General features: G+C 73.2%; 104 protein-coding genes and 2 pseudogenes (1 of these 106 cut by a window edge). 47 read left to right on the top strand and 59 right to left on the bottom strand.

Going from position 1 to position 113,772, the window contains the following annotated elements; all coding sequences use genetic code 11:
• The 3 genes in view from dapF to HF526_RS00765 are tightly spaced (at most 9 nt apart) and all read right to left on the bottom strand, a layout consistent with a single transcriptional unit that may run on beyond the window.
• Positions 1 to 399, bottom strand: the 5' end (the start) of a protein-coding gene (gene dapF, locus HF526_RS00775) for a diaminopimelate epimerase (RefSeq protein WP_211176578.1). 477 nt of this gene lie to the left of the window's left edge; 399 of the gene's 876 nt are visible here — the first part of the coding sequence; its start codon is at positions 397 to 399; its stop codon lies off the left edge, out of view.
• 9 nt (positions 400 to 408) lie between these two features.
• Positions 409 to 1,350: a tRNA (adenosine(37)-N6)-dimethylallyltransferase MiaA gene (gene miaA, locus HF526_RS00770; protein WP_338051199.1), complete on the bottom strand. Its 942-nt coding sequence runs from the start codon at positions 1,348 to 1,350 to the stop codon at positions 409 to 411.
• Positions 1,332 to 2,126 carry a class III extradiol ring-cleavage dioxygenase family protein gene (locus HF526_RS00765; RefSeq protein WP_338051198.1) on the bottom strand — a complete coding sequence of 265 codons (795 nt, stop codon included), beginning with the start codon at positions 2,124 to 2,126 and terminating at the stop codon, positions 1,332 to 1,334. Before HF526_RS00765 ends, miaA begins: the two co-directional genes overlap by 19 nt.
• Positions 2,127 to 2,622: 496 nt before the next feature.
• Between HF526_RS00765 and HF526_RS00760 the strand changes: the two genes are divergently transcribed.
• Positions 2,623 to 3,951, top strand: a complete 1,329-nt coding sequence (locus tag HF526_RS00760) for a DUF349 domain-containing protein (protein WP_420821572.1) — start codon at positions 2,623 to 2,625, stop codon at positions 3,949 to 3,951.
• A gap of 43 nt (positions 3,952 to 3,994) precedes the next feature.
• On the opposite strand, the gene HF526_RS00755 is transcribed toward HF526_RS00760, so the two are convergent.
• On the bottom strand, positions 3,995 to 4,465 hold the full coding sequence (locus HF526_RS00755) for an Rv2732c family membrane protein (RefSeq protein ID WP_169379229.1): 471 nt from the start codon (positions 4,463 to 4,465) through the stop codon (positions 3,995 to 3,997).
• Positions 4,462 to 5,958: a tRNA (N6-isopentenyl adenosine(37)-C2)-methylthiotransferase MiaB gene (gene miaB, locus HF526_RS00750; protein ID WP_338051196.1), complete on the bottom strand. Its 1,497-nt coding sequence runs from the start codon at positions 5,956 to 5,958 to the stop codon at positions 4,462 to 4,464. The genes HF526_RS00755 and miaB overlap by 4 nt, the downstream gene beginning before the upstream one ends.
• Before the next feature lie 53 nt (positions 5,959 to 6,011).
• Between miaB and HF526_RS00745 the strand changes: the two genes are divergently transcribed.
• Positions 6,012 to 6,998, top strand: a complete 987-nt coding sequence (locus tag HF526_RS00745; protein ID WP_169379227.1) for a TAXI family TRAP transporter solute-binding subunit — start codon at positions 6,012 to 6,014, stop codon at positions 6,996 to 6,998.
• On the opposite strand, the gene HF526_RS00740 is transcribed toward HF526_RS00745, so the two are convergent.
• Together HF526_RS00740 and HF526_RS00735 are read right to left on the bottom strand one after the other, a co-directional pair.
• Positions 6,974 to 8,416: an ATP-binding protein gene (locus HF526_RS00740; RefSeq protein ID WP_169379226.1), complete on the bottom strand. Its 1,443-nt coding sequence runs from the start codon at positions 8,414 to 8,416 to the stop codon at positions 6,974 to 6,976. The genes HF526_RS00745 and HF526_RS00740 overlap by 25 nt on opposite strands.
• Before the next feature lie 4 nt (positions 8,417 to 8,420).
• Positions 8,421 to 9,107: a winged helix-turn-helix domain-containing protein gene (locus HF526_RS00735; protein ID WP_169379225.1), complete on the bottom strand. Its 687-nt coding sequence runs from the start codon at positions 9,105 to 9,107 to the stop codon at positions 8,421 to 8,423.
• A 148-nt stretch (positions 9,108 to 9,255) separates the two neighbouring features.
• Here HF526_RS00735 and HF526_RS00730 point away from each other — a divergent pair, with 148 nt between their 5' ends.
• The 4 genes from HF526_RS00730 (at position 9,256) to HF526_RS00715 (ending at position 12,522) form a co-directional block, all read left to right on the top strand.
• The gene (locus HF526_RS00730; RefSeq protein ID WP_169379290.1) at positions 9,256 to 9,984 is read left to right on the top strand and encodes an amino acid ABC transporter ATP-binding protein; all 729 of its coding nucleotides are present in this window, start codon (positions 9,256 to 9,258) and stop codon (positions 9,982 to 9,984) included.
• A gap of 35 nt (positions 9,985 to 10,019) precedes the next feature.
• On the top strand, positions 10,020 to 10,907 hold the full coding sequence (locus tag HF526_RS00725; RefSeq protein ID WP_169379224.1) for a glutamate ABC transporter substrate-binding protein: 888 nt from the start codon (positions 10,020 to 10,022) through the stop codon (positions 10,905 to 10,907).
• A 71-nt stretch (positions 10,908 to 10,978) separates the two neighbouring features.
• A complete protein-coding gene (locus tag HF526_RS00720) occupies positions 10,979 to 11,626 on the top strand; it encodes an ABC transporter permease subunit (RefSeq protein WP_169379223.1) in 648 nt (215 codons plus the stop codon).
• Positions 11,623 to 12,522 carry an amino acid ABC transporter permease gene (locus tag HF526_RS00715; protein ID WP_169379222.1) on the top strand — a complete coding sequence of 300 codons (900 nt, stop codon included), beginning with the start codon at positions 11,623 to 11,625 and terminating at the stop codon, positions 12,520 to 12,522. The genes HF526_RS00720 and HF526_RS00715 overlap by 4 nt, the downstream gene beginning before the upstream one ends.
• 214 nt (positions 12,523 to 12,736) lie before the next feature.
• On the opposite strand, the gene HF526_RS00710 is transcribed toward HF526_RS00715, so the two are convergent.
• Both HF526_RS00710 and HF526_RS36715 read right to left on the bottom strand, forming a co-directional pair.
• Positions 12,737 to 15,772, bottom strand: a complete 3,036-nt coding sequence (locus HF526_RS00710; RefSeq protein ID WP_169379221.1) for a bifunctional [glutamine synthetase] adenylyltransferase/[glutamine synthetase]-adenylyl-L-tyrosine phosphorylase — start codon at positions 15,770 to 15,772, stop codon at positions 12,737 to 12,739.
• Between the two features lie 36 nt (positions 15,773 to 15,808).
• Positions 15,809 to 16,660, bottom strand: a complete 852-nt coding sequence (locus HF526_RS36715) for a GNAT family N-acetyltransferase (protein ID WP_169379220.1) — start codon at positions 16,658 to 16,660, stop codon at positions 15,809 to 15,811.
• A 93-nt stretch (positions 16,661 to 16,753) separates the two neighbouring features.
• On the opposite strand from HF526_RS36715, the gene HF526_RS00700 reads away from it, so the two are divergent.
• Positions 16,754 to 17,350, top strand: a complete 597-nt coding sequence (locus HF526_RS00700; protein WP_169379219.1) for a hypothetical protein — start codon at positions 16,754 to 16,756, stop codon at positions 17,348 to 17,350.
• Between the two features lie 55 nt (positions 17,351 to 17,405).
• On the opposite strand, the gene HF526_RS00695 is transcribed toward HF526_RS00700, so the two are convergent.
• Together HF526_RS00695 and HF526_RS00690 are read right to left on the bottom strand one after the other, a co-directional pair.
• The gene (locus HF526_RS00695; RefSeq protein WP_169379218.1) at positions 17,406 to 18,749 is read right to left on the bottom strand and encodes a glutamine synthetase family protein; all 1,344 of its coding nucleotides are present in this window, start codon (positions 18,747 to 18,749) and stop codon (positions 17,406 to 17,408) included.
• A gap of 77 nt (positions 18,750 to 18,826) precedes the next feature.
• Complete coding sequence (locus HF526_RS00690) at positions 18,827 to 20,377, bottom strand: alpha/beta hydrolase (RefSeq protein WP_338051194.1); 1,551 nt, start codon at positions 20,375 to 20,377, stop codon at positions 18,827 to 18,829.
• Positions 20,378 to 20,508: 131 nt separating this feature from the next.
• On the opposite strand from HF526_RS00690, the gene HF526_RS00685 reads away from it, so the two are divergent.
• Both HF526_RS00685 and panB read left to right on the top strand, forming a co-directional pair.
• Positions 20,509 to 22,233, top strand: coding sequence for an NAD+ synthase (locus HF526_RS00685; RefSeq protein WP_169379217.1), 1,725 nt, complete (start codon positions 20,509 to 20,511; stop codon positions 22,231 to 22,233).
• Positions 22,234 to 22,399: 166 nt separating this feature from the next.
• Positions 22,400 to 23,281: a 3-methyl-2-oxobutanoate hydroxymethyltransferase gene (panB, locus tag HF526_RS00680; RefSeq protein WP_169379216.1), complete on the top strand. Its 882-nt coding sequence runs from the start codon at positions 22,400 to 22,402 to the stop codon at positions 23,279 to 23,281.
• 62 nt (positions 23,282 to 23,343) lie between these two features.
• Here panB and HF526_RS00675 read toward each other — a convergent pair whose 3' ends face one another.
• Positions 23,344 to 24,465 carry a glutamate-cysteine ligase family protein gene (locus HF526_RS00675; RefSeq protein WP_338051193.1) on the bottom strand — a complete coding sequence of 374 codons (1,122 nt, stop codon included), beginning with the start codon at positions 24,463 to 24,465 and terminating at the stop codon, positions 23,344 to 23,346.
• A 138-nt stretch (positions 24,466 to 24,603) separates the two neighbouring features.
• Here HF526_RS00675 and HF526_RS00670 point away from each other — a divergent pair, with 138 nt between their 5' ends.
• The gene (locus tag HF526_RS00670; protein WP_211176577.1) at positions 24,604 to 25,185 is read left to right on the top strand and encodes a nitroreductase family protein; all 582 of its coding nucleotides are present in this window, start codon (positions 24,604 to 24,606) and stop codon (positions 25,183 to 25,185) included.
• On the opposite strand, the gene HF526_RS00665 is transcribed toward HF526_RS00670, so the two are convergent.
• The gene (locus HF526_RS00665) at positions 25,169 to 26,647 is read right to left on the bottom strand and encodes an RNB domain-containing ribonuclease (RefSeq protein ID WP_169379215.1); all 1,479 of its coding nucleotides are present in this window, start codon (positions 26,645 to 26,647) and stop codon (positions 25,169 to 25,171) included. The genes HF526_RS00670 and HF526_RS00665 overlap by 17 nt on opposite strands.
• A 215-nt stretch (positions 26,648 to 26,862) precedes the next feature.
• Here HF526_RS00665 and HF526_RS00660 point away from each other — a divergent pair, with 215 nt between their 5' ends.
• Both HF526_RS00660 and HF526_RS00655 read left to right on the top strand, forming a co-directional pair.
• Entirely contained in the window at positions 26,863 to 27,039 is a 177-nt protein-coding gene (locus HF526_RS00660; RefSeq protein WP_169379214.1) for a hypothetical protein, read from the top strand.
• Positions 27,040 to 27,044: 5 nt separating this feature from the next.
• Positions 27,045 to 27,740, top strand: a complete 696-nt coding sequence (locus HF526_RS00655) for a hypothetical protein (RefSeq protein ID WP_169379213.1) — start codon at positions 27,045 to 27,047, stop codon at positions 27,738 to 27,740.
• Between the two features lie 33 nt (positions 27,741 to 27,773).
• Here HF526_RS00655 and HF526_RS00650 read toward each other — a convergent pair whose 3' ends face one another.
• The 4 genes from HF526_RS00650 to HF526_RS00635 form a co-directional block, all read right to left on the bottom strand.
• Positions 27,774 to 28,493: a maleylpyruvate isomerase family mycothiol-dependent enzyme gene (locus HF526_RS00650; protein WP_169379212.1), complete on the bottom strand. Its 720-nt coding sequence runs from the start codon at positions 28,491 to 28,493 to the stop codon at positions 27,774 to 27,776.
• A complete protein-coding gene (locus HF526_RS00645) occupies positions 28,490 to 29,323 on the bottom strand; it encodes a fumarylacetoacetate hydrolase family protein (RefSeq protein ID WP_169379211.1) in 834 nt (277 codons plus the stop codon). The genes HF526_RS00650 and HF526_RS00645 overlap by 4 nt, the downstream gene beginning before the upstream one ends.
• 132 nt (positions 29,324 to 29,455) lie before the next feature.
• On the bottom strand, positions 29,456 to 30,610 hold the full coding sequence (locus tag HF526_RS00640) for a serine hydrolase domain-containing protein (RefSeq protein WP_169379210.1): 1,155 nt from the start codon (positions 30,608 to 30,610) through the stop codon (positions 29,456 to 29,458).
• A 184-nt stretch (positions 30,611 to 30,794) separates the two neighbouring features.
• Entirely contained in the window at positions 30,795 to 33,164 is a 2,370-nt protein-coding gene (locus HF526_RS00635; protein ID WP_169379209.1) for a xanthine dehydrogenase family protein molybdopterin-binding subunit, read from the bottom strand.
• Positions 33,165 to 33,406: 242 nt separating this feature from the next.
• Between HF526_RS00635 and HF526_RS00630 the strand changes: the two genes are divergently transcribed.
• Complete coding sequence (locus HF526_RS00630) at positions 33,407 to 35,065, top strand: fumarate hydratase (protein ID WP_169379208.1); 1,659 nt, start codon at positions 33,407 to 33,409, stop codon at positions 35,063 to 35,065.
• 72 nt (positions 35,066 to 35,137) lie between these two features.
• Here HF526_RS00630 and HF526_RS00625 read toward each other — a convergent pair whose 3' ends face one another.
• From HF526_RS00625 to HF526_RS00615, 3 genes are all read right to left on the bottom strand, one after another.
• The gene (locus HF526_RS00625; RefSeq protein WP_169379207.1) at positions 35,138 to 37,879 is read right to left on the bottom strand and encodes a bifunctional acetate--CoA ligase family protein/GNAT family N-acetyltransferase; all 2,742 of its coding nucleotides are present in this window, start codon (positions 37,877 to 37,879) and stop codon (positions 35,138 to 35,140) included.
• A 14-nt stretch (positions 37,880 to 37,893) separates the two neighbouring features.
• Positions 37,894 to 39,066: an acetoin utilization protein AcuC gene (locus tag HF526_RS00620; protein WP_169379206.1), complete on the bottom strand. Its 1,173-nt coding sequence runs from the start codon at positions 39,064 to 39,066 to the stop codon at positions 37,894 to 37,896.
• A gap of 70 nt (positions 39,067 to 39,136) precedes the next feature.
• A complete protein-coding gene (locus HF526_RS00615; protein WP_169379205.1) occupies positions 39,137 to 40,000 on the bottom strand; it encodes a sulfurtransferase in 864 nt (287 codons plus the stop codon).
• An 81-nt stretch (positions 40,001 to 40,081) separates the two neighbouring features.
• Here HF526_RS00615 and HF526_RS00610 point away from each other — a divergent pair, with 81 nt between their 5' ends.
• Together HF526_RS00610 and galE are read left to right on the top strand one after the other, a co-directional pair.
• On the top strand, positions 40,082 to 40,813 hold the full coding sequence (locus HF526_RS00610) for an iron-dependent transcriptional repressor DtxR (RefSeq protein WP_169379204.1): 732 nt from the start codon (positions 40,082 to 40,084) through the stop codon (positions 40,811 to 40,813).
• 116 nt (positions 40,814 to 40,929) lie between these two features.
• Positions 40,930 to 41,892, top strand: a complete 963-nt coding sequence (gene galE, locus HF526_RS00605; protein ID WP_169379203.1) for a UDP-glucose 4-epimerase GalE — start codon at positions 40,930 to 40,932, stop codon at positions 41,890 to 41,892.
• Here the strand turns inward: galE and HF526_RS00600 are convergent.
• The 7 genes from HF526_RS00600 to HF526_RS00570 form a co-directional block, all read right to left on the bottom strand.
• Complete coding sequence (locus tag HF526_RS00600) at positions 41,867 to 43,009, bottom strand: DUF4192 domain-containing protein (RefSeq protein ID WP_169379202.1); 1,143 nt, start codon at positions 43,007 to 43,009, stop codon at positions 41,867 to 41,869. The genes galE and HF526_RS00600 overlap by 26 nt on opposite strands.
• 351 nt (positions 43,010 to 43,360) lie before the next feature.
• Complete coding sequence (locus tag HF526_RS00595) at positions 43,361 to 44,218, bottom strand: M23 family metallopeptidase (RefSeq protein ID WP_169379201.1); 858 nt, start codon at positions 44,216 to 44,218, stop codon at positions 43,361 to 43,363.
• Between the two features lie 523 nt (positions 44,219 to 44,741).
• Positions 44,742 to 48,227 (bottom strand): indolepyruvate ferredoxin oxidoreductase family protein, encoded by a 3,486-nt coding sequence (locus tag HF526_RS00590; protein WP_169379200.1) that lies wholly within the window; start codon positions 48,225 to 48,227, stop codon positions 44,742 to 44,744.
• 72 nt (positions 48,228 to 48,299) lie between these two features.
• The gene (locus HF526_RS00585) at positions 48,300 to 49,217 is read right to left on the bottom strand and encodes an IclR family transcriptional regulator (protein WP_169379199.1); all 918 of its coding nucleotides are present in this window, start codon (positions 49,215 to 49,217) and stop codon (positions 48,300 to 48,302) included.
• Positions 49,218 to 49,224: 7 nt separating this feature from the next.
• Positions 49,225 to 50,319, bottom strand: coding sequence for a histidine phosphatase family protein (locus HF526_RS00580; RefSeq protein ID WP_169379198.1), 1,095 nt, complete (start codon positions 50,317 to 50,319; stop codon positions 49,225 to 49,227).
• Positions 50,320 to 50,359: 40 nt separating this feature from the next.
• Positions 50,360 to 51,289, bottom strand: coding sequence for a catechol 2,3-dioxygenase (locus HF526_RS00575; RefSeq protein WP_169379197.1), 930 nt, complete (start codon positions 51,287 to 51,289; stop codon positions 50,360 to 50,362).
• A gap of 16 nt (positions 51,290 to 51,305) precedes the next feature.
• A complete protein-coding gene (locus HF526_RS00570) occupies positions 51,306 to 52,220 on the bottom strand; it encodes a catechol 2,3-dioxygenase (RefSeq protein ID WP_169379196.1) in 915 nt (304 codons plus the stop codon).
• 158 nt (positions 52,221 to 52,378) lie between these two features.
• Here HF526_RS00570 and HF526_RS00565 point away from each other — a divergent pair, with 158 nt between their 5' ends.
• The 6 genes from HF526_RS00565 (at position 52,379) to HF526_RS00540 (ending at position 56,398) form a co-directional block, all read left to right on the top strand.
• Positions 52,379 to 53,146 carry a hypothetical protein gene (locus tag HF526_RS00565; RefSeq protein WP_169379195.1) on the top strand — a complete coding sequence of 256 codons (768 nt, stop codon included), beginning with the start codon at positions 52,379 to 52,381 and terminating at the stop codon, positions 53,144 to 53,146.
• 110 nt (positions 53,147 to 53,256) lie between these two features.
• A complete protein-coding gene (locus HF526_RS00560) occupies positions 53,257 to 54,057 on the top strand; it encodes an IclR family transcriptional regulator (RefSeq protein ID WP_169379194.1) in 801 nt (266 codons plus the stop codon).
• Between the two features lie 183 nt (positions 54,058 to 54,240).
• Positions 54,241 to 55,038, top strand: a complete 798-nt coding sequence (locus HF526_RS00555) for a 2-keto-4-pentenoate hydratase (RefSeq protein ID WP_169379193.1) — start codon at positions 54,241 to 54,243, stop codon at positions 55,036 to 55,038.
• Positions 55,038 to 55,802 carry a 2-keto-4-pentenoate hydratase gene (locus HF526_RS00550; RefSeq protein WP_169379192.1) on the top strand — a complete coding sequence of 255 codons (765 nt, stop codon included), beginning with the start codon at positions 55,038 to 55,040 and terminating at the stop codon, positions 55,800 to 55,802. Before HF526_RS00555 ends, HF526_RS00550 begins: the two co-directional genes overlap by 1 nt.
• Before the next feature lie 15 nt (positions 55,803 to 55,817).
• Positions 55,818 to 56,021 (top strand): 2-hydroxymuconate tautomerase, encoded by a 204-nt coding sequence (locus tag HF526_RS00545; RefSeq protein ID WP_169379191.1) that lies wholly within the window; start codon positions 55,818 to 55,820, stop codon positions 56,019 to 56,021.
• Positions 56,018 to 56,398: a Rieske 2Fe-2S domain-containing protein gene (locus HF526_RS00540; protein WP_169379190.1), complete on the top strand. Its 381-nt coding sequence runs from the start codon at positions 56,018 to 56,020 to the stop codon at positions 56,396 to 56,398. The genes HF526_RS00545 and HF526_RS00540 overlap by 4 nt, the downstream gene beginning before the upstream one ends.
• A gap of 306 nt (positions 56,399 to 56,704) precedes the next feature.
• On the opposite strand, the gene HF526_RS36065 is transcribed toward HF526_RS00540, so the two are convergent.
• From HF526_RS36065 to HF526_RS00510, 5 genes are all read right to left on the bottom strand, one after another.
• Positions 56,705 to 57,217 carry a UGSC family (seleno)protein gene (locus HF526_RS36065; protein WP_275403841.1) on the bottom strand — a complete coding sequence of 171 codons (513 nt, stop codon included), beginning with the start codon at positions 57,215 to 57,217 and terminating at the stop codon, positions 56,705 to 56,707.
• Entirely contained in the window at positions 57,214 to 58,689 is a 1,476-nt protein-coding gene (locus HF526_RS00525) for a thioredoxin family protein (RefSeq protein ID WP_169379188.1), read from the bottom strand. Before HF526_RS00525 ends, HF526_RS36065 begins: the two co-directional genes overlap by 4 nt.
• A gap of 9 nt (positions 58,690 to 58,698) precedes the next feature.
• A complete protein-coding gene (locus tag HF526_RS00520; protein ID WP_211176573.1) occupies positions 58,699 to 59,979 on the bottom strand; it encodes an aminotransferase family protein in 1,281 nt (426 codons plus the stop codon).
• 115 nt (positions 59,980 to 60,094) lie between these two features.
• Positions 60,095 to 60,340 carry a hypothetical protein gene (locus HF526_RS00515; RefSeq protein ID WP_169379187.1) on the bottom strand — a complete coding sequence of 82 codons (246 nt, stop codon included), beginning with the start codon at positions 60,338 to 60,340 and terminating at the stop codon, positions 60,095 to 60,097.
• Complete coding sequence (locus HF526_RS00510) at positions 60,337 to 61,599, bottom strand: Rieske 2Fe-2S domain-containing protein (protein ID WP_169379186.1); 1,263 nt, start codon at positions 61,597 to 61,599, stop codon at positions 60,337 to 60,339. The genes HF526_RS00515 and HF526_RS00510 overlap by 4 nt, the downstream gene beginning before the upstream one ends.
• Positions 61,600 to 61,677: 78 nt before the next feature.
• On the opposite strand from HF526_RS00510, the gene HF526_RS00505 reads away from it, so the two are divergent.
• Positions 61,678 to 62,472, top strand: coding sequence for an IclR family transcriptional regulator (locus HF526_RS00505; protein ID WP_169379185.1), 795 nt, complete (start codon positions 61,678 to 61,680; stop codon positions 62,470 to 62,472).
• Between the two features lie 66 nt (positions 62,473 to 62,538).
• Here the strand turns inward: HF526_RS00505 and HF526_RS00500 are convergent, their stop codons facing one another.
• The 8 genes from HF526_RS00500 to HF526_RS00465 form a co-directional block, all read right to left on the bottom strand.
• Entirely contained in the window at positions 62,539 to 63,555 is a 1,017-nt protein-coding gene (locus HF526_RS00500; protein ID WP_169379184.1) for an aromatic/alkene monooxygenase hydroxylase subunit beta, read from the bottom strand.
• Between the two features lies 1 nt (position 63,556).
• Positions 63,557 to 63,859: an MmoB/DmpM family protein gene (locus HF526_RS00495; protein ID WP_169379183.1), complete on the bottom strand. Its 303-nt coding sequence runs from the start codon at positions 63,857 to 63,859 to the stop codon at positions 63,557 to 63,559.
• Positions 63,860 to 63,875: 16 nt separating this feature from the next.
• Positions 63,876 to 64,238, bottom strand: coding sequence for a Rieske 2Fe-2S domain-containing protein (locus tag HF526_RS00490; protein WP_169379182.1), 363 nt, complete (start codon positions 64,236 to 64,238; stop codon positions 63,876 to 63,878).
• Positions 64,235 to 64,486 (bottom strand): toluene-4-monooxygenase system B family protein, encoded by a 252-nt coding sequence (locus HF526_RS00485; protein ID WP_338051191.1) that lies wholly within the window; start codon positions 64,484 to 64,486, stop codon positions 64,235 to 64,237. Before HF526_RS00485 ends, HF526_RS00490 begins: the two co-directional genes overlap by 4 nt.
• Complete coding sequence (locus HF526_RS00480) at positions 64,483 to 65,997, bottom strand: aromatic/alkene/methane monooxygenase hydroxylase/oxygenase subunit alpha (protein ID WP_169379180.1); 1,515 nt, start codon at positions 65,995 to 65,997, stop codon at positions 64,483 to 64,485. The genes HF526_RS00485 and HF526_RS00480 overlap by 4 nt, the downstream gene beginning before the upstream one ends.
• Positions 65,998 to 66,161: 164 nt before the next feature.
• The gene (locus tag HF526_RS00475) at positions 66,162 to 67,982 is read right to left on the bottom strand and encodes a PEP-utilizing enzyme (protein ID WP_169379179.1); all 1,821 of its coding nucleotides are present in this window, start codon (positions 67,980 to 67,982) and stop codon (positions 66,162 to 66,164) included.
• A 28-nt stretch (positions 67,983 to 68,010) separates the two neighbouring features.
• The gene (locus tag HF526_RS00470) at positions 68,011 to 69,081 is read right to left on the bottom strand and encodes a PEP/pyruvate-binding domain-containing protein (protein WP_211176572.1); all 1,071 of its coding nucleotides are present in this window, start codon (positions 69,079 to 69,081) and stop codon (positions 68,011 to 68,013) included.
• 64 nt (positions 69,082 to 69,145) lie between these two features.
• A complete protein-coding gene (locus tag HF526_RS00465; protein WP_169379283.1) occupies positions 69,146 to 70,084 on the bottom strand; it encodes an NADP-dependent oxidoreductase in 939 nt (312 codons plus the stop codon).
• Between the two features lie 177 nt (positions 70,085 to 70,261).
• On the opposite strand from HF526_RS00465, the gene HF526_RS00460 reads away from it, so the two are divergent.
• The 4 genes from HF526_RS00460 to HF526_RS00445 are packed head-to-tail and all read left to right on the top strand — an operon-like array spanning position 70,262 to position 75,311.
• The gene (locus HF526_RS00460) at positions 70,262 to 71,518 is read left to right on the top strand and encodes an efflux RND transporter periplasmic adaptor subunit (protein WP_169379178.1); all 1,257 of its coding nucleotides are present in this window, start codon (positions 70,262 to 70,264) and stop codon (positions 71,516 to 71,518) included.
• Positions 71,515 to 72,222 (top strand): ATP-binding cassette domain-containing protein, encoded by a 708-nt coding sequence (locus HF526_RS00455; protein ID WP_169379177.1) that lies wholly within the window; start codon positions 71,515 to 71,517, stop codon positions 72,220 to 72,222. The genes HF526_RS00460 and HF526_RS00455 overlap by 4 nt, the downstream gene beginning before the upstream one ends.
• A complete protein-coding gene (locus tag HF526_RS00450; protein ID WP_169379176.1) occupies positions 72,219 to 73,448 on the top strand; it encodes an ABC transporter permease in 1,230 nt (409 codons plus the stop codon). The genes HF526_RS00455 and HF526_RS00450 overlap by 4 nt, the downstream gene beginning before the upstream one ends.
• Before the next feature lie 6 nt (positions 73,449 to 73,454).
• Positions 73,455 to 75,311: a permuted SH3 domain-containing protein gene (locus tag HF526_RS00445; protein WP_169379175.1), complete on the top strand. Its 1,857-nt coding sequence runs from the start codon at positions 73,455 to 73,457 to the stop codon at positions 75,309 to 75,311.
• A 56-nt stretch (positions 75,312 to 75,367) separates the two neighbouring features.
• Here the strand turns inward: HF526_RS00445 and HF526_RS00440 are convergent, their stop codons facing one another.
• The gene (locus tag HF526_RS00440; protein WP_169379174.1) at positions 75,368 to 76,465 is read right to left on the bottom strand and encodes a PEP/pyruvate-binding domain-containing protein; all 1,098 of its coding nucleotides are present in this window, start codon (positions 76,463 to 76,465) and stop codon (positions 75,368 to 75,370) included.
• Positions 76,462 to 78,225, bottom strand: a complete 1,764-nt coding sequence (locus tag HF526_RS00435) for a PEP-utilizing enzyme (RefSeq protein WP_169379173.1) — start codon at positions 78,223 to 78,225, stop codon at positions 76,462 to 76,464. Before HF526_RS00435 ends, HF526_RS00440 begins: the two co-directional genes overlap by 4 nt.
• A 188-nt stretch (positions 78,226 to 78,413) precedes the next feature.
• Here HF526_RS00435 and HF526_RS00430 point away from each other — a divergent pair, with 188 nt between their 5' ends.
• The 6 genes from HF526_RS00430 to HF526_RS00405 all read left to right on the top strand — a co-directional run bounded on the left by HF526_RS00430 (position 78,414) and on the right by HF526_RS00405 (position 83,563).
• Complete coding sequence (locus HF526_RS00430) at positions 78,414 to 79,652, top strand: Rieske 2Fe-2S domain-containing protein (RefSeq protein WP_169379172.1); 1,239 nt, start codon at positions 78,414 to 78,416, stop codon at positions 79,650 to 79,652.
• Positions 79,643 to 79,822: a hypothetical protein gene (locus tag HF526_RS00425; RefSeq protein ID WP_169379171.1), complete on the top strand. Its 180-nt coding sequence runs from the start codon at positions 79,643 to 79,645 to the stop codon at positions 79,820 to 79,822. Before HF526_RS00430 ends, HF526_RS00425 begins: the two co-directional genes overlap by 10 nt.
• 10 nt (positions 79,823 to 79,832) lie before the next feature.
• The gene (locus HF526_RS00420) at positions 79,833 to 80,489 is read left to right on the top strand and encodes an HAD family hydrolase (RefSeq protein WP_169379170.1); all 657 of its coding nucleotides are present in this window, start codon (positions 79,833 to 79,835) and stop codon (positions 80,487 to 80,489) included.
• Complete coding sequence (locus HF526_RS00415) at positions 80,486 to 81,244, top strand: SDR family NAD(P)-dependent oxidoreductase (RefSeq protein ID WP_169379169.1); 759 nt, start codon at positions 80,486 to 80,488, stop codon at positions 81,242 to 81,244. Before HF526_RS00420 ends, HF526_RS00415 begins: the two co-directional genes overlap by 4 nt.
• A gap of 16 nt (positions 81,245 to 81,260) precedes the next feature.
• A complete protein-coding gene (locus HF526_RS00410) occupies positions 81,261 to 82,226 on the top strand; it encodes an AraC family transcriptional regulator (protein ID WP_169379168.1) in 966 nt (321 codons plus the stop codon).
• A gap of 101 nt (positions 82,227 to 82,327) precedes the next feature.
• Positions 82,328 to 83,563 carry a cytochrome P450 gene (locus tag HF526_RS00405; protein WP_169379167.1) on the top strand — a complete coding sequence of 412 codons (1,236 nt, stop codon included), beginning with the start codon at positions 82,328 to 82,330 and terminating at the stop codon, positions 83,561 to 83,563.
• An 85-nt stretch (positions 83,564 to 83,648) separates the two neighbouring features.
• On the opposite strand, the gene HF526_RS00400 is transcribed toward HF526_RS00405, so the two are convergent.
• The 7 genes from HF526_RS00400 to HF526_RS00370 all read right to left on the bottom strand — a co-directional run bounded on the left by HF526_RS00400 (position 83,649) and on the right by HF526_RS00370 (position 89,073).
• On the bottom strand, positions 83,649 to 84,062 hold the full coding sequence (locus HF526_RS00400; RefSeq protein ID WP_169379166.1) for a tautomerase family protein: 414 nt from the start codon (positions 84,060 to 84,062) through the stop codon (positions 83,649 to 83,651).
• Positions 84,063 to 84,126: 64 nt separating this feature from the next.
• Complete coding sequence (locus HF526_RS00395) at positions 84,127 to 84,498, bottom strand: YkvA family protein (protein ID WP_169379165.1); 372 nt, start codon at positions 84,496 to 84,498, stop codon at positions 84,127 to 84,129.
• Positions 84,499 to 84,538: 40 nt separating this feature from the next.
• Positions 84,539 to 84,706, bottom strand: a complete 168-nt coding sequence (locus HF526_RS00390) for a hypothetical protein (protein ID WP_169379164.1) — start codon at positions 84,704 to 84,706, stop codon at positions 84,539 to 84,541.
• 198 nt (positions 84,707 to 84,904) lie between these two features.
• Positions 84,905 to 86,341: an aldehyde dehydrogenase family protein gene (locus HF526_RS00385; RefSeq protein ID WP_169379163.1), complete on the bottom strand. Its 1,437-nt coding sequence runs from the start codon at positions 86,339 to 86,341 to the stop codon at positions 84,905 to 84,907.
• A complete protein-coding gene (gene dmpG, locus HF526_RS00380) occupies positions 86,338 to 87,381 on the bottom strand; it encodes a 4-hydroxy-2-oxovalerate aldolase (protein ID WP_169379162.1) in 1,044 nt (347 codons plus the stop codon). The genes HF526_RS00385 and dmpG overlap by 4 nt, the downstream gene beginning before the upstream one ends.
• Positions 87,378 to 88,274: an acetaldehyde dehydrogenase (acetylating) gene (locus tag HF526_RS00375; protein ID WP_169379161.1), complete on the bottom strand. Its 897-nt coding sequence runs from the start codon at positions 88,272 to 88,274 to the stop codon at positions 87,378 to 87,380. The genes dmpG and HF526_RS00375 overlap by 4 nt, the downstream gene beginning before the upstream one ends.
• A gap of 67 nt (positions 88,275 to 88,341) precedes the next feature.
• Complete coding sequence (locus tag HF526_RS00370) at positions 88,342 to 89,073, bottom strand: fumarylacetoacetate hydrolase family protein (RefSeq protein WP_169379160.1); 732 nt, start codon at positions 89,071 to 89,073, stop codon at positions 88,342 to 88,344.
• Between the two features lie 70 nt (positions 89,074 to 89,143).
• Between HF526_RS00370 and HF526_RS00365 the strand changes: the two genes are divergently transcribed.
• The 3 genes from HF526_RS00365 (at position 89,144) to HF526_RS00355 (ending at position 92,387) form a co-directional block, all read left to right on the top strand.
• Complete coding sequence (locus tag HF526_RS00365) at positions 89,144 to 89,905, top strand: IclR family transcriptional regulator domain-containing protein (RefSeq protein ID WP_169379159.1); 762 nt, start codon at positions 89,144 to 89,146, stop codon at positions 89,903 to 89,905.
• Positions 89,906 to 89,939: 34 nt separating this feature from the next.
• Positions 89,940 to 91,529, top strand: a complete 1,590-nt coding sequence (locus tag HF526_RS00360) for a thiamine pyrophosphate-dependent enzyme (RefSeq protein WP_169379158.1) — start codon at positions 89,940 to 89,942, stop codon at positions 91,527 to 91,529.
• 171 nt (positions 91,530 to 91,700) lie between these two features.
• Positions 91,701 to 92,387, top strand: a complete 687-nt coding sequence (locus HF526_RS00355) for a PadR family transcriptional regulator (protein ID WP_169379157.1) — start codon at positions 91,701 to 91,703, stop codon at positions 92,385 to 92,387.
• A gap of 132 nt (positions 92,388 to 92,519) precedes the next feature.
• Here HF526_RS00355 and HF526_RS00350 read toward each other — a convergent pair whose 3' ends face one another.
• The 3 genes from HF526_RS00350 to HF526_RS00340 all read right to left on the bottom strand — a co-directional run bounded on the left by HF526_RS00350 (position 92,520) and on the right by HF526_RS00340 (position 95,380).
• A complete protein-coding gene (locus tag HF526_RS00350) occupies positions 92,520 to 92,915 on the bottom strand; it encodes an SCO5389 family protein (protein ID WP_169379156.1) in 396 nt (131 codons plus the stop codon).
• Positions 92,916 to 92,947: 32 nt separating this feature from the next.
• A complete protein-coding gene (locus HF526_RS00345) occupies positions 92,948 to 93,898 on the bottom strand; it encodes a nucleotide-binding protein (RefSeq protein WP_169379155.1) in 951 nt (316 codons plus the stop codon).
• Positions 93,899 to 94,033: 135 nt separating this feature from the next.
• Positions 94,034 to 95,380 (bottom strand): MFS transporter, encoded by a 1,347-nt coding sequence (locus HF526_RS00340; protein WP_169379154.1) that lies wholly within the window; start codon positions 95,378 to 95,380, stop codon positions 94,034 to 94,036.
• Positions 95,381 to 95,499: 119 nt separating this feature from the next.
• Here HF526_RS00340 and HF526_RS00335 point away from each other — a divergent pair, with 119 nt between their 5' ends.
• Complete coding sequence (locus HF526_RS00335; RefSeq protein WP_169379153.1) at positions 95,500 to 96,435, top strand: PAC2 family protein; 936 nt, start codon at positions 95,500 to 95,502, stop codon at positions 96,433 to 96,435.
• A gap of 120 nt (positions 96,436 to 96,555) precedes the next feature.
• Here the strand turns inward: HF526_RS00335 and HF526_RS00330 are convergent, their stop codons facing one another.
• Positions 96,556 to 98,877, bottom strand: a complete 2,322-nt coding sequence (locus HF526_RS00330) for a transketolase-like TK C-terminal-containing protein (protein ID WP_169379152.1) — start codon at positions 98,875 to 98,877, stop codon at positions 96,556 to 96,558.
• 146 nt (positions 98,878 to 99,023) lie between these two features.
• Between HF526_RS00330 and HF526_RS00325 the strand changes: the two genes are divergently transcribed.
• The 5 genes from HF526_RS00325 to HF526_RS00305 all read left to right on the top strand — a co-directional run bounded on the left by HF526_RS00325 (position 99,024) and on the right by HF526_RS00305 (position 102,875).
• Positions 99,024 to 99,524: an Lrp/AsnC ligand binding domain-containing protein gene (locus HF526_RS00325; RefSeq protein ID WP_169379151.1), complete on the top strand. Its 501-nt coding sequence runs from the start codon at positions 99,024 to 99,026 to the stop codon at positions 99,522 to 99,524.
• Positions 99,525 to 99,639: 115 nt separating this feature from the next.
• A complete protein-coding gene (locus tag HF526_RS00320; protein ID WP_169379150.1) occupies positions 99,640 to 100,200 on the top strand; it encodes a type 1 glutamine amidotransferase domain-containing protein in 561 nt (186 codons plus the stop codon).
• Between the two features lie 4 nt (positions 100,201 to 100,204).
• Positions 100,205 to 100,603 (top strand): PPOX class F420-dependent oxidoreductase, encoded by a 399-nt coding sequence (locus HF526_RS00315; protein ID WP_169379149.1) that lies wholly within the window; start codon positions 100,205 to 100,207, stop codon positions 100,601 to 100,603.
• A 5-nt stretch (positions 100,604 to 100,608) separates the two neighbouring features.
• Complete coding sequence (locus HF526_RS00310) at positions 100,609 to 101,496, top strand: NmrA family NAD(P)-binding protein (RefSeq protein ID WP_211176568.1); 888 nt, start codon at positions 100,609 to 100,611, stop codon at positions 101,494 to 101,496.
• A 41-nt stretch (positions 101,497 to 101,537) separates the two neighbouring features.
• On the top strand, positions 101,538 to 102,875 hold the full coding sequence (locus HF526_RS00305) for a serine hydrolase (RefSeq protein WP_169379147.1): 1,338 nt from the start codon (positions 101,538 to 101,540) through the stop codon (positions 102,873 to 102,875).
• Here HF526_RS00305 and HF526_RS00300 read toward each other — a convergent pair.
• Complete coding sequence (locus HF526_RS00300; protein ID WP_211176567.1) at positions 102,818 to 103,783, bottom strand: alpha/beta fold hydrolase; 966 nt, start codon at positions 103,781 to 103,783, stop codon at positions 102,818 to 102,820. The genes HF526_RS00305 and HF526_RS00300 overlap by 58 nt on opposite strands.
• Before the next feature lie 198 nt (positions 103,784 to 103,981).
• Here HF526_RS00300 and HF526_RS34905 point away from each other — a divergent pair, with 198 nt between their 5' ends.
• The 3 genes and pseudogenes from HF526_RS34905 to HF526_RS00290 all read left to right on the top strand — a co-directional run bounded on the left by HF526_RS34905 (position 103,982) and on the right by HF526_RS00290 (position 104,998).
• On the top strand, positions 103,982 to 104,218 hold the full coding sequence (locus tag HF526_RS34905; RefSeq protein WP_239028128.1) for a hypothetical protein: 237 nt from the start codon (positions 103,982 to 103,984) through the stop codon (positions 104,216 to 104,218).
• Positions 104,215 to 104,514: pseudogene (locus HF526_RS37255) on the top strand (wax ester/triacylglycerol synthase domain-containing protein); the annotation flags it as partial. The gene HF526_RS34905 and the pseudogene HF526_RS37255, both read left to right, overlap by 4 nt.
• 16 nt (positions 104,515 to 104,530) lie before the next feature.
• Entirely contained in the window at positions 104,531 to 104,998 is a 468-nt protein-coding gene (locus tag HF526_RS00290) for a wax ester/triacylglycerol synthase domain-containing protein (protein WP_239028127.1), read from the top strand.
• Here the strand turns inward: HF526_RS00290 and HF526_RS00285 are convergent, their stop codons facing one another.
• Together HF526_RS00285 and HF526_RS00280 are read right to left on the bottom strand one after the other, a co-directional pair.
• On the bottom strand, positions 104,999 to 107,155 hold the full coding sequence (locus HF526_RS00285; RefSeq protein WP_211176566.1) for a molybdopterin-containing oxidoreductase family protein: 2,157 nt from the start codon (positions 107,153 to 107,155) through the stop codon (positions 104,999 to 105,001).
• Between the two features lie 38 nt (positions 107,156 to 107,193).
• Positions 107,194 to 108,159: a zinc-binding dehydrogenase gene (locus HF526_RS00280; protein WP_169379146.1), complete on the bottom strand. Its 966-nt coding sequence runs from the start codon at positions 108,157 to 108,159 to the stop codon at positions 107,194 to 107,196.
• Between the two features lie 86 nt (positions 108,160 to 108,245).
• Between HF526_RS00280 and HF526_RS34900 the strand changes: the two are divergent.
• Positions 108,246 to 109,196, top strand: a pseudogene (locus HF526_RS34900) (LLM class flavin-dependent oxidoreductase); the annotation flags it as partial.
• Between the two features lie 11 nt (positions 109,197 to 109,207).
• Here the strand turns inward: HF526_RS34900 and HF526_RS00275 are convergent.
• The 3 genes from HF526_RS00275 to HF526_RS00265 form a co-directional block, all read right to left on the bottom strand.
• Complete coding sequence (locus HF526_RS00275; protein ID WP_338051188.1) at positions 109,208 to 110,500, bottom strand: MFS transporter; 1,293 nt, start codon at positions 110,498 to 110,500, stop codon at positions 109,208 to 109,210.
• On the bottom strand, positions 110,497 to 111,147 hold the full coding sequence (locus HF526_RS00270) for an FCD domain-containing protein (protein WP_169379145.1): 651 nt from the start codon (positions 111,145 to 111,147) through the stop codon (positions 110,497 to 110,499). Before HF526_RS00270 ends, HF526_RS00275 begins: the two co-directional genes overlap by 4 nt.
• An 84-nt stretch (positions 111,148 to 111,231) precedes the next feature.
• Positions 111,232 to 111,537, bottom strand: a complete 306-nt coding sequence (locus tag HF526_RS00265) for a hypothetical protein (protein WP_169379144.1) — start codon at positions 111,535 to 111,537, stop codon at positions 111,232 to 111,234.
• Between the two features lie 211 nt (positions 111,538 to 111,748).
• Between HF526_RS00265 and HF526_RS00260 the strand changes: the two genes are divergently transcribed.
• Positions 111,749 to 113,377 (top strand): hypothetical protein, encoded by a 1,629-nt coding sequence (locus tag HF526_RS00260; protein WP_169379143.1) that lies wholly within the window; start codon positions 111,749 to 111,751, stop codon positions 113,375 to 113,377.
• 148 nt (positions 113,378 to 113,525) lie between these two features.
• Positions 113,526 to 113,699 carry a hypothetical protein gene (locus HF526_RS00255; protein ID WP_169379142.1) on the top strand — a complete coding sequence of 58 codons (174 nt, stop codon included), beginning with the start codon at positions 113,526 to 113,528 and terminating at the stop codon, positions 113,697 to 113,699.
• Positions 113,700 to 113,772 lie beyond the last annotated feature (73 nt).

Raw genomic sequence — 113,772 nt, 5'->3', positions numbered from 1 at the left:
GTCGGTGGCGTCGCCACCCTCGAACCACACCGTGCGGATCCCGCCGCGGGTGCCCAGCCGCAGCTCGGTGTCCGGGCCGTCGGGCAGCCAGCCGGCGTACGCGAGGTAGCGGGCGAAGACCCGGACCCCGTTGCCGCACATCTCGGCGATGCTGCCGTCGGCGTTGCGGTAGTCCATGAACCACTCGACGCCGGGCTCCGCCGCGGGCACGGTGTCGTCACCGCCCAGCGCGGCCCACCGGACCACCCGCAGCACGCCGTCGGCCCCCAGGCCGCGCCGTCGGTCGCACAGCGCGGCGACCCGGGTGGCGGACAGGTCCAGCACTCCGTCGGGGTCGGGCAGCACAACGAAGTCGTTCTCGGTCCCGTGCCCCTTGGCGAACCGCACCGTGCTTCCCATGCCCCGAGACTACGGGCGGGTGGGCACGACCTCGCGCAACACGTCCAGCGCGCGGTCGACGAGACCCGGTCGGGCGGCATCGAGCCACCGGATCCGGCGGTCCCGGCGGAACCAGGACCGCTGCCTGCGGACGAACCGCCGGGTCGCCCGGACGGTCTCCTCGGCGGCCCCGCCGAAGTCCCCGTCGCCGTCGAGCTGGGCGAGAACCTGCTGATAGCCCAGTGCCCGCGACGCGGTCCGGCCCTCCCGCAGACCGCGGCCGGCGAGCGTCCGGGTCTCCTCGACCAGGCCCGCGGCGAACATCCGCTGCACCCGGACCGCGACCCGGTCGTCGAGCTCGGCGACCGGCCGGTCCACCCCGATCATCACCGCGTCGTAGCGCGGCGCGCCGTGCGTGGGAAGCCGGGCCGGGAACGGGCGGCCGGTCAGCGCGATGACCTCCAGCGCGCGCACGATCCGCCGCCCGTTGCCCGGCAGCACGATCTCGGCGGCGGCCGGGTCGACCGCGGCCAGCCGCTGGTGCATCGCCGCCGGCCCGAGCTCGGCGAGCTCGGTCTCCAGCTCGGCGCGCAGCACGGGGTCGGTACCGGGGAACTCCAGCTCGTCGAGCACCGCCTGCACGTACAGCCCCGACCCGCCGACCAGCACCGGGGTCGTCCCGGCCGCCCGGAGGTCCTCGACGATCCGCCGGGCCGCCCGCTGATAGGCCGCGACCGACGCGGACTCGGTGACGTCCAGGACGTCGAGCAGGTGGTGCGGGATGCCCGCGCGCTCGGCGACGCCGAGCTTGGCGGTGCCGATGTCCATGTCGCGGTAGAGCTGCATCGCGTCGGCGTTGACGACCTCGCCGCCGAGCTCGGCGGCCAGGGCCAGGCCCAGGTCGGACTTGCCGGTCGCGGTGGGGCCGACGACGGCGACCAGCGGCGGCGCGGTCACGGGAGCGGGGTCCACACGGCGACGTGGTAGGCCACCCCGAAGGGCGCCGACGAGTGCAGCAGCTCGCCGCGCCACCGCGCGCCGCCGGTGCCGGTGCCGGTGCCGGTCACGGCACCCGCCAGCACCTGCCACGGCGCGCGGCCCACCGCCCACAGCTGCTCGGCGAGCACCGGGTCGAGGGCGGCGAGGGCGGTCGCGTCGGCGGCGGCGAGCGCGGCGGCGACCTCCTCGTCGAACCGGCCGGCGCGCACGTCGAGGTGCCCGGGGGCCTTCTCGGTGTGCGTCGCCGCGCCGTCGCCGACGATGAGCAGCCCGACCGGGCCGTCGGTCGCGGCGCACTCGGCGGCCAGCGTCGCGCCCAGCTCGGCGCAGTCGGAGGGCGCGGCGTCCGGCGCCACCAGCTCGCCGCGGATGCGCAGCGCGGCTCCGGTGCCGGCGGCCGCCCAGCCGGCGATGAGCAGCGGCAGCGGGAACTCGGGGTCGGGAACAGCCGTCACCGCACCGGGGGTGGTGTCCAGGGCGACCCGGACGTCGACGCCGAACCCGGCGAACGTCCCGGCGGACTCGGGCCCGACCGTCCGACGCCCGCCCGGGTCCGCACCGACCGCGATCCAGCGCGGTGCTGCGGCGGCCAGCCGGACCACGGCGGACCGGCAGGCGTCGCGCAGGCCGGTCGTCTCCGCCGCGGCACCCGTCGCCAGCTCGGGGACCAGCAACGGCGGCTGGGGCAGCACGACGACCGCGGAGAGCACGATGTCGAAGGGTAGCGACGGGAGACGCGGGACGGTCACCGGTCCGGATGATGCGAGAACGCCCGGGCGGGCGCCCGGTACCGGCCACACCTGCGCGACTCGCCGATCAGGATCGCCCACTGGCTGCGCCACCTGGACCCGGGCGGTTCCCGTCCGGTCCCCGAGCTGTTTGAATCCGTCAAGCCCTCGGTCATGGATGATCGGCAGGGGCATGTGCACGGCTCCGCCGGACGGCGGAGCGCCCACCGCGCCACGGTGGGCCGGACGAGGGAGGACCACGGTGTCGGAGGAGCAGAGGACGAGCGGGACGACGGACGGGCGAGGACCCGCATCGGACGTCGTCTGCCGACCGGAGATCCCGGGCCAGGGCGGACACCCGCACACCGGTGACGACCCGCAGGGTGCAGAGGCGGACACGGCATCGTCGGAGGCACCGTCGGCCGCAGCGGACGCTCCCACACCCGCCGGGTCCCCCACCCCGCCGGCGCCGGCCCCGCACCAGCCGGTGCCCGGCCCGCCGACGGCCCACCCGCCGGTGCCGGGCCCGCCCGCCGGCGCCGCGCCGCGCCCGGCGCCCGCCGCTCCGGTCACTCCGGCCGCGACGCCCACCGCCCCCGCTCCGGCTGCGCCGTCCCCGGTCGCCGCGGCGAGCACCGATCCCGCCCGATGGGGCCGGGTCGACGCCGAGGGCACCATCTATCTGATCACCGCCGAGGGCGAGCGGATCGTCGGTTCCTGGCAGGCCGGGGCGCCGGAGGAGGGCCTCGCGCACTTCGCCCGCCGCTTCGACGACCTGCTCACCGAGGTCGAGCTGCTGACCGCCCGGCTCGCTGTCGGCGGCGGTGATCCGAAGCATGCGCTGAGCAGCGCGAAGACGCTGCGCGACGGGCTCCCCGAGGCCGCCGTGATCGGCGACGTGGCCGGCCTGCGCGCCCGGCTCGACGGGCTGGTCGCCCAGGCCGAGCAGTCGGTCGGCGCGGCCCGCTCGGCACGCGATGCCCAGCGCGCCGCCGCGGTGGCCCGCAAGGAGGAACTCGCCGCCGAGGCCGAGCAGATGGCCGCCGAGGCCACCCAGTGGAAGCAGGCCGGCGACCGGTTGAAGGCCATCCTCGAGGAGTGGCGGACGATCCGCGGGATCGACCGCAAGACCGACGAGGCGCTGTGGAAGCGGTTCTCCAAAGCCCGCGAGGCGTTCAACCGGCGCCGCGGCTCCCACTTCGCGGATCTCGACCGGCAACGGGCCGCTGCGAAGGCCCGCAAGGAGGAGCTCGCCGCCGAGGCCGAGGCCCTCGCCGACTCCACCGACTGGGGGCCCACTGCGGCGCGCTACCGCGACCTGATGACGGAATGGAAGGCCGCCGGGCGGGCCCAGAAGGACGCCGACGACGCCCTGTGGCAGCGGTTCCGTGCCGCGCAGGACGCGTTCTTCGCCCGCCGCACGGAGACCTTCAACGAGCGCGACGCCGAGTTCGTGGCCAACGCCGAGTCCAAGAAGGCGCTGCTGGCCGAGGCCGAGAAGATCGACCTGAGCGACCCGGACAGCGCCCGCGCCGCGCTGCGCACCATCCAGGAGCGCTGGGAGGAGATCGGCAAGGTCCCGCGCGAGGACATCCGCCCGCTCGAGGCCCGGCTCCGCGCGGTCGAGGACAAGGTCCGCGAGGCCGCCGACCGGCAGTGGCGGCGCACCGACCCCGAGGCCGAGGCCCGGGTGGCCCAGTTCCGCGACCGGGTGGCCCAGTTCGAGGCGCAGGCCGAGAAGGCGCGCGCGGCCGGCGACACCCGCCGCGCCGAGGAGGCCCAGCGCCAGGCCGACCAGTGGCGGGAGTGGCTGAGGACCGCCGAGCAGGCGGTTCAGGGGCGGTAACCGGCCGGCGCGCCCGACCCCGCTCCGGGGTCGGGCGCTGCGCTCAGCGCCGCAGCGCGATCCGCACCCAGGACACCGACAGCAGGAGCACCGCCAGCACGGTCAGGATCAGCCCCGGGGCGGCACCGGACCCACCTTGGGGCACCCCGATCTGCCGGGACCAGATCGCCCACACGCCGTTGACCACCGAGATGCCGCAGCCGACGGCGCACACCCAGGCCAGCCCCCAGCGCCGGGTGGCGAGTGCGAGGGCCGAGCCGAACACGCCGATGCCCAGCGCGGTGAAGGTGAACAGCCGCGGCAGCACCCCGAAGCTCGCCTCGCCCGCGAGGATCTCCCAGCCGCGCGTGGATCCGCTCCAGGGCAGGAGCAGCGCGCCGATGACGACCAGCATCGCGATCGAGACGATCACCGCCGTCGGGCCGGGGTCGATCCGTCGCTCGACGCGGCGCGTCACGCCGCGGAGCTCCGCATCCAGTTGGGTCAGCTCCTCGGGAACCGGGGACTCGCTCATCGTGTACCTCCCGTGGCGACCGGGGTGGCGGCCGCCGAACATCCCGCGTCGGCTGTGACCGGCGCGGGTGCCCCGAAGCCCGGCAGGCCGAGGCCGGTGGGCGCACCGTCCGGACGGGTCCCCGCCTCGTACGCGTCGCCGGCCCGGGTACGCCGGTGCGCGATCAGCCCGCCGTCGGCGACGAGGTGATGCGGTGCGCCGTAGCCGACCGTCACGACCACCAGGTCGCCGGGCCGGACGGCGGCGTCCCCCGGGGCGAAGTGCACCAGTCTGCCGTCCCGGGCGCGCCCGCTCATCCGCCGGGTGGCGGTGTCCTTGCGTCCCTCACCGGTCGAGACCAGCACCTCGACCTCGCGGCCGACGAGCGCCCGGTTCTGCTCCCAGGAGATCTGTTCCTGCAGCTCGATGAGCCGGTCGTAGCGCTCCTGCACGACGGCCTTGGGCACCTGGTCGGGCAGCGCCGCGGCGGGCGTGCCGGGCCGGGGCGAGTACTGGAAGGTGAATGCCTGCGCGAAGCGGGCCTCGCGGACCACGTCGAGGGTGGCCCGGAAGTCCTCCTCGGTCTCTCCGGGGAACCCGACGATGATGTCGGTGCTGATCGCGGCGTCCGGGATGGACGCGCGAACCTCCTCGAGGATCGCCAGGAAGCGGGCCGACCGGTAGGACCGGCGCATCGCCCTCAGCACGGCGTCGGAGCCGGACTGCAGCGGCATGTGCAGCTGCGGGCAGACCACCGGCGTCTCGGCCATCGCGGCGATGACGTCGGAGGTGAAGTCGCGCGGGTGCGGCGAGGTGAACCGGAGCCGCTCGAGGCCCTCGACCTCACCGCAGGCCCGCAGCAGCTTCGCGAACGCCCCGCGGTCGCCGAACTCGGCGCCGTAGGAGTTGACGTTCTGGCCGAGCAGGGTCACCTCGAGCACCCCGTCGGCGGCCAGCGCGCAGACCTCGGCGAGGACGTCGCCCGGCCTGCGGTCCTTCTCCTTGCCGCGCAGCGACGGGACGATGCAGAACGTGCAGGTGTTGTTGCAGCCCACCGAGATCGACACCCAGCCGGCGTAGGCGGACTCGCGTCGCGCCGGCAGCGTGGAGGGGAACACCTCGAGCGACTCGAGGATCTCCACCTCGGCGGCCTGGTTGTGCCGGGCCCGCTCCAGCAGCGTGGGCAGGGCGTGCACGTTGTGGGTACCGAACACCACGTCGACCCAGGGGGCCTTCTTGATGATCGTCTCGCGGTCCTTCTGCGCGAGACAGCCGCCGACGGCGATCTGCATCCCGGGGCGCGCTGCCTTCGCCGGGCGCAGCCGGCCGAGGTTGCCGTAGAGCTTGTTGTCGGCGTTCTCCCGCACCGCACAGGTGTTGAAGACGATCACGTCGGCGGCGTCGTCGTCGGCCGCCTTCCGGTATCCGGCGGACTCCAGCAACCCGGCCATCCGCTCGGAATCGTGCACGTTCATCTGGCACCCATAGGTGCGGATGGCGTAGCTGCGGGTCACGACCCGAGGGTAGGCCACTCGACCGCGCGCAGGGCGCGCGGGAGGATGCGCGCATGGGGGCGCCGGACCGAGCGACGCTGAACAGGCGCCAGGCGTTGCGGGCGTTGGGGGTGGCGGGGCTGGCCGCCGGGCTGACGGGGCCGTTGGCCGGGTGCTCATCGCCCTTCACGGACCTGCGTCTCACCATCGCGACCGGCGGCACCCAGGGCGTTTACTACGCCCTCGGCGGCGCCCTCGCCGACGCCTGGCAGCAACACCTCGGTCTCGCCGCCCGCCCGGCGGTGCTGGCGACGGCCGGTTCGGTGCAGAACCTGACGCTGCTCTCATCGGGACAGGCCGACGTGGTGTTCAGCCAGGTCGACACCGGCGCCGACCTGCTCGAAGCGACCCCGCAGGGCGACCCGCGCTCGCCGCGGGCGCTGGCCCGGATCTACGACGACGTGGTGCACGTGGTCGTCCGCGGCAGTTCACGCTTCCAGCGACTGGCCGACCTGCGCGGCGCGCGGGTGTCGGTGGGCGCGCCCAACTCGGGGGTCACCGTCATCGCGCAGCGGCTGCTCACGGTGGCCGGGCTCGTCACCGGCCGCGATCTGCAGCCGGCCCAGCTCGGCATCAACGAGTCGGTGGCCGCGATGCAGGCGGGCACGATCGACGCGTTCTTCTGGTCCGGGGGGCTGCCGACGGCCGGGGTCAGCGAGCTCGCCGCGACGATGCCGATCCGGCTGCTCGATCTCTCCGACGTGCTCAAGCCGATGCGCGCGGAGTTCCCGGTGTACTCCTCGGGCACCGTGCCGGCGGCGAGCTACGGCATCCCGAACCCGATCAGCACGCTGCTCGTGCGGAACTTCCTGCTGGTCCGCGCAGCGATGTCCGACGACCTCGCCGATGCGCTGGTCGCCGCCCTGTTCGCCGAGCAGCCGCGGCTGGCCGCGGCCAGCGCGGCAGCCCTGACCATCGACTCGCGGGCGGCCATCGGCACCCAGCCGATACCCCTGCACCCCGGGGCGGAGCGCTTCTACCGGTCGACGAAGGCCCTGTGAGATCTGGGTGAGCGGTCAGGACCCCCGTCGGGCTCCGGCAGGGCCGGCCTGGGCAGCCGGGCGATCACCCGCAGCCCGCCGCCGGTCGGCAGCTCCAGCCGCAGCTCCCCACCGGCCAGCTCGGCGGTGCGCGCCGCGATGGCCAACCCGAGCCCGGAGCCCTCGACGTTGCTCTGGTCCGGCGCGCGCCAGAACCGGTCGGTGGCCCGCTCCAGCTCCTCAGGTGCCATCCCCGGCCCGGTGTCGCGCACCGACAGCTCGACCCATTCCGCCGTGGCCAGTGCGGCGACCGTGATCGAGCCTCCCGACGGGGTGAACTTGATCGCGTTGTCCAGCACCGCGTCCAGCAGGGTCTCGATCCCGCCGGCCGGGGCCCGTGCCTGCAGCCTGCGGGAGCCACCGCGGAGCAGCCGCAGCCCGGTGTGCTCGGCCAGCGGGCGCCAGGCATCCAGCCGGTCGTCCATCGCGGTGTCGACGTCGACGATCTCGGTCGCCGTCACCCGCTCCGCCCGGGCCAGCGCGAGCAGCCCGTCGAGGACGTCGGAGAGCCGCTCGGCCTCCTCCAGGGCGGCCACGTGGTGCTCGGCCGCGGCGCCGTCCACGTGCCCGTCCAGGTTGGACAGGCGCAGGCGCAGCGCGGTGAGCGGGTTGCGCAGCTGATGGCTGGCGTCGGCGACGAAGGCGCGCTGCGCGGAGAGCGCCTGGGTGACGGTGTCGGCCATCCGGTCGAACGACGCCGACAGCCGGCGCAGCTCGGGTGGCCCGCTGCCGTCCGACACCGGCTCGGCCACGCCCCCGGCCAGCACCGCACCGGCCACTCGCCCGGTCCCCTCGTCGAGCCGGCGTACCGGCCGCAGGATCCACCGGACCACCGGCAGCGCGAGCACGACCCCGAGCGCGAGGGCGAGCAGCGCCGCCCCCGCGACCGTGGTCCACACCCGCAGTTCCTCGGCCCGCAGCGCATCGGTCGGCGACACCGTCACCGCCGCGCCGCGCACCTCCCCGTCGACCAGAACCGGCTCGGCGAGCACCACGGGCCGGGGGTCCCAGGGCATCACCAGCGGGTAGGGCTCGGAGCGGCGGTTGGCCAGCGCGAGCCGGACCCGCTCCTGACCGTCGGCGTCGAGCACCGGCGGCGTCGGGCGCGACGCCGCGATCAACTCACCGTGGCGGCCGAGCACGGTGACCGCGACGCCGTAGACCTCGTCGTAGCGGGCCAGCTCACCGGCCAGTCCGGTCGGGCTGGCCTCGGTGATCGGCCGCTGGGCGATGGAGGCGAAGAAGATCGTGTCGGTGAGCCGGTCGGTGAACAGCTCCTGCTGCGCGCTTCGGGCATCGGCGACCGCGAGCGGCACGCCCAGCCCTGCCGCGAGCAAGCCGACCAGGAACAGCACGATGACCAGCAGCCGGGCGCGCACCGCTCTACCCGACCCCGCCCGGCGCCCCGAGCCGGTAACCCACGCCGCGCACGGTCTGCACCAGCTCCGGGCGACCGAGCTTGGTGCGCAGGGTGGCCACGTGCACGTCGAGGGTCCGGTTGGCGCCGGGCCAGCTGCGACCCCAGACCTCGGGCACGATCCGGCTGCGGGTGCAGACCGCACCGTTCGCGCCGGCCAGCAGCGCGAGCACCTGGAACTCCTTGCGGGTCAGGGTGACCTCGCGACCCGCCACGGTGACCGTGTGCCGGTCCACGTCGACGGTGAGGTCGTCGATGTGGACCACTTCGGCCGGGGAGCCGGGGCCACCGGCACCCAGCGGGCCGCGGCGCCGGTACACCGCGTGCACGCGGGCCACCAGCTCGCCGATGTCGTAGGGCTTGACCAGATAGTCGTCCGCTCCGGAGTGCAGGCCGAGGATGCGGTCGTCGACCTCGCCGCGCGCCGACACGACGATGATCGGCACCTCGCTGACCGCGCGGATCGCGCGGCACACGTCCACGCCGTCGACGTCGGGCAGCCCGAGATCCAGCAGCACGACGTCGGCGCCGGCGAGATGGTCGACCACGCCGCGGCCGCAGGCCAGCCGGGTGGTGGTCATGCCATACCGGTGCAGCGCAGGGCGCAACGCCGCCGCGATCCGGTCGTCGTCCTCGACCAGGAGGATGTGCACCGTCCACCTTCCTACAGATCACGAGCGTTATCGCAAAGAAACCCTATGGCTTGCTCAAGATGCTGGACTGTTGTGTCCGATTCGCCCTAGCGTCCCGCCATGCCCGGAGGTTCCCATGATCAGTGACGGTGGCGGCAGCGGCACGCCCATGATCCGGATGGCGGGGGTCGACAAGCACTTCGGCGACCTGCACGTGCTGCGCGGCATCAACCTGGAGGTCGATCGCGGCCAGGTCGTCGTCGTGCTCGGGCCATCCGGTTCGGGCAAGTCGACGCTGTGCCGGACGATCAACCGCCTCGAGCCGGTCGACAACGGCGTGATCGAGGTCGACGGCAGGGCGTTGCCCGCCGAGGGCAAAGATCTGGCCCGGTTGCGCGCCGACGTCGGCATGGTGTTCCAGAGCTTCAACCTGTTCGCACACAAGACGATCCTGGAGAACGTCACCCTCGCACCGATCAAGGTGCGCAGGACCGGCAAGGCCGACGCGGAGAAGCGGGCCCTGGAACTGCTCGACCGGGTCGGCATCGCGAACCAGCGCGACAAGTATCCCGCGCAGCTCTCCGGCGGCCAGCAGCAGCGCGCCGCGATCGCCCGCGCGCTCGCCATGCGCCCCAAGGTGATGCTGTTCGACGAGCCCACCTCGGCGCTGGACCCCGAGATGGTCAACGAGGTCCTCGACGTCATGACCGGGCTGGCGAGAGAGGGCATGACGATGCTCGTGGTCACCCACGAGATGGGCTTCGCCCGCCGCGCCGCGCACCGGGTGATCTTCATGTCCGACGGCGAGATCGTCGAGGACGCCACGCCGGACGCGTTCTTCTCCAACCCGAACTCGGATCGCGCCAAGGACTTCCTCGGCAAGATCCTCACCCACTGATCGCCCGAGACGGCCCACAAAGAGACGGAGAGCTCATGAAGCTGCGCACCCTGGCGGCCGGCCTGCTGGTCGGCGCCCTGGCGCTGACCGCATGCGGCAAGGAGGGCAGCCCGGGCAGCACGGACCCGGTGGCGGCCCAGCCGGTCGCCGCCGACGTGCAGGTACCGGGCTCCGCCACGTTCGACAGGATGAAGCAGCGCGGCCGGGTCGTCATCGGGGTGAAGGACGACCAGCCGGGCCTGGGCTTCAAGGACGCCACCACCGGCCAGTACTCCGGCTTCGACGTCGAGATCGCCCGGCTCGTCGCCGCGCAGCTCGGCTTCGGCGCCGACAAGATCGACTACAAGACGGTGCCCTCCGCGGCCCGGGAGACCACGATCGCCCGCGGCGAGGTCGACTACTACGTCGGCACGTACACGATCAACGACAACCGCAAGCAGCAGGTCTCGTTCGCCGGCCCGTACTTCGTCGCCGGGCAGGGCCTGCTGGTGCGCAGTGACGAGACCGCGATCACCGGCAAGGACACCCTGAAGGGCAAGAAGGTCTGCTCGGTCACCGGCTCGACGCCGATTCAGCGGGTGCGCAGCGAGGGCCTGACCGAGCCGGGGAACATCGTCGAGTTCCAGACGTACAGCCAGTGCGTCGACCAGCTGCTGAGCAAGCAGGTCGACGCCGTCACCACCGACGACGCGATCCTCAAGGGCTACGCCGCCCAGCAGCCCGACAAGCTCAAGCTCGTGGGCCAGCCCTTCTCCCAGGAGCCCTACGGGATCGGCCTGAACAAGGACGACGCCGCGCTCCGCGGCAAGATCAACGACATCCTGCAGGCGTCCTACACCGACGGCACCTGGCAGAAGATCTACGACGAGACGCTGGGCAAGTCGGGCTCGCCGGCCAGCCCGCCGGCGCTGCAGCGCTACTGAGCACGCCCGACTGACGGGGTGGGCCGCACGACGGCCCACCCCGTCGCCGCATCCGGAAGGAGCCGACAGCGGTGAACGTCCTGCTCGACAACCTCGGGCTCTACGGCGAGGCATTCCTCGGCACGATCAGGTTGTTCCTGGTCTCCGCGGTCGGCTCGCTCATCGGCGGCCTGCTGCTCGCCGGGATGCGGGTGGGCCCGGTGCCGGTGCTGCGCGCGTTCGGTACCGGCTACGTCAACATCGTCCGCAACACCCCGCTGACGCTGGTCTTCTTCTTCTTCGCCTTCGCCTACCCGCGGCTGGACATCGTCGAGCTGTCGTTCTTCGCCCGAGCCTGCACCGCGCTGATCGTCTACACCTCGGCGTTCGTCTGCGAGGTCGTCCGGTCCGGAATCAACACGGTTCCGGTGGGTCAGGCCGAGGCATCGCGCGCGCTGGGCTTCACGTTCAGCCAGACGCTGTCGAGCATCGTGCTGCCGCAGGCCGTCCGGTCCGTCGTGCCGCCGCTGAGCAGCGTGGAGATCGCGCTGCTCAAGAACACGGCGATCGCCGCGGGCTTCTCGGTCTTCGAGGCCGGCGGCATCTACCAGAACCTCTCCGAGAACGGCTACAACGTCTTCGCCGGGCTGCTCTGGGTCGCGGCGGGCTTCCTCATCCTGGTGATCCCGTTGACCCTGCTGCAACGCAGCCTCGAGCGACGCTGGAGCGTGGCCCGATGAGCGCCGTCCTGTACGACATCCCGGGCCCGAAGGCGCGGGCGCGCAACCTGACGTTCGGCGTGGTCGGCACCGTCGCGCTGGCCGGGCTGCTCGGGTACGTGCTCTATCGATTCATCGTGACCGGCCAGTTCGACGGCCGGGTCTGGGAATGGATCCTCTACAAGAACGTCCAGCTTCTCCTGGTCGACGGCCTGCTCAACACGCTGCGCGCCTTCGCCGTCGCGGCCGTGCTCGCCCTGCTGTTCGGCGCGCTCTTCGCCACCGGCCGGCTCTCCGACCACACCTGGATCAGCCGCCCGGCGACGGTGATCGTGGAGTTCTTCCGGGCGATCCCGCTGCTGATCCTGATCTTCATCCTGTACTTCGGCGTGTCCCGGGGGCTGGGGATCAACATCTCGGCCTTCTGGGCCCTCGTGCTCGGCCTGATGCTCTACAACGGCTCGGTGCTGGCCGAGGTGTTCCGGGCCGGGGTGCGGTCGCTGCCCAAGGGCCAGAGCGAAGCCGCCTACGCACTGGGGCTGCGCAAGACCCAGGTCATGACGAACGTCCTGCTGCCGCAGGCGCTGCGGGCCATGCTCCCGACGATCGTCAGCCAGCTCGTCGTCGTCCTCAAGGACACCGCGCTCGGCTTCATCATCCTGTACCCGGAACTGCTCTACCAGGCGCGCTACCTGGGCGGCCAGGGCCAGCTGGGCGGGCCGATCCTGCAGGTCGCGCTCGTCGTCGGGGTCATCTACATCGCCATGTGCCTGCTGCTGTCGGCGCTGGCCAACTACCTGGAGCGGCGTAGCAGGCGCAACCGGCGCAGGATCGACGCCGACCCGCGCCCCGAGGCCGACGCGGACAACCAGGTGCTGGTCTCCCACGCGCAGGGCGGCGGCGCGGCCGCCCGGTGATCTCGGTCCAGGGCCGGCCACCCGATCTGCGGGTCGAGCCGGCCCCGGGGCGATCAGCGCGAAGGCCTGGGCCAGCAACGGGCCGCCGACGTTCGCGAGTACGCCGTGCAGGCCCGGCTGCACCCCGTCCGGCCCGACGACGACCTCGTCGGCGCCGGCCGACACCATCCCTGCGCACCCCGGCAGGCGAGCGGGTTACCGGGCCCGCCCACACTCACCAGCCGTAGAACACCCGCTCGACGACGGCGCGGGCCCGCCGCGTCGTGCGCCGGTACTCGTCGAGGAAGACGCCGGGGTCGCCGCCGGCCGGGTAACCCAGCGCGCTGGCCACCGCGGCCAGCTCCCGGCCCGACCGCGGCAGCTGGTCGCCCGGTTTGCCCTTGACCAGCATCACCGCGTTGCGCGCCCGGGTGGCCATCGACCAGCCGGCGGCCAGTTCCGCGGCGTCCTCCGCGCTGAGCAGGCCGGCCTCGGCGGCCTCCCGCAGCCCCTCCAGCGTCGAGGTGGTGCGCAGCTCGGGAACGTCCCCGGCGTGCTGGAGCTGCAGCAGCTGCACGGTCCACTCGACGTCGGCGAGCCCGCCGTGGCCCAGCTTGGTGTGAGTGCTGCGGTCCGCGCCGCGGGGCAGCCGCTCGGCGTCCACCCGGGCCTTGATCCGGCGGATCTCGGTGACCGCGGCGGAGCTCAGGCCATCCCCGGGATAGCGGATCGGGTCGATCATCTCGACGAACCGCCGGCCCAGGTCGGCGTCGCCGGCGACCGGGCGGGCCCGCAGCAACGCTTGGGCCTCCCACACCTCGCTCCACCGGGTGTAGTACTCCCGGTACGAGCTCAGCGTGCGGACCAGCGCCCCGGAGCGGCCCTCGGGGCGCAGGTCGGAGTCCACCAGCAGCGCCGGGTCCGGGCTCGGCGCGCCCAGCTGGCGGCGGACCATCTCGGCCACCGTCGTCGCGTACTTGACGGCCTCGGTGTCGCTGGCCCCCTCGACCGGTTCGCACACGAACAGCACGTCGGCGTCGCTGCCGTAGCCGAGTTCGGCGCCGCCGAGCCGGCCCATCCCGATCACCGCGATCCGGGCGGGCACGGGCCCGCGACCGGCCAGCGCCTTCTCCGCGCTCTCCAGGGTGGCCTGCAGCACCGCGACCCAGACCGAGCTCAGCGCCTCGCACACCCGCTCGACCGGCAGCAGCCCGAGCAGGTCCGCGCACGCCACCCGCAGCAGCTCATGGCGACGCATCGACCGGGCGGTCGCCGCCGCGGCCTTCGGATCGGGCTGGCGGGCGACCGTGGTGCGCAGCGACGCGGCCACGTCGGCCGGGTCCCTGGTCAGCTCGTCGGCCTGCCCGGCGGCCGGCGAGGCGAGCAGCCGCAGCACCTCCGGGGCCCGCACCAGCAGGTCCGGAACCAGCGCGGACGTGCCCAGCAGCCGCATCAGCCGCTGGGCCACCGCCCCCTCGTCGCGCAGCAGCCGCAGGTACCAGGGCGTGTTCGCCAACGCCTCGGACACCCGCCGGTAGGCCAACAGGCCACGGTCCGGGTCCGGGCTGTTCGCGAGCTCGTCGAGCAGCACCGGCAACAGCGTCTGCTGGATCGCCGCGGCACGCGACACCCCACCGGTGAGCGCCCGCAGATGGTTCAGCGCACCCTCCGGGGACGCCCAGCCCAGCGCACCGAGCCGGGCCGCCGCCTCGGACTCCGAGAGCCGGGCGGCGTCCGCGGGGAGCCGCGACACCGCGGTCAGCAGCGGCCGGTAGAACAGCTTCTCGTGCAGCCGGCGCACCCGGCGGGCATTGCGGGCCCACTCGGTGAGCAGCACCCCGACGACGTCGCGCCGCCCGTCGGAACGCAGCCGGGCGGCCCGGGCCAGCCAGCGCAGCGCGTCGACGTCGTCCTCAGCGGGCAGCAGGTGGGTGCGGCGCATCCGCTGCAGCTGCAGCCGGTGTTCGAGCAGCCGCAGGAACCGGTAGGACGCGGCGAGGTTGGCGCCGTCCTCGCGGGCCACGTAACCGCCCTGCGACAGCGCCGCGAGCGCCTCCAGCGTGGAGGGCGAGCGCAGCGCCTCGTCGGTGCGCCCGTGCACGAGCTGCAGCAACTGCACCGCGAACTCGACATCGCGCAGCCCGCCGCGGCCGAGCTTGAGCTCGCGCTCGGCGTGATCGGGCCGGACGTGGTCCTCGACCCGGCGGCGCATCGCCTGCACGTCGGCGACGAAGTCGTCGCGGTCGGCGGCGTTCCACACCAGCGGGGCGACGGCGTCGGCGTAGGCCTGGCCCAGCTCCGGGTCCCCGGCCGCGGGGCGGGCCTTGAGCAGTGCCTGGAACTCCCAGGTCTTGGCCCACCGCTTGTAGTAGGACAGGTGACCGTCCAGGGTGCGGACCAGCGCGCCCTGCCGGCCCTCCGGCCGGAGATTGGCGTCGACCTCGAAGCACGCTTCGCCGGCGATGCGCATCATCCGGCTGGCCAGCTTCGTCGCGGTCTGATCGGCGGGCTCGGCGACGAAGATGACGTCGACGTCGCTGACGTAGTTCAGCTCGTGGCCGCCGGTCTTGCCCATCGCGATCACCGCGAGCCGGAGGTCGGCCTCCTCCCCCGCCGGGTCGACCTCGGCGACGGCGACGGCGAGCGCCGCCCGCAGCGCCGCCGACGCCAGGTCGGCCAGCTGCGCCGCGACGTCGTCGAGCTCCATCACCGGCAGCGACGGCTCCCCCACCGCGGCCAGGTCGGCGGCGGCGAGGCCGAGCAACTCGTTGCGGTAGGCGGTGCGCAGCGCCGTGACGGCCCCGGGGCCGGTGAGGGTGGCCCGCCCGCCGCCCGGGGAGCCGGCGGGTGGCGCGTCGGGGTCGGCGCCGACGGCGCGCAGCAGGTTCGCGGTGCGCCGCGCCAGGTCCGGCGGCGGATTGTCGCGCTCCGGGCCGTCGGCGAGCTGCTGCCACTGCTCGGGGTTGGCGATGAGATGGTCGCCCAGCGCCGTGGATGCGCCGAGCAGCGCGAACAGCCGTCCACGCAGGCCGATGTCGGTCCGCAGCGCGGCGTCGATGTCCTTCCAGTCCTTCGCGGCCTGGGCCAGCCGCTCGACCGAGCGCAGTGCGAGGTCCGGATCGGGGCTGCGGGCCAGCGCCCACATGATCGGCTCCGCACCCTCGGCCGGGCCGTCGCCGGACCACCAGCCGAGCTGCTCCAACGTCGCTTCGGCCCAGGCTTCGGTGAGCCCCAGGCGGGCCAGCGATGCACCCGTGCGCCGATCCGTCACAGGTCTCGATCCTGCCGCATCGGGCCCATGGGCGCGTCACCGCCGGAAGGCCACCTCGACGGCGTCGAGCACCGGGCGGAACCCGATCCGCGGGTAGATCGCGTTGCTCACCGGATTGGCCAGATCGGTGAAGAGCACGACGTGTCGCGCGCCGTCGGCGAGGGCGGCGGCGGCCGCCGCCGCGGTGACGGCCGAGCCATAACCGCGGCCGCGGTGCGCGGGAGGGGTGTAGACCGGCCCGATCCGTGAGGCCCCGGCCACGGCGGAGCCCGCGACGGCCAGACCGACCGGCTCGCCCGCCCGCTCCCACAGCACCTGCCGGTAGCCGAGGGCGAACGCCCCGGCGGTGACCTGTGCGGGGGTGCGGGCCCCGCGCCAGCCGTGGGTGGCCTCGTCCGCGAACGCCGCGCGCCACCGCGTGAGCAGCGCCCGATCGGCTGCGACAGCCTCCCGGGGCGTCCCGGCGACGGCCGCCGGCGGAGTCAGCTCACCGAGCGCGAACAGCCGCAACCGCACGTCGAGCCCGGCCCGGGCCCCCGAGCGGGCCACGTGCGCGGCGGTCAGCGCGGCGGCCTCCCCGACCGGGCCAGCCACACCGGGCAGCTCCGGATCGGCGACGGCGAGCACCGCGTCGACCGCAACCGCGCACCGCCCGGGCAGCGCGGAGACGATCAACGGCCGGCCCGCGGTGCGCAGCGCCACACCGAGCAGCCCGGCGCCGTCGTGCACGGTGACCAGCGACGCAGGCGGCTCACCGCCGCGCTCGATCCCGTCGAGCACGCCGAGCGCCACCGTGTGTCGAACCGGGTCGGCCTCGAGCAACGGCCGGGCCAGCGCGGCGAACCCCGCGATCCCGTCGGCATCGGTTTCGTGCCACCGGACCTCCACCCCACCATCCTGGGCGCCCACCGGCCGTCACAGCGACCGCTTTCCGGGCGCCGTATCCGTAATGTGGGCACCAGGTGAGAGCGAGGAGGAACGATGGCTGACTTCGCGACCGTGCTCGCGGTGGGTGGCAGCGTGGCGCTCGTGCTGCTGATCGCCGCGCTGCTGGTCGGTGTCGTCGTGGTCCGGCGGCTGGTGCGGCGGGCCCGCGGCATCGCCGGCGCGCAGGCGCACCGGATCGAAGCGGCCCGGACCTCGCTCCAGGCGCTCACCCTGCCCGTGGGGCCGCAGCGGACCGCGGCGGGCCTGCGCCGCCGCCTCGGGGTCGCGGTCACCGCCACGGACCGCCAGCTCGCCGCGGCGTCGGCGCAGCCGCTGGTCTCGGCGACACTGGCCGACCAGCACCGTGAGCTGCGCCGGCTCGCCGCGGCACTGGACGAGCACCTGCGCGGGCTGCAGCGGGACCCGGACGCTGTCCGGGTGCGGGCTGCGCTGCCCGAGGCCGAGCGCTGGACCGACCAGCTCTGCGACGTCGCGTCCGAACTGCGCGCCGCCGTGCGGGCATCGGTTCCGGCCATCACCGACGGCGACGTCCGAGCGCTCAGCGACTCGACGAGCGACGGGGTGGCCGCGCTGCGCACCGGGACGGAGTTCCTGGCAGCTCAGGTGCGTCACCACCGGACCGCCAGGTAGCCGGGCCGAGGATCACGCCAGCCGATCTCGGCCCGTCGGCGCGAGCAGACCGTGGTCAGAGCACAGGCAGGTACGTCGCCAGCTCGTACGGGGTGACCTGGCGGCGGTAGCCGTCCCACTCCTGCCGCTTGTTGCGCAGGAAGAAGTCGAAGACGTGCTCGCCGAGGATCTCGGCGACCAGCTCCGAGTGCTCCATCGCCGCGAGCGCCTCGGTGAGGTTCTGCGGCAGCGACTCGTAGCCCATCGCGCGGCGCTCGGTCTCGGTGAGCGACCAGACGTCGTCCTCGGTGGGCGGCGGCAGCTCGTAGCCCTTCTGGATACCGGTCAGCCCGGCCCCCAGGATGACCGCGAAGGCGAGGTAGGGGTTGCACGCAGTGTCGAGCGTGCGGATCTCCACCCGCCGCGTCGACGACTTGCCCGGCGAGTACATCGGCACCCGCGCCAGCGCCGAGCGGTTGGCGTGCCCCCAGCAGACCGCGGTCGGCGCCTCGCCGCCGGTGATCAGCCGCTTGTAGGAGTTGACCCACTGGTTGGTGACCGCGCTCATCTCGCGGGCGTGACGCAGCACCCCGGCGACGAACGCCTTGCCGGTCTCGGACAGCTCGTAGGGGTCGTCCGGGTCGTGGAAGGCGTTGCGGTCACCCTCGAACAGCGAGAAGTGGGTGTGCATGGCCGAGCCGGGATGGGCCGAGAACGGCTTGGGCATGAACGAGGCCCGCACGCCCTGGGTGATCGCGACCTCCTTCACCACGTACCGGAAGGTCATGATGTTGTCGGCCATGGTCAGCGCGTCGGCGTAGCGCAGGTCGATCTCCTGCTGGCCCGGCCCGCCCTCGTGGTGGCTGAACTCCACCGAGATGCCCATCGACTCGAGCGTCTCGATCGCGTTGCGCCGGAAGTGCGGCGCCACGTCGTGGGCGGCCTGGTCGAAGTAGCCGCCGGAGTCCGCCGGCACCGGCGCGGAGCCGTCGCCGGGCAGGTCGCGGAGCAGGTAGAACTCGATCTCCGGGTGCACGTAGCAGGTGAACCCGGCCTCGCCCGCCTTGCTCAGCGCACGCCGCAGCACATGCCGCGGGTCGGCCCAGGAGGGCGAGCCGTCGGGCATCGCGATGTCGCAGAACATCCGCGCCGAGTAGTGCTCGCCGCTCGAGGTCTCCCACGGCAGCACCTGGAACGTCGACGGGTCGGGGCGGGCCACCATGTCCGACTCGTAGACCCGTGCGAAGCCCTCGATCGCGGAGCCGTCGAAGCCGATGCCCTCGGCGAACGCACCCTCGAGCTCCGCGGGGGCCACCGCCACCGACTTGAGATAGCCGAGCACGTCGGTGAACCACAGCCGCACGAAGCGGATGTCGCGTTCCTCGAGCGTGCGCAGCACGAATTCCTGCTGGCGGTCCATGGTCTGAAGAGCCTAGGAAGGGCCTGTTACGGCAATGTTTCGTGCCCCCTCGACGTGTGCGAATCCGGTCACGATGGTCAGGGGGCGTCCAGCTTGCACTCGGTGCCCGCGGCGGGCTCCTTCAGGTCGGTGAGGTAGGCGGTGACGACGTCGTCCACGCACGCGTTGCCCTGCAGCGCCGCGGTGTGCTGGTTGCCCTCGACCTTCAGCAGCGACCCGCCCAGTGCCTTGGCCAGGTCGACGCCGGCCTGGTACGGCGTCGCCGGGTCGCCGGTCACCGAGATCGTCAGCGTCGGCGGCAGCCCCTGCACCTTCGGGGTGTGCGGCTGGCTGGTCGGCGGAACCGGCCAGAAAGCGCACTGGTCCAGCGCGGCGACCACGCCGTGGCCGTCGTCGCGGAACGGCGCGGCCTCGAGCGCGCGCTTGTTGAGGTCGGCGACCTGCGCCCGGTCGGTGATGCGCTGCTCGTCCATGCAGCCGATGGCGGTGAACGCCTCGAGCGTGTTCGAGTAGTGACCGTCCGCGTCGCGGTCGTAGTAGAGGTCGGCCAGACGCATCAGGATCGTCCCGTCACCGGTGGCGAGCCCGGCGATACCCCGGCTGAGGATCGGGTACGCGGCGGAGACGTAGAGCGCCTGCGAGACGCCGGTCTGGGCGTCGTTGAAGCCCAGTTCCCGACCGGGGCCTGCCGGGATCGGCTTGTCGATCAGCGGCCGGGCCAGGGCCTGGAACACCGTGGTGGCCTTGTTCGGGTCCTGCCCCAGCGGGCACGGCGTCGGCTGCTGGCTGCACCAGGTGGCGAAGGCGTTGAAGGCGCCCTGGAATCCGGCGTTCTGCGCGACGACCCGGTCCACGGTGCTCTGCGTCGGGTCGAGCGCGCCGTCGAGCACGAGCGCCCGGACGTTGCCGGGGAAGTCCTCGGCGTAGGTCGAGCCGAGCCGGGTGCCGTATGAGTAACCGAGGTAGGTCATCTTCGCGTCGCCGAGCGCGGCGCGCAGGATGTCCATGTCCTTGGCGGCATCGCGGGTGCCGACGTTGGCCAGCACGTCGACTCCGGTCTTGGCGACGCACTTGTCGACGAAGGCCTTGTTCTCCGCCTCCGTCTTCGCCACCCCGGCCGGCGACGGGTCGAAGTCGGCGCGGGCGCGCTCGACCGCCCATTCCTGATCACTGAGGCAGTCGATGGCGGGCGTGCTCGCCCCCACCCCGCGGGGGTCGAAACCGATCAGGTCGAACCGCTGGGCGAGCGGACCGGTGCCGACGCCCCCGCTGATGATGCTGGGCAGCGCGCTCATCCCGGAGGCACCGGGGCCACCCGGGTTGGTGATCAGCGAGCCGATCTTCGCCGCCGGATCGAGAGCCTTCTGCCGCAGCACGCCGAGCTCGGCCTTCTTGCCGTCCGGGTGCGCGTAGTCGAGCGGGACCTGCAGCTTCGCGCAGTCGTATTTCGGGTCGGCGAACGCCTGCCGGTCGTTCGCGGTGGTGGCGAACGGAGCGCAGGGGCCCCAGGACAGCTTCTGGTCGTAGTACTGCGCAAGCGCCGGGTCCGAGGGGGTCGCAGCGGCCGGCGTCGTCTGGGCCGGCGCGGCGGCGGTGCACGCGGCGGTGACGAGGACGGCCGCGGACACGGCTACGGCGAGAGCGGTGGCGCGGGGGCGGGCGCTCGATCGAACGCGACGGGCGAACACGCGTGCAGCATGCCAGCGCAGCCACCCGGCGCATGTCCTGCCGCACCCGATCGTGGAGCAGAATTGGTCGTATGCCCCAGCTCCGCATCGCGCTCGCACAGGTCAACGCCTGTGTCGGAGACATCGCCGGCAACTCCCGTCTCGTGCTGGACCAGGCCGCCCGCGCCGCGGCCGCCGGCGCGGACGTCGTCGCCCTGCCCGAGATGGTGCTCACCGGCTATCCCGTCGAGGATCTCGCGCTCCGCCAGTCGTTCGCGGCGGCATCCCGGCAGGCGCTCGACGCACTGCCGGGGCAGCTCGTCGAGGCCGGGCTCGGTGAGCTGCTGGTGGTCGTCGGCTACCTCGACGCCGACGAGGCCGGCCCGCGCAACGCCGCCGCGATCATCCACCGCGGGAAGGTCGTCGACCGCTACTTCAAGCACCACCTGCCCAACTACGGGGTGTTCGACGAGTTCCGCTACTTCAAGGCCGGCGACGACCTGCCGATCGTGCGCTACCGCGGGGTCGACCTGGGCGTGGTGATCTGCGAGGACATCTGGCAGGACGGCGGACCGGTGGCGGCCTACGGGGACGTCGGCGTCGACCTGCTGCTGGTCCTGAACGGCTCGCCCTACGAGCGGGCCAAGGACGACGTCCGGGGCGAGCTGGTGGCGTCCCGCGCTCGTGAGGCCGGTGCTCCGATCGCCTACGTCAACCTCGTCGGCGGGCAGGACGAGCTGGTCTTCGACGGCGACTCGATGGTCGTCGACGCGGGCGGCACCCTGGTGGCCCGGGCCCCGCAGTTCGTCGAGCACCTGCTGGTCGTCGACCTCGATCTGCCGGGTGGGCGCCCGGAGCGCGACGACGCCGCCCCGGCGGGCTTCGAGGTGCGCCGTAGCACCCTGGACGTCGCCCCGGAGCGCGACCGCACGCCGAGCGCCGGACCGACCCTGGCCGAGCCGCTGTCCGACGAGGCCGAGGTCTGGTCGGCGCTGGTCGCCGGCCTGCGCGACTACGTGCGCAAGAACCGGTTCCGCTCGGTCGTACTGGGTCTGTCCGGCGGCATCGACTCCGCGGTCGTGGCCGCGCTCGCGGTCGACGCGCTGGGCCCGGACGCCGTGCACGGCGTGTCGATGCCCTCGAAGTACTCCTCCGAGCACTCCAAGGGCGACGCCGCCGACCTCGCCCGCCGGACCGGGCTGCACTTCCAGGTGCAGCCGATCGGCGACATGGTCGAGGTGTTCGTCTCCCAGCTCGGGCTCACCGGGCTCGCGGAGGAGAACGTGCAGGCCCGGGCCCGCGGCGTGACGCTGATGGCGCTGTCGAACCTCGAGGGCCACCTGGTGTTGGCCACCGGCAACAAGACCGAGCTCGCGGTCGGCTACTCGACGATCTACGGCGATGCCGTCGGCGGCTTCGCACCGATCAAGGACGTGCCGAAGACGCTGGTCTGGAAGCTGGCCCGGTGGCGCGACGAGCAGGCCGAGAGGCGCGGCGAGACCCCGCCGATCCCGCCGAGCTCGATCGAGAAGCCTCCCTCGGCCGAGCTGCGCCCGGGCCAGCTCGACACCGACTCGCTACCCGACTACGAGCTGCTCGACGACGTCCTCGACGACTACGTGGAGTCCGACCGCGGCTTCGACGACATGGTCGCCGCCGGGTTCGACGCCGGGCTGATCGAGGACGTGGTGCGCATGGTCGACCGCGCCGAGTACAAGCGCCGGCAGTACCCGCCGGGCACCAAGATCAGCCTCAAGGCGTTCGGCCGGGACCGGCGGCTGCCGATCACGAACACGTGGCGGGAGCGCCAGCCCTAGCCCCTCCCCGCGAGTCGGCACGTTCGGGAGGGTGAGTCGGCGGTCTTCGGCGTGTGAACCTCGTCCCAGAGCGGTGCCCGCAGACCCCTCGCAGTGTCACGCTTCGGTCTTCACCCCTGACGACCCGGGGACCCGCCGAGCGGGCCTCGAGGGAGGACGGACGACGATGTCTGACGCCGACACCAGCGCCGCCGCGAAGGCTACGGGATCCGCCGCCGAGGAGCCGTCGCCCTACCGGGCGCCTGCCCGGCCCAAGCGGACCCGGATCCACCATCTGCGCGAGCTCAAGGAACGCGGCGAGCGCTGGCCGATGCTCACCGCCTACGACATGTACTCCGCGGAGATCTTCGACGAGGCCGGCATCCCGGTCCTGCTCGTCGGCGACTCCGCCGCGAACAACGTCTACGGCTACGACAACACCCTCCCGGTGACCGTCGACGAGCTGATGCCGCTGGTCAAGGCGGTGGTGCGGGGCACCAAGCGCGCGCTGGTCGTGGCCGATCTGCCCTTCGGGAGCTACCAGGTCTCGGCCGAGCAGGCGCTCAGCACGGCCTTCCGGTTCATGAAGGAGGGCGGCGCGCACGCCGTCAAGCTGGAGGGTGGCGCGCGGTTCGCCCCGCAGGTCGAGGCGCTGTCCGCCTCCGGCATCCCGGTGATGGCCCACCTCGGGTTCACCCCGCAGAGCGAGCACGCCCTCGGTGGGTTCCGGATCCAGGGTCGCGGCGACGCGGGCGAGCGGCTCGTCGAGGACGCGCTGGCCCTGCAGGCCGCGGGCGCGTTCTCCGTGGTTCTGGAGATGGTGCCGGCCGACGTGGCCAAGCGGGTCACCGCCGAGCTCGCCATCCCGACGATCGGCATCGGCGCCGGCCCGGACTGCGACGCGCAGGTCCTCGTCTGGTCGGACATGGCGGGGATGAACCGCGGCCGCAAGCCCCGGTTCGTCAAGCAGTACGCCGACATGGGCGGGGTGCTGCTCGACGCGGCGCGCCGCTTCGGCGAGGAGGTTCGCGGCGGGGCGTACCCCGACGCGGAGCACTCCTACTCCTGAGGACCACCCGCACGGGCGCGGGCTCATCAGCCGCGCCCGTGCGGTGTGACCAACCCGGCGGGTCAGCCCGCCACCACGGTCCGGGCCCGGCAGATCCCGGCCACCGGCTTCCCCGCGTCATAGCGGGCGATCATGTCCAGGGCCGGGCACTCCCCGCGGTCGAGCCGGGCGCGCAGCGCCGCCATCCGAGCCAGGTCCGCGGGCCGGCCGGCGAGCGCGGCCGTCGCCGCCTCCACCGCCGCCACCGCGCCGGCGCGGATGAGCGGGTCGGCCAGCCCCTCGCGCGCGGACCGCTGGTGCAGCGCGGTGTCCGGCGTCGTCCGCCGCCCGGTCAGCCTGGTGTCCAGGACCAGCCCGGTGAGCAGGCTGAGCAGCTCGCCGTAGAGCTGCGGATCGGGGCAGGCGTCGAACGCCTTGAACTCGATCCGGCCGGCCTCGGCCGGCAACCGGGCCGGCTGGGTCAGCGACGGGTCGGCCGGCACCATACGGGCCGGGTCGGCGAGGAACACCATCACCGCGGGCCGGGCGCCGGTGCGCAGGGCCGTGCGCGCCGACAGCCCGCCCCACAGGCCCCCGTCGCGCAACGGCGAGGAGAACGACAGCGGCACCAGGTAGGGGCTGTAGAAGGTCAGCTTCGCGGCCACGTCGATCAGCTCATCGACATCCATTCCCGGGCACGACAGGTTGAGGTCCGGGCCGTAGGTGACCATGTGCAGGTGCGCGGTGCGTTCCTCGGGCGAGCCGGTCCGGTGCACGTGTTCCCACCCGTTCAGGGGCGGCACGATCGGGTAGCTCGAGCGGACCGGGTTGAACCCGATCGCGGTCGTGCGGAATCCGCGGGCGAGCGCCTCGGCGTCCAGCAGGGCCTGATCGGCGCGCAGCGCGGCCACGGCGTCGTCGATCGAGACGTGGATGCGGGTGCGGATCTCGATGCCCTTGGGGTCGCAGCGGAGCAGCTCACCGGCCTCGTCGAACCGCTCGAAACCCTCGACGTACCAGCGCTTGCGCTTGATCCCCAGGTCGCCGACCCGCAGGTCCGGGTAGTCGCCGGGGTCCTCCGGCAGCGCGTCGACGATCGCCTGCAGCTCGTCGAAGCCGGTGTCGGTGAAGTCCGCGAACGACCCGTCGAGACGCATCAGTGCGCACTCGTGCTCGATCCCGTAACGGAACACGCGCGTGGGCACGACTCCACCTCCGGTGGCTTGGACGGCATGGGAGCGGGTATTCAGGGCTGACCGGCTGACCCGCGTCGATGAGGGTAGCCTTAATTGATCCGCTTGGGAGCGTGTCGGAGCGGACACCGGAACGGGGGTTGACCTGAGGTGACGAGTGGGCAGGCGGGCCGGCCCGCCGACGTCGTGGCGGCCCTGCGCGGGCGGCGCTCCCGCCCGGCGCTCACCGGCCCGGCGCCGGATCACGACGAGCTCCGCCAACTGCTCAGCGCGGCCTGCTCCGCCCCCGACCACGGCCGGTTGCGGCCCTGGCGACTCATCGTGGTCGACTCCGCCGCCCGCGGCCCGCTGGGCGACGCGTTCGCCGCCGCGCACGCCGAGCGCGACCCGGCCGCGAGCCCCGAGGAGCTGGATCGCACCCGGGCGAAGGCGATGCGTGCCCCGATGATCGTGGTGGTCGTGGGCGCCCCGCGCCCGCACCCGAAGGTGCCGCTCCGGGAGCAGCAGGCCTCCGCCGCGTGCGTCGCGTACGGTCTGGTGCTCGCCGCGGACGCCCGCGGTTTCGGCGCGATGTGGCGCACCGGCTGGTTCGGCGACGCCCCCAAGGTCCGCGCGCACCTCGGCCTCGCCGAGGACGAGGAGGTCACCGGGTGGATCTACCTGGGGACCCCGGCCGGGTCCCCGCCCGCGCCGCGGACACCGCTCGACCTGCCGGTCAGCTATCTGGGCTGATCTCCGCGGCGTCGCTCTCGCTCGCGGCGAAGGACACCCGGCCCGACGCCGGGTCGGCCTCGACCAGCCGGACCCGGGCGAGCCGGCCCGCCCGCAGCGGACCCGAGCACCGCGCCAGCACCGGTGGGTCGACCAGGTAGACCTCGCCGGGGTCCGGCCGCAACACCACGACCTCGAGATCCTCCCCCACCCGGTGGGCGAGCAGCGCTGCCTCGGTGCGGTCGACGCAGGCCCGCTCCACCTTGCCGGCGCGCAGGTCCGACGCCGCCATGATGTCCGGCAGCGTGGGCAGCGCGGTACGCAGCCACTCGGGGACGCCCGTCCCCGACGACAGCGCCAGGCACACCTCACTGCCGAACCGGTCGACCAGCCGCCGCAGTGGAGCCGTGACGTGCGCGTAGGGCGCCCCGATCCCGCCGTGCCCGGGGTCGTCCGGCGGCGGCACCGCGGCCCCGTCGAACGCGGCGTACCCGGCACCGCGCAGCAGCGTCGTCGCGGCCCTGCGCAGGGCCAGCGCATACGGGATGTCCCGCGGCAGCGCGGCCAGCACCTCGGCGGCCGTCGCGCCGTCGGGCCAGGCCACCCCGAGGTCGCGCGCGGTGCAGCGCAGCTGGGCCACGGCCGCCGGATCGGGGGCCGGCAACGTGCGCAGCAGCCCGATGCCGGCGTCGAGCATCATCCGGGCCGCCACCATCCCGGTGAGCAGCGAGATCTCCGCGTTCCACACCTCGACGTCGGTGCGCCGCCGGACCTGGACGGTCCACCCGCCGTTCCCGTCCGGGTGCACCTCCTGCTCGGGCAGCTCGAGCTCGATCGCGCCGCGGCGCACCGCCAGCGCCCGGCGCAGCGGGCCCAGCTCGGGCAGCGCGGCCAGCGCGGGGTGCAGCCGCTCGGGGTCTGCGCTGTTCACGTCGGCCTGCACGCCCGCGTAGTCCAGCCGGGCCTGCGAGCGGACCACCGCGCGCTGCAGCTGCACCTCGACCGGTTCGCCGTCGGCGTCGGTGTCGATCCGCCACAGCACGGCCGCACGCGGGCCATCGGGAAGCAGACTGGCGATGCCCTCGGAGAGCACCGGCGGATGCAGCGGCACCGAACCGTCCGGGAGATAGGCCGTCTGCCCGCGGCGGCGCACCTCGATGTCGAGCGGCCCGTGCGGCTCGACGACGGCGCCCAGGTCCGCGATCGCGTAGTGCACCCGGTAGCCGCCGTCGCGGCGCTGCACCCCGAGGGCCTGATCGAGGTCCTTGGCGCCGGGCGGGTCGATGGTGACCAGCGGGATGTGCGTGGCGTCGATCCGGTCGGGTCCGGGGCCCGGCGGGAGCCCGGCCACGCGGGCGGCCTCGGCGAGTACAGCGGGTGGGAACTGCGCCGGTAGCCGGAACTCGGTGCGCACGGCGTCGAAACCGGGACCCTGCCGGGGCCGGTCGAGATCCTCGGGGCGCGGGACCGCCTCCGGTGGCACGGCCGCGAGCCTGGCACGTCGCTTCCACGGTGTCACGCCGTGAGGTCCCGGCTACGGCGACGTCGGTGCGGCCGCTGTTCGTCGCCCTGGCCCCGGCTGCGGTCACGTGCTGAACCCGCACCGCTGAACCCGGGACGCAGGACTCTGGACAACGGGCCGCGGCGGGGTCAGCCTGGTGTCACGGAGTTCGCGTCCGTCCAGCTGCGGGAGGCGCCATGAGACTGGGCAGGAAGCTCGCCGAGGGATTCGCGGCCGATCCGGATGCCGACCGGGCCGTGCCCGGGACGACCGGCACCTCCGCGGAGCCACGCGTCGCGGCCCGCGAGCGCGCCGGGACCGCACCCGTGCTCGTCCGGGAACCGGAGTCGGTCGAACGGCCCGCCGAGGTCTGAGACCGATGGGCTGGCCGGCCACCCGCACGTCGCGGGAGCACTCGGACCGGCCGCTGCCGGGGTTCAAGCTCGCCTACCCGATGTTGTCCGCCGACGGGACGGCCGCCGGGTTCAGCGGTGTCACGCTGGGTCGCGCGCATGTCTACCGCGCGGTGGACGACGCGATCTGCGTGCACGGCTCCCGGCACGCGTGCCCGTCACGCTGGTGCGACTGCGGCTTCTACTGCTTCCACCTGCTCTCCGCGGCCCGGGACCTGGCCTGCGAGCCGGAGTACCGGGGCGCGGTGCTGCTGGAGGTCGCGGTGTCCGGGCGTTACCGGCGCTACGAGCGCGGGTTGCGCTACGCCCGGCAACGGGTGTGCGTGGTGCGCATCGGGCGCTGTGAGTGCGCCCGGCCGGCCCAGGTGCTCGCCGACTCCGGGGCGGGCAGCGTGGGCTGGCGGCGGCTGGTCCCGGTCTGCGCGGCGTGCGCAGGCATCCGGCCGGTGCTCGGGCCTGAGGTGTTCGGCAGGCTGGCCGGTGGGATCACTGTGACGACCGACGACGCGGCCGCCGGGCCGGTGGCGCCGCTGCCGGCGCCGGCCGTGCCCGAAGCGGCCGGCGCCGTCGCGGTGCTCAGCGCCGAGGTCGCGCTCCTGCAGGCCCGCCTCGACGACGTGCAGACCCGGCTCGACGAGCTGACCCGCCGCGACGAGGGTTGACCGCGTCGCGGCGCCGGGCCCGACCGGACCCGGTCAGAGCCAGCCGGGCAGCTCGGGCAGCGGACGGCCGTCGTCGGTGCGCAGTTCCCGGCTGCGGGTCCGGCCCAGCACCCAGCCCGCGAGCTCGGCCGCCGGCCCGAGGACGGCGACCGCCCCCGCGGCGGTCCGGAGCGTCCACACCTGCTGGTGGTCGGTGGCGATCAGGCGGACGGCCGGACAGTCCTCCTTCGCCCCGAGCGTCGCGGTGACGTCGGTGAGCAGCTCGTGGACCATCGGCGCCGGGAAGTCGGTGAACGCCGCACCGGCGTCGAGGTCCACCGCATGGATCCACATCTCCCGGGCCCGCACCCACGGGATGTCGGTCGCCGGGATCTCCACACCCTGCACGTTGCGCACGGTTGCCGACCAGGCCGACTCCGGCATCGCCTTGACGACCTGGGCCAGCTTGTCCGAGGTGACCTCGACGTCGGTACGGATCGCGTCAGCCGGCCGCCCCGCTCCGGCCTCGATGTCCGCGTCGCGCTGCTCGCGGCTGACGTAGGCCGGGGTGACGACCCCGGTCCGCGCCCAGGTCAGCAGGTTGATCATGGCGTCGGCGTTGCGGGCGATGTGCGTCAGCACGTGCGCCCGACTCCAGCCGGGCAGGGCGGACGGGGCCGCGAAGGCCTCGTCGCCCAACCGCGACATCAACCCGCGCAGATGCGCGGCGCCGTCGCCGGCCCAGGCGAGGGTGTCCTTGAGCGTGCGTGTCACGCCGGGATCTTCTCCTTGCGACAGGTGTTGCGGGTCTCGCCGATCCCGGCGATCGCGGTGACCAGCGTGGCGCCGTCGGTGAGGTAGCGCGGGGGCTTACGCGCGTGGCCCACACCGCCCGGCGTCCCGGTGGCGATCACGTCACCCGGGTTCAGCGTCATGATCGTCGAGAGGTAGCGCACCAGGTCGACCGGCCCGAAGACGAGTTCGGCGGTGGTCGAGTGCTGCATCACCTCGCCGTCGAGCACGCTGGAGATCTCCCAGCCGCCCTCGGGCAGCTCGTCGGGGGTGACCAGGACCGGGCCGAGCGGGGTGGAGTGCTCGAACGTCTTGCCCTGCAGGAACTGCTTGGTGCGGTTCTGCCAGTCCCGGACGCTGACGTCGTTGAGGATCGTGTATCCGGCGATCGCCGCGGCGGCCTGCTCCGCGTCCGCGTGCCGGACCGGACGGCCGATCACGACGGTCAGCTCGGCCTCGTAGTCGATCTTGTCCGACACCGCGGGCAGCACGATGTCGTCGTGCGCCCCGACCAGCGCGGGCGGGTACTTGGCGAACAGCGTCGGGTACGCCGGCGGCTCGTTGCCCATCTCCAGGATGTGGTCGCGGTAGTTCAACCCGACACAGATGATCTTCTCCGGGGCGGGCACCAGCGGCGCGTAGTCCAACCCGTCGACCGGATGGGTGGGCCCGGCCGCGTTCGCCGCGTGCTCGGCCCAGTCCGGGCGCTCGAGCAGTGCCCGCAGGTCCGTCTCCCCCGTCTCCACCGCGGTCGTGGTGTCGACCCGGACCGCACGGGTCCCGGTCGCGGTGCGGATGGTGGCCAGCCTCATCGCGTCTCCTCCGTACTCACGCCGGTGAGTCTGCGCCAGCCGCCGGCGGAACACATCCCCGGGGCGCCCGTGCGGGCCCGGTGGTTTCGATCACCAGCGGCCCCGCACGGGCTCGGAGGGCCTACCGCTCGCTCACAGCGAGGCGTAGAGCGCCCGCTCGAAGTTCGCGTACATGTCCAGCGCCTCCTGCGGCACGAACGGCAGGAACTGGCTGTAGATGGCGCCGGTGATGCCGGTGGTGCGGTCGACCCAGAAGTGGGTGTTGCACAGCCCGGCCCACGCCCCGCTGCCGGCCCGGCGCATGCCCGGGATGTCCGCGGTGTTCAGCAGCAGCCCGTAGCCCCACTTGTACCCGGGACCCATGTTCAGGGCGTGCGTCGACGCGGGGTCGGCGGTGGGGATCTCGGCCGGGAAATCCAGGTCGCCGACCTGGTTGGTGAACGCGGCGTCGACGGTGTCGGAGCGCAGGATCTGAGTCCCGTCGAGGGTGCCGTTGTTCAGCAGCATCCGCTGAAACGTGAGGTAGTCACGCGGGGTGGAGTGCAGGCCGTGGCCGCCGGCGAAGTACTCCGGCTGCTGGTTGAGGTCGATGTCGGTGGCGGCCCACGTGCCGTCCTCGCCCTTGACGTGCACCGGAACCGAGTTGGCCCGCTGCTGCGGGCTCATGATGAACGCGGTCTCGTTCATCCCGAGCGGCGCGGTGATGTTCTCCTTGATGTAGACGTCCAGCGTCCGGCCGCTGACCGCCTCGACCACCCGGCCGAGCCAGTCGGTGTTGATGCCGTAGATGTACGTCGTGCCGGGGTCGGCGACCAGCGGCGCGGTGAAGATCACGTTCTGGCCGGAGAGCACGTTCGGGGTGCCGGTGGCCGCCTCCCAGCGCACCAGGTTCTCGTTCCAGAACCAGTAGCCGAGCCCCGAGGTGTGCGTGACCAGCTGCTTGACGGTCGCCCGGCTGGCCGGCGGCCGCAGCGTCGGCTTGTCGCCCTCGAAGCCCTCCAGCACCTGGACGTCGGCGAAGTCGGGGCAGTAGGTGTCGATCGGCGCGTCGAGGTCGAGGTTGCCGCGCTCCATCTCCTGCAGGGCGGCGACCGTCGCGACCATCTTCGTCATCGACATGATCCGGAAGTGCGTGTCGGGCCCGACCGGGTCGGTCCCGCCCGCCTCACGGGGGCCGGCCGCCCCCTCGTAGATCACACCGTTGCGGTCGGCCGCGATCGCGACCGCGTTCGGTACGGCACCTGCATCGACCGCGTCCTTCAGCACCTGGTCGATCTGCGAGCTCATGTCGGGGGCCTCCTCGCCGTTGGGGTGTGCGTCGTCACACACCCTTACGGCCTGCCGCGGACGCGTCAATGGCAGTCGACAGATCAGTCGATCAACGTGTCGTCAACGCGGCCGGAAGGCCGGGGTGATGAGTCGGATCCGGTGCGTTCGGCGCCGGATCCGACTCACGGCCTCACCTAGCCGTTCAGATGGCCCCGGCGTCGTCACCCTCCCCCGCGCCGCGGACCGGGAGCGTCTCGAACACCGATGGCGGCTCCCGCCACGGGTCGGCGGGCCGGCCGCTGCGGGCGTCGCGGATCGCCGACCACACCCGTTGCGGGGTGCACGGCAGATCGATATGACGGATCCCGAACGGGCGCAGCGCGTCGATCACCGCGTTCTGCACCGCCGGCGTCGAGCCGATCGTCGCCGACTCACCGATCCCCTTGGCGCCCAACGGGTTCATGTGGGTCGGGGTCTCAGTGGTCGACACCTCGAAGGAGAACAGGTCGGCCGCGGTGGGCATCCGGTAGTCGGCCAGCGTCGCGGTCAGCGGCTGCCCCTCCGGGTCGAAGACGACCTCCTCGTAGAGTGCCTGCGCGATGCCCTGCGCGAGCCCGCCGTGCTGCTGGCCCTCGACGAGCAGCGGGTTGAGGATCCGTCCGCAGTCGTCGACGGCGACGTGCCGGCGCGGGCGCACCCACCCCGTCTCGGTGTCCACCTCGACCACCGAGACGTGCGCGCCGAACGGGAACGTCGGGCCGTCCTGCTTCGCGTCGAGCCCGGCGAACAGTTCCTCCCCTGCCTCGGCGGCCGCGCCCGCCACCTGGGTCCAGGTCAGCCTCGCACCCGGAACGCCGGCCACGCCGAACTCGCCGGCGTCGGTGAGCTCGACGTCGTCGACCGACGCCTCGAGCATCGCCGCGGCCCGGCGCCGGGCCTGGTCGAGCACGTCGCCGGCGGCCAGGCGCACCGCGCTGCCGCCCATCTGCAGCGACCGCGACCCGCCGGTGCCGCTGCCCCGGGGCACCGACGCGGTGTCCGACTGCACGAAGCGGATCTTCTCCATCGGGATGCCGAGGGCGTCGCTGACCAGCATCGCGAACGACGTCGGGTGGCCCTGGCCGTGCCCGGACGTGCCGGCCGACACGGTGGCCGAGCCGTCGGCGTGCACCCGCACCGAGCCGAACTCGGATCCGCCGCCGCCGGCGGTGATCTCGACGTAGACGCAGATCCCGATGCCGAGCTGCACCGGGTCGCCCGCCTCGCGCCGCGCGGCCTGCTCCTCGCGGAGCTTGTCGTAGTCGGCCAGCCGCAGCGCCTCGCGCAGCGGGAGGTCGTAGTCGCCGACGTCGTACTGCGCGCCGACCACCGTGGTCAGCGGGAAGTCGGCGGGGTCGAGGAAGTTGCGCCGGCGCAGCTCGACGGGGTCGATGTCGAGCTCGGCCGCGGCCAGGTCGATGATGCGCTCCAGGTGCGCGGTCGCCTCCGGGCGCCCGGCGCCGCGGAACGCACCCATGGGAGTGGTGTTGGTGTACGCCACCGCCGCGTCGAAACCGATCTTCGGGATCGCGTAGACGCCCTGGGACATCACATAGGTCTGGTTGAGCACCAGCCCGCCGCCGAACCCGGCGTAGGCGCCGGAGTCGCCGATCACCCGGGCGCGCAGCCCGGTGATCACGCCCTCGCGGGTGAGCCCGAGCTCGTAGTAGGCGATCTGCCCGCGGCCGTGCGGCATCGAGACCAGGTTCTCCGAGCGGGTGTCCACCCACGTCAGGGGCCGGCCCAGGGCGCGCGCCGCACCGATCACCGCGGTGTGCTCGGCGAGCATCCCGGCCTTGCCGCCGAACGCCCCGCCGACGTGCGGGGCGATGACCCGCACCCGCTCGGGCTCGAGGCCGAACAGCCGCGCGGCCTGGGTGCGGAAACCGTGCGGCATCTGGGTGGAGACGTGCACCACGAGATCGTGGTCGTCGTCCCCGGCCGGCTGCACGGCGATCGCGTTGCCCTCCATCGGCATCACGGCCAGCCGCTGGTTGACGATGCGGGCGCGCACCACGACCTCGGCGTCGGCCAGCGGGTCGGGGTCGGACGGTGAGCGCGCCCCGGCGGCCAGGTTGGACCCCAGCTCGGGGAACTGCAGTTCGGCGTCCGGCGCGAACGCCGCCTCCATGTCCACCACCGCCGGCAGCGGGTCGTAGTCGATCTCGACGAGCTCCACCGCGTCCACCGCGGCCGCCTTGCTCTCCGCCACCACCATGGCCACGGCCTCGCCGACGAACCGCACCCGGTCGGTGGCCAGCGGTGGGCGGGGGGTCCGCTCGTTGACCATCATCAGCCCGTGGTGGGCCGGCAGGTTCAGGTCGGCGGCCGTGAACACCGCCACCACACCGGGCGCCGCCGCGGCCGCGGCGGTCTCGATGCCCGCGATCCGGGCGTGCGCGAGCGGGGACCGGACGAAGGCGACGTGCAGCACTCCGTCGAGCCGCAGATTGCCTACGTAGGTGCTGGCACCGGTCAGCAGGTCGGGGTCTTCGACCCTGCGCACGGCGGTACCGAGAATGGATCCGGGCATGTTTGAAACCCTAACAATTGTGTGGCGTAGATCGCTCCTCTTTCACACTCCGGCAGATCGTGCGCAGGCGAACGGTCGGCGTGTGCGGTTGACGGTCCGCTGATGACCCGGAAGGGTGGCGCGGGCACCGACCCCGCGCCACCGGACGACGTCCGGGCGGCGCCCACCACGGGAGGCCGGACCGGTCGGGGGCCGGTCCGGCCTCTCGGCTGATGCGGACACTTCCGGGGTACGTTCCCCCCATGCCCGAGTTCCACCACACCGACGTGCTCCCGCTCGGTCCCGACGAGACCGAGTACCGCGAGCTCGACCTGCAGCCCGGCACGATCGTCGAGGCCGCCGGCCGGACCTTCCTCGAGATCGACCCCGACACCATCACCGCACTGGTGCGGGAGTCGGTCAAGGACATCCAGCACCTGCTGCGGCCGTCCCACCTGGCCCAGCTGCGGTCCATCGTGGACGACCCGGAGGCGTCGCCGAACGACCGGTTCGTGGCCACCGACCTGCTGCGCAACGCCTGCGTGGCGGCCGGCGGGGTGCTGCCGATGTGCCAGGACACGGGCACCGCGATCGTCATCGGCAAGCGCACCGAGACCGTGCTGACCGGCGGCGACGACGAACGTGCGATCTCCCGCGGCATCTTCCAGGCCTACGACGAGCTGAACCTGCGCTACTCGCAGATGGCCCCGTTGTCGTTCTGGGACGAGAAGAACACCGGCACCAACCTGCCGGCCCAGGTCGAGCTGTACTCCGCGCCCGGGCAGACCCCGAAGTACGAGTTCCTGGTGCTGGCCAAGGGCGGCGGCTCGGCCAACAAGACGTTCCTCTACCAGGAGACCAAGGCGCTGCTGAACCCCAAGCGGCTCGCGGCGTTCCTCGACGAGAAGCTGCGCTCGCTGGGCACCGCGGCCTGCCCGCCCTACCACCTGGCGATCGTCGTGGGCGGCATGTCGGCCGAGTTCACGCTCAAGGCGGCCAAGCTCGCCTCCGCCCGCTACCTGGACACGCTGCCCACCGCAGGCTCGGAGCTCGGGCACGCCTTCCGCGACCGCGACCTCGAGCAGCAGGTCCTGGAGCTGACCCGGCAGTTCGGCATCGGCGCCCAGTTCGGCGGCAAGTACTTCTGCCACGACGTGCGGGTGATCCGGCTGCCCCGGCACGGCGCGTCGCTGCCCGTCGGGATCGCGGTGTCCTGCTCGGCGGACCGGCAGGCTCGGGCGAAGATCACGCCCGAGGGCGTGTTCCTGGAGCAGCTCGAGCGCGACCCGGCACAGTACCTGCCCGACGTCACCGACGAGCACCTGGAGGCCTCCGCGCAGGACGTCGTCCGGATCGACCTCAACCGGCCGATGTCGGAGATCCGCGCCCAGCTCTCCACGCTGCCGGTGAAGACCCGGGTCTCGCTGACCGGCCCCCTCGTGGTGGCCCGCGACATCGCGCACGCCAAGATCGCGGAGCGGCTGGAGGCCGGCGAGGGCATGCCCGACTACCTGCGCGACCACCCCGTCTACTACGCGGGCCCGGCCAAGACCCCCGAGGGCTATGCGTCCGGGTCGTTCGGGCCGACCACGGCCGGGCGGATGGACTCCTACGTCGCGCAGTTCCAGGCCGCGGGCGGGTCGATGGTCATGCTGGCCAAGGGCAACCGGTCCAAGCAGGTCACCGAGTCCTGCGCGAAGCACGGCGGGTTCTACCTGGGCTCGATCGGCGGCCCGGCCGCGCGGCTGGCCCAGGACTGCATCCGCCGCGTCGAGGTGCTGGAGTACCCGGAGCTCGGCATGGAGGCGGTCTGGAAGATCGAGGTCGAGGACTTCCCCGCGTTCGTCGTGGTGGACGACAAGGGCAACGACTTCTTCGCCGAGACCAGTCAGCCCACCCTGCAGGTGTCGTTCCGCCGCTAGCCCGTCCCCGCATCGCAGCCTCGTCGCCGGTCCGGGGTTCCGGGACGGCGACGGGGCTGCACCGGGCGCGGGCTAGCGCAGTTTGCGGGGACCGAGGTCGTCGCGGGTCGGCGGCGGGCCGAGAACGACCCGGGCACCGGTGACGAACGCGCCCTCTGCGGAGGCCAGCACCGGGTCCAGCGCCAGCGACCGCACCTCGGGCAGCTCCTCGGCGATCTTCCCGACGCGCAGCACGAGGTCCTCCAGCGCGTCCAGCCGTGCGGGCTCGGCGCCGCGGTAGCCTGCCAGCAGCGGTGCCGCCCGGGGCGCCCGGACCAGCGACGCGGCGTCGGTCGTCGAGACCGGGACCACCCGGTAGGCGCGGTCCCCGAGCAGCTCGCTCGCGATCCCGGACAGCCCGAACGACAGCAGCGAACCGAACGACGGGTCGTCGATCACCTCGAGCGTGCAGGACAGCCCCTTCGGGGCCATCCGCTGGACGTACACCTCGTCCGAGCCGGTCACCGCAGCCAGCGCCCCGTGCGCCCGGCGCACCCCTGCCGGCGCACCGAGATCGAGCCTGACCCCGACGAGGTCGGTGCGGTGCCGCCAGCGCTCGCCGACGGCCTTGAGCGCCACCGGGTAGCCCAGCTCCTCGGCGGCAGCCACCGCAGCCTCGGCCCCGGACACCTGCCGGAACGGGGTGACCTCGATGCCGTAGCACGCCAGCAACGCGACCGCGTCGTCGTCGGACAGCGTATGTGTCTCGGTGGCGCCGAGCCCGGCGACGATCTCGCGGGCCCGCTCGGTGTCGGTGCCCTCCGGGGTGACGAACTCGCCGAAGGGCGTGGCCCGCCACCGGGCGTAGCGGACCACCCGGCTCAGCGCCGATACCGCCCGCTCCGGGCTGGGGTAGCTGGGCACCGACCCGGGCCCGGGGGTGCCGTCGGGGCGTGGCACGGCCAGCTCGTCGGGCACGCCCTCGACGGCGAGGAAGGTGCTGACCACCGGCTTGCCCGAACCCGCCACCGCTTCCCGCAGCGCCCGCGCGTAGGCCGTGCCGGGGGTGGCGACCGGCGGGACGAACACCGCGACCAGCGCGTCGACGTCCTCGGCGGAGATGGCCTGCTCCACCGCGGCCGCGAACTGCTCCGGCGTCGCGGCGGCGCCGACGTCGACCGGGTCCCCGGCGACGTCGAGGCCCTCGTCGAGGAGTCCGTCGGTGACGAGCAGGCCCAGCGCCGTCGAGTTGCCCACGACCGCGACCCGGGGCCCGGCCGGCAGCGGCTGGTAGGCCAGCAGGAGGGCCGTGTCGAACATCTGCGGCACCGTGCCGACCCGGATCACCCCGGACTGCTCGAACAGCGCCTGCACGCTCGCGTCGTCGATGGCGACCGCGTGCGGCGACCGGCGACGCGGATCGGTGTGCCGGCCGCTCTTCACCGCGACGATGGGCTTGCGCCGGGCGAGCCGCCGGGCCAACCGGCCGAACTTGCGCGGGTTGCCGAAGCTCTCCAGGTAGAGCAGGACGACATCGGTGGCCTGGTCGGTCTGCCAGTACTGCAGCAGGTCGTTGCCGGAGACGTCGGCCCGGTTGCCGGCCGAGACGAACGTCGAGAAGCCGAGCCCGCGCTCGGTGGCCGCGGCCAGCAGCGCGATGCCCAGGGCACCGGACTGGCAGAAGAAGCCGACCCGCCCGGCACCGGGCAGGTCGGGGGCGAGGGTCGCGTTGAGCCGCACCTCGGTGGCCGTGTTCGCCACCCCGAGCGCATTCGGCCCCACGACGCGCATGCCGTGAGCCCGGGCCGCCTCGACCATCCGCCGCTCGGCCCCGGAACCGTCCGAGCCCGCGTCGGCGAACCCGGAGCTGATCACGATCAGCGCCTTGACGCCCTTGGCCAGGCAGGAGTCCATGACCTCGTCGATGCCCGCGGCGGGCACCGCGACGACGGCCAGGTCGACCTCGTCGGGGATGTCGGTGACCGACGCGTAGGCCCGCACCCCGCGCACCGAACGGGCCTCGGAGTTGACCGGGAACACCGGGCCGGTGAAGTTGCCGCGCAGCAGGTTGGCCAGTACCGCGTGGCCGATCTTCGACGGGTCCGTCGACGCCCCGATGACCGCGACCGAACCCGGGTGCAGCAGGTTGTGCACGCTGCGCGCCTCGGCCGCCTGCTCCCGGGAGTCACGCACGGCGAGCGAGCGCTCCGTGGGGTCGACGTCGAACTCCAGGTGCAGCACCCCGTCGGCGAAGGCGCGGCTGACCTGGTACCCCGCCTCCCGGAAGACCCGCACCATCTGGTGGTTCTCGACCAGCACCTCGGCCTCGAAGCGGCGCAGCCCGTTCTCCCGGGCCGCCGCCGCGAGGTGCTCGAGCAGGATCGAGCCGAGCCCGCGGCCCTGGTGGTCGTCGCGGACCACGAAGGCGACCTCGGCCGACCGCGGGTTGCCGTTGGTGCTGCCGTTGGTCAGCCCCTCGTACCGGCCGACGGCGATGATCTCGTCGCCGAGCAGCCCGATGAACGCCACCCGCCGCTTGTGGTCGACGGAGGTGAACCGCTCCAGGTCACGCGGGGGGATCCGCGGGTAGGGCCCGAAGAACCGCAGGTAGCGGGTGCGCTCGGAGAGCCGGTCGTGGAACTGCAGCAGCGCGTCGGCGTCGCCGGGCAGGATCGGGCGCAGGTGCACGATGCCGCCGTCGGAGGCCACGACATCGGCCTCCCAGTGCCGCGGATAGCCGGGGGTGGCCGGAACCGGCTCCGGGGAGTCCGGTTCGCGAGCAGGTTCCGGCACGGTGCCGCTGCCGGTCGCGCTCGGGGCCGGGGGGCGCTGCATCAATGACACTCCGTTCAGTCCCGTGGGTCGTCGGGATCGAGGCCGTGCAGGGGGAACACAGCACGCCGGACGTCGATGATGCTCGCGTCGACGCGCTCGCCCGCAGCATCGCCCCACGCCTCGTGGGACGTGTCCTGGCCGTCGGTCATCGCGACCGGGAGCGGCTGGCGGGTCAGCCCGGCGGTGTGGGCCACCCAGTCGGCCGGCAGCGGACGCTCCGGCGCGATGTCCCGGTCCAGCGCCGTGGCCAGCAGGTGCGTCCATGACCGCGGCACCACCCGGAACAGCGAGTAGCCACCGCCACCCAGCACCAGCCACTTGCCGCCGGCGACGCGGCCGGCGAGCTCGCGCAGGGTCCGGTAGATCTCCCGATGGCCGTCGACGGAGAGCTCGAGGTTGGCCAGCGGGTCCTCGGCGTGGGTGTCGGCGCCGCACTCGGTGACCAGGATCTGCGGCTGGAACGACTCCAGCAACGAGGGCACGACGGCGTGGAACGCCCGCAGCCAGCCGGCGTCCCCGGTCCCCGGAGGGAGCGGGACGTTCACCGCGAAGCCGACGCCGTCGCCCTTCCCGTACTCCCCCGGCCAGCCCGTTCCCGGCCACAGCGTCAGCGGGTGCTGGTGCATGGAGATCGTCAGCACCCGCGGGTCGTCGTAGAACGACGCCTGCACGCCGTCGCCGTGGTGCACGTCGACATCGACGTAGGCGATCCGCTCGTAGCCCTGCTCCAGCAGCCAGGCGATCGCCACCGCGCAGTCGTTGTAGACGCAGAACCCGGCGGCGCGGTCGGGCATCGCGTGGTGCAGCCCGCCGGCGATGTTGACGGCGCGGTCGGCCCGGCCCTCGGCGATGGCCTGCGCCGCCAGCAGCGAGCCGCCCGCGATCAGCGCACTGGACTCGTGCATCCCGAAGAAGATCGGGTTGTCCTCGGTGCCCAGCCCGTGCCCGACGCCGAAGGGCGCCTCCGGGGCCGACTTCACCGCCGTCAGGTACGACGGGGCGTGCACCCGCATCAGCTCGTCGTCGGTCGCGGGCTGCGGGGCGAGCGTCTCGATCCCGTCGAGCACTCCCAGCTGAGTGGCCAGCCGCATCGTCAGATCCAGCCGGACCGGGTTGAGCGGATGGTCGTCCGAGAGCTGGTAGGCCAGGAAGTCCGGGGTCCAGACCACTGCCGTGCGGGGGCTCATGCCCGTCGACCGTAAAGGATCGGCGGGCCTGCGTCCCGTCGTCGCCGCCGGATCGGCGACCGCCGGCCCGTCACGGCCGCTCCCCGGTGGCCGCGGGGCGGTCCGGGTCGGCGCTCCAGTTCGACCAGGATCCGACGTAGAGTGCGGCCGGGCGGTCGGCCGGTGCGACCCCGGCGTGCTCGAGCGCGAGCACCAGCGCCGCCGCGTTGACGCCGGACCCGCAGTAGGCGCCGACCGGCACGCCGTCGCCGACGCCCAGCTCCGCGAACCGGGCCGCGAGCTCCGCGGGCGCGAGCCAGCGCCCGTCGGGGCCGACGTTGTCGGTGGCCGGGGCGTTGCGGGCGCCGGGGATGTGCCCGGCCCGCGGGTCGACGGGCTCTGTCTCTCCCCGGTAGCGCGCCCCCGCGCGGGCGTCCAGCAGCACCCCCGAGCGGGCCAGCTCGGCCGCGGCGTCGGCGTCGAGCACCGGCATCGACCCGGCGTGCACGACGACGTCGCCGAGCGCCGGGTCCACCGGTTCGTCGGACACCGGGTGGCCCCCGGCCACCCAGGCCGCGTAGCCGCCGTCGAGCACCGCGACCCGGTCGGCCGGGAACCCCGCCCAGCGCAGCAGCCACCAGGCGCGGGCGGCCACCGCTCCGTTACCGTCGTCGTAGGCCACCACCTGCGACTGCCCGGACACCCCGGCGCGTCGCAGAACCGCCTGCAACTGCTCCGGTGCCGGCAGCGGATGGCGGCCCTCGGGGCCGGGCGGTCCGGCCAGCTCGGTGTCCAGGTCGACGTAGACGGCGCCCGGGATGTGGCCGGCCGTGTGGTCGGCCCGGCCGGGTGGTCCGCCCAGGCGCCAGCGCACGTCCAGCACCACCGGACGCCCGTGCGGGTCCGGTCCGGTCAGCTTCCGGGCCAGGTCAGTGGGTGTGAGCAAGGTGGTCACGCCGTCCATCCTGCCCGGGGATGCTGATCCATCGCCGCAACGTTGCACGGCTAGTATGGGACGAGACCGAAGGGGCCGGCCGTGAACGAGCTCATCGACACCACGGAGATGTATCTCCGGACCATCTACGAACTTGAAGAAGAAGGCGTGGTTCCGCTGCGCGCCCGCATCGCCGAGCGGCTCGGGCAGAGCGGACCCACCGTGAGCCAGACCGTGGCGCGGATGGAGCGCGACGGCCTGGTCGTCGTGGCCGGTGACCGGCACCTCGAACTGACCGACACCGGACGTGGCCGCGCGGTGGCCGTGATGCGCAAGCACCGGCTCGCCGAGCGGCTGCTGACCGACGTGATCGGGCTGGAGTGGGAGCTCGTGCATGCCGAGGCGTGCCGCTGGGAGCACGTCATGAGCGACGCCGTCGAGCGCAAGCTCGTCGAACTCCTCGACAACCCCACGATCTCCCCTTACGGAAACCCGATTCCGGGACTGAACGAGCTCACCACGACACCGAAGGCGAGCGAGGGCACCACCACCACCGCGGTGTCCGCCCCGCCGACCCTCGAGGTGGGCCTGCAGCGGCTCGACGAGTTCGCCCGCCGTGGTGGCGGCAAGGTCGAGGTGCGCCGGATCGCCGAGCACGTCCAGGTCGACGCGGAGCTGATGGGTGAGCTGAAGGGCGCCGGCATCGTCCCCGGCCGCGACGTCGATGTCCGCGCCATCCCCCGCTTCGGCGACCCGGTGCCGGTCCTCGCGGACGGCGCCGAGGCCAGCGTGGCCCCGCTCATCGCGCACGCCGTGCTGGTCCGGGCCCGCTAGCAGCTCTCCCCGGCCCGGGCCGGGGCCTCCCCGGGGACGGGCGCCGGCACGGCACGTGAGAGCGTTCGGGCGGCGAATCCGTGATGGTGCACAGACACCCGCCCGAGGAGGACCACGTGAAGCTGCTCGTCACCGGTGGCGCAGGCTATGTCGGCAGTGTGTGCGCGGCGCACCTGGTGGAGGCCGGGCACGAGGTCGTCGTGCTCGACGACCTGTCGACGGGGCACCGCGACGCCGTGCCCGACGGCTGCAGGTTCGTGGAAGGCGACCTGGCCGAGGCGGCGGGCGGCGTCCTCGCCGAGGGCTTCGACGGCGTGCTGCACTTCGCGGCCCGCTCCCTGGTGGGCGAATCGGTGCAGCGGCCCGAGCTGTACTGGGAGGGCAACGTCATCGCCTCGCTGCGGCTGCTGGAGGCGATCCGCGAGCACGGCACCCCGCGGCTGGTGTTCTCCTCCACCGCCGCCACCTATGGCGAGCCGGAGCAGGTGCCGATTCCCGAGGACTCCCCCACCCGCCCGACCAACCCGTACGGCGCGAGCAAGCTCGCGATCGATCACATGATCACCTCCTACGCGGCCGCGCACGGCCTCGCCGCGGTCAGCCTGCGGTACTTCAACGTGGCCGGAGCCCACGGTCGGTACGGCGAGCGGCACGCGGTGGAGACCCACCTCATCCCGATCGTGTTGCAGGTGGCGTCCGGCCAGCGCGACGCCGTGCAGATGTTCGGCGACGACTGGGACACCCCGGACGGCACCTGCATCCGCGACTACATCCATGTCGACGACCTCGCCGACGCGCACAAGCTCGCGCTGCAGCACGCCGAGCCCGGCCGGCACGCCATCTACAACCTCGGCAGCGGACAGGGTTTCTCGGTGCGCGAGGTCATCGAGGCCTGCCGCACGGTGACCGGGCACCCGATCCCCGCGGTGACCGCGCCCCGCCGCGCCGGTGACCCGGCGGTGCTGGTCGCCTCCAGCGCCCGGGCGCAGGCCGAGCTCGCCTGGCGGCCGCAGCGCACCGACCTGACCACCATCGTCGGCGACGCCTGGCGGTTCACCCAGGACCGGCTCCCGGTCTGAGTCCGGCGCCGGTCCGGGCGCCGGACCCGCCCGGCCTCGGCGGGCCGGCCTCGCGCAACCAGCGGCGCACCTGGTCGGGACCGAGTCCCCGGGCCACGGCCTCGCCGAGGACCCTGCTGAAGCGGTGCCCCGGCCACGCCTGCTGGGCCCGGTCGAGCGCGACGTTGACCAACGCCCCGTCGCCGCGGACCAGGGCCGCCACCGCGAGCAGGGTGGCCGGCTCGGCGGCCTCCGGGTCGGGGGTCTCGCGGGTCAGCGCCGCCCACAACTGCTCCGCCGCTGCCGCCCGCGGACCGTCGCAGCCGGCCAGCGCGATGTCCCGGATGGCCGGCACGCGCAGCGCGGCGGCCAGCGCGAGCACCGTGTCGTCGTCACCATCGTCGAGCGCGAGCCGCCCGGCCGCCGCGGCGTCGAGCGCACCCTGCAGCGCCGCGTAGTGCACCGCCAGCTGCTTGGACCCCACCGGGCCGTCCGGATCGCCGGCATCGGCCGCCTCCGCTGCGGCGTCGAGCGCGCGGTCGAGCAGCGCGTCCCGCCGCCGCAGCCGCACCGGGTCGGCCGGAGCCACCTGCCGCTCGAGTTCCGCGCGGTCCCGATAGACGACCTGCCCCACCGCGACAGCCGCCGCGGCGACCGGCGTGGACGCGGGGTCGGGGAGCAGCCCGGAGCACCCGCACGCCGCGTAGCACGCCCATGGGGAGCCGGCGGCGGTGTCCCGGGCCCACAGCGTGCTGTACACCTCCACCCCGGCGGCGGCCAGCTCGTCCGCCATGGCCGCGGCGACGTCGGAGCGCGGGAGGCCGTCTGCGCCGCCTCCGGGGCCTCCACCCAGCACGATCACCGCCGCTCCGGCCGGGTCGCCGGCGAGGATGCTGTCGGCTGCGGCCCGGCAGACCGGGCCGGCGTCGTCCGGCGGGGGCAGGTCGACCCGCAGCGTCAGCCCGATCCGGCGGCCGGACGAGCCGCCCGTACCGATCACGACCAGCGAGTCGCGCGGGTGGAAGCCCAGCAGCACCGGGACGACGGCGACCAGTTCGCCGGGATCCCGGACACGGGCGGTGACCGGGCCGTCGGCGGGCCGGACGGAAGCGGGATCGGGAGTGGAGGAAGATGCCATGCCCGCAGCCTGCGCGGGAGTGGGGGACGCAACCAGCACGGCACCGGTGGCCTGTGCACAACGGGCGCGGGCGGCCCGCCGGAGCAACCGGATCAGGCCTGCTGTGGATCGAGGAGCGACGATGGGCCGGAAATGTCGGATTCCGGTGGTAGCCTCCCGGGCCTTCCGGCAGGCTGCCGCGGCGGCGAGTCATGCCCGGCCGTGCGGGACGGTCGTCGCTTCGGACGCTGCCGGGCGGGCACGGGTTCGGCAGGAACCCGCCGATCACGCCCACATCGGACGGACGAACACGAGAGACCGCGCCGGCGCCCATGTGGACACGGCGGCGACCGTCGGGACGGACGACCGGAGCTAGACGCCGATGCCGCGCGCGGCGAGCCAGGGCTGCGGATTGATCTTCTGCCCGCCCGGCGTGATCACCTCGAAGTGCAGGTGCGGGCCCGTGGACTGGCCGCGGTTGCCCACCTCGGCGATCACCTGGCCGGCGTTGACCTTCTCACCCACGTTGACCAGCGAACGGTTGATGTGGCCGTACACGGTGACGGTGCCGTCGGCGTGCTGCACCCGCACCCACAGTCCGAACCCGGACGCCGGCCCGGAGCTGATCACGGTGCCGCCGAGCGGGACGTGGATCGGGGTGCCGATGGGGGCCGCGATGTCGACGCCGGCGTGCAGCACGCCACCACGCATGCCGAATCCGGAGCTGACCTGCCCGACGACCATCTGCACGGCCCGGCCCACGGCGCCGGTCACGGCGGCCGGTTGAGCCGTCGCGGCCTGCGCAACCGTGGCAGCCTCGGCGACCTTCGCCGCCTGCACCGCCTTCGCGGCATCGGCGGCCTTGCCGGCCACGTCCGCCGCCTGCTGGTGCAGGTCGAGCGTCGTGAGCAGAGCGGCGGCCGTCCCGGCGGCGGGCGCGGGCGCGGCCGCGAGCTGCGCCATGTCCGCACCGTTGACGGTGCCGTCGACCGCGCCGGGGGCGGCCGGTGCCGCCCCGGACGGCGCGTCGGTGTGCTGCGCGCTGCCGAGGCTGAACACATTCGCACTGTCGGCGATCGCGGGCAGCGCTGCGGGGAAAGCGGCGTGACCGCCGGCGGCGACCGCACCACCGGCGACCACGGTGGCCAGCACGCGGGTGCGCAGCGGGCCGGGCAGGAGGTTGGCCGCGAGGGCTGCCGACCGGTGCGTGCCGCCGGCCCCCGCTGCCATGCTCAGAGCAGGCAGCGGGGGCCCGTGGTACGCGTTACGGCCACTGGGGGAGCGGTGCCGTGACACGACCTTTCCTTCCGGATCCCTCGACACGGCGGACGTCCCGTGGGGAAGCGGGAAGATCGATCGGGGTTCGATCCGAGTCCGGTTCGTGACCGTGCCGTTATGTGATCCGCAGGGGACGTTAGCGAGCGAACCCCTGCCGAGGACAATCCGAGCCGCACGAAGGAGGTCACCGGACCGGTGGACGCGACGAGCGGCTACATCGGCGCGTCTGCGCGACACGCCGGACGATTTCCCAACCGCTCACCGCAGTGACTGCCCGAGAACCCGATGGTGGCAACGTCTCGTGGCGAACCCGTCACTGTACGTCGGCATCAGGACGTGGTCGTGCGACGACCACCGGGCCGCGGCGCGCCGAACGCACACCCGGGCGTGATCAAGATCGGCGCTCCCGGACAGCGTCAAGCCCGGCGGCGCGGATCACAGCCACGCCACCGGGCTCGGTGAAGACCGTCCCCGGCTATCCGACGCCGAGTTCCGCCAGGCGGGCCCGGTAGCGCCGGACGCCGGCGAGCTTGACGCCCTCGTAACCGCGGATCAGGTCCGGGGCGTCGGCGGCGGCCACCGCGGTCGCGTAGCCGTCCGCCGTCAGGCCGGACGCCAGCCGCAGCACCATCGTCCGGTACTCGTCGCGCAGCGCCCGCTCCAGCCGCCGGATCTCGGTGCGGCCGAAGGGGTCGAGCGGGGTCCCGCGCAGGACCTTGCCGCGGGCGAGCGTCCTGAGCACCGGTCGCATCCACGGCCCGAACGCGATCTTGGAGTCCCGGCCCATCGACCGCAGTACCGGCGGGTGCAGCCGGTAGCGCATCGTCGCCCCGCCCGGCACCTCCGCGGCGAGCTTCGCCTCGAAGGCCGGGTCGGTGAGCAGCCGGGCCACCTCGTACTCGTCCTTGTAGGCGGTCAGTTTGTAGAGCCCGCGGGCCGCGGCCTCGCTGAACGCGGTGTCGTCACCGAGGCCGCGTTCCGCCCGCCAGACCGCCAGCACGTCGGCGACGTAGGCGCGCGCGGTGCGCTCGTTCTGGAACCCGACGAGCTGCGCGGCCCGGATCTCGGTGAGCCTGCGGGTCTCCCCCGCCAGCTCGCCCAGGTCGATGCCGGCGGGCAGCACCGGCGCGGTCGCGGCCGGCGCTGTGGGCCCCGCGCCCGCCGCCACGGCGGCGGCGAAGGCGTCCGGATCGGCGACGGCGACCCGGCCCCAGCGGAACGCCGCGGTGTTCGCCGCGACGGCCACACCGTTGAGCTCGATGGCCCACTCGATCGCGTCGGCCGACAGCGGCAGCGCCCCGGCCTGGTGCGCCGCGCCGACGAGCAGCAGGTTCGCCGGCATCGTGTCGCCGAACAGCGCCTGCGCGGCGGCCTGCGCGTCCAGCTCGACGACCTCGCGGCTCACGCCGGCGATCCGCTCGACCAGCGCGCGCACATCGGGTGCGGCCACCGAGGCGTCGCGCACCATGGACCCGGTCGGGATCGGACTCGTCGAGACCACCGCGACGGTGTGCTCGGGCGAGGCGTAGCCGAGGTTCTTGGCGTCCGCGCCGACGAGCACGTCGAAGGCCAGGTAGCAGCCGGCCTGGGCGGGACCGACCCGGTTGGCCGGGCCGAGCGTGGCCTCGTCGGTGGCGACGCGCAGATGCGACACCACCGGACCGGCCTTCTGCGACAGCCCGGTCTGGTCCACCCCGTGCACGGCCAGCCCGTCGCGGACCGCGGCCGACCCGAGTACCTGGTTGACCGTGACGATGCCGGTGCCACCGATGCCGGCGAGGAACATGTCGCGGGTACCGGTGAACGCCGGGCGCGGCACGTCGGGCACCGCGGGCGGTTCGGGACGCTGCGCCGCCGGGCGGGCCGGCGCGGACGCCGTCCGCGAGCCGAGTGGTACCTGCACGGTCACGAACGAGGGGCAGTCCCCGTCGAGGCAGCTGTAGTCGGTGTTGCAGGAGGTCTGGTCGATGCGGGTCTTGCGGCCGAACTCGGTCTCGGTCGGCTGCACGGACAGGCAGTTGCTCTTCACGCCGCAGTCGCCGCAGCCCTCGCAGACCGCCTCGTTGATCACGACGCGGGTCGGCCGGATGGGCAGCGAGCCGCGCTTGCGCAACCGCCGGGACTCCGCGGCGCAGCGCTGGTCGTAGACCAGCACCGTGACGCCCTCGGTCTCGCCCAGCACCTTCTGCGCCTCGTCGAAGCGGTCCCGATGCCACAGCGTGACCCCGGACGGCAGCGGGTCGAGACCGGAGTAGCGCTCGGGTTCGTCGGCGCACACGATGATCTTCGCGACGCCTTCGGCGAGCAGCTTGCGGGTGAGCGCCGGGACCTCGAGCCCGCCCTCGGCGTCCTGCCCGCCGGTCATCGCGACGGCCCGGTTGTAGAGCAGCTTGTAGGTGATCGACACCCCGGCGGCGACACAGGCCTGCACGGCGAGCTGGCCGGAGTGCGCGAACGTGCCGTCGCCCATGTTCTGGTACATGTGCCGGGCCTCGGTGAAGGGCGCCTGGCCGATCCACTGAGCGCCCTCGCCGCCCATCTGCGTGATCGAGGAGACCTCGCTGGTGGGCCGGTGGGTCAGCGCGACCATCGCGTGGCAGCCGATCCCGCCCCCGGCGACGGCGCCCTCGGGCACGATCGTGGACCGGTTGTGCGGGCAGCCCGAGCAGAAGTACGGCGTGCGCGCGACGGGCAGCAGCTCCAGCTTCGGGGGCTCACGGCGGACCGGCTCCAGCTCGACCCGGCCACGCAGCACCCGGCGCAACGGCCCGGCCAGGGCGCCCGCGGTGAGCTCGCCGGCGATGGGTATCAGCGGGGCGCCCTCGGCATCGGCCGACCCGATGACCGCCGGGGCATCGGCCAGCCCGTACAGCACGTCGCGCACCGCCGACTCGACGAACGGGGTCTTCTCCTCCACGACGAGCACCGTGTCCAGCCCGGTGGCGAACTCCCGGAGCAGGTCGCGCTCGATGGGGTGGATCATCCCGAGGCGCAGCAGCGTGATGCCGGCGCGGCGCAGGCCGTCGTCGTCGAGGCCGAGGTCGCGCAGCGCCTGCCGGACGTCGGTGAACGCCTTGCCGCCGGCCACGATGCCCAGCCAGGCACCGGGCGTGTCGACCTCGACGGTGTTGATCGGGTTCGCGGCCAGGAAGGCGCGCAGCATCGCCCAGCGCGGCCCGTACATCTGGGCCTCGGCCTCCAGCGCCGCGGGCGGGACGAGCATCGGCATCTGCTGGTAGGCCCAGGGCCGGCCCTCCCACTCCAGCTCCGGGACGGTGATCTCCACGTCGCCGCAGTCACCGTCGACGGTGTAGATGCCGTCGGCGACGTCGGCGGTGATCTTCATGCCGACCCACATGCCCGATGCCCGGGACATCGCGACGCCGTAGCGGCCCAGCCGGACGATCTCCTCGGCGCTGCCGGGGTAGAGCACCGGCAGCCCGTAGCCGGCCAGCGTGCGTTCGCTGATGCACGGGATGGTGGAGGACTTGCAGCCCGGGTCGTCGCCGGCCAGCACCAGTACGCCGCCCTGCGGATGGGCACCGCACATGTTGCCGTGACGCATCGGATCGCCCGCCCGGTCGACGCCGGGTCCCTTGCCGTACCAGACCCCGACGGCGCCGTCGACGGTCCGCCCGTGCCCGGGGACCTCGACCTGGCTGCCCCAGATCGCGGTGGCGGCGAGCTCCTCGTTCACGCCCGGGACGAACGTGAGCCCGGCGGTCTCGACCAGCTCGGGGGCCGCGGCCAGCGTCTTGTCGAGCCCGCCCAGCGGGCTGCCCTGGTACCCGGAGACGAACGACGCGGTGCGCAACCCGGCGGCGGCGTCGGCGGCGTGCTGCTCGACGAGCATGCGGGCGATGGCCTGCACCCCGGTCAGCAGCACCGGCCCCCCGCCGGCGCGATATCGGTCGCCGAGCGCGAAGTCGACGGGTTCGGTTCGGGTGTCCTGCAGCGTCATCGCCGGATGCCTCACTTCGCTCGGCTCGTGCGCGGTGAGCGGTGCTCTGGCACCACCTACCGCGCACGGGCGTTACTCCTGGGACCGCTCCAACATCGCGGAGACCGTGGCGGCGGCTCGACGGACACTCTGCACCACGGCGACCTTGCGTGGGCCCAGGACCCGCGGTGTCGCGCCGACCACCGAGATCGCCGCCACCGCGATCCGCCGCCCACCCCGGGTCAGCACGATCGGTGCGCCGACCGAGGACGTGCCCAGCTCGTACTCCTCCCGGGACGCCGCGTAGCCGTCGACCCGGATCTGCCGGAGCACCTGCTGGTAGCGGCCCGGGTCGACGATGGTGAAGGGCGTACGCCGGATGAACCCGCGTTCCATGATCGCCCGCTCCATCGCCGGGTTGAAGGCGGCGATGGCCTTGCCCGCGCTCGACGAGTGCCCGGGTCCGCGGCGGTAGAGCTCGGTGTGGAACCGGGTGCCGGCAGCCGCGCCGTCGAGCCGGTCGACGAACAGCACGTCCGCGCCCACCGGCACGCCGAGCTGCACCGTCTCCCGCAGCACCTCGCGCAGGTCACCCAGGACCGGCAGGGCGAGCTCTCGCAGCATGAGCCGGTCCACCGCGAGCTGCCCGATCTCGAACAGGCGCAGCCCCAGCCGGTACCGCCCGGTCCGGGTCCGCTCGAGCAGCCCACCGGAGGCCAGCGCGGCCAGCATCCGGCAGGCGGTGCTCTTCGCGACGCCGAGCCGCTGCGCGACCTTGGTCGCGCCGAGCTCGGTTTCGGTGCCGAAGCAATCGAGCACCGACATCGCGATGGACACCGACCGCAGCGGGCCGTCCCCGATGTCGCTGCCGGACTCGGCGCCGGACCCCGGGGCTCCCGCCGGCTCGCCGACCGGGCCGTCCGGAACCAGGTCCGGGACGTCCGGGGCGAGCCGCGCGGGATCGAGGATCGGGTCAGCGCCGTTGCTGATGCCGAGGTCCGCCACGGTCATCGGCGGCTCACGACTCCCACTGCGGGAACTCGTCGGGCGGCGGGACGTTCACCTCGGTGACGCGGTTGCGGTAGGACACGAACGCAGTCTGCCCTCCCTCGCGGAGCTTGACGCGGATCTCCTCGGTGTTCAGCGGTTCACCCGGGTCGTAGCCGTGCGCCCACGTCGCGAACGCGCGCATCGGCCCGGAGTGCGTGGCCGCGACGATCCGCCTGTGGTCCGGTGACTCCGCGATGAGCCGGTGGAACCCGCGCCAGAACCGGCGCACGCAGAGCGCGGGCGGCTCGAAGTACATCAGCGGGATGGTCAGCCACATCTGGATCGGGTCGGCGCCGCCGAGCTGAACCCGGTAGAAGCGGTCGATCTCGACCAGCCAGCGCGGCCGGTCCCCCACCGCCATCCGCTCGAGCTTCTCCATCGTCGACTGGTACTGCCGGAACGCCGAGGTGACGTCGCGCAGCCCGTCGGGGGTCCAGACCCCGAAGTTGCGCAGCTCGGGGATCGGCTCGGGCTCGGACAGCTCGACATCGTGGCCCCACATCTGCAGGCCGTCGGTCGCGCCGCGGTAGATCTGCTCGGCAGTCTGCCGGGCCCGGTTGGTGTTCGCGCAGACCAGCCGGACCTTGTCCCCGGAGTCCCACCGCCGGGCCAGTTCGTGCCCGCGGCGGTGGGCCTGCCAGCCGCCCATCGGGGTCAGCCCGGCGTCGGTGGAGTAGCCCTGGGTGACGCCGTGCCGGATGATCGAGATCTCGCAGATGATCTTCTCGGAGACCCGGCGCTCCATCGGCGCCGCGATCTCCTTGCCCCGGGTGGCCTCGGCCAGCTCCGGGCTGAAGGTCGCCCCTTCGTACTCGACGCGGTGGGCCGGCGCGGCCGTCGTCGCGGCGCGCTCCCGGAACCGGCGCAGGTACAGCGGCGTGGAGTCGGGGCGAGTACCGGGACGGGCGTCGGGCCCCTCCGGCGCGGCGAGCACGCCGGCGCCGTTCGCCGAGCCGTTGGTCGAGGCGGCCTTGCCCCGGCTGCCCTGGCGCTCGCGGTAGCGGGCCAGATAGTTGGGGGCCTCGTAGCGGTCGATCTTGCGCGCGTCCGGGCGCTCGGTCATGACTGCACCTCCGCGGGAAGCAGGACGTCGGCGGGGGCGGTCACGAGTGCACCGTGAAGAAGCGCTCGTTGACCTGGCGGTGGTAGTAGAAGATGGCGCGGCCCATCTCCTCTTCGGTCCAGGTGATCGGCTCGAAGTCCGGGTCCACCCAGTAGCCGCCGGTGAACAGCTCGTTGCGGTTGCCGACCGGGTCGAAGAAATAGGTGGTGTAGCCGCGGGTCACGCCGTGCCGGGTGGGCGCGACGTCGATCGTCACGCCGTGATAGGCCAGCGTGTCGGCCGCCTCCCGGATGCCGTTCCAGTCGTCCATCCAGAACGCGAAGTGGTGCAGCCCGCCGTTGGGACCGGTGATCACGGCGATGTCGTGCGGGGTGTGGCTGTGCTCGAGGAACGTCGCGAGCTGGTGGCCGTCGTTGGCAACGATCTGCTCGGTGAGCCGGAACTCCAGCAGCTCGATGAAGAACCGGGTGAACTCCCCGACGTCCTCGGCCATCACGAACACGTGGTCCAGCCGCGGCGGCGCGATGCCGACCAGGTCCTGCGGCCGGGGCGGCGGGTTGGTCATCGGGAGCATGTTGCCGACCCGCTCCATCCCGTGGACCAGCTCGACGAGGTGGCCGGACGGCGAGTCGAAGCGGATCGCCTCGCCCCAGCCCGGGCCCAGCTCGCGGGCGGCGTAGCGCTTGACCGGCACGCTCGCCGCCTCGAGCTTCTCGGTGAAGTAGTCGAGGTCGGCCGCCTCGGCGACCTTGAACGACATGTGGTCGAGGCCGTAGGTGGGTGCCTGGCGCAGGACCACCGAGTGGTGCTCGCGCTCGTCCCAGCACTTGAGGAACACCCGGTCGGCGCCGTCCTTGACGTCGCGCGCGGTCTCGATGAGGCCCAGGACCTCCGTGTAGTAGGCGGTGCACAGTTCGAGGTCGGGAACGCGCACCTCGACGTGCTGCAGCCGCAGGATCCGATCCGGCATGGCGGGTGTCCCTTTCTTAGGTGTGCATCCGCAGGAAGCGCTGGCTGACGACGTTCTCGTAGTAGAAGAGTCCCTTTCCGAAGTTGTCCTCGGTCCAGGTGATGATCTCGGTGTCCGGGTCCACCCAGTAGCCGCCGGTGAAGACTTCGTTGCGGATGCCGAGCGGGTCGAAGAAGTAGATGGTGTTGCCCCGGGTGATGCCGTGCCGGGTCGGACCCTGGTCGATCTGCACGCCGTTGTAGGCGAGGGTGTCGGCGGCCTTGCGGATGTGGTCCCAGTCGTCGAGCCAGTACGCCCAGTGGTGCAGCGCGCCGTTCGGGCCGTTGACGATCGCGATGTCGTGCGGCGAGTTCGTCCGGCCGGCCAGCCACACGCCGAGCTGGTGGCCGTTGCCGTCGAGCACCTGCTCCGTCATCCGCAGGCCCAGCACGTCGATGAAGAAGCTGGCCGACTCGGCGACCTCCTCGGCGTTGACCAGCATGTGGTCCATCCGGGGCGGCGCGATGCCGGGCAGGTCCGGCGGCGGGACCGGCGAGGGGTTGCGTTTGCCGAGCATGTTGCCGGTCTTCTCGATGTCCCAGACCAGCTCCATGATCTGGCCGGAGGGGACCTCGAAGCGGATCGACTCGCCCTGCCCGACGGCCTCGCCCCTGGACACCCGGCTCGTCGGGCAGCCGTAGGCCTCGACCTTCTTCTCGAACTCGTGCAGGTCGTCCTCGGCTTCGACGCGGAAGGTGAAGGAGTCCAGCCCGGTGCGCGGGTGGTAACGCATCCGCAGCGAGTGGTGGTCCTCCTCGTCCCAGCACTTGAAGTAGACGGTGTCGTCGGTCCGCTGCACCGTCTGCAGGCCCATGACCTCGGTGTAGTAGGCGGTGGCGAGGTCGAGGTCCGGAGTCCGGACGTCGATGTGGGCCAGCCGGAGAATCCCCACGGCAATCAGCTCCTGGTGTCGCGTGGCAGATGTCGTGTCGGGTGCAGGGCGCGGACGATTCGGTCGTGTCGCTGCGCCTTGACGCGTCGACGCTAGCCCGCTTAGCGTTCCGGAAGGAAGAGCGGCTGTTCCAGATATCAGAACGGCAGGAGGGCGAGATGCCCGATCCCCAGACCCCTCGCGAGCAGGCCGGTCCCCCCGGGCCCGAGGGCATGCGCGCGGCCGTCGCCGAGTACGTGGCCGCGTTGCACCGCGCCTACCTCGCCCAGGCGGACACCTTTCCGCCCGCGATCCGCGGCCGGATGCCGCTGCTGGCCACCGGCCGGCCGGTGCGGGTCGCCGCGGTCGGGGTGCGCAACCTGCACCTGCTGGCCACCCGCGAGGATCTCGGTCCGCTGCGCGGCCAGGAGGTCGAGCTGGCCGGCGAGCTCCCCGGGCTCAGCTGGACGCTGCGGTTCTACGACCCGGTCGTGGTGCCCGCGCTCGGGCTCGTCGACGAGTCCGCCGCTCCCGCGTACGAGGAGGTCAAGCACGCGCTCGGGCTGACCACGGTGGTCTACCACGTGGTCGCCCAGCCGGGATCGGGGTTGACCCCGCACCACGCGGGGCACGTCGGGTCCGGGCTGGCCAGCGGGCACTCCGCGGCCGCGCGGGACTTCGAGACCATCCGCAGCCGGGTCCGCGGCCGGGAGCGGCTGGTCGACGAACTGGTCGGCGCGGCCTCGGCCGGACTGCCCCGGGCGCAGGCGCTGCTGGCCCGCGCCATCGCGCCTCGTGACGAGGCCGTCGCCGCCCTCGCCGACTCCCCCGACCCCGACCCCGACGACGTCCGCAAGGCGCTGCTCGCGTCGGTCGGCGGGCGCCGGGACTGGACGCCGCGCCCGCCCGCCGAAGCGGCGGAGACGTCCGAGACGCCGGCGTCATGACCGCCGACGCACTCCCTCCCGCGGAGGCGGGGTCATGACCGCCGACGCACTCCCTCCCGCGGAGGCGGGGTCATGACCGCCGACGCACTCCCTCCCGCGGAGGCGGGGTCATGACCGACGCGACGCTGTCCACCGTCCGCAACGCGGCCCGGCTGCTCAAGGCGTTCCTGACCCGCGAGGAGTCGCTCGGGGTCTCCGAGCTGGCCCGCCGGCTCGACCTCGGCAAGTCCAACGTGCACCGGCTGTTGTCGACGCTGGTCGCCGAGGGCCTGATCGAGCAGGACGCGCGCACCGGCGGGTACCGGCTCGGCATCGTCATGTTCGAGCTCGGTGAGGCGGTCAAGGTGCACCTGGACCTGCACGCCGCGGCCGGGCCGGTGCTGGCCCAGCTGCGCGAGCAGACCGGGGAGTCTTCGCAGGTCGGTGTGCTCGACGGTGACGAGGTCGTCTATGTCGACCGGCTGGAGAGCGCGCACTCGCTGCGGCTGTTCACCGAGACCGGGCGCCGGGTGCCTGCGCACTGCACCAGTTCGGGCAAGGTGCTGCTGGCCCACCGCCCGGACGCCGAGCGGGAGGCCTACCTGGCCCGCGACACCCTGACCCGGCTCACCCCGCACACGATCACCGACCCGGCCGTGCTGCGTGACGAGCTCGCCACCGTGCGTGCCCGTGGCTGGGCGGAGGCGATCAACGAGCGCGAGGTCGGGGTGGCCTCGATCGCCGCCCCGATCCGGGACATCCACGGCGACGTGGTGGCCGCGCTGAGCATCGGGGCGCCGGTGGCCCGGTTCGGCGCGGTGCCGCGCCGCCGGCACGCCCGCGCGCTGGTCGAGGCGGGCGAGGCGGTGTCCCGCCGCCTCGGCTGGTCGCCGGAGACGACCGCGCTGCTGCCCCGGGGCCGGGAGGCGTGAACACTCGCCGGTGCTCACGAACGGCACGTTCGTTCAATAGGTTTGAACGAAAGTGCCGTTCGTGACAACGGGAGAGGTTCCGGCCTGGAACCGGCGTTCCGCCGAGCGGAACGCCGGCGGTGACGGGAGCAGCCCGTCGGACCACGATCACGAACGAAGCCCGACGACGAGGAGAACCCACCGATGCCCGTGACCGACGCGCCCGCGAAGGCGCAGGCGCTCTACGACGCCCGCCGGACCCGGGTGCCCATCCCGCCCTTCACCGACGACGACCCGTCGCTGGGCATGGCGGACGGCTACGCGGTGCAGCAGGAGCTGATCAAGCTGCTGCTCGCCGACGGTGACCGGATCATCGGCTACAAGGTCGGTCTGACCTCCAAGCCGATGCAGAAGATGATCGGTGTCGACTCTCCTGACTACGGCCCGGTCCTGTCCTCGACCGTCTACCGCGACGGCGACACGATCCCGCTCGGCCGGTTCATCTCCCCCAAGATCGAGGCCGAGATCGTCTTCGTGCTCGGTGAGCGGCTGCAGGGGCCGGGCGTCACCGTGACCGACGCCCGCCGCGCGATCGCCGGGGCCGTCGCCGGGCTCGAGATCGTCGACTCGCGGATCGCGGACTGGCGGATCAAGCTCGCCGACACCGTCGCCGACCTCGCTTCGAACGGCGCGACGGCCACCTCGAGCAACGTCGTCCCGCTGGACGGGATCGACAGCCGGCTGGTCGGTATGACGCTCACCCGCAACGGCGAACTGATCGACACCGGCGCCGGCGCCGCCGCGCTGGGCGACCCGGTCGCCGTGGTCGCCTGGCTGGCGAACGTGCTCGGCGAGAACGGCGTCGCGCTCGAGCCGGGCCACCTGATCATGACCGGCGCGCTGCACGCCGCCGTACCGATGAACCCGGGCGACGTGTTCCGGGCGGAGTTCGACCGGCTCGGGCCGGTCACCGTCCGGGTGGCCGCCGGAGAGGATTCCTGATGGCGATCAACACCAGCGACCTCGCCGCCCGGCTGAGCAAGGCCGTCGCCGACCGCACCGCGATCGACCAGCTCTCCGACGAGGTCCCCGACCTCGACCTCGCCGCCGGTTACGCCGTGCAGCGGGTGCTGCGCGACGCGGCCGGGCCACTCGTCGGCTGGAAACTCGGGGTGACCTCTCGGGCCAAGCAGGCCCAGGTCGGGGTGAGCAGCCCGGTCTTCGGCTTCCTCGCCGGGGCGAACGCACTCGACCTCGGGGAACCGCTGGACACCTCGGCGCTGATCCAGCCGCGCTGCGAACCCGAGATCGTGTTCGTGCTCGGCCGCGACCTCGCCGGCGCGCACGTCACCGCCGCCGACGTGATCGCCGCGTCCTCCGGGGTCGCCGTCGGCATCGAGGTGCTCGACTCCCGCTACCGCGACTACCGGTTCACGATGGCCGACGTGGTCGCCGACAACACCTCCGCCGGGCGGTTCGTCGTCGGCACCCCGGTCCCGCCCGCCGGGATCGATCTGCGCCTGGTCGGCGTCGTGCTGGAGAAGAACGGCGAGGTCGTCGCCACCGCCTCGGGCGCGGCTTCGCTGGGTCACCCGGCCGCCGCCGTCGCCTGGATGGTCCGCACCATGGCCGCTGACGGCGAGGGCCTGCGCGCCGGCGACGTCGTCCTGTCCGGTGGGCTCACCGCGGCCGTCCCGGTCGCCCCCGGCGACGTGGTGGTCGCCTCGATCGACCGGCTCGGCACCGTCGAGCTCGGCTGCCGCTGACGAAGGAGGACGACGATGCCGTTGATCCAGGTCACCATCGGCCGGGGCCGCAGCCCGGAGCAGCTCAACGCGCTGGGGCAGGCCATCACCGACGCCGTGGAGTCGTCGATCGGGGCGAAGCGGGAGTCGATCCGCGTCGTGCTGACCGAGTGCGAACCGGAGCACTGGTTCGTCGGCGGCGAGACGCTCGCGGAGCTGCGGGCGTCCGGCCGGCGGTGACCCTGGTCGCGCTCGACGCGCCGGCCGGCACCACGGCCGGCGCCCGGTCCTGGGTGGTCAGCGCCGCCGACGGTCGCCGCTTCGCCGTGTTCCGCACCGGCGACGACCAGGGTTACCGGGTCACCGACGCCGTCTGCCCGCACAACCGCGGGCCGATGGAGCAGGGCTGGTTCCGCGACGGGCAGATGATCGTCTGCCCGTGGCACTGGTACCGCTTCGACGCCGAGACCGGGGAGTGCGACACCACCCCGCAGTACCGACTGGGCGTCTACCCGGTGCTGCAGCGCGACGGCCGGTGGTTCGCCGACGTGGGCGAGCCGCCGGCGCCGCGGTCCTGGGCGGAGCGGCTGCGCGCGCACGCCCGCGGGGAAGGCTGAACCGGCGCTCACACCGGGACGGCCTCGATCACCGGGTGCGGCCCGGGGCACGTGCGAAGCAGTCACCGCCCACGACGGTGCAGCGCTCGTCGACGCCGGCAAGCACCGGGCCCGATGCGGCGGCGACCTCGGGCAGCTCGGACAACATGCCCGCAGACCGGGGTGGCCGCCGTGGCCGATCCATCGCCGCGCCCGACGAGCTCTTCGAGCAGGTAAGGACCGAACTGCTCCCCCAGCGCCCCCGGTCAGCGCGATCCCCCCTGAGCTGATCAGCCCGGCGACGCCGGATGGCCGGTACGCCGCGGTTCACCCGGTGACGGCGGCGAGGATCATCTCCAGGGCCTGCTCGGCGAGTTCGCGCATCTCGGCGTCGGTGCGGTCCTGGATGGGGTGCGGCACGAACACCGCGGGCACCCGCGCGTAACCCAGCGCGCGGGCCTGCGCCGCGGCCGCCGCGACGAACTCCGAGGAGGCGACGAACGCGGCGCGCACGCCCTGGCCCTCGAGGGTGACGAAGTCGTGCACACTGCACGACGTGCACGAGCCTCAATCGGCGAGGGCCTCGATCACCACGTCGCACTCCGCGGCGATCTCCCGGCGCAGGTCCGGCGGCATCGGCTTGGCGAACGTCGGCTTGGCGTAGCGGCGCACTGCCACGCCCTGCGCGGCGAGCAACTCGGCCAGCCGGTCGAGGAACACGTTCCCGCGGGCCTTGGAGATGTCGAGCAGCCCGACCCGCGCGCCGTCCAGCGACGCCGGCCGTGGCAGCGGCTCGCGCTGCGCCGGGGCCCGCTCGTCGGTCGGGTCCAACACGATCAGGCCCACGGGCCCACCTCCCTGGTCACCGGCTGGCTGCCGCCGGGGCCGCCGACCCAGCCGCCGATCACCGTCGAGAACATCCCGGCGCCGCCGCCGGCGTAGGCGATCAGCAGCCCGCCCGGGCGGAACTTCGGCACCGGGGCAGTCGCGGCCCCGGCCGGTAGGCCCTCCTCGATGCCACCGGCGCCGCGCTCGATCTCGGCCGGGTCGAGGGCCAGCAACTCGGCCAGCTCGGCCGCCAGCCGGTCGCGCGACCAGCCGGCCTCGGCGAACACCCGGCCGTGCTCCGGGCAGACGACCAGCGTCGCGTCGAAGGCCAGCGGCAGCTTGGGATGCGCGACCGACCGCAGTCCGGCGGCCAGCGAGCGGGCCAGCGACTCGGGTGTGCGCGAGATCTGGTCGGCGAGCCCGCGCGGGCCCTCCGCGGCGAACACCGTGACCGCCGAGGTACCGGGCGCGACCCCGCGGGACACCGACAGCGGCTCCCACGGCGAGCCCGCCTCGTCCTCGGCGAAGCAGAAACCGATCTTGCCGGGGTGCCCCATCGTCGCCCGGTCCACCTCACCGGGCCGCCCGCCGCCAACGTTGCGGATCACCAGCTGCAGCGCCCGGCCGATCGTGGCGTTGGCCCGGTTGCCCTGCCCCAGCGCGTTGCCGCCGGCGTTCATCCCGATCTCCCGCGCGACCGGGCCGTTGACGATGATCGCCGGACCGGCGCCCCAGGTGGTGGCGAGCAGACCGTGCGCGTTGAACTCGTCGGTGCAGGCGGCCTCGACCGCGGCCAGCACCACCGGCAGGTACTCCGGGCGGCAACCGGCGAGCACCGCGTTGATCGCCACCTTCTCGACCGTCGCCTCGACCAGGTTCGGCGGGATCACGGCCACCGCTTCGTCCGGCGCGCGGGCGGTGCCCTCGAGCATGCGCAGCACCCGGGCCGGGGTCGGGGCGACGACCGGGAGCCCGTCGGACCAGCCCCGGTCGAACAGCGCCTCGGCCTCGTCCTCCAGCGCGGCGATCTCCAACCGGCGCGCGGACAGCGTGCCGCCACGGGTGCGGACCAGCAGTTCCTCGGCGACCTCCGGGTCGTGCGTGCGGGAGCCGCAGCCGGGCCGGTACTCGGGCAGGTCGGGGCCCAGCCCGCCGACCCCGGCGAGGGCCTCCCACTCGTCGCGCAGCCAGCCCTCGGTGCGTGCGACGACCGCGCCGTCGGCGAACCGCAGCAGCGTCGGCACGGTGTCGATGCCGAGCGCGAGGCTCACATCGAGCGCGGTGTCGTCGCGGACGTCGCCGACCCCGGCCGGGAACCCGGGGTCGTCCTGGGTGAAGACGGTCAGCGCCGGGCCGAGCTGGGCCAGCACCGGTTCGACGAGCCGGCAGGTCGGGCAGTCCTGCTTGACCACGGCGACCAGACCGTCGCGCGGCAGCCCGGCCGCGTCCGTCACGTCCCCAGCGGGCGCGGCCGACTCTGACATGCCGGGATGCTAACCCGCCGCGTCGAGCAGACGGAGCAGATCGGCGGCCAACCGGCGCAGCTCCTCGGCGGTGACGACGAACGGCGGTGAGATCTGCAGCGTGTCACCGACGATCACCCGGGTCACGTAGCCGGCGTCGACCGCGGCCTCGGCGACCGCGGTCGCGGTGTCCGGGTCGTTCAGCGCGACCCCGGCGAGCAGCCCGACCGGGCCGCGGACCTCGCGGACCAGCGGGTGCGCCGCCACCGGGGCGAGCGCATCGGCCAGCACCGGCTCCATCGCGGCGACGTGGCCGACCAGCCCTTCGCGCTCGATGATGTCCAGGTTGGCCATCGCGGCGGCGCAGGCGGCCGCGTGCCCGGAGTAGGTCAGCCCGTGCTTGAAGTCGGCATCCCCGGTCCAGTACGGCTCCCAGATCGGCGGGGCGGCCACCACCGCGCCCAGCGGCAGGTAGCCCGAGGTGATGCCCTTGGCCATCAGCACGATGTCGGGCTCGACGCCGTAGCGCCGGCAGCCGAACAGCTGCCCGGTGCGGCCGAAACCGGTGATGACCTCGTCGGCGATGAACAGGATGTCGTTGTCCCGGCAGATCTCCGCGACCCGGTTCAGGTAGCCGGGGGCGGGCGGGACGACCCCGCCGGTTCCGATCACCGGCTCGGCGATGAACGCGGCGATCGTGTCCGCGCCGTGCCGGGCAATGGTCGCTTCCAGTGCGTCGGCGTCGTTGGGCGGCACCCGCAGCGTCTCGCGGATCAGCTCGCCGTAGCCGACCCGGTTCGCCTCCAGGCCGGCGATGCTGGTGCCGAACGCGTGCAGTCCGTGGTAGGCCAGCTCCCGGCTGATCACGGTGCGCTTGCCGGACCGGCCCTGCAGGTCCCAGTGCCGGCGGGCCAGCTTGCCCGCGGTGTCCACCGCGTCCGACCCGCCGCTGGTGAAGAACACCCGGCCGTCGGGCAGTGGCGCCATCGCGGCGACCCGCTCCGCGAGGTCGAGGGCGACGTCGTTGGTGTAGCGGCCGAAGGAGTGGAAGGTCTCCAGCCGGCGCATCTGGTCGGCGACCGCGTCGGCGATCTCCGCGCGGCCGTGCCCGACGTTCGCGTACCAGAGGGCCGCGGTGGTGTCGAAGAGCTTGCGGCCTCCCGTGTCCCAGACGTAGCAGCCCTCGCCGCGGGTGATCACAATCCGGTCGGTGCCGACGGCGGGCATGCTCGCCTGTGCGTGCCACAGCCGCCCCGGCGGCAGCGTGCTGCCACCGGCCCGGCTCCCACCTGGTTGTCCCTGCCCGCTCATCCGATCCCCCCGAGATCGTCGTCATGCCGTCCGGGGACGACGATCTGCCCGCCGGGCGCGCGCGTCAACCGCGCGGCCCGGCGCGCCGGCGGTCCGGGGCCCGGTGGCCGAGCGGTCAGTGCTCCGGTTCGTGGCCGAGCACGCCGGAGCCCGACGGGATCACCTCGCCGGTCCAGCCGCAGCCGCCGCACCAGCAGTAGAACCGCCGGTCCTCGGCCTCCCAGAACTCGGTGACGATGCCGGATCCGGCCAGTTCGCCGGCGCAGCGCGGGCAGAACCGCGGGGCATCGCGCCGGTGCGCCTCGGCGTCGGCGGCGAAGCGCCGGTCCACCAACGTGTGCCCCGCGGGTCGCCCGGTCACTGCGCAGCTGCCGCCTTCTCCGAGGCGACCTTGTCGGCCGCGCTGATGTGGATCTTCTTGATGGTGTCCAGCATCGGGGAGAACCGGCTGGAGCCCATGTCGCAGAAGTCCAGCGCGAACTGCGCACCGGCGTGGAACTTGTCCTTCTCACACGGCAGGTCGATGCGCTCGTGCTTCTCGCGGATGGTGCCGAGCGGGTCCAGCCCCTTCGCCACCCGGTCCATCTGCTCGCGGAACATCTTGCGCAGCATGGCCACGCCGATGTCGCTGCGCCCCAGGTGCTCGGTGGTGCGGTCGGTGATCGCGCCCTGCGTCACCCAGGCCATGATGTCCTGGCCCTCGACGTAGTTGGTGACGTGGCGGCCGTGGGCGTCGAGCACCGGCAGCTCGTAGTCCGGGATCACCGGCTGGTCGACGTGCTCGTAGCCGTCGGGGCTGTGCACCGTGTAGAGCATGAACCGGGTGGTCGTGCGGTTGATCGGCACCCGGATCTGCATCTGGTGGATACCGCCGCCGCCGACGCGCATGTTGTACGGGAACACCAGCGGGTGGCCGACCTTCCAGTCGTCGTCCTCCTCGCTCGCCCCCTCGACGACGCGGCGCTTGATGATCCCCCACTCGAACGCGTCGAAGCCGACCTTGACGTGCTTCTTGCCGAACGACGCGGGCGCGGTGAAGCCCTCGTGGCGGCCGACGAACTCGAAGTAGCGCCCGTGCAGGAACTCGACGTGGTGCGGGTCGACCGCGTTCTCCATGATCTGCACGTAGTTGCACGGCAGGTCCGCCCAGCCGATGTCGCGGAAGCCCTCCATGACGTAGGTGTCGAATCGCGGCAGTTCGGGCGCGGGCATCGGGCCGACGTAGGCCCAGATCAGCCCGCCGAGCTCCTCGACCCTGCCCGCCTGCGCCGTGACCCGCTTCTGGAACTGCGTGTTGTCCCGCTCGGCGGGCTGCTCGACGCACTCCCCGTCGGGGTTGAAGACCCAGCCGTGGTACGGGCAGCGCAGGCCGTCGGCCTCGACGACCCCGTAGGCCATCGACGCCTTCCGGTGCGGGCACGGCTCGGGCATGATCCCGTACCGTCCGCTCGGGCTGCGCCACAGCGCGAAGAACTCGCCCAGCAACTCGACCCGCTTGACCGGGAACTCGGCCAGTTCGCGGGTGAAGGCGACGGGGTACCAGTAGCGGCGCAACACCTCACCCATCGGGGTTCCGGCCTCGACCTGGGTCAGCTCGTCGTTCTGCTCGGCAGTCAGCATCGGTGGTGGTCTCCCTCGCTCGGCGGCGGTATCGACGTTATGTAGCGCCGGTCACCGCGAACAAGAGATGCTTCCCGCATGGAGGGAAACCCGCAGCGCCGCCCCGAGCGGCTGTCGTCGGTCCGCAACGCGGCGCGGCTGCTCAAGGAGTTCTCGCACACCGATCGCGAGCTCGGGGTCAGCGAGCTGGCCCGGCGGCTGCGCCTGGGAACGTCCACGGTGCACCGGCTGCTGGCGACCCTCGCCGACGAGCGGCTGCTCGACCGCGGCGCCGCCCCCGGCCGCTACCGGCTCGGCCTCGCGGTCTACGAGCTCGGCGCGGCCGTCGCCCCGCATCTGGATCTGCACGAGGCCGCGCTGCCGGTGATGGCCTCGCTGCGGCACAGCACCCGGGAGACCGTGCACATCGCCGTGCTCGACGGGCTCGAGGTGGTCTTCGTCGAGCGCCTCGAGGGCCTCGAAACCGTCAGCATCTTCACCCGCGTCGGCACCCGGCTCCCGGCGCACAGCACGTCCACCGGCAAGGTGCTGCTCGCCGCGCTGCCCGAGGACGAGCTGCGAGCGCGGATCGAGCAGCAGAACCTGACCCGGCTCACCAGCCAGACGATCGTCGACACCGACGCCCTGATCACCCAGTTGCGGGCCGTCGCCGCCCGCGGGTGGGCGGGCAACGACGAGGAGAGCCGTCGCGGCCTCACCTCCGTCGGCGCACCCATCCGGGACGCGACCGGCACCGTCATCGCCGCCCTGAGCATCGCCTGGCCCACGGGCCGCAAGGACGAGGGCGCGCGGCGCCGGCACACCGCGCTGGTCACCGACGCGGCCACGGTCATCTCCCGGCGGCTGGGCCACGCCGCCCGGGCACGCCGCTGAACGGAACCACCTGCGACCCGATGAGCCGGGCGGCGGCCGGACCGCCGTGGTCCGGGAGCCCGGCAGCTACAGCCCGCAGGCCGCCAGCAGCTCGGCCCGGCCCGTCTGAACGGCCGCGGTGATCTCGTCGGCCTTCATCGGCACCGGCGCGCCCTCGAACAGCGGCGCCAGCCCGGCGACGGCGGCGTCGGCCCGCGGGGTCCAGGCCGCCACCCAGCCGCCGAGCACGTCGCGCAGCGCGGGATCCGCGGCGAGCGCATACCGCACCAGGGCCTGCGACCATTGGCGGCTGCGCTGCGCGTCGTGGTCGAACTCGGCGAACAGCAGCCCGAGGAACGCGTCGCCGTTGCGGTCGGCGAGCCCGGCCAGCTGCCGGTCGAGCAGGGTGTCGATCGCCGGTTTGACCACCAGGTTCAGCGCGCTGAAGGCCTCGCCCCAATCGTAGGCGATCAGCAGCTTCTCGATCGTCTCGCGCAGCGGCTGCCAGGCCTCGCCGGTGGTCCACGGCCCGCGCGCGGCGTCGGTGGTGGCGAGGTTCCCGCCGTGCGCGTTGGCCAGCACCTTGGTCCAGTACGCGATCCGCTGGATCCGGCGCATCTCGTCGCCGGCCTGGAACGCCGCCGGGTTGGTGATGTAGGACGACGGCGCCATCTGCCCCACGTACAGGCTGATCATCTGCAGACCGTGCAGGGGGAAGCGCAGCGGGACGAACAGCTGCTCGAGCGTCGCCACCCAGCCGGCGTCCAGCCCGGCCGCGGCGTCGAGCTCCTCGTACCGGTCGATCAGGCGGTCGAGGTAGAGCTCCCGCTCGTGCTGGCGCGAGATGTACTCCTTGTAGGTCAGCTTGAACGGGTCGCGGTAGTCCTCCCAGTTCGGCACCTGGAACGGCGAGCCCTCGCGGTGCTCGAGGTACCACCGGTTCAGCGGCATGTCCGGGTCGAGCTCGAAGGGCGCCGGGTCGCGGCGGAAGTGGTAGTGGAACCCGGCGGTGACCGCCTCGTACGGGGTCACCTTGCGGCGCACGTCGCCGAGCAGGCTCCAGGTCTTCGCCCGGCGCCGCCCGGATCTCTCGCTGGTGGTCATGTCAGTCCTCTCGATCCAGGTACCAGACGATCTCGTCGTCGCCGGTGTGCATGCGCCCGGCGAACGAGGACAGCGACGGCTCGAGCTGGGACAGCGTGAAGTCGTGTCCGAGCGCGTCCTGCAGGCTCGTCCGGGTGAGCCGGCAGCGCTGCGGCACGCTGATCCGGATGTAGCCGCCGCGATCGTCGACCGTGACCTCGGATTCCGGGTTGTCGGTCTCCACCGCCTCGATCACCGCATCGGCCAGGTCGGCGTCCACGCCGCGGATCACGGGACCGACCATCTTCACGTGCGTCTCGGTCATGCGGACGTTCCCCTTCTCAGGTGGCTGGCCAGCGGTTGTAGTGGCGGACGCCGTCCTGCGGGATCCCGACCCGGACGGCGTCGCCCTCGGTCTGGACGGGATAGCTGTAGAGCCGGCAGCCGGCCGGGTTGATTCCGACGCCGGAGGTCAGGTCGAACTCCCAGTTGTGCCCGACGCACATCAGCACGGCGTGCTCCTCGTCCCAGTCGCCGTCGGCGAGCGAGATCTCCTGGTGCGGACACACCCCCTGGTAGGCCTTCACCTCGCCGCCGAGCAGGTGCACGAGCAGCACCGGCTCGCCCTCGATCTCCACGTCGAGGATCTCGCCCTCCCACAGCTCCTCGAGCGTCGTCGCCTCCACCCAGTGGATCTCGGTCACGTGTAGATGACCTCGAGCACGTCGAGCGGGGCCACCCCCGCGTCGACCACCGTGGACTCAGGCGCCAGCACTCTTCCGTTGTGCCGCACCGCCATCGGCTGATCGCGCTCGGGCACCCGGCGGTTCACCGCGTGGTACGCGATCTTCTCGGCGACCACCGGCATCGGGTCCTCGGTGTCGACGGGCACGAGGACGATCACGAAGTCGCCTTCGACGATGCCCTGCACGGGGAACGGAGCCACGATCACGCACCCTTCTTCAGCGGGGTGCCGTTGCCGTAGGCCCACGCGCAGGCCTCGGCGTCCTGCCCCATCTCCTCCGGCGACAGCCCCATGTAGGCGAGCGCGCCGGGCACCGTCGGGGGCTGGATCTGGCCGGCCAGGAACCGGTCGATGATCGACATGTGGCCGGCGAACCGGGCCGGGTTCTGCTGGAAGATCCACTGGCACGGCTCGGAGCAGAAGGTGTAGCGCCGCCCGCCGTGGTCGAGGATGTGCGGCAGCGGGCTCTTCAGGTAGCCCGCGGCGAAGCCGGCCGGGTTGACCATCGGGATCTGGCACATGTTGCACACCATCGGGAACGTCTCCGGCAGGGTCAGTTCCGGCTTGCCGTCCCGGACGTTCTTGCCGATCACGTCCCAGTACCGGCCGAAGCTGTCGTTCCAGCCGGGGTACTTCTCCTCCAGCCAGTCCCGCTCGGCGGGCGAGACGCCGCCGTCGGGGTTCCACCACACCGTCGGGCGCCAGAACCAGACGCCGAGGTGCAGCGCGTGGTGGTACCAGTTCAGTTCCTTCAGGAAGTGGTCCTCCCAGTACCAGGACGGTTCCAGACCGAAATCGCGGAACTGGTCGAGGAACTGTTTGACGATCCACTCGTCCATGAATTCCTTGAACGACTGGGACCGGTGCTCGAGCGGGGTGTAGTAGTCCATCGACAGCCCGGTGAGCAACGCGAAGACGTGCCACGACCGCCAGAACATGTGGTCGATGAGCTTCTGCGCGTGCTCGGAGTGACCGTTCTCGATCAGGATGCGGATCGTCGGCTCGCCCTGCTGGGCGTGCCGCGCCTCGTCGGTCTGGATCGACGAGATCAGCGCGCTGAACCCGAGGTCGCCGACCTCCATCGCGTCTGCGGCCATGCCCAGGAACTGCAGGTTGGTGAAGCCGGTCTCGAAGGTGAAGGTCAGCTGCAGCGCCGTGGACACCGCGTCGTTGGCGGTGAACATGTCGTCGAACAGGTGGCGGGCGGCGATGGCTCCCCACTCGTTGGTGTGGAAGCACTTGTGCGCCCAGTCGGCCCGCGGCTCCTTGTCGAGCAACCCGTACGGGAAATAGGTCTGGATCTGGCCGTGCCGGATCTCGTCCATGGTCCCGAACATGGCCATGTTCCGCCACGCCGCCGCCCGCCCGAATCGCCCCATGCGCATCTCGGCGATGCCGGCGAGGTACTCCCCGATCGCGATCGCGCCGTAGTGCGCGATGATCGCCGACTTCCAGCCGGCGTCGAGCTCGGCGAACATCCGCGACCGCGCGACCACGGAATTGACGGCGTACACGCCTGCGTCCTTGCCGACCTGGTTGTGCACGTACTCCGGGTAGCTCACCTTGTACGGCTCGTCCCAGTCCCACCACTTCTCGGCCGGGATGCCGCGCGCCTCGGACAGCTCCTCCGGCCACGCCTCGGCCTCGTCCACATAGGAGACGTTCCAGTTCATGTCGCGGGCCAGGTCGTACCACTCGGAACGGGCGAGCTGCGGCATGCCGCCTCCTCGGAAGCCAGGGTGTGATGCGGCTCACGAGGCTAACCTTTCGGTCAGTGATCCAGCTCACTCCTTCCCGTATACCGGGACACACCGAGACCCTTCATACGGCAGATGACGGAGCAGCAGCTCCGCCATCTGTCATATCGCGAGGTATGCCCGGATCACGTCACAACGGTCACCGTCCCCAGGTTGCCGTCCACCCGGATCCGCTGCCCCGTCTTGATCCGCTTGGTGCCGAACGCGGTGCCCGTGACCGCCGGCAGCCCGTACTCACGGCAGACGATCGCGGCGTGGCTCATCATCCCGCCGACGTCGGTGACCGTGGCACCGATCTTGCCGAAGATCGGCGCCCAGCTCGGCGCGGTGAGCGGCGCGACCAGGATCTCCCCGTCCTGCACCTCGTTGATCTGCGCCGGGCTGGAGATCACCCTCGCCGGACCCTCGACCACCCCCGGCGAGGCCGCCATCCCCGTGAGTGTGCCGGTGTCACCGGTCTCACCGGCCGACAGCCAGCCCGCCACGCTCTCCGTGGTGATGCCCCACAGCATGATCGTGAACGGCTCGGTGATGATCTCCGGTGGCGTGCCCAGCGCCGGGGGCGGCGACCACTGTTCGAGCGCCGCGACGATCCGCTTGCGCCGTTCGATCTCCTTCGGCCAGTAGGCCGGGCCGCGCGGCGCGACACCCACCGCCCACGCCTGGTACATGTCCCACAGCGCGTCCGGGAGCTCGTTGCGCTTGAAGTAGAAGACGTCGTCCTCAGCCTCGCAGAAGCCCTCCTTGACCAGCACGCGCCCGAGCTGGCGCATCTTGCGCCACAGGATCGAGTGCGCCCAGTGCTCGACGTAGAAGTTGTGGTTCTCCACGTACGGGAACACCACGCGGGCCAGGCCGATCTTCTCCGCGAACGCCGCCCGGTCCTCGTCGGTGGCCAGCAGGTCGGAGTACTCGGCGACGATCCGGTCGCGTTCGGCGCGGACCTCGTCGATCGGGCGGGCCAGGTCCGCGCCCTCGCGCAGCTTCGCGGCGTAGTCGCGGATGAAGCCGAACGGGATGTCGCGGTGCTCGATCCAGATCCGGTCGGAGTGGTAGAAGCCCGACCCGGTGGAGAAGTTGAACCACGGCTCGGCCGCCTCACCCCAGGCCTCGAGCCAGCGCCGCCCCTGCTCCGAGCCGCGTAGCCGCTCCTCCATCGCGTCCGGCCGCTCCGCGTCGGCGAAGGTGTCGTCGAGGTCGAGTTCGACGGCGAGCCGGGCCAGCTTCTTCAGCTCGTCGTCGGGCCGGAACAGGTCGACCTCCACCCCCGCGACCATCTTCGCGATGGCCTGGTCCGGGATGGACGGGAACGCCTGCTTGCAGAAGCCGAAGAAGTCCAGGTAGGCGGCGTATCCGAGGTTGAGGAACTCGAAGTGGTACTGCCAGAGCTTGAACCCGAGGTCGACGACCTTGTGGTAGGAGGTGGTCATGGTGAGCCCCGCGCCGGTGCCGTGCCCCTCGGTGACGACCTCGATGTCCTCCTTCTCCGGCAGCGGCTCGAATTTGATCGACTCCATCTCGCGGACCAGGTCACGGATCTTGACCAGCCACTTGTCGTAGAGGTCGTCCCAGTTCGAGAAGTAGAACCCGGCGCGCTCCAGGAAGTGCGGGACCCGGGCCTCGATCTCGGCCGGGTCGGTGACGCCGACCGGTGAGAGGTAGCCGTAGCCGTTGACGATCCGGGCGTCGATGCCCAGCGCCGGCGGGATCAGGTAGTGCCGGGTGTTGTACTGCGACAGCGTCGCGATCGCGTACTCGAAGAACGTGGCATCCCAGGGGGTGAGCACGGTGGGCCAGTGCACGCCGTCGTGGAACCAGAACATGGAGTCCTCGTAGCCCCGGCGATCCTCGGAGAAGACCGCCGAGTAGCTGTAGAGCTCCTGCCAGCCCTCGGCACCCGGGGGCGTCTCGACCTCGAACGGGCCGGGGAAGCGTGCCTCGCTCATTCCACCTCCATGGGGAAACAGCTCCCGCTCAGGGTCGCTTTCCGTGCAGCGGGGAGACCAATGTCGACACGATGCTGGCGTAGCCGGACGCGGTACCGGCGCTCACCGACGACGGTGGGCGCCTGCTCCACACCGTCTCCGGGCGGCTCTGCAGCAGCAGCACCCGCTCGCCGTCCGGCAGGTCGGAGTCCACGGCCCACTCGACGTCCTGCGGGTGCCCGTAGTGCTTCTCCGCCTGCCGGGCCAGCCGGGCGACCGACGTGATCTCGTCGTCGTCCAGGCACGGCACCGCGCGGCGGTCCTCGGGCACCGGGTGCCGCTCGACGCCGCGGCCGTGGGCGGCCAACCGGTACTCGATCGCCTTGTCCGACACCGTGCGCCGGGTGATCTCGAAAAGCACCTTGTCGACCAGGTAGTTGTCCGGGGTGACCTCGCCGGCGACCACCGCCTCCCCGAAACCCCACGACGCGTCGATCGCGACCTGGCTGCGGTCGCCGTCGTGCGGGTTGAGGGTGAAGGCCACCCCGGCCGCGGTGGGCCGGACCATCTTCTGCACGGCGACGGCCATGGCCACGCCGTCGTCGGGCAGGCCCATCTTGTACCGGTAGGCGATGGCCCGCTCGGTGAACAGGCTGGCCCAGCAGCGCGACACCGCGGCCAGGACGTCGTCCACGCCGCACACCCACAGGTAGGTGTCGTGCTCACCGGCGAAACTCGCGTCCGGGGAGTCCTCGCAGGTCGCCGACGAGCGAACCGCCACCGGTACGTCGGCCACGCCGCACCGCCGGCCCAGTTCGGTGTAGGCGGCCGCGATCTGGGTGCGCAGCTCGTCCGGCATCTCGCACCGTTGCACCAGGGCGCGCGCCTCGGCGCCGACGGCGGCCAGCCCGGTCGCGTCGCCCGGGTCGCACCCGGCGATCAGCGCCCGCAACCGCGGCTCGATCCCGGCGCACGCGGCCCGGTGGCCGTCGGTCGTGATGGCGAATCCCGGCGGCACCGGCAGCCCGGCCCCGGTCATCTCACCGAGGCTCGCGCACTTGCCGCCGACGCGGCTCGCGTACTCACGCTCGTAAGCGGAGAACCACACTGCGTAGGTCACGCGTGGAAGCTATGAACGTGTGGTACATGCCACAATGGGCGTCCCGCTATGCGGGAAGGTGGACTCAGACGGTGAGCACGAGCTTGCCCGTGGTCCGCCCCTGCTCGCCGGCCCGGTGCGCGTCGGCCGCTTGCTCGAGCGGGAACGTCTCGGTCACCAGCACCCGCAGCGTGCCTGCGGCCACCATCGCGGCGAGGTCCCCGAGCCCGTCCCCGTCGGGCTCGACGAGCATTCCCGTGGCGCGCAGCCCGCGTTCGGCCGCCGCGGTCATCGCCTCGGCAGCCGCCGCGGACGGCAGGCAGATCATCAGCCCGTCCGGGCGCAGCACGTCCAGCGAGCGCAGGGCGACCTCGCCGCCGATGAGGTCGTAGACCACGTCCACCGGCTCTATCGCCTTCTCGAACGGCGCCGCCCGGTAGTCGACCGCCTCGTCGACGCCGAGCGTGGCGAGCAGCTCGTGCTTGCCCGCCGACGCCGTGCCGATCACGTGCGCACCGCGCGCCTTGGCGATCTGCACGGCGAGGTGCCCGACCCCGCCGGCCGCGGCGTGCACGAGCACCCGTTGCCCCGGCTGGACCGCGGCGATGTCGACCAGGCACTGCCACGCGGTGAGCCCGGCCAGCGGCAGCCCGCCGGCCTCGACCTCGGGCAGGCCCGGCGGCCGCAGCGCGAAGTGCCGCGACGGCGCGGTGACGTACTCGGCGTAGGCGGCCGCCTCTCGCGGGAACCACGGCATACCGAACACCGGGTCGCCGACGGCGAACCGGGTCACCCCGGGTCCGACCGCGTCGACGACGCCGGCGACGTCCCAGCCGACGGTGAACGGCGGGCCGCCGAGCACCGCGGCCATGCCCGCCCCGGCCCGGGTCTTCCAATCCACCGGGTTCACCCCGGCGGCGGCGACCCGCACCCGGATCTCGGTGGGCAGCGGTTCGGGGAGGGGGCGTTCGCCGAGCTGCAGCACCTCGGGCCCGCCGAGGGTCTCCTGGGTGATCACGCGCATGGTGTCCACGAGGGGATGTCTACCAGCCTCATGAACCTCACAGGTTGCCCCGATGCGGTTCCCAGCCACGGTTCGTAACCTGCGCTCCGAAACCGGCCGCGGGGACCCGGTGCCGTCCTCGCGAGAGTCAGGTTGTCGTTCATGCCCTCCCTGCGTTCCCGCAGAGTCACGCCCCGCTTGATCATCGCTGCGGCGGTGGTGATCGTCGTGATCGCCGCCGGTGTGATCTGGCTGAGCAGCGGATCGTCGTCCACACCCGCCCCCGCGCTCGCCACCGCGACCATGGGGACCCTGCGCCCCTCGGTCTCGGCAACCGGCACCATCGCCGCGGGTCAGCAGGCGAACCTCGAGTTCGGCATCGCCGGCCGGGTCTCCGCGGTCGACGTGGCGGTCGGCCAGCAGGTCGGTGCCGGTGCGGCGCTGGCCAGCATCGACTCGCCCGCACTGCCCAGCCAGGTCGCGCAGGCCAAGGCCACGGTCGCCGCCGACCTGGCGAAGGCGGCCGCCGACCGGTCCGCCGGCGCGTCGGCCGCCCAGATCAATGCCGACGACGCCGCGACGGCCTCGGCGCAGGCGCAGCAGGCGGTCGCGGAGCAGTCCCTGTCCCAGGCCACACTCACCGCTCCGTTCGCGGGGACGGTGGCCGCGGTCAACATCACCGTGGGCCAGCAGCTGGCGGCCGCGGGTGGGTCCGGCGGGAGCGGGTCCGGCGGGAGCGGGTCCGGTACCGCCGGCGGGGCGGCCGGGTCCGCCTCGGGCGCAGGCACCGCGTCGGCGGCGGGATCGTCGTCGGCGTCGGCGAGCCCGGCGGCCGTCGTGGTGATCGGCACCGCACCCGACGTGGTGGACGCGACCGTCGACGACACCGAGGTCGGCCAGGTCAAGGTGGGGGACAAGGCGACGATCGTGCCGAACGGGTCGACCACCCCGGTGGACGGCACGGTCACGTCGGTCGGGCTGGTCGCCACCCAGACCTCCGGGGTGGCGAGCTACCCGGTCACGATCGCGGTGACCGGTACCCCGCCGGGCCTGCACATCGGGGCGAGCGCGCTGGTGTCGATCATCGTCGCGGAGCTGGACGACGTGCTGCTCGTCCCGAGCGCCGCGGTGCACCCCGACGGCGGCACCACGTCGGTGACCGTGCTCGACAACGGCCGCCAGATCAGCCGTCCGGTCAGCGTCGGCACCAGCGCCAACGGCCGCACCGAGATCACCGAGGGGCTCACCGCGGGCACCCAGGTCGTGCTGCCCGGTGCGACCGGCGCCGGCAGCGGCCGCGGTGGTTCCGGCGGCTTCGGCGGGGGTGGCTTCGGCGGCGGCGGTTCCGGCGGCTTCGGCGGCGGCTTCGGCGGGGGTGGTGGCCGCGGAGGCGGCGGAGGCGGAGGCGGCGGAGGCGGCACCCGCGGCGGCGGCAACGCGGGCGGTGGGTCGTGAGTGGCGAGGTACTCATCGAGCTGACCGACGTGGGCAAGACCTACCGCAACGGCTCGCTGGAGGTGGCAGCCCTGCGCCACGCGAACCTACGGATCGACACCGGCGAGTACGTGGCGATCATGGGGCCGTCCGGCTCCGGGAAGTCGACGCTGATGCACGTGCTGGGCTGTCTCGACGTGGCGACCTCCGGCAACTATCGGCTCGCGGGTTCGGACGTCGGGTCGCTGTCCGAGGACGAGCTCGCGAACATCCGCAACCGCCGGATCGGCTTCGTCTTCCAGCAGTTCAACCTGCTGGCGTCGCTGTCGGCGTGGCGCAACGTCGAGCTCCCGCTGTGCTACGCGGGCGTCCCCAAGGCGGAGCGCCGGGAGCGCGCGCTGGCCGCGCTCGAGCGGGTCGGCCTGGCAGCGCGCAGCGATCACCGTCCCGGTCAGCTGTCGGGTGGCCAGCAGCAACGGGTGGCGATCGCCCGCGCGCTGGTCACCGAGCCGTCGCTGATCCTTGCCGACGAGCCGACCGGCAACCTCGACTCGGCGTCGACGACGGACGTGCTCGGGCTCCTCGCCGAACTGCACGCCGCCGGCCGCACCATCGTGCTCATCACACACGAGACCGATGTGGCCGAGGCGGCGGCGCGGGTGGTGCGGATCCTCGACGGCGAGATCTACTCGGACTCGGCGAACGACCCGGCGGGGGTCCGGTGACCTGGCTCGAGACGCTGCGGACCGGCTGGGACGCCGTCCGCTCGCACCGGCTCCGCTCCGGGCTGACCATGCTCGGCATCCTGATCGGCATCGCCGCGGTGATGCTCACCGTCGGTCTCGGTCTGGGCGCCCAGGCCACGATCGGCGCTCGGATCGACGCCCTGGGCAGCAACCTGCTCATCGTCACCCCGGGCAGCGCCACCAGCAACGGGGTGCGCGGCGGCCAGGGCAGCGCCGCGACCCTGACCGTTGCCGACGCGACGGCGCTCGCGTCCCGCGACGTCGCACCGGACGTGGTCGCCGTGGCCCCGACCGTGCAGCGCTCCGAGGCGCTCACCGCCGGATCGGCCAACTGGACGACGACCGTGGTGGGGACCGTTCCGGACTGGGCCGGGGTGCGGGCCCGCACCGTCGCGGCCGGTCGCTTCCTCACCGCGGCCGACGTCACCGACCACGGCGCGGTCGTGGTGCTCGGCCCGACCACGGCGCAGCAACTCTTCGGTGCCCGCCAGCCCGTCGGGCGCACCGTCACCGTGGCGGGGGTGCCGATGACCGTGATCGGCGTGCTCGCCCCGGCCGGATCGTCGGCGGCCGCCGACCAGGACGACCAGGCCCTGGTCCCGATCACGACGGCCTCGGCCCGGATCCTCGGCGGTGCCAACCGCGACTCGGTGCAGACGATCTACCTGCAGGCCGCCTCGACCGACGCGCTCTCCGCGGCCTACCAGGAGGCGGACACCGAGCTGCGCGCCCTGCACCACACCCTGACCTCGGACACCGCCGACTTCACCATCACCAGCCAGCAGTCCATCCTCGACACGGCCAACGCGATCACCGGCGCGTTGACCGCGGTGCTGGGCGGTATCGCCGCCATCTCGCTGCTGGTCGGCGGCATCGGAGTCATGAACATCATGCTGGTGTCGGTCACCGAGCGGGTGCGTGAGATCGGGTTGCGCAAGGCCCTCGGCGCCACCCCGCGGGTGATCCGCCGGCAGTTCCTCGTCGAGGCGGGTGTGCTCGGCCTGGCCGGTGGGCTGGCCGGGGCGCTGCTCGGGATCGTCGGGTCGCTGCTGCTGAGCCGGCTGGTCGGCCAGCCCATCGTCGTCTCACCGACGGCGACGGCCGGCGCGATCGCCGTGGCCGTCGGCATCGGCCTCGTCTTCGGCGTGTACCCGGCCAGCCGTGCCGCCCGGCTGGCTCCGATCGACGCCCTGCGCAGTGAGTGAGCCAACATGACGACCCCAGCCAGCGTGCTCTCCCTCCCCCGCCGGGCCGCGCGGACGATTCGACGCGTGTGGCTGGTGGCCGTCGTCGCGGTGCTGGGGCTCGCCGCGCTGGCGGCCGTCGCGGCGGCCGGCGGTTCCAGCCCCGGCTACCGGACCGCCGTGGCACAGCTCGGCAGCGTCTCGGCCACCCTCGACTCGCCGGGCACCATCCAGCCGGTCAACCGGTCCGACCTCTCCTTCCCGGTCGCCGGCCGGGTCGCGAGCGTCCCGGTGACCGTGGGCCAGCACGTCACGGTCGGCACCGTGCTGGCCCAGCTCGACACCACCACGCTCGACGCCCAGGTCGCGTCCGCCCGGGCCCAGCTCGCGTCCGCTCAGGCCAGGCTGGCCGCGGACCAGCAGAGCCAGACGGCCGGCGCCGCCGCATCCGTCACCACCGCGGTGAAGCCGGCGGCCTACGTCGTTCCCGCCGCACCGCCGCATGCGTCGTCCGGGGCCTCGCCGTCCGCGACCGTCGAGCAGGCGCAGGCCGCGTTGCTCGACGCCCAGCACCGGGCCGACCAGGCCCTGGCCACGGCGCAGCAGGACCTCGCCGCAGCGACGCAGACCTGCCGGCCGGCGGCCTCGGAACCCGGCAGCCCGGCCGCCGGGTCCGCGGCCCCGACGGCCGACGCCGGCATCAGCAACCTCGTCGACCACAGCGGTTCCGGCGCCGGCTCCACCGGCACCGCGACCACCACGAACCCCGGCCCGGACGACCCGTCCGCCGGCGCCGCGGGCTGCCGCCAGGCGCTCGCCACGGTGCTGGACGACGAGACCTCCGCGGGCCGGCGCCAGCAGCAGGTCGCCGACGACGAGACGGCACTCGACACGGCGGTGACGGCGCTGCTGAAGGGCGCGGGGACGCCCGGCGCCGCGTCCGGCGGGCCTTCGCCCACCGCCGCGAGCACGCCGCCCGCCGCAGGTGCGGCGACCGCGGGCCGGGGCCCCACCGCCGGCGCCGCAACGGCCGCGACGGGCCGCCCCACCGGTACCTCGACCACCACTCCGGGCCGCGGCGGCGTCGCGACGGCCACCCCGGGCCGCGGCGGCAGGGGCTCGGCGTCCACCGGCCGGGCCGCCGCCCCGGCCTCGGCCGAGCAACTCGCCGCCGATCAGGCCGCGGTGGACGCGAGCACGGCCCAGGTCACCGCCGACGAGGCGAGCGTCGCCACGGCCACGCTGACCAGCCCGATCGACGGGACGGTGGGCTCGGTGAACCTGGTCGCGGACCAGGACGTGGGAGCGGGCGCGGCCGCCGAGGTCGTCGTGGTGGGCCCCGGGGCGTTCCAGGTGACGACCACCGTCGGCGAGACCGCTCTGGACCGGATCAAGGTCGGTGACCACGCGAGCGTCACCCCGGACGGCGCGACCACGCCGATCGACGGAACGGTCGTGACGATCGGGCTGCTCCCGAGCACCGGCCCCGGCGCGGCCACGGCCGAGTATCCGGTGACGATCACCCTGGGAGCCACCGGCCAGGCGCTCTCGGCCGGGGAGGGCGCCGCAGTGTCGATCATCTCGGCCGCCGTCGATCGCGTCCTCACGGTGCCGAGCTCCGCGGTGCACACCACCGGGTCCCGGCACACCGTCACCGTGCTGCGCGGCGGGACGGCCACCGCGGTCCCCGTCGGGGTGGGCGCGGTCGGGACGCAGCGCACGGAGATCACCTCCGGGCTCGCGGCGGGCGACCAGGTCGTCATCGCGGACCTGTCCCAGCCGCTGCCGACCTCGGGCACCACGAACCTGCGCGGCCTCGGCGGAGGCGGCGGTGGCGGCGGCGGCGGCGGTGGAAACGGCGGCGGGGGCCGCCCCGGCGGCTGACACCGGTCGTGCGCGGTAAGTGGTGCTATCGCACCGCTTACCGCGCACAGGCCGCGTCAGCGGCCGGGGAGCGGCTTACCGCTGAAGACGAACTTCTGCGCCAGTGCCACCGGGTCGTACGACGCCGGGGCCTGCCCCGACTCCTCGGTGGTCACCGTGACCGGCCGGGACTGCACGATGCAGACCGGGTCACCGGCCCGGCGGTGCCGGGAGATCACCCATTCCACATCGACCGGGTAGCCGTAGTGCTCCTCGATCGACGTCACCGCCGCGGCGATCGCCGCGACCTGCTCGTCGTCGAGCACCTGGCGGTCGGCCAGCTTCGCCGGCATGTCGATCTCGGTGACCCGGCCGTCGGCGAAGTCGAAGGCCGAGACGACCGTCTTGTGCGCCACCTCGTACTTGAGCAGCCGGCCGTCGGCCTTGCCCACCTCGATGTGGTCGGGGTTGACCAGGCCCTGCACGATCGCCTCGCCCCAGCCCCAACTCGTCTCGATGACGATCCGGTCGGGCTTGCCCGTCACCGGATGCACGGAGAACGCGACCCCGGAGGCCCGGGCGTGGATCAGCTCGATCACCCCGACCGCGATCGGCATGTCGTGATGGCTGATCTGCTTGCGCAGCCGGTACGCGAGCGCCCGTGCGGTGAACAGCGACCCCCAGCAGGACCGCACCGCGTCGAGGACGCGCTGCGGCCCGGAGACCCCGAGGTAGGTATCGAAGATGCCCGCGAAGCTCGCGTCGGCGGCGTCCTCACCGGTGGCCGACGAGCGCACCGCGGTGGGCACGTTGACGTCCACGCAGCGCAGGCACAGCTCCTCGTAGGCCTCGGTGATCTCGGCGGCCAATGCCTCGGACAACGGGGTGGCCTCGAACAGCGCGCGGATCTTCGCCGAGGCGTCCTCCACGGCCGCATCGGACGGTTCGGCACCGAGCCACGAGATCACCTCCTCGATGCGCCCGTCGAGACCGGACTCCGCGCAGTGCCGCCGGTAGGCGTCCACCGTCACGGCGAAGCCCTGCGGCACCTGCACGCCCGCGCGGTACAGCTCACTGAGCCGGCCCATCTTCGATCCGGCCGCGGCCACCGCCGCGGCCGGATCGACCTCGTCGACCCAGACGATCGAGTCGGTGCCCACGAGTACTCCCGTCATTCGGCAGCCGCCTCCGCCTCAGCGAGCTCCGCGGCCTTCTTCAGGATGGTGACCTTGCCGTTCGTGCCGTCGACCTCGATCTCGTCGCCGTCGGCGATGGCCAGCGTGGCCACCCCGACCGCGGTCACCGTCGGCACGCCGTACTCCCGGCCGACGATCGCCGCGTGCGACAGCATGCCGCCACCGTCGCACACCGCAGCGGCGATCTTCCCGAACGCGGGCGTCCAGTTCGGCGAGGTCGACTCGCAGACCAGGATGTCGCCGGGCATCAGCCGGTGCAGCTCGTCGCTGGACTGCAGCACCCGCGCGGTGCCGGTGGCCACACCCTTGGCCGCCGCGACCCCGGACAGCGTGGTCGCGCTGGCCGCGTCCGGGTTCTGAACCGCCTTGATCGCCTGCGGGTTGAGCCCGAAGATCTCGATCAGCACCGGGTCCTCGACGGTCTCCGGGACGGTGCCCAGCACCTTCGGCATCGCCGAACGCTTGGCCTGCCAGTGGTCGAAGTACTGCCGGCGGTCGGCGACCAGCCCGGACAGCTCCCCCTTGTAGGTCTTGCCGTTCGCGACGTCGAGCAGCTCCGGCCAGAACAGGTAGAGCATGTCGTCCTTGTGGTCCGCCCCGAGCCGGTTCGCCAGCTCCTGACAGGTCCAGCGCAGCGGCAGCATCACCTTCAGGTCGATGTAGAAGTTGTGGTCGTCCTGCCACCACGGGAAGTTCGCGGCCTGGTTCGACGCCAGCCCGGCGTCGAACACGGCCTGCTCCTCCTTGGTCAGCCCGGACCGCGCCGCGTCGATCGCGGCCTCCCGCTCGATCATGGCGTTGCGCGCGGCCGCCTCGAAGTCGTGGTCCTCCTTCTTCAGCAGGAAGGTCTTGATCAGCCCGAGCGGGATCTGGTTGTCCTCGATCCAGCTGGGCAGACCCACGTCGCAGGTGGCCTCCTGGCGGTAGCCGTAGACCTGCAGGAAGTCGTCGAACTCGGTCAGCCACGCCGACGCCGACCCGCCGTGCGCCGACAGCGCCGCCCGCAGCTGCGGCGGCTCGTTGTCGGCGAACACATCCGACAGCCCGGCCTGCCGCGCCTTGATCGCGAGCTTGTACAGCTCGCGGTCGGTCTCCATGATCTTGGTGTCCTCGCCCTGGAGGAACTTGCCGATCTGGTTGGTGTCGATGCCCATCTCGGCGCAGGCGCCGTAGAACCCGAGGAAATTGACCAGCAGCGGGTACATCACCCCGAAGTGGATCTCCATCGAGCGCTGGTGGTAGCGCCGCGCCTGGGTGAGCAGCTCGGGGAAGCGGCTGGTGGGTTCCTGGGTGAGGTCGATGCCGCGGAAGTAGTTCCAGGTCGCCTCCAGCTCGTCGCGGCCGGCCGCCCAGATCTGCTGGTAGTTCTGCAGGAAGTGCGGCAGGTTCGTGCCCAGCCGGTTGGCCCGGGCGCCGATCTCGCGGGGGTCGGGCTCCGGGATCGCCGAGCCGTAGAGGTGGGTACCGGCAAAGCGGGAGGTGATACCGCGCCCGGGCGGCAGCGGGAGTGCCTCGGCGGCGTGCTGGGTGCCCCAGCAGTAGCCGTCGTGGCCCCACGCGAACGCAGCAAGGGGGGTCAGGCCGCGGGACCAGTGGAAGTCGAGGTACCAGAACTTGTCCTCGTCCTCCTTCCGGAAGGGCCCGGTGCCGTCCACGATGTAGGGCCCGGCGATGTGCTCGGGCTTGAAGCCCGGATACCACTCGCCGGTGAACTCGTCGACAGGGACGACGTTGGCCATGTGACCTCCTTTGGTCAGTCGGTTCCCGGGACCGTGACAGCGGCCACACCACGGTTGCAACCCGCCCGTTCCGCTGTGCCGAACACCGACGCCGGGCGGACCCGCCCGTGTGGCCACCGGCGGTGTCCGTTTCGCCTGGCAGAACGGCGGGCTTCCTCCCCCCGTCGCCGTCTTCCTACCGTCGCGCCATGCTCAGCGTGGAGAAGAACCGCCGGCTCACCCAGGTCGGACCCGGCACGCCGATGGGCGAGTTGCTGCGCCGGTACTGGTGGCCGATCGCCACCCACGACATGGCCACCCGCGTCCCGGTCAAGCGCCGGCTGCTCGGCGAGGACCTCGTGCTGTACCGCGACGGCAGCGGCACCGTCGGCCTGCTCGCCGAACAGTGCCCGCACCGCCGGGCCGCGTTGTGGCTCGGTTGCACCGAGACCGAGGGGCTGCGCTGCGGCTACCACGGATGGCGCTTCGACGCCGAGGGCAACTGCCTCGAGCAGCCCGGGGAGCCCGCCGACTCCACCTTCTCCGATCGGATCAAGGCGACCGCGTACCCGGTGCAGGAGCTCGGCGGGCTGATCTTCGCCTACCTCGGCCCGTCCCCCGCCCCGCAGCTGCCGCGCTACGACCTGTTCGTCTGGGACGACGCGTGGCGCGACATCGGGCACGCCGAGCTGCCGTGCAACTTCCTGCAGATCATGGAGAACTCCGTCGATCCCTACCACGTCGAGTGGCTGCACGGCCGCTACGGGACCTTCCTGCGGGAGCTCAAGGGAAAGGGCGCCCCGCTGCCGGTGGTGACCAAGAAGCACGTCAAGGTGGCCTTCGAGGTCTTCGAGCACGGCATCCTCAAGCGCCGGGTGCTGGAGGGCCACACCGAGGAGGACGAGGACTGGAAGGTCGGCCACCCGCTGGTCTTCCCGCACATGCTCCGGGTGGGCGCGGCCGGGCTGGCCACGTTCCAGATCCGGGTCCCGATCGACGACGAGAACACCTGGCACGTCTGGTACCAGACCTACCGGCCCGAGGGGGGTGCCCCGCCGCAGCCGGAGATCCCGGTCTACGAGGTGCCGCTGCACGACGAGAAGGGTGAGTGGCTGCGCGACTACGTCGACGGCCAGGACATCGTGGCCTGGGTGACCCAGGGCCGGGTGGCCGACCGCAGCAAGGAGCACCTCGGCAAGTCCGACCTCGGGGTGATCCTGCTGCGCAAGCTCTACAACGAGCAGATCGACCGGGTGGCCGCCGGTGAGGATCCCCTGTGCACCTTCCGGGAGCCGCACGACGTGATCGACCTGCCGATGGAGAAGGACAAGTTCGGCTCGGCGGTGGAGTTCCGTCAACTGTGGACCCGGGAGAGCTCGATCCGGTACAGCCCGATCAAGGACGACGTCTTCGCGCTGTTCGGCGACCCGGTCCCGGCGTGGGTGTGACCGCGGCACACTGCCCGGGCTGCGGGGCGGCGCTGGACGACCCGGCCGCGTTCGTGCAGGAGTTCTGGGTGGGCGCCGACCGGCACTTCCTGTGCTGGTGCGCCCGCTGCGAGCTGCTGTGCACAGTGGTCGTCGCGGCCCGACTGGTCAGCCACGAGCCGGAGCACTAGAGAGGTGTCCATGCGACGAGCGCTGCTGCTGGATCTGGGTGGGACCGTGTTCCGCTCCGGCTCGGAGATGATGGGGATCTACGGCGAGCACGAGCCCGCCGTGCGATCCGTCGTGGCCCGCCGCGGCCCGCTGGGCCCCGAGCCGGACGAGCTGTGGGAGGCGATGCTGCGCGAGGAGATCACCGAGCGCGGGTACTGGGCCCGCCGCTGCGACGAGATCGGCGCCGCCCTCGGCCGGGACTGGACCATGCAGGAGTTCATGGCGACGCTCTACTCACTGCCCGGTGAGCCCATGATGCGTCCCGAGGCGGCGGCGCTGATCGCCGACGCGCAGGCCGCCGGGGTGCGGATCGGCGCGCTGACCAACGACCTGAAGGCCTTTCACGGCGACGCCTCGATGTCCCGCGATCCGTTCATCGGCCAGCTCGACGTGCTCGTCGACGGCTCGGTGACCGGCATCCTCAAGCCCGACCCGCGGGCCTACGCGCTGGCCGTCGAGGCGATGGGCCGGCCGCCGTCGGAGATCGTGTTCGTCGACGACATGCCGTGGAACGTCGCGGGCGCCGAGAAGGCCGGCATGATCGCGCTGCAGCTCGACCTGGCCCACCCGGAGCGGGTCTTCGAGCTCGTCCGCGAGGAGCTGGAGCTGGACCGGGAAGCCGCATGACCGCCGGCACCGGCGGCGGCATCGCCGTCGTCGTCGGGGCCACCGGGGCGCTGGGCTCCGCGATCGTCGAGCGGCTGCGCCGGGCCGGGCTGGGCGTGGTCGCGGTGGCCCGCACCGAGCCCGCGATCGACGACCCGGGGGTCACCGGCTGCGCGGCCGACATCGGCTCGGACGACGCGCTCCCCGCGATCGCGGCCGGCGTCGACCGGGCCGGGGACGGACCCGTCCGGATGGTCGTGCAGGCCGCCGGGCTGCCGGCCACCGGTCCCGTCGAGACGATCGACCCCGACGCCCTCGGCCGCGCCGTCGCGCTCAAGGCCGGTGGGCTGCTCCGGCTGGTCCGGGCCGTCGACACCCGGCTGCAGGGGGGCTCGCGCATCGTCGCGCTCGGCGGGCACTACGGCTGCGAACCCGCGCCGTACGCCTGTGCGGCCGGGGTGACGAACGCCGGGCTGGCCAACCTGGTCCGCCAGCTGGCCGTGGCCTACGGGCCGCGCGGGATCACCGCGCACCTCGTCGCTCCCGGTCCGGCCGACACCCCGCGGCTGCGGGCCCTGTCCGAACAGGCCGCGGCCCGGCGTGGGGTGCCGGTGGAGCAGGTGCTGGCCGAGCGGGCCGCCGAGTCGCCGCTGGGTCGGCTGGTCACCCCGGCCGAGGTGGCCTGGTCGGTGGCGCTGTTGCTCGACCCGGAGGCCGGGGCGCTGCACGGCTCCACGCTGGCCCTCGACGTCGGCGCGCGGCGCGGGATCTTCTGACCCGAGGAGGCCGGCGATGCCGGGCATCTCGATCGACACGCGCGATCCGGAGGAGGCCGGCGCGGCGTGCGGTGACGTCTACTTCCCGCACCGGCTGACCGTGCTGCACGAGCGCCGCCGGTTCCGGATGTCGCTGCGGGCCGCCGTGCTGGGCCCGGTCGCCGTCGGGGTGCTCGGTTACGCCGGCGAGGTGCGCATCGAGACCGGCGAGCTGGAGACCGGCTACGAGGTCAACGTGCCCCTCACCGGCCGACTGCACACCTGGACCGGCGCCGACCGGGTGCTGGCCGACCCGGACACCGCAGCGGTGTACCGCCCCGACGGCGCCACGATGCTGCACGGCTGGTCCGGCGGCGGCGGGCTGGTCGGGCTGAAGATCGACCGCGCGACGCTGGAGACCGAGCTCGCGCACCTGCTCGACGCCCCGGTCCGCGGCCCGGTCGCGCTCGCCTCCACGCTCGACGTCGGCCACGGGCCGGGGCGGCAGTGGTGGGCGCTGGCCCGATCGCTGCTGGAACTGCTCACCACCCCGGACGGCCCACTCACCCGCCCGCTGGTCGCGCGTCCGCTCGCGCACGCGGTGATCGCCGGGCTGCTGCACACCGTGGACCATCCCTACCGGTCGCTCCTGGCCGCGAGCCCGGCCACCCCGCCGCCGGCCGCGATCCGGCAGGCGGTGGACCTGCTCGAGAGCGAGCCCGAGACCCCGTTCACCGCGGTCGACGTCGCCCGCGCGGTCGGGCTGAGCGTGCGCTCGCTGCAGGAAGGTTTCGCCCGGCACGTCGGGGTGCCGCCGATGACCTACCTGCGGCAGGTGCGGCTGCGCCGCGCGCACGCCGACCTGGTCGCCGCCGACCCGGCGCGGTGCGGGGTCGCCGAGGTGGCCACGCGATGGGGGTTCACGCACCTGGGCCGGTTCGCGGCGGCCTACCGGCGGCGCTACGGCACCAGCCCGTCGGAGACGCTGCGCCGCGCGGATTGAGGCGGGGCGGCCGCGCGCACATCGGCTGAAGCCGCCGCGCACAGCGGATCGATCGTGACCGGCATCACTCCTAGTGTCGGGCGGTACCCCGAGGAGGACCCATGACCGTCGAGGACCCCGCCGTCGCCCCGGTGCACGACTTCAACCCGATGATCTCCCCGCACCGGGAGGACCCGCACCTGTTCTACCGGGCGGCCCGGGAGCGGCCGGTCGAGCTCAGTCCGTCGATCGGCGCGTACATGGTCAGCCGCCACGCGGATCTCCTGACGGTGATCAACGACCCGGAGACGTACTCCTCGGCGGCCGCGGTGCCGCGGATCTACGACAACCCGCCCGAGGTGGTCGCCGAACTGGAGGGATACGTCCCCGAGACCGGCTACCTGGTCAACGAGGACGAGCCTGCGCACACCCCGATCCGCCGGGTGTTCGACGCCGGGTTCACCGGCGCCCGGGTGCGCGCGATGGTCCCGCGGATGCGCGAGCGGGCCGGCGAGCTGATCGAGGCGTTTCCCTCCGGGCAGGCCGACCTGGTCAGCGGCTACGCCGACCCGTTCGTGCAGACGATCATCAACGCCGTGATCGGCTTCCCGGCGGAGGACGCCGCGCGGATCCAGGCCTGGACGAACGACTTCGTGCTGCTGTGGAATCCGCTCGCCCCGGTCGACGGGAAGGTGGAGGCGGCCCGGCGGCTGCGCGACTACACCGACTACCTGCAGGCGCTGATCGACGCCCGCAAGGCCGACCGGCGCGACGACCTGATCTCCGACCTGGTGCACGGGGCGAACGGCTTCCCGGCCTACAGCGACGCCTACGCGCAGTGCATCATCCGCGGCGCCGCCCGGGTCGCCGGCTACGACACCACCCGCGACGCCATCACGTCCACGTTGCTGGTCACGCTCCAGGACCGGACGGTCCGCAACCGCGTGATCGCCGACCCGGCCCGCACCATCCCGCGGGTCATCGAGGAGGCGCTGCGCCGCGACGCGCCGCACCGCGGGCTGTTCCGGGTCACCACCCGGGACACCGTCCTCGGCGGCACGCCGCTGCCGGCCGGCTCGCCGTTGCTGCTGCTGTTCGGCTCGGGCAACCGCGACGAGACCGTCTTCCCGGAGCCGGACGCGGTGAACCTGGACCGGCCCAACGTGCGCGAGCACCTGGCGTTCGGCACCGGGGTGCACGTGTGCCCGGGCGCGCCGCTGGCCCGCGCCGAGATCCGCGTCGCGGTCGAGACGCTGCTGACGCGGCTGCCCGGGCTGCGGCTCGCCGACGGGTATCACCCCAGCTACATCGCGAGCTACTTCTTCCGCGGCCTGGAGACCCTCGACGTCACCTGGTGACTCTCGCACCACGAGCATGATCAGCGCATCAGGGACATCGCGGTCAGGTATGGCCGTGATGTCCCTGAAACGATGATCACCGGGATCATCCCGCTGCGCGGGCCGCGATCTCGGCCCGCCGCGCCGCGCTGGCAGGCACCCCGCCGATCCCCCAGTCGTCGGGGTCGACACGGATGATCCGCCCGCGCACCACGCCGCGGTCGACGCCCAGCACGTCGACGATGATGTCGGTGAACTCGGTGAGCAGCCGGTGCCGCTGCTCCAGCGGCCGGCCCTCCAGCACGAGGGCGGTGAAGTACGGCGCCGGCGCCGGGCCGGCCGTGGCGGGCACGCCCGCGGCCGCCCACTCGTGCGGCCCGTGCAGCGTGATCAGCGCCCGCACCCGCTCGATGGGCGAGTCGAGCACCGCGGCGTAGCGGGCGCTGAGCTCGGTCAGCAGCCGCGCGTGCTGATCCCGGGTGTGCTGGCCCTCGACGAGGTGGACGGTGACGATGGGCATGCCTGCCACGCTAGGCAGCCCGGGCGGCGCCGCCAACGGCCGCGTTCCCGCCCCGGGAAAGCGATCACGCCGCGGGCGCCTGCTCCACGATCACCGGCCGGGCGCGTTCCCACTCCAGGAAGCGCTGGGTCTCGACCAGGAACGCCCCGGCCAGCCACAGCGCCACGACGGCGTCGTCCACGAGCCCGACGACGGACATGAACATCTCCGGGATCAGGTCGAGCGGAGATGCGAGAAAGACGACGGCGCCGACGAGCAGGGCCAGCCGGCCCCGGGTCAGGCCTGGGTAGCGCCCGCTCATCGCACCGGCGGCCATCCGCGGCAGCGCCGCGAGCCGCGCACCGAGGCCGGGCGCGCCCGGTCGGCGCCCCTGCGCGATCGCCCGCCAGAGCGCCCGCAACGCGGCGAGACGCTGCGGGCCGAATCGTGGTGCCATGTCCGCACTCAACGCCGTCCAGGTCGCGGAAGTTCCCGCCTCACCGGATCGCCCGCCGGTCGGACTTGCTGGTCAGCGCGGAGTACGTGGCCGCCCCGAGGAACACCAGTGCGCCGACGACGACCGCCCAGGCCAGGAAGTCGAAGACCGCACCGACCACCGAGAACACGGCCCATACGACGAGCAGCGCCCCCAGCACCTTCAGCATCGGCCCCATCCCTCTCCCCCCGATCGACCACGCGCACCTCCAGTCTCCACCAACGGGACGAAAAGGTGTATCGGGAGTACCCGGACAGACCCGGTACAACCGGTTCGGGTGTCTCGAACCCGGACCGGACCGGAGCCGGAAAGCAGCGATCGCCCGGCGCGACTGCGCCGGGCGATCGCCGGTACCGGTCCCGGCCCGCTATCGACCTGGGGCGATGGCCATCACGACGGCCTTCGGCTCGGTGAAGAACTCCCGGCTGAAGTTGCCGCCCTCGCGCCCCCACCCCGAGTCGGCGAACCCGCCGAACGGCGCCCGCAGGTCGCGGATGAAGAAACAGTTGGTCCAGATCGTTCCGGCCCGCAACTGCGCCGCGACCCGGTGCGCCCGCGACAGGTTCTCGGTGAACACCATCGCGTTGAGCCCGTACGGCGAGTCGTTCGCCGCCCGGAGCGCCTCGGCCTCGGTGTCGAACGGGGTCACCGTGACGACCGGGCCGAAGACCTCTTCGCACTGGATCGGGGAGTCGGCGGGAGCGTCGACGATGACGGTGGGCTTGACCACCCAACCGTCTCCCAGACCGCCGGTGAGCATCTTGCCCGCGGGGTTCTCCAGGTAGCCGCGCACCTTCTCGTAGTGCGTCCGTGACGCGAGCGGGCCGATCTGGGTCGCCGGGTCGCGCGGGTCGCCGATCACCAGCTTCTCCGCGGCCGCGACGAACCGGTCGAGGAACTCGTCGAGGATCGCGCGCTCGACGTAGAGCCGGCTGCCGGCCAGGCACACCTGGCCGGCGTTGGTGAAGATCGCCTTGATCGACCAGTCCACCGCGTTGTCCAGGTCGGCGTCGGCGAACACCAGGTTGGCGCCCTTGCCGCCGAGCTCCAGGCTGACCGGGGTGAGATTCTTCGCCGCCTCCCCGGTGATGATCCGGCCGGTCCCCGACTCGCCGGTGAACGTGATCCGGTCGACCCGCGGATCGGTGGTCAGCGCGGCGCCCGCGGATCCGGGGCCGTAGCCGTGCAGCACGTTGAACACCCCGGGCGGGATGCCGGCCTCGAGGGCGAGCCGGGCCATGATGGTCGCCGACGCCGGACTGTCCTCGGCCGGCTTCAGCACCACGGTGTTGCCCCAGGCCAGCGCCGGGGCGACCTTCCACGACTCCAGCATCAGCGGGAAGTTCCACGGCGCGATCGCCGCGACCACCCCGGCCGGCTCGTAGCGGGTGTAGGCGTGGTGGCCGGTGTCCATCGGCAACGTCTCAGCCATCGCGAGCCGGGCGTGGTCGGCGAAGAAGCGGAAGTTCTGCGCGGCGCGCGGGACGTCCTTGCCCTTGGCGTCGGCGACCGGCTTGCCCATGTCCCGGGAGTCGGCCAGCGCGAGCTCGTCGGCGTGCGCCTCGACCAGATCCGCCAGCTTGTGGATCAGCGCGCCGCGCTCGGCGAAGCCCATCCGCGGCCAGGGCCCGGAGTCGAAGGCCCGGCGCGCGGCGGTGACCGCACGGTCGGCCTCCGCGGCACCACCGAGCGCGACCTGCGCCCACGGCTCCCGGGTCCACGGGTCGATCGAGTCGAACCGGGCGCCGTCGGCCGACCCGAGCTCCTCGCCGTCGATGATGTGGCCGAAGAAGACCGTGCTCACGACGTCGCCTCGACCTTCTTCGTCGCCAGCTCGATCGCCACGTCGATGATCATGTCCTCCTGGCCGCCGACGTAGCCCAGCTCGCCGACGCGGGCGAGGATGTCGTAGGCCGGGATCCCGTAGCGCTGCGCAGCCCGCTCGGCGTGCAGCAGGAAGCTGGAGTAGACGCCGGCGTAGCCCTGCACGATCGCGTTGCGGTCCATCGAGGGCCAGCGCGGCAGGAACGGCTTGACGACGTCCTCCGCCGCGGCCAGCACGCCGGCCACGTCGACGCCGGTGACGATGTCGAGCTTGTCGAACGTCGCGGCGAGCACCTCGGTCGGCGAGTTGCCCGCCCCGGCTCCGAGCGCACACAGCGCCCCGTCGATCTGCTTGGCGCCGTTGTTGTAGGCCAGCACCGAGTTGGCCACGCCGAGCGAGAGGTTCTGGTGGCCGTGGAAGCCGACCTGTGCCTGGTGCCCGATCTCGCGGACGATCGCCTCGACCCGGACCTGCGCGGTGTCGAGCACCAGCGCACCGGCGGAGTCGACGCAGTACACGCACTGGGCGCCGGCGTCGACCATGATCCGGGCCTGCCGGGCCAGTTCCTCGGGCGAGGCCTTGTGGGCCATCATGAGGAACCCGACGGTCTCCATACCCAGGTCCCGGGCCAGCCCGAAGTGCTGGATGGAGACGTCGGCCTCGGTGCAGTGCGTGGCGACCCGGGCCACCCGGGCGCCGGCGTCGTAGGCCCGCTGCAGATCCTTCATGGTGCCGATGCCGGGCACCAGCAGCACGGCGATCGCGGCCTGCTTCGCCTCGTCCACCCCTGCGGCGATCAGCTTGATCTCGTCCTCGGCGGAGAAGCCGTAGTTGAACGACGAGCCGCCGAGCCCGTCGCCATGGGTCACCTCGATGACCTCGACGCCCGCCGCATCCAGCGCGTGCACCGTGGCCCGGACCTGCTCCTCGGTGAACTGGTGCGCCATCGCGTGGCTGCCGTCGCGCAGTGTGGTGTCGGTGATCCGGACGTCGTGCCGGATGGTCGGCATGTCGCTCATACCGCGGCCCCCTGCTTCGCCTGGGCCATCAGCTCGCCCACACGGGCGGCCGCAGCCGTCATGATGTCGAGATTGCCGGCGTATTCCGGCAGGTAGTCCCCGTTGCCCTTGACCTCGAGGAACACCGCGACCCGGCCGTTGCCCGACCAGGTGTCGCGCGGATCGTCGAACTGCGGCTCGGCGCGGAGCGTGTAACCGGGTACGTACTGCTGCACCTCGGCCACCATCTCGTGGATCGACTCGGTGATCGCGCTCTGGTGGGCGTCGGGACCGATCATGCAGAACACCGTGTCGCGCATGATCATCGGCGGCTCGACCGGATTCAGGATGATGATCGCCTTGCCGCGGGCGGCGCCTCCGACCTCCGCTACGGCCTGGCCGGTGGTGTGGGTGAACTCGTCGATGTTCGCCCGGGTGCCGGGGCCGGCCGACCGCGAGGCCACCGACGCCACGATCTCGGCGTAGGGCACCGGGGTCACCCGGGACACCGCGTGCACCATCGGGATCGTCGCCTGCCCACCACAGGTGATCATGGAGACGTTGGGGGCGTCGATGTGGTCGCGCAGGTTCACCGGCGGGCAGACCATCGGGCCCAGGTGCGCCGGAGTGAGGTCGACGGCCTGGATGCCGGCCTCGGCGTAGCGCGGCGCGTTCGCGATGTGCGCCCTGGCCGAGGTCGCCTCGAAGACGATCTCGGGCAGCGGGTCCTGGCGCAGCAGCCAGTCGACGCCCTCGGCGCTGGCCGCGATGCCCTGCTCGCGGGCGCGCGCCAGGCCGTCGGACTCGACCACGCCCACCATGTAGGCGACCTCGATCGAGCTGCTGCGCTGCAGCTTGGCCAGCAGGTCGGTGCCGATGTTGCCCGGCCCGACGATGGCGGCAATGGTGCTCATGTCACGGAGGGTTGCAGTCGCCGCGGCCCGGTGGAACCGCGATGTTCCGATCAGCGAAACACGATTCTCACGGGCGACGTACCCGCACCGCGACGTCGCCGCCGAAGACGGCCTCGACGACGTCTCCCGGCTGCAACGGGACGGCCGCGGTCAGCCCACCGGTGATCACCAGATCCCCCGCCCGCAGCTGCTCGCCGCGGCGCCGCAGTTCCCGGGCCAGCCACTCCAGCGCGATGAAGGGGTGGCCCATCGCCGCCGCACCGGTGGCCTGCCCGGCCGGGTCACCGTTGCAGCGCAGCTCGACGGTGAGCGCGTCGAGACCGTCGGCGGGCAACGGCGGGCCGAGCACCACCCCGGCCGCGGAGGATCCGTCGGCGGTGTTGTCCTCCAAGGTGAATCGGTAGTCCCGCCAGACCGAGTCGACGATCTCGCACGCCGCCAGCACCTCGCCCGGGCCACCACCGGGGTCGACCCGGACGGCGATCTCCGGCTCGACCCGCGGCTGGACGAGATGCGCGGGCGCGGGCCGGCCGTCCGGCACCAGCATGCCGTCGAGCAGCGGGCCGAAGTTCGGTGCCTCCACCCCCATCTGCGCCCGCATGGCGGCCGACGTGTAGCCCAGCTTCCACCCGATGCGCCGTGCGCCGCGCCCGGTGCGCAATGCCGTCAGGTGCCGCTGCACCGCGTACGCGGTGTCGAGATCGAGCGGCGCGCGGTCGCTGATCGGGTCGAGAAGCCGGCGTTCGCGGTGCGCGGTGTCGATCGCGAGGGCCAGGTCGTGGGCACGGTCGGCGAGCACGGCCGCAAGCCTGCCAGCTCGCCCGCGTCGAGACTGGACTCCCGCGCGGGCGGCTCGGACGATAGGCCCTGTGCGTTCCGCTCACCGAAACGAGACCCCGAACTCCGTGCTCGGCCGGGCGTTCACGCTCCTCACCGCGTTCCGCCCCGGCGATGCCGAGCTGAGCCTGGCCGAGCTGTGCCGGCGCACCGGGCTGCCGAAGGCGACCGCGCACCGACTGCTCGCCGAACTCGCGGACTGGGACATCGTGGAACGCACCCCCACCGGCGTGCGGCTGGGCATGCGACTGTTCGAGCTCGGTCAGCTCGCCCCGCTGCAGCGCGGCCTGCGCGAGGCGGCGGCGCCGTTCCTCACCGACCTGTTCGAGGCCACCCTCGAGACCGTGCACCTCGCCGTGCCCGACGGCACCGACGTCGTCTATGTGCAGAAGATCGACGGCCGTCGCGGGCCGGCCGTCGCCTCCCGGGTCGGGGGGCGGATGCCGGCGTACTGCACAGGTGTCGGCAAGGCACTGCTGGCCTTCGGCCCACCCGAACGGCTGGCCGCGGTCCTCGCCGCCGGGCTGGAGCGGCGCACCCCGCGCACGGTGATCGCACCCGGGCTGCTCGACCAGGAGTTGGCCGCGGTGCGCCGGCGCGGGGTGGCCGAGGAGCACGAGGAGTCGACCGTCGGGATCGCCTGCGTCGCCGCCCCGGTGCTGGACGCCGCGGGCCTCGCCGTCGCCGCCGTCTCGATCACCGGGTGGGTCAACCGGATGGACACCACGCGGCTCGCCCCGGCCGTCCGTACCGCTGCGATGGGCATATCCCGGGTCCTGCGCCGCGGGGACTGATCGGGACCGGACCGGATGCGTAGGGTCTGGGGACGTGGCAGAACCCATCGTGGCGGGCCAGATCCTCGACATCGTCGCGGCGCACGGCGCGACGACGGTCTTCGGGCTACCGGGGGTGCACAACCTCGCGTTCTGGCGCGATCCCGGCCGGGCGCCGGTCGTGGTGCGCCACGAGCAGGCGACCGTCTACGCCGCCGACGGCTGGGCGCGGCGCACCGGCCGGCTGGGCGCCGCGATGGTGACGACGGGCCCCGGTGCCGCGAACGCCGTCGCCGCGTTCGGCGAGGCCGCGGCGGCGCACTCCCCCGTCGTGCTCGTCGCCTCGGAGATCCCGCAGTCGCAGCGCCGGCCCGGGCGGCTGCGCGGCGTGCTGCACGAGTCGCGCGACCAGGCGGCGCTGTTCGCCCCGCTGGCGAAGGCGGTGTTCACCCCGCGCACTCCGGCCGAGGTGGCCCGCGACGTCGCCGCGGCGGCGGCCTGCGCGCTGACCGAGCCGCGCGGGCCGGTGTACGTCGACGTGCCTGCCGACGTACTGGGAGCCGAGGCGGCGGCCGACCCGCCCGAGCCGGAGCCCTCCCCCGGGAGCGCGCCCGCCGGCGCGGACCTCGACGCCGCCGCCGCGCTGCTGGCCGGGGCCCGGGTGGTGCTGTGGGCCGGCGGGGCCGCGGCCGACGTCCCCGGCCCGCTCGCCGCGCTGGCCACCCGGCTGGGGGCCCCGGTGGTGACGAGCTACCAGGCGCGCGGCTGTCCCGGGGCGCTGGGGGTCCCGCCGCACGAGCCGGAGGCGGCTGCGCTGATCGGCTCGGCGGACGTGCTGCTCGCCGTCGGCGGCGACCTGGACGGGATGAACACCCGGAACTGGGCGATGCCGCGCCCGCCGCGGCTGGTCACCGTCGACCCGGCGCGGCCGGCCGACCCGCCGGAGTGGACCGCCGACGCGGCGGTGACCGGCCGGCTCGACGAGACACTGGCCGGGTTGGCCGGCCGGGTCGCCGAGCAGGCCCCGTGGGCGGCTCCCGGGCTGCGGGCGCAGGTCCTGGAGCGGCTGCGCGCCGACCCGGCGACCGCCGAGGCCGCGGCGCTGGTCGACGCCGTCGCGGCGGCCCGCACCCCGGACACGATGCTGGTCTGCGACATGGCGGTGGCCGGGTACTGGGTCGGCGGGTACGCCGAGGTCCCGGCGCCGCGCGGGCTGGCCTACCCGGTCGGCTGGGGAACGCTCGGCTTCGGCCTGCCCGCCGCGCTGGGCGCCGCCGCGACCGGGGCACCGGTGCTTGCGGTGTGCGGCGACGGCGGCCTGATGATGGCGCTCGGCGAGCTGGCCACGCTGGTGCAGGAACGCCTGCCGGTCACCGTGCTCGTCGTCGACGACGCCGGCTACGGGATGCTGCGCTACGACCAGGCGCGAGCCGGGACCCCGCACGCGGGGGTGGATCTGGTGACGCCCGACTTCCTGGCGCTGGCCGCCTCGTTCGGGCTACCGGCGACCGGGGTACCCGCGATCGCCGACGGGCTCGCCGGTGTGCTCGCCGACGCGCTGCGTTCCGGCGCCCCACACCTGGTCCGCGTCCCGGCCCGTCTCACCCCTCCCCGCACCACCTCTCCCCGCTGGCACGAAGCCTGACACCTCTACCCCGCGTGCCATCGGGGTGGCTTTGCGGGCACCGAGCGTCAGCAAGGCCACCCCGATGACACGAGAAGGGGGTTGCCAGCCGTACAGTCGCGATATATCGTGATGGCACGCGAGCCGATCGAGAAAGGGGCTCGTCACGAACAACGATCAAGGAGACGAACGATGAACGCCATGAATCCCGCATGGGATCCCCGCTGGTCCGCTTTCGGCGGACGACCTTTCGGCGGCCCCCGCGCCGCCTTCCGCGCCGCGATGGCGGGCGGACACCATGACGACGAGCACGAGGCGCGGCACGGCCGCGGCGGACGCCGCCACGGCGGCCCGCGCTTCGGCCCGGGCTTCGGGCCCGGCTTCCCACCGCCGTTCGGGCCCCGCGGCTTCGGCGGCCCCCGCGGCCGGCGTGGCCGCCGGACCTCCCGCGGTGACGTCCGCGCCGCCGTGCTGGCCCTGGTCGCCGAGCAGCCGCGGCACGGCTACGAGATCATCCAGGAGATCACCGAGCGCTCCGGCGGCGCGTGGCGCCCGAGCCCCGGCTCGGTGTACCCGACGCTGTCCCAGCTCGAGGACGAGGGCCTGGTCCGCGTCGAGCAGACCGAGGGGCGCCGGGTCGTCCACCTCACCGAGGAGGGCACCCGTTACGTCGCCGAGCACCGCGAGGAGCTCGACAAGGTCTGGGAGTCCGTCCGCCGCGACGCCGACGAGGACACCGGCGAGCTGTGGGACCAGCTGAGCCAGCTGCACGCCGCGGCGATGCAGGTGATGGCCACGGGCACACCCGAGCAGATCGAGACGGCCACCGCCACGATCACCGAGGCCCGCAAGTCGATCTACCGGCTCCTGGCCGAGTGAGCGGCTGCGCCGCCCGTACGCGGTGAGTGGTGCCCTGGCACCACGCACCGCGCGCGACCTCGCGGCGGGACGGGCGTGGAACGGCAGCGGCCCCGGTGCACCTGGTGCACCGGGGCCGCTGTCACACCCGGATCAGCAGTCGCGCAGCTCCGGGGACTGGTTCAGGACCTGGCCCCGCGGGGAGATGAACTCACGGTAGATGTCGGAGTCGACCGCCTCGGGACGGAAGGCCGCGACCCGGTGGCAGTTCTGGAACGCCAGGGTCACGCCGTGGTGCCGCTCCAGCGCACCGCGGATGGCGTTGCTGGCCAGCGCGCGCAGCAACTGCCCACGGGCCTGCTCGTTCGGCGGCGGGACCTCGTGCTCACCGAACGGGGCGCCCGGCTTCGCGGCCAGGTCCTCGGCCGCGGCCCCGATCACCTGCCAGGCATAGGGCAGCGAGTCGCGCACCACGGCCACGAACTGGGCGTCGTCCAGCTCGCGGCGCTCGGCGGCGGTCAGGACATCGGCGGGGACATCGAGGGACATCGATCCTCCAGCAACTTGCGGTGGTGGAAAGGTCAGCGGGCGAGGACGCCCGGACCTGGCACGAAGTCGGGGGCGATCTGCGCGGCGAGATCGGCCCCGACCGCCCGGTTGCCCCAGGCGGCGGCGTTGCGCAGGTGGAACTCGACGGTGTTGCGGTGGTACGCGGCCCAGTCGCGGGTCTGCGCGTCCAGCGCCTCCAGCACCGAGCCGAGGACCGTGAGGTTGTCAGGCTCGAGCCGGGAGAGCGGGGCGACCTCGCCGCGCTCGGCGGAGCGAACCCAGGCCGACTGCCCGATGTGGCCCAGCAGCGCGTCGCCGACCTGCTCGCGCAGGTAGTCGACGTCGGCGGGGTCGGTGACCTTGTTGCCCAGCACCCGCAGCTGCACGCCGTGCCCGGCCGCGTGCTCGACGTACTGGTGGTACACCCCGACCCCGCGCCGGGTCGGCTCGCTGACCAGCACGGTCAGGTCGAACCGGGTGAACAGTCCGGAGGCGAACGCGTCGGCGCCCGCGGTCATGTCGACGACGACGTACTCGCCGGCGCCGTCCATGAGGTGGTTCAGGTAGAGCTCCACCGCGCCGGTCTTGGAGTGGTAGCAGGACACCCCGATGTCGTCCTCGTCGAACTCGCCGGTGACGAGGTAGCGGATGTCGCCCACGGTCGCGCTGTAGCGGGACAGCAGCTCGCCGGCCGGGTCGAGGTCGAGCAGCCGCGAACCGGGCCCCGGCGGCGTCGTCTTGATCATCGCGTCGGCGGACGGAAGCAACGGGTTGGTGCCGCGCAGGTGGTCCTTGAGCCACGCCAGATCCGCGCCCAGCGGCCGCGGCGGCGCCCCGGTGGCGCCGAGCGCCTGGCCGAGGTGCTGGTTGATGTCGGCGTCGATCGCGAGTACCGGATGGCCGAGCTCCGCAACGTAACGGGTGAACAGCGACGCCATCGTCGTCTTGCCACTACCGCCCTTGCCCACGAACGCGATCCGCACCGTTCCCCCTGACTCATCGCTGATGACTACGGTAACGATAGTGGTTGTCACTAACGAGTGATCATCTCGGGCCGGTCGGCACGACACGTGAGCGGGCCACTGCTCCACCCGGGCGTCACGCGACGTCGTGGCAGGTCAGGTGGATGACGGCGGCCGGGCGTCGGAGCGGTCGTCACGACGGCGGGCCTGCCGCCGGACCGCGAGGACCTCACGCAGCGGTGGCACCACCGTGCCCTCGGCGGCCATCTTCCGGCGGGCCTTGCGGCGCGCCACGACGACGCCGGTCAGCGCGATCGCCCACACCAGGTACTGCACGGTCCAGGCCGCCCGGAACGCATCCGGGGTGTACCCGCCGGCCCCACCCGGACCGGCCACCCCGAGCAGCACCCCGATCGCGAGCGTCACCAGCAGCGAGGCGCTGAACCCGCCGACGTTGACGATGCCGACCGCGGTGCCCTGCCGATGGCCGGGGTTGAACGTGCGCGCGTAGTCGAAGCCGATCATCGAACCGGGCGGGCCGAGCGCGAGCACCACCACGAGCAGGACCAGCAGCCACGCCGGCACGGGCGGCGGGATCACGAGCACCACCGTCCAGCACACGGCCGTCACCGCGATCACCGCGATCACCAGCCACGACCGGCGCATCGGGTGCCGGGCGGTGAACTCCCCGAACAACGGCCCGGCCACGACCCCCACCGCGACGAACACGGTGAGCAGCACGCTCGCCGTCGTCGCGGACAGGCCCTGCCCCGCGACGAGGTACGGCACGCCCCACAGCAGCGCGAACACCATCCCGGAGAACTGGGTGCCCATGTGCGAGAACATGCCCAGCCGGGTACCGGGTTCCGTCCACGCCAGACGCAGGCCGTCGACGATCTCCCGCGGGGACGGCGTGGCGGGCGCGGCCGCCGCCCCGGGCGGCCGGTTGCGGAACACCGCGGTGACGGCGATCGCGGCGAGCAACCCGACGCCGGCGGCCGACAGGAATGCCGGGGTCCACCCTGGCCCGTGCAGCAGCGCGGCGAGCGGGACGGCGCTGAGCACCTGGCCGAGCTGACCGAGCAGGCCGGTCATCTGGGTCATCGTCGGCACCTGCCGCGGCGGGAACCACACGGTGACCACCGCGAGCACGCTGATGAACGTCAGCGCGTCACCTGCCCCGACGAGGACCCGGGCCGCGATGGCCAGCGGCAGCGACGTCGCCAGGGCCAGCAGCAACTGCCCGGCCGACATGATCAGCGCACCGGTGATGACCAGCCGCCGGGCACCGTAGCGGTCCAGCAGCACCCCGACCGGCACCTGCAGGCCGGCGTAGACCAGCAACTGCAGCACGACGAACCCCGACAGGGCGGCGGGCGCGGCGTCGAAGCGGTCGGCCGCGTCCAGGCCTGCGACCCCGAACGACGTCCGGTGCATCACCCCGACGAGGTAGGCGAACAGGCCGACCGACCACACGACCCAGCGGCGACGACGGACATCCATAGCGAGACGATGGTGCGCGAATCCCGGCTGAAACGGGATGCTGTGCGGGCAGTTTCACGTTGCAGCAGACGAATGCGTGCGCAAAGACCGCAGTGGAATGTCGATGGCCGGAGGTAGCGGTGTTGGACCCCGAAGAGCTGTACCGGGTGGATGCGGACGCCCCGCACGTGACCGAGCCGGTGCTGGTGGTCGCGCTCGACGGCTTCGTCGACGCGGGTAACGCGGGGCGCCTGGCGGTGGAGGCGTTGCGGGACGGCCGGGAGGCCACGCCGGTCGTGCGGTTCGACACCGACCAGCTGATCGACTACCGGTCGCGGCGCCCGCCGCTGCGTTTCGAGACCGATCACTGGGCCGCCTACAGCGCCCCCGAGCTCGAGATCGTCTCGCTCACCGACACCGCTGACACCCCCTACCTGCTGTTGTCCGGGCCGGAACCGGACACCCAGTGGGAGCGGTTCTCCGCCGCGCTGGTGCAGATCGTGCGCCGCCTCGGGATCCGGCTGGTGATCACGCTGACCGGCATCCCGATGGCCGTGCCGCACACCCGGCCGATCGGCGTGACCGTGCACGGCACCCGGCCCGAGCTGACCGAGGGCCACGAGGCCTGGTTCGCCACAGCCGAGGTGCCCGGTAGCGCGGCGGCGCTGATGGAGTTCCGGCTCGGCGAGGCCGGCCACGACGCGATGGGCTTCGCGGTGCACGTCCCGCACTACCTGGCCCGCGCGGAGTACCCGCAGGCCGCGCGCGTCCTGCTCGACCACACCGGCCTGGCCGCCGGGCTGTACCTGCCCACCGACGCGCTGTCCCGGGCCGCCGAGCAGACCGAGGCCCAGATCGCGGAGCAGGTCGCAGGCTCCGAGGAGGTCGCCCAGGTGGTGCAGGCGCTGGAGCGCCAGTACGACATGGTCTCCGCCGGCCGCGGTGAGCGGTCGAGCCTCGGCCTCGGCGGCGAGCTGCCCAGCGCGGAGGAGTTGGCCGCGGAGGTCGAGCGCTTCCTGGCCGACCAGGACGGCGACGAGGAGGACGGCCCCGCCGGGCCCGGATCACCCGCCTGATCCCCGGACCCGCGAGTCGGCAGATTCTGGACCGCGAGTCGGCAGTTTCGGGAGACCGAGACGACACCGCGCGTCGACGAGAAGTGCCGACTCACCCTCCCGAAAGTGCCGACTCGCGGGTCAGTCGGTGAGGTCGAGGGCGGCGCCGATGATGCTGTCGGTGTCGAGGCCGTGGTAGCGGTAGACCTGCTCGAGGTCACCGGACTGGCCGAACCGGGAGACCCCGAGGTGGGTGGCCCGGACCTGGTTGATCCCCGCCAGGAAGGCCAGCGTGTGCGGGTGCCCGTCCAGCACCGTGACCAGCGGCGCGGCCCGGCGCGCGGGGAACGCGGCGTCGAGGATCCAGCTCTCGCCGTCCCCGCGCCCGGCGCGCGCCTGCACCGCGTCGAAGACCAGTCCCGCGCTGGTCACGCACACCACGTCGGCCGGCACGCCCTGCTCGGCCAGCCGGTCGGCCGCGGCGAGCGCCTCGGGCACCACGGCGCCCATCGCCGCGATCGTCACCGCCGGCTCCCCCTCGCACCGCCGCAGTGGGTATGCACCCGCCACGACCTGCCGGCGGCGCCGTTCCCGCGCGGCCGGGTCGGCCGGCACCGCGGCGAGGGTCTGGTCCACCGGGCGGGTGGAGAGCCGCAGGTAAGCCGAGGACCCGTCCGGGCGCCCGAGCCGGGCCAGCGACGCCAGCAGCGTCCACTCCACGTCGATCGCGAACGCCGGCTCGTAGCTCACGCAGCCGGGCTGCTCCAGACCCACCGACGGCGTGGTGACCGACTGGTGCGCACCGCCCTCGGGCGCGAGCGAGACCCCCGACGGGGTGCCGACCAGGATCGACTGCCCGCCCGCGTAGATCCCGAACGACCACGGCTCCAGCGCGCGCTCGACGAACGGGTCGTAGAGCACCCCGATCGGCAGCAGCGGCTGCCCCCACCGGCTCCACGTCGCACCCAGCTCACCCAGCAGCCCCACCAGGTTCGTCTCCGCGATGCCCAGCTCCAGGTGCTGCCCGGTGGGCCGCTCGCGCCAGTGCAGGATCGTCTCCGGGTCGTCGGCGAACCAGTCGACCCGCTCGCGCGCCGACCAGACCCCGACCTTGTTCACCCAGCCGCCGAGGTTGGTCGACGAGCTGACGTCCGGGCACAGCGTGACCACCCGGCGCGCCGCCTCGGGCGCGGACCGGGTCAGGTCGAGCAGCGCCCGGCCGAGCGCGGCCTGCGTGGTGGCCTTCCCGGACGGGGTCCGGCCGATGTCGGTGGGCAGCGCCGGGACGGCCGTCGTGGTCACCGGGTCGCGGCGCAGCCGGTCGGCCACCTCGGCGCACACTGCGGCGGCCGCGCTGCCCTCGGGGAACCGGGCCCACGGCGCGTCCGGGTCGGCGCCGACGTGGGCGGCGAGCTCGGCGAACTGCTCGGCGTTGAGCAGCGACGAGTGGTTCTGCGGGTGCCCCTCGCTGGCCAGCCCGTAGCCCTTCACCGTGTAGGCGAAGATCACCGTCGGCCGGGTGTCGTCGATCGCGCGCAGCGTGTCGCCGAGCGCGGCGAGGTCGTGCCCGCCGAGGTTGCGGAGGGCGGCGTGCAGCGTGGCGTCGTCGAGGGTGTCGATCAGCGCCCGCAGCTCGTCGGAGTCGGGCAGGCGCTCGCGCAGTTGCGCCGGGGTGCAGCGCAGCAGCCGCTGGTACTCCGGGTTCTGCATGTCGTCGATGCGCCGGCGCAGCGCGGCGCCACCGGGACGGTCGAACAGCTCGTGCAGCAGCCGGCCGTACTTGACCGTCAGCACCTGCCAGCCGGCGGCGTCGAACATGCCCTGCAGCCGGGTCGCGCCGATGTTGGGCACGACCCGGTCGAGCGACTGCCGGTTCAGGTCGACGATCCACACCACCTCGCCGAGCTCGCCGACCATCGGGTCGAGGATCGCCTCCCAGCACGCGCCCTCGTCGAGTTCGGCGTCGCCGACCAGCGAGTACTGCCGCCCGGTGCCCGCGCCCCCGGTCGTCGACTCCACGTAGCGACGGGCCAGCGCACCCCAGATCGGCGCCGTGGCCCCGATGCCGACCGAGCCGGTCGAGTAGTCGACCGGGTCGGGGTCCTTGGACCGGCTCGGGTAGCTCTGCAGCCCGCCGAAGGCGCGCAGCGTCGTCAGGTAGTGCTCGTCGAGCTCGCCGAGCAGGTAGTTGATCGCGTGCAGCACCGGTGAGGCGTGCGGCTTGACCGAGACCCGGTCGGCCGAGCGCAGGTGCTCGAACCACAGCGCCGTCATGATCGTGACCATCGACGCGCTCGACGCCTGGTGCCCGCCGACCTTCAATCCCGTCGGGTTGGGCCGCACCCGGTTGGCGTGGTCGATGATCGCCGTGGACAGCCAGAGCACCCGCTGCTCCACCTCCCGGAGCACCGCGAGCCGGTCACCCCACTGATCGAGGGCAGCCTCCGGGGCCGTACTGGTCATCGCTCATCACCGTCCGAAAAGCCACGCCGACGCTGGCAACTTGCCTGCCAACTGCACCATCAGGATCATGACTGCACAAGTTGGGGCCGAAACCTCGAGCAGATTGCTCAGAGTGGGCGGGTAATCTCCAGGGAAGGGCGGGCATTGTGCGCAGCACCGGTCAGGTCGACGCGATCGACGCGCGGCTGCTCCTCGCACTCACCGAGAGCCCGCGGGCGACCGTGCTCGCGCTGGCCGAACAGGTGGGGCTGTCCCGCAACACCGTGCAGGCGCGGCTGGCCCGGCTCGAGGAGCGCGGCGTGCTGTCCAGCTTCGAGCGACGGATCGACCCGGCCGCGCTGGGTTACCCGCTGACCGCGTTCGTCACCGTGCAGGTCACCCAGCGCATGCTCACCGAGGTCGCCGCCGCGCTGGACCGGGTGCCGGAGGTGATCGAGGTACACGGCCTGTCCGGGCAGACCGATCTGCTGGTGCACGTGGTCGCCCGCGACGCCGACGACCTCTACCGGATCGCCGGCCAGCTGCTGGCCACCGAGGGCGTCGAGCGCACCACCACGGCGCTGGTGATGCGCAAGCTCGTCGAGCACCGGATGGCCCCGCTGCTCGAGCGCCTGATCAGCGGCGGGACGGGCACCGACGACGGCTGACCCGTCCACCGGGGCGGATCGGACCGTGCCGGTTGGACCTGCCAGGGCGTCGCCCCCATGGGCGCCCGCGGCCAGGGTCGAACCGACCGATCATCCGGCCTCGGAGGTAGGAACCATGAAGGACCTGGAAGGCAAGCGGATCGCGATCCTTGCCGCCAACGGCGTCGAGCGCGTCGAGCTCGAGATGCCACGCGGAGCGCTGTACGGAGCGGGCGCGACGAGCGACCTGCTGTCCATCCACACCGGCGAGATCTGGGCCCGGCAGTGGGACAAGGACCCGGCCGGGACGTTCCAGGTGGACGGCCTCGTCTCCGAGGCCTCCGTCAGCGACTACGACGCACTGCTGCTCCCCGGTGGCACGGTCAACCCCGACACCCTGCGCATCAACGCCGACGCGATGGGCTTCGTCCGCGACTTCGTGGCGTCCGGCAAGCCCATCGCCGCGATCTGCCACGGGCCGTGGAGCCTGGTCGAGGTCGGGGCGGTCCGCGGTCACCGGTTGACCTCGTGGCCGAGCCTGTGGACCGACATCCGCAACGCCGGCGGTGAGCCCGTCGACCAGGAGGTCTGCATCGACGGCCAGTTCACCACCAGCCGCTCGCCGTACGACCTGCCCGCGTTCTGCCCGGCGATCATCCAGCAGTTCGCCGGCGTGCGCGAGAAGGTCGCGGGCTGACCCGATGCCCCCGCCCCCGCTGCCCGACGCGATCGTCGAGATGCTGGAGCAGCCCAACCCGGCGGTCATCGGGACCGTGCGCCCGGACGGCGCCCCGAGCACGGTCCCCACCTGGTACTTGTGGGACGACGGGAAGATCGTGGTCAGCATGGATGCCGAGCGTCGGCGGCTGTCCCACATCCGCCGTGACCCGCGGGTCTCCCTCACCGTGCTGGACGAGCAGGACTGGGGCACCCACGTCAGCATGCGGGGCCGGATGTCGCTGCTCGACGACAACGACCTGCTGGTGATAGACCGGATCGCGCAGCACTACACCGGTAAGGCCTACGAGATCCGGGACCGGCCGCGGGTCACCGGCTGGATCGAGATCGAGGCCTGGCACGCCTGGGGGCGGTTCGCGTGATCCTGGTGATCGGGGCGACGGGGTTCGTGGGGCACCACCTGGTCGAGGAGCTCGCGGATCTGCGGGCGCCGAACGCCGCGATGGTCCGGGTGCCGGCCCGGGCGCAGGGGCTGCCGTCGACCACCGGCTACGTCGTCGGGACGCTCGACGACCCGCCGGCGGTCGACGTGCTCCGCGACTTCGACCGGGTGTTCCTGATGAGCCCGACGCACTCCGAGCAGGTGGCTCTGGAGACCACGTTCATCGACGCGCTGGTCGCGGCGGCGCACCGCCCGCACGTCGTGAAGCTCGCCTGGGACGGCTTCGACGACCCGGCCTGCCGGGTCCGGTTCATGCACAACCACCGGCTCGTCGCCGAGCACCTGGAGTCGACCGGGCTGCCCGTCACCTACGTCGCGCCCAATCTGTTCATGGAGAACCTGCTGGACCTGGCGGACACCATCCGGGACGAGGGCCTGCTGTCGGCCCCCGCCGGGGAGGGCCGGGCCGGCTTCGTGGCCAGCAGCGACGTCGGCGCGGTCGCCGCGCGGGCACTCACCGTGGACGACATCGCCGCCGAGGACGGCACCATCCACGTCGTCACCGGGCCCGAGTCGCTGAGTTTCGACGACGTGGCCGCCCGGATCTCGGCGGTGTTCGCCCGGGAGGTCGACTACGACGACCAGCCCGTCGAGGAGGCCCGGGCCGCGCTGCGGTCGCAGAACCATCCGGAGTGGCACTGCGAGGGCATGCTCGAGCTCTACGACTGGCTGCGCCACGGCGGCTGCGACACGGTCACCGAGGACGTCCCGGCGGCCACCGGGGAGGACGCCCGGCCGCTGCAGGACTGGCTCAACGAACTGCGCGGGGCGTTCGTCGGGCGACCGCAGACGATCTCACCGCCGAAGTTCTGACCGCCGGGCCCGTCCGCCGTGGCCGGGCTAGCGTGCGCGATGTGATCGAGCTGCTCCCCGCCACCGCCCGCACCCTGCTCGCCCGCACGGCCCGCGCCCAGCGCGACGGCCGCGTCCCGTCGCTGGTCGCCGGGGTCGTCCGGGACGGTGCCCTGGTGTGGTCGGCGGCGCGCGGTGGCCGCTTCGCCGATGGCGACTCATCGCATCGCGACGTGCAGTACCGGCTCGGGTCCATCACCAAGACGATCACCGCGATCGTCGTGCTGCGGTTGCGCGACGAAGGCCTGCTCGGTCTCGACGACGCGCTTGAGAAGTACCTGCCCGGGACCCCGCTGGGCGACCGGACGGTCGGGCAGCTGCTGTCCCACCTGGCCGGTGCCGGTTCGGAGAGCCCCGGCCAGTGGTGGGAGCGTACGCCGGGTACCACGCTGGCGGGGCTCGGGCTCTCCGACGCCGACGTCGTGCTCCCGGCAGGGCGCCGGTTCCACTACTCCAACCTCGGATTCGGGCTGCTCGGCGAGCTGATCGCGCGGATCCGCGGCCGGTCCTGGGACGCCGTCGTCACCGACGAGGTGCTCGCCCCGCTCGGCATGTCCCGCACCACCACCCGTCCGTCCGGCGCGGCGGCGCAGGGGTACGCGGTGCACCCGTGGGCCGAGGTGCTCCAGCCCGAGCCGGAGCACGACGCCGCTGCGATGGCCCCGGCCGGGCAGCTGTGGGCGACCGCCGAGGACCTCGCCCGGTTGGCGACGTTCCTGCTCGGCGACACCGGCAACGTGCTCTCCGCCGACACCCTGGAGGAGATGACGCTGCCGGCCGGGATCGACTTCTCGGTGCCGACCTGGTCGTCCTACGGGCTGGGGCTGCAGGTGCAACGCACCGAGCAGGGGTCGGTACTCGTCGGGCACGGCGGGTCGATGCCCGGGTTCCTCGCGCTGCTGTGGGTCGACCGCGACGAGGGCACCGGCGCGATCGCGCTGGCCAACACCACCAGCGGCCTCGACGGCGGGCTGGCGGCGGGCCTGCTTGCCGACCTGCGCGCCGCCGAACCGCGCATCGTCGACGCCTGGGCGCCGAGCCCGTCCCCGGTGCCGCTGGAGCTGCTCGGCCCCTGGTACTGGGGCCCGTCGCCGTACGTGCTGCGGGCGATCCCCGGTGGTCTGCTGCACCTGGGCGGGCTCGGCCGGCCCGGTCGGTCCAGCCGGTTCCGCCCCGGGCCGGACGGTACCTGGATCGGGCTGGACGGCTACTTCGCGGGCGAGACACTGCGGCTGGACCGGGTCTCGCTCACCCTCGCCACGTTCGTGTTCACCCGGACCCCTTACGACCCGGCGGCCCCGGTCCCGGGTGGCGTGGACGAGGCCGGCTGGCGCGCCTGAGCCGCGCGCCGGCCGGCCGCCGCACCCTCCCGCTCGAGCCAGTCCAGGACGAGCTCGGCGGTGCGCCCGGGCACCTGCAGCTGCGGGACGTGCCCGACCCCGGGCAGGACCTCGGTGCGCCAGTGCGGGTTGCGTGCGGCGGCCCGGCGGGCCGCGGCCACCGGGACGAGCCGGTCCCGGTCGCCGTGCACGAGGAGCACGGGTGCCGGGACCGCGCGGGTCACGGCCCAGTAGCGGTGCACACGCACCCCGAGGCGGACCAACGAGCGACCCGCCTCCAGCACGGCCCGGTCCGCCCCCGGGACGCTGCGGCGGGCCTCGACCATCGCGACCGTCTCCTCGACGAATCCGTCCGGTACGGCGTGCTCGTCGAGCCCGCACAGCTGCAGGGTCTGCCGGACGACGGTGCGCGCGTCCATCCAGCGACGCCGCCCGGCCAGCGCGCGCCCGTTCAGGCCGGGGGTGGCGAGCGCCAGGATCGCCCCCGCCACGGCGGGGTCGATCATGAACGGCGGGGCGGGCGGCAGCGACGGGTCGAGCAGCACCAGCCCGCTGACCGCCTCGGGGTGCGCGGCCGCGGTGAGCAGCCCGATCGTGCCGCCCATCGAGTTGCCGACCAGGATCACCGGGCCGCCCGCGACCTCCTCGACGAACCGGTGCAGCACCTCGGCGTTGGCCTCGACCGTGGCGGAGCGGCCCGCGGGCGGGCTGTAGCCGAACCCGGGCAGGTCCAGCGCGTGCACCCGGGCACGGTGGCGCAGCAGCGGCGCGAGCAGCCACCAGTTCAGGTGTGACCCGCCGAGGCCGTGCACCAGCACGAGCCGGGGCCCGCCGACGGGTCCACCGAAGTCGACGTGGTGCACCGGACCGCCGAGGTCGGCGGTCGCACCCCGGGCCTCAGGCGGCACCGGAGTGTTCCCGGAGCGGCGCCGGGCCGGGCATCCGCGGGGGCATCGGCCACCTCCGTGCAGGTCAACCGGGGTATGACCCACCGGCTTCCGAGCATCGATGGTAGGCACGCGTGGGGCCCGAGGTCGCCCGCCGGACGGGGCCTTCGGCCCTGCCCGGAGCGGAGTACCGGCGACGAACCCGGCCAGGAGGTACCCATGACCCGGCGCGTCATGTCCGCCCAGGACAGCCTGTGGTTGCGGCTCGACCGCCCGCAGAACGTGCTCGCCGTGGTGTCGGTGATGTGGACGCAGGAGCTGGTGCCACCCGGCGCCCGGTTCCTCATCACCTGGTCCGGCGTGGCCGAGGGGGCGGCCAAGGGGGCCGCCGACGCCGGGGTGCACGAGGTGTTCGAGCCGGCCGCGCGCTCGAGGTCATCGAGCGGGACCGGGTGACGGTCTTCGAAGGCGTCCCGGCCGAGGTGATCGACGAGTTCGAGCGCGAGTTCGGCGTGGTGATCCTGGAGGGCTACGGGCTGTCCGAGACGGCGTCGACGACCACGTTCAACATCGGCGCCGAGGAGCGCCGGTTCCGGGCCCACCTCGCGGGACGGCTGCCGCTCATCCCCCGCTACCGGCTGAAGGCCCGCGCGGTGCCACTCGACCTCGGCGCCCCGGTGTGGGTCGACGACCTGCACTTCGCGCCGGACCGCCACCTGGTGCGCACCGCGCTACCCGCACCCGGCGGGGACGCCGAGCTGCGCGCTGATGGGCCGGGTGATGTCACAGCGGCTGGACCGGGACCGCCCGCTCTGGCAGTACTGGCTGGTCCAGGGCCTGGCCGGTGGCCGGTGGGCGCTCGTCTCGAAGGTCCACCACTGCATGGTCGACGGCATCTCCGGCACCGATCTCCACAACGTGGTGCTCGACCCGACGCCCGCCCCGCGCGCCCCGGTGCCCGACCTGATCGGCGCGGTCATGCTGCTGGTCGGCGGCGACACCGCGCTCACCGGGATCCAGAACCTGACGATCATCACCGCAGCCCCGTTCGCCGTCGTCATGGTGCTGCTGTGCGTGTCGCTGGCCAGGGACCTGCGCAGCGACCCGCTGGTGCGCCGCGACGACCGCACGGTCCAGGCCGTGGAACAGGCGGTCGAGTACGGCATCGAGCACCACGACGACGACTTCTTCCTCAACGTCAAGCCGATGTCGGAGGAGAACGGGTCGGGCCGGTGATCACGCCCGCTCGACCTGCACCCGGTTGTCGTTGAACACCGGCGCCGCACCGAGCGCGGTGAGCCGCTGCGACGTCGTGGCCTGCGCGCCCGGCCCGTCCTCGTGGTCGCGGCACCACCAGCCCGTCGGCGCGACGGCCACCCCGGCACGGGTGTCGTCGCAGACGCGCAGCGCCGCGACGAACGCGCCGCGGTCGTTGAACACCCGCACCCGCTCGCCGTCGTCGAGGCCGCGCTCGGCCGCGTCGGCCGGGTGCAGCACCACGAACGGCGCCGGGTGCGCGCGCCGCTGGTGGCGCTGGTTGGCGAACGTCGAGTTGAGGAACAGGTGCAGCTTCGGGGTGAGCAGCGCCAGCGGGAACCGTGCCGCGAGGTCGGCGTCGAGCACCTCCACCGGCGGGTCGAAGTGCGGCAGCGGGTCCACGCCCCGCTCGATGAGCTCCGGTGCGCTCAGCGCGAGCCGCCCGTCGCGGGTGCCGAACCGGCCCAGCGCGTGCGGCAACGACCCCTGCCCGAGATCGATCTTGACGAATCCCCGGTGCCGCAGCGCGTCGAGCGTGATCCCGCCCGGGGCCCCGGCGAACAGCGACGCCATCATCTGCTCGTCGGTCTCGGCGAAGCACGGGTCGTCCAGCCCCAGCCGGGCGGCGACGAGCCGGAAGATCTCGGTGTTGGGCTTGGCCTCGCCCACTGGCGCGATGGCGGGCTCGTTCCACGTCAGGTAGTGGTGCCCCCAGGACCCGACCGCATCCAGGTGCTCGAGCTGGCTGGTCGCCGGCAGCACGACGTCGGCGTGCCGGGCGGTGTCGGTGAGGAACTGCTCGGCGACCACGGTGAACAGGTCCTCGCGGCGCAGCCCCGCCAGCACCCGGGACTGGTCCGGCGCGGCCTGGGCCGGGTTGGCGTTCCAGCACACCAGCGCGGCGACGGGTGGGTCGAGCACCGGGTCGGTCAGCACGTCCCCGAGCCGCGACATGTTGATCCTGCGGGCCGGCCGGGTGCGCAGGTCGGGGCGGGCCAGCGCGGTGCGGCTGATCAGCCGCGCGGTGGCCACCGGCAGGTAGGAGAAGCCGCCGCCGTCGTGGCGCCAGCTGCCGGCCAGCGCGGGCAGGCAGGAGATCGTGCGGTACGCCATCGGGGCGCCCTGGTGGCGCTGTGCCCCGACGCCGAGCCGCAGCAGCGACGGCTGGCTGCGGGCGAACTCGGCGGCGACGCGCCGGACCGTCGCCTCGTCGACCCCGCACGGCGCGACGTGGTCGGCCACCGACCGCGACCGCAGCCGCTCCAGCAGCTCGTCGAAACCGGTCGTGTGTGCCCGGCACCATGCCTGGTCGACGAGGTCCGCGTCGAGCAGCGCGCGCATCATGCCGAGCGCGAGCGCGCCGTCGGTACCGGGCACCGGCGCGATGTGCTCGTCGGCGAGCCGGGCGGTGCGGCTGCGGAACGGGTCGATCACGACGAGCTTCGCGCCGCCCCGCCGGGCCGCCAGCACCAGCCGCCACAGGTGCGGTGCGGTGGACAGCGGGTTCCAGCCCCAGCACAGGACGTAGCGGGCGTTCGGCCAGCGCTCCGGGTCGACCTCGGGTGAGGCGCCCTGGGTGATCGTGGTGCCGGCGATCCCGGCGTCGGCGCAGATGGTGCGCACCAGCTCGGTCGCGCCGAGCGCGTTCATCACCCGGCCGCTCATTGAGTTGTTCTGCAGCAGCCCCATGGTGCCGAGGTAGCTGTAGGGCAGCACCGACTCGCCGCCGTGCCGGTCGATCGCCGAGCGCAGCCCGGCCGCGACGGCGTCGAGCGCCTCGTCCCAGCTCGCCCGCCGGAACTGCCCCGACCCCTTCGGCCCGGTGCGCAGCAGCGGGTGCAGCAGCCGGTCGGCGGCGTAGACCCGCTCCAGGTAGTCGCTGACCTTGCCACAGAGGAACCCGGCGGTCACCGGCTGGTCCGGATTGCCCCGGACCTCGACCGCGCGGCCGTCCGGGCCGACGGTCACGAGCATCGCGCAGGTGTCCGGGCAGTCGTGGGGGCAGGCCGCTCGGACCACCCGCGGTGCGTCGACGCTCACAGCAGCGACCATCTCCCGGCCCCGGCGCAGGGTCAAGGCCCTGCGTTCCGAGGTCAGCGGGCGCGCAGCCAGCAGGACCAGCAAGGCCGCGAGCACCGCCCCCGACGACGCGGACCGGGACGAGCGCCCCCGGATCAGGGCTCCAGGACGACCTTGCCGGTGACCTGCCGCTCGTCGAGGCGGGCGATCGCCTCGGCCGCCTTCTCCATCGGGAACGTGGCGCTGATCAGCGGATCGAGGGCGCCGGAGGCGAGGTGCGGGGTCAGCTCGCTCCACTGCTGCGCCACGTAGCCGGGCCGGGCCAGCGCATAGCCGCCCCAGGCGACCCCGACGACGTCGATGTTGCCCAGCAGCAGCCGGTTCACCCGGACCGTCGGGATGTCCCCCGCGGTGAACCCGACGACGAGCAGCCGGCCGAACGGGGCGAGGCTGCGCAGCGAGTCGGTGAACCGGTCGCCGCCGACCGGGTCGACCACCAGGTCCACCCCGTGGCCGCCGGTCAGCTCCTTGACCGCGTCCTTGAAGCCCTCGACGAACACGGTCTCGTCGGCGCCGGCGGCCCGTGCCACCTCGGCCTTCGCCTCGCTGGACACGACCGCGATCACCCGCGCGCCCAGCGCCCGGGCGAGCTGGGTGACCGCGGTGCCGATGCCACCCGCGGCGCCCTGCACCAGCACCGTCTGGCCCTGCTGCAGGTGGCCGCGGGCGAGCAGCGCGAAGTGGGCGGTGAGGTAGTTCATCGGCAGACAGGCACCCGCGGCGAAGGACACCGCGTCGGGCAGCGGCAGCACCCGATCCGCGTTGACCGCGGCCACCTCTGCGAACGCGCCGTAGCTGGAGAACGCGGCGACCCGGTCACCGGGGCGCAGCGGGGAGCCGTCCGGGGCCTCCCGGACCACCCCGGCGAACTCGGAGCCCAGTACGAACGGCGGGTCGGGCTTGTACTGGTAGAGCCCCTTGGTCAGCAGCACGTCCGGGAAGTTGACCCCGGCCGCGCGGACGTCGATCAGCGCCTCGTTCTCGGCCCGGCCGGGCTCGGGCACGTCGCGCACCTCGACCGCCGCCGGCCCGTCCAACCGCACCACCTGTACCGCGCGCACCGCGACCCCTTCGTCGATCCGAGTTGTCGTCCCATCCTGAACCACACCGGCGCGTACCACGCTGTCGGATCCGCCTGCTGCGAGCGATGATCGGAGCCGACGTGGCAACGACGCCGCGGGGCGAGGAGCAGCGGATGAAGTTCGGCGTGTTCGACCACATGGACCGGGCGGGCGGCGAGGACGACGGGGACGGCAGCGCGATCGGGCGGCAGTACGCCGACCGGCTGGCCCTCGTCGAGGCCTACGACCGGGCCGGGCTGTACGCCTATCACCTCGCCGAGCACCACGGGACCCCGCTCGGCCTCGCCCCGTCACCGAGCGTGTTCCTCGCCTCGGTCGCGCAGCGGACCAGCCGGCTGCGCTTCGGCCCGCTGGTCTACGTGCTGAGCCTGTATCACCCGCTGCGGCTGCTCGAGGAGGTCTGCATGCTCGACCAGCTCAGCGGCGGGCGCCTCGAGCTCGGCATCGGCCGCGGCGTCTCGCCGATCGAGCTGGGCTTCTACGGCGTCACGCCGCAGGACGCCGCCGAGCTCTACGCCGAGGCCACCGACATCCTGCTGCGCGGGGCGGGCGCGCCGCGGATCAGCGCCGACGGCCCGCGGTTCCCGCTGCGCGACGTGCCGCTGCAGCTGGTGCCGGTGCAGCGCCCGCACCCGCCGCTGTGGTACGGCGTGGCCCGCCCGGAGACGGCGCGCCGGGCGGCCGGACGGGCGATCAACATGGTCTGCAACGGCCTGGCCGCCGCGGTCCGTCCGCTGACCGACGCCTACCGCGCGGCGTGGGCCGGGGACGCCGGGCTGCCGCTGCTCGGGATGAACCGGCACGTCGTCATCGCCGACACCGACGCGGAGGCCCGTGACGTCGCCCGGCCCGCCTACGAGCTCTGGTTCGCCCACCTCACGAAACTGTGGCGCCAGCACGGCATCGCCCTCCCGCTGAGCTTCCCGGCGTCCTTCGACGAGGCCCTGGCCGCCGGGTTCTGCCTGGTCGGATCGCCGTCGACGGTGCGGGACGCGGCGCTGGCCCACACCGCCGAGGCCGGGGTGAACTACCTGCTCTGCCGGCTGGCGTTCGGGGACCTGCCGAGGGCGGTCTCGGAGCGTTCGGTGGAGTTGCTGACCACCGAGGTGATCCCCGCGTTCCCCGCCGAGGACGCCGGCAGCGACGACCCGGGCAAGTGGGACCGCGACGACCGAGCGATCACCGCGGTGCCGGCCAGCGCGATCAGCACCAGCCCGGAGAGCAGCACCGGGTAGCCGGCCAGCTTCGACAGCACCGCGAGCGCCGCCGGTAGCAGGAACCCCACGTAGGCGAGCGCGTAGTAGACCCCGGTCAGCCCGGCGAGCTCGTCGGGCCGGGCGAGCCGCTGGATCTCCAGCAGCCCGGAGACCACGGCGATCCCGTAGGCCGAACCGAGCACGATCGCGGCGGCCAGGGCGAGCCACGGCGAGCGCACGCTCGCGGCGACCACGCTGAGTGCCAGCCCGGTCGACATCGCGATCATGGAGACGATGACGGCGCGGGCGTCGGTGACCCGGTCGAGCCGCTTGGCGATCGGCTGGACGAGCGCGCCCGCACCGAGCGTGCACACGGTGAGCAGCGTCGAGTAGGCCAGCCCCCAGGACCCGAGCCTGTCCCCCACGACCTGCGGCATGATCGCGTAGGCGACGCCGGACGAACCGAAGACCCACGGGGCCATCGGCAGCACCACCCGCCGGAACCGCGGGTGGCGCACGGCGGGCACCGCGAGTCGCCCGGCCCGGCCCGGCCCCCGGGTCTCGACGCACCGCGGCAGCACCAGCAGCACCCCGACCGTCAGCGCCACGTGCACGACGTAGGGCAGCACCATCGGCCAGGGCCCCCACTGCGCGAGCACCCCGGCCACCCCCGCGCCGAGCCCGAAGCCGACGGTCAGCGCGAGCGCCGCCCGCCGGGCACCGGTGCCCGGCCCGGCGTCCGGGTCATGGGGCGGGTCGGAGAGCTCCTTGACCCAGGTGGAGCCGACGGCCATCGCGACGGCGACCGCCACGCCCGTGACGAACCGGCCCAGGAAGATCGGGACCGGGCCGGTCTCGCCCAGCGCCAGCAGCCCGCTGGCCAGCAGCGACGCGACGGTGCCGGCCATCATCACCGGCCGCCGGCCGAACCGGTCGGACAGCGCCCCGACGGTGAGCAGCGCCGGCACCAGGCCGACCACGTAGGCGCCGAGGAACGCGTCGACGGTCAGCACCGAGTAGCCGGCCGCGTCCCGGTACATGATCAGCAGCGGGGTGAACTGGTTGCCGCCCCAGCCGCAGCAGAACATCGCCGCCGCGACGACGAGCCAGGAGCGGGACCTCACCGGGCCACTCCCGCCCGGTGCGTGCCGTCGAGGTGGGCGCGCAGCGCGTCGGCGAACCCGGCCTCGTCACCGGCCTCGATGATGTCGGCCAACGCGGCGTGTTCGCGCAGCACGACCGCGACCTGGTCGGGGTTCGGGCCCAGTGCGTGCATGCTCATCCGGCGCTGCCGGTCGGCCAGAGTGGCGTAGAAACGGCTGGTCAGCGCGTTGCGCCCGGCCGCGACGACGGCCCGGTGGAACGCCTCGTCAGCCTCGGCCACGGCGCGCAGGTCACCGGCCGCGGCGTGGCCGCGCTGCACCTCGAGGACCGCGCGCAGCTCGGCCACCGCCGGCGCCACGAGCTCGGGCTGGCGCAGCAGCCGCCGCACCGCCGCGGTCTCGAGGGCCTCCCGAGCGTCGAGCACGTCGTCGGCCTCGCCGGGCGGGACCGGCACGACGATCGCGCCGCGCTTGGGGATCAGCCGCAGCAGCTCCTCGGCCTCCAACCGCAGGAACGCCTCGCGCACCGGGGTCCGGCTCATGCCGAGCCGGTCGGCGATGTCGCCCTCGCTGAACAGGTGCCCGCCGGGTAGCTCGCCGGTGAGCACGAGTTCCTTGGTGACGGCGTAGGCGCGGTCGGCGGCGGGGGGCTGCTCGGGAGGCGGCACGGACCGACCGTAGCCCTATGGATGCAACCTTGTATCTATGAGGTTCGCGACCCGCTGGACCGGCGGTTCGCGAGCCCGGGCCGCTCAGGCGGGAACCCCGTCCCCGTAGTCGACGGTGTACGGCGTACGGGTCAGCTCGTCGACCAGCGCGAGCAGCCGGCCGTCGAGCCGCTGCTGCACCCGCTCCAGGCCGTCGAGCTCGCAGGCCAGGCCGAGCGCCCGCTCGGGGCTGCCCCCGTCCAGCGCCCGGTCGAGCTCGGTGCGCAGCGACGCGATGCGGCATCGGCAGTTGTCGGAGGTGTCGGCGTGCGTCGCGAGTCGCGCGCGCTGCTCCGCGTCGATGGTGGCAGAGACCGATGCGACGAGCTGTTGCAGGCGGTGCGGGTGCACGGCGACCTCCTCGGTGGCGGGTCGACCAGCGCCGACGCCGAAGGTGTGACTACTGACACATAGACGTTAGAACGATCACGCCCCGCAGCGGAAGGGGTTCACCCGCCCCCCGCGTGAACGCCGAGATCAGCGGGCTGCCAAGGTGGACCAAATGCGCCTGGTCTTCGCGCCTCATGAACATGAGGAGTACAGCGTCGTCCGGGATCGCCTGTTGACCGCTGTTCTGGCCCGTTCCCGGCGATGCGGTCGCGAGGTCGATCCCGCGCTGGTGGCTGCCGCCCTGGACTACAAGCACGGGGTCGACGGCCGGCTCGGGCACTGGACCCGGGCACACGTCGCCGACGCGCTCGCCGTCTGGTTCCCGCGCACGGTGGCGGTGGCCGACTCCGACTGGGCCGAGATCCCGGCTGCGCTGCACGCCCTGATCGCGCTGCTCGCCGAGATGGACCACCTCGACGCCCGCTCCGCGGCGCCCGCGGAGCTGCACGCCCAGGTCGACGACAGCACGCCCGCGCTGTTCGACGCGCTCGCCGACGAGCGCAACTACGACCTGGGCAAGTTCTGGGGCATGCAGATGATGCGCCACGGCGTCGACAAGAGCGACGTGCTGGCCCTGCAGCGGTTCCTGGAGCAGGCCCGGCGCGGCGAGTTGGACATCGACCACGACGTGCTCGACGCGATCATCCAGGAGGAGGCCCGGCGCGCGGACGCCGAGCGCGACACCCCGCCCGACCTGGGCCCGGTGCTGCTGCCGACCGCGGCCCAGCTGGTCACCGCGGCGGAGAACAGCGTCGCGCTGGATCAGCTGCGGGCGTTCACCCGCTGGGTGCGTGCCGGGCGCCGGCTGACCAAGGACGGCCGGCTGTGGCTGCGTGACGCGCTCGCCCTGGCCGACTCGCTGGGGCTCGACCAGTTCTATCGCGACACCGCCCGGACCGCCGACGACCTGCCCGAGATCTCCCTGCTGATGCACTGGGCGCGGCAGGCCCGGCTCGTCCGGATCGTCCACCGGCGGCTGGTCCCGGTGAAGAGCGCCGCCCAGCTGCTGCACCGGCCCATCGAGCTGTGGCGCCGCGCGTTCGAGGCCCTCGGCAGTCTCGGTGAGCACTTCGGCGGCAGCAATGTGTTCGGCTCGCCGTCGCTGTTCAGCATGTCGCTCGGCGACGCCTTCCCGATGTTGTGGCTCAACCTGTACGCCGCCGCGGGCGGACCGGTCCCGGTGGAGCTGTTCCACCGGCTGGTCCGCGACGCGGTCAACGAGCAGTTCGGCTGCGTCGTCGACGATCTGGCCGGCGACGTCGAGCAGCGGCTCTGGCGCCGCGACGTGACCGCGTTGCTCGATGCGCTCGAACTGCTCGGGGCCGTCGAGCTGGAGGAGAGCCACGACCACGCCCACCTCGCGGAGCTGGCCCGGCGCGACGACCCCGACCCCACGGTCGTGTCGCTGACCCCGATCGGGCTGTGGGCGTGTCACCAGCTGCTCACCGAGCAGGGGCTGCACGCGCCCCTGGTCGGCGAGCTGGCCGACGAGGACATCGAGTACGTGTGCGTGCGGATGTCCAGCTGCCGCACCGAGGTCGCCGAGGCCGAGCTCGCCGCCTGGGTGAAGGCGCGCGACTCGCGGACCGCGGCACACGAGCTGTCGCGGTTCCTGCGCCGCACCGACGAACCCAGCCACCGCGACCTGGCGCTCTACGCCCTGGCCCGGACCGGGGAGGGCGGCCGCGAGGTCACCCGGCGGGTGGAGGAGCGCGGCGTGCGCCGGCCCGGCGGCGTCCACTACCCGGTTCCCCGTGACGGCGCCGAGCCGGTGCCGGTCGCCCGCTCCGGCCCGCGCTGACCGCCAGGCCCGCCCCGCACCAGCCCGTCCTCGTCTCCGGAGGTCGAGTTGCGCCGCCGTTCTGGCCTCGTCGGGCCGACGCCCGGCGCCGCCGGCGCCCGGCAGGCTCCCCGGTGCAACGGCTGCGACCAACCGTGAGGAGCGTGGGATGGGGACCCCGACGAAGTCGGCTGTGGATCTGGAACGCGACCTGCTGGTGCGGGCCCTGGAAGAGGCCTACGAGTCGATCCGGCTGCTCCCGGGGGTGGATCCCAACGGGCCGGCGATGACCTGGTTCGCCGAGCACATGTGGGAGGCCTACCACCGGGAACGCGGCGACTGACCGGAGATGTCCCTCCCCGTGGGGGGAGGGACATCGCTCCTGCGCCGGCCCGGTGACCAGGACGGCCGGTTGG

The sequence above is a fragment of the Pseudonocardia acidicola genome, from assembly GCF_012911935.1.
GTDB lineage: Bacteria > Actinomycetota > Actinomycetes > Mycobacteriales > Pseudonocardiaceae > Pseudonocardia > Pseudonocardia acidicola.
Note: the sequence above shows the minus strand (reverse complement) of the source record. Positions and strands in the feature narration are given on the sequence as shown.

Bases quoted from the DNA above. Each gene is read 5' to 3' on its own strand.
- HF526_RS00755 (WP_169379229.1), bottom strand. From the start codon at position 4,465: ATGAGCGAGTCCCCGGTTCCCGAGGAGCTGACCCAACTGGATGCGGAG.
- HF526_RS00745 (WP_169379227.1), top strand. From the start codon at position 6,012: ATGGGGGCGCCGGACCGAGCGACGCTGAACAGGCGCCAGGCGTTGCGG.
- HF526_RS00730 (WP_169379290.1), top strand. From the start codon at position 9,256: ATGATCCGGATGGCGGGGGTCGACAAGCACTTCGGCGACCTGCACGTG.
- HF526_RS00725 (WP_169379224.1), top strand. From the start codon at position 10,020: ATGAAGCTGCGCACCCTGGCGGCCGGCCTGCTGGTCGGCGCCCTGGCG.
- HF526_RS00715 (WP_169379222.1), top strand. From the start codon at position 11,623: ATGAGCGCCGTCCTGTACGACATCCCGGGCCCGAAGGCGCGGGCGCGC.
- HF526_RS00700 (WP_169379219.1), top strand. From the start codon at position 16,754: ATGGCTGACTTCGCGACCGTGCTCGCGGTGGGTGGCAGCGTGGCGCTC.
- HF526_RS00695 (WP_169379218.1), bottom strand. From the start codon at position 18,749: ATGGACCGCCAGCAGGAATTCGTGCTGCGCACGCTCGAGGAACGCGAC.
- HF526_RS00685 (WP_169379217.1), top strand. From the start codon at position 20,509: ATGCCCCAGCTCCGCATCGCGCTCGCACAGGTCAACGCCTGTGTCGGA.
- panB (WP_169379216.1), top strand. From the start codon at position 22,400: ATGTCTGACGCCGACACCAGCGCCGCCGCGAAGGCTACGGGATCCGCC.
- HF526_RS00660 (WP_169379214.1), top strand. From the start codon at position 26,863: ATGAGACTGGGCAGGAAGCTCGCCGAGGGATTCGCGGCCGATCCGGAT.
- HF526_RS00655 (WP_169379213.1), top strand. From the start codon at position 27,045: ATGGGCTGGCCGGCCACCCGCACGTCGCGGGAGCACTCGGACCGGCCG.
- HF526_RS00645 (WP_169379211.1), bottom strand. From the start codon at position 29,323: ATGAGGCTGGCCACCATCCGCACCGCGACCGGGACCCGTGCGGTCCGG.
- HF526_RS00640 (WP_169379210.1), bottom strand. From the start codon at position 30,610: ATGAGCTCGCAGATCGACCAGGTGCTGAAGGACGCGGTCGATGCAGGT.
- HF526_RS00635 (WP_169379209.1), bottom strand. From the start codon at position 33,164: ATGCCCGGATCCATTCTCGGTACCGCCGTGCGCAGGGTCGAAGACCCC.
- HF526_RS00630 (WP_169379208.1), top strand. From the start codon at position 33,407: ATGCCCGAGTTCCACCACACCGACGTGCTCCCGCTCGGTCCCGACGAG.
- HF526_RS00625 (WP_169379207.1), bottom strand. From the start codon at position 37,879: ATGCAGCGCCCCCCGGCCCCGAGCGCGACCGGCAGCGGCACCGTGCCG.
- HF526_RS00620 (WP_169379206.1), bottom strand. From the start codon at position 39,066: ATGAGCCCCCGCACGGCAGTGGTCTGGACCCCGGACTTCCTGGCCTAC.
- HF526_RS00600 (WP_169379202.1), bottom strand. From the start codon at position 43,009: ATGGCATCTTCCTCCACTCCCGATCCCGCTTCCGTCCGGCCCGCCGAC.
- HF526_RS00595 (WP_169379201.1), bottom strand. From the start codon at position 44,218: ATGGCAGCGGGGGCCGGCGGCACGCACCGGTCGGCAGCCCTCGCGGCC.
- HF526_RS00590 (WP_169379200.1), bottom strand. From the start codon at position 48,227: ATGACGCTGCAGGACACCCGAACCGAACCCGTCGACTTCGCGCTCGGC.
- HF526_RS00585 (WP_169379199.1), bottom strand. From the start codon at position 49,217: ATGACCGTGGCGGACCTCGGCATCAGCAACGGCGCTGACCCGATCCTC.
- HF526_RS00580 (WP_169379198.1), bottom strand. From the start codon at position 50,319: ATGACCGAGCGCCCGGACGCGCGCAAGATCGACCGCTACGAGGCCCCC.
- HF526_RS00575 (WP_169379197.1), bottom strand. From the start codon at position 51,289: ATGCCGGATCGGATCCTGCGGCTGCAGCACGTCGAGGTGCGCGTTCCC.
- HF526_RS00565 (WP_169379195.1), top strand. From the start codon at position 52,379: ATGCCCGATCCCCAGACCCCTCGCGAGCAGGCCGGTCCCCCCGGGCCC.
- HF526_RS00560 (WP_169379194.1), top strand. From the start codon at position 53,257: ATGACCGACGCGACGCTGTCCACCGTCCGCAACGCGGCCCGGCTGCTC.
- HF526_RS00555 (WP_169379193.1), top strand. From the start codon at position 54,241: ATGCCCGTGACCGACGCGCCCGCGAAGGCGCAGGCGCTCTACGACGCC.
- HF526_RS00550 (WP_169379192.1), top strand. From the start codon at position 55,038: ATGGCGATCAACACCAGCGACCTCGCCGCCCGGCTGAGCAAGGCCGTC.
- HF526_RS00545 (WP_169379191.1), top strand. From the start codon at position 55,818: ATGCCGTTGATCCAGGTCACCATCGGCCGGGGCCGCAGCCCGGAGCAG.
- HF526_RS00525 (WP_169379188.1), bottom strand. From the start codon at position 58,689: ATGTCAGAGTCGGCCGCGCCCGCTGGGGACGTGACGGACGCGGCCGGG.
- HF526_RS00520 (WP_211176573.1), bottom strand. From the start codon at position 59,979: ATGAGCGGGCAGGGACAACCAGGTGGGAGCCGGGCCGGTGGCAGCACG.
- HF526_RS00510 (WP_169379186.1), bottom strand. From the start codon at position 61,599: ATGCTGACTGCCGAGCAGAACGACGAGCTGACCCAGGTCGAGGCCGGA.
- HF526_RS00505 (WP_169379185.1), top strand. From the start codon at position 61,678: ATGGAGGGAAACCCGCAGCGCCGCCCCGAGCGGCTGTCGTCGGTCCGC.
- HF526_RS00500 (WP_169379184.1), bottom strand. From the start codon at position 63,555: ATGACCACCAGCGAGAGATCCGGGCGGCGCCGGGCGAAGACCTGGAGC.
- HF526_RS00495 (WP_169379183.1), bottom strand. From the start codon at position 63,859: ATGACCGAGACGCACGTGAAGATGGTCGGTCCCGTGATCCGCGGCGTG.
- HF526_RS00480 (WP_169379180.1), bottom strand. From the start codon at position 65,997: ATGCCGCAGCTCGCCCGTTCCGAGTGGTACGACCTGGCCCGCGACATG.
- HF526_RS00475 (WP_169379179.1), bottom strand. From the start codon at position 67,982: ATGAGCGAGGCACGCTTCCCCGGCCCGTTCGAGGTCGAGACGCCCCCG.
- HF526_RS00465 (WP_169379283.1), bottom strand. From the start codon at position 70,084: ATGCGCGTGATCACCCAGGAGACCCTCGGCGGGCCCGAGGTGCTGCAG.
- HF526_RS00445 (WP_169379175.1), top strand. From the start codon at position 73,455: ATGACGACCCCAGCCAGCGTGCTCTCCCTCCCCCGCCGGGCCGCGCGG.
- HF526_RS00440 (WP_169379174.1), bottom strand. From the start codon at position 76,465: ATGACGGGAGTACTCGTGGGCACCGACTCGATCGTCTGGGTCGACGAG.
- HF526_RS00435 (WP_169379173.1), bottom strand. From the start codon at position 78,225: ATGGCCAACGTCGTCCCTGTCGACGAGTTCACCGGCGAGTGGTATCCG.
- HF526_RS00430 (WP_169379172.1), top strand. From the start codon at position 78,414: ATGCTCAGCGTGGAGAAGAACCGCCGGCTCACCCAGGTCGGACCCGGC.
- HF526_RS00420 (WP_169379170.1), top strand. From the start codon at position 79,833: ATGCGACGAGCGCTGCTGCTGGATCTGGGTGGGACCGTGTTCCGCTCC.
- HF526_RS00415 (WP_169379169.1), top strand. From the start codon at position 80,486: ATGACCGCCGGCACCGGCGGCGGCATCGCCGTCGTCGTCGGGGCCACC.
- HF526_RS00410 (WP_169379168.1), top strand. From the start codon at position 81,261: ATGCCGGGCATCTCGATCGACACGCGCGATCCGGAGGAGGCCGGCGCG.
- HF526_RS00405 (WP_169379167.1), top strand. From the start codon at position 82,328: ATGACCGTCGAGGACCCCGCCGTCGCCCCGGTGCACGACTTCAACCCG.
- HF526_RS00400 (WP_169379166.1), bottom strand. From the start codon at position 84,062: ATGCCCATCGTCACCGTCCACCTCGTCGAGGGCCAGCACACCCGGGAT.
- HF526_RS00395 (WP_169379165.1), bottom strand. From the start codon at position 84,498: ATGGCACCACGATTCGGCCCGCAGCGTCTCGCCGCGTTGCGGGCGCTC.
- HF526_RS00390 (WP_169379164.1), bottom strand. From the start codon at position 84,706: ATGCTGAAGGTGCTGGGGGCGCTGCTCGTCGTATGGGCCGTGTTCTCG.
- dmpG (WP_169379162.1), bottom strand. From the start codon at position 87,381: ATGAGCGACATGCCGACCATCCGGCACGACGTCCGGATCACCGACACC.
- HF526_RS00375 (WP_169379161.1), bottom strand. From the start codon at position 88,274: ATGAGCACCATTGCCGCCATCGTCGGGCCGGGCAACATCGGCACCGAC.
- HF526_RS00355 (WP_169379157.1), top strand. From the start codon at position 91,701: ATGAACGCCATGAATCCCGCATGGGATCCCCGCTGGTCCGCTTTCGGC.
- HF526_RS00350 (WP_169379156.1), bottom strand. From the start codon at position 92,915: ATGTCCCTCGATGTCCCCGCCGATGTCCTGACCGCCGCCGAGCGCCGC.
- HF526_RS00340 (WP_169379154.1), bottom strand. From the start codon at position 95,380: ATGGATGTCCGTCGTCGCCGCTGGGTCGTGTGGTCGGTCGGCCTGTTC.
- HF526_RS00330 (WP_169379152.1), bottom strand. From the start codon at position 98,877: ATGACCAGTACGGCCCCGGAGGCTGCCCTCGATCAGTGGGGTGACCGG.
- HF526_RS00320 (WP_169379150.1), top strand. From the start codon at position 99,640: ATGAAGGACCTGGAAGGCAAGCGGATCGCGATCCTTGCCGCCAACGGC.
- HF526_RS00315 (WP_169379149.1), top strand. From the start codon at position 100,205: ATGCCCCCGCCCCCGCTGCCCGACGCGATCGTCGAGATGCTGGAGCAG.
- HF526_RS34905 (WP_239028128.1), top strand. From the start codon at position 103,982: ATGACCCGGCGCGTCATGTCCGCCCAGGACAGCCTGTGGTTGCGGCTC.
- HF526_RS00290 (WP_239028127.1), top strand. From the start codon at position 104,531: ATGGGCCGGGTGATGTCACAGCGGCTGGACCGGGACCGCCCGCTCTGG.
- HF526_RS00255 (WP_169379142.1), top strand. From the start codon at position 113,526: ATGGGGACCCCGACGAAGTCGGCTGTGGATCTGGAACGCGACCTGCTG.